Source organism: Rathayibacter sp. PhB152 (assembly GCF_003751395.1).
In the GTDB taxonomy this organism is placed as follows: domain Bacteria; phylum Actinomycetota; class Actinomycetes; order Actinomycetales; family Microbacteriaceae; genus Rathayibacter; species Rathayibacter festucae.
Window position 1 is genome coordinate 111,014 of sequence record NZ_RJUT01000005.1, and the last position, 112,218, is coordinate 223,231.

Sequence of the window (112,218 nt, forward strand, 5' to 3'; positions counted from 1 at the left end):
TCGCGGAGGCCGCGCGGGTGCAGCCGGGGAAGCGGCAGGTCTCATCGCGGTGCAGCAGGTGGCGCCGCAGATCGGCGGGCACCCGGTACGAGGTGCGTCCCACGGAGAGCACCGCGCCGGTCTCCGGATGGGTGAGGATCCGCGTGAAGGAGGGCGCATCGGCCGCGAGGCGGCGGGCGGTCTCGGGGTCGATCGGCCCGTAGCCGTCGAGGGTGCCGGGCTCGTCGGAGCGGCCGAGGAGCGTGAGAACGGGGACGGTGACCGCGACCCGCGGACGGATCCCGACGGGGACGGCGGTACCGGTCGAGCGCCGCTCCGCGCAATCGGTCTCGCCGTCGATCAGGAGCGCCGCTCCGACGTCCGCCCGCAGCTGCCCGATCGTCCGCTTCTCGCCGGGCAGCTCGCGCAGGGAGCGCGCCGCGCGGTCGATGCGGTCGAAGGCGCCCTGCGCCTGGGGAGCGGGAAGGTGCAGGAGCAGGGTGGCCATGCCGTCGCTCCCGCCGTCGAGCCAGACCGCGCGCCGCGCGGCGCAGCGGCGGTGGCGCTCGGTCGTCGACTCGGGATGCAGTTGCTCCCGCAGAGTCCGGAGGCGGCGCTGCAACTGCGGGGGAGTGCGGTCGGCCGCGACCACGGCGGCCTCCTCGTCGAGGCGACCGCGCACCTCGGGCGGCAGCTCGACGGCCGCACGGAGGATCACCCGCGCGTGCTCGGGCGAGATCCGCCCCTCACGGAGCGCGGCGAGGGTCTGCGGGAGCTCGTTGACGAGCAGCCTGCTCTCCTCGATCAGCCCGGAGACGTGCGCTTCCGACATCCGCAGCGCGGTGGCGAGTTCGGCGACGAGCGCCCGCAGCGCCGCCTCCCGCCGTTCCGCGCGGCTGCGCACCAGCGGATCGACCAGCACCTCGTACGAGGCCGCCGCCGCGAGCCGGGCGCGCTCGACCAGCTCGGCACGCTGCGCCTCCGCTCGCGCCCGAAGCGGATCGGCCGCGCACACCGCCTCGACCGCGGAGGCGAGCACAGCATCCGCGCCCCCGCGCCCCTCGCGGGGTCGCTCCCCGTCCTCGTTCTGAACCATACGGGAATGGTTCCAGAGACCACCGACGCGCGGTCGCCTCCTCCGACGGATCGTCAGAGAACTCGCCGAAGTCGTCCCTGTGGAGGAGCCATCACCTCAGCTCTGGCGGACTCTAGGCATACACGCGCACCGTCTCCCGGATCGTGTTCGCGTACTCGTATATCTCGTCCAGCGTCGAGATCGCGTGACGCGTCTCGTTCTTCTCCTGATCGAAGGTTCCGAGGTACTTCTGCTTCCGGTTGAAGTGCAGGCGCGCGACCGGCTTGCGGTTGTTGTCGTCGATGATGATGGCGAAGTACGACTTCGCGTCGCGCGAGGCGATTCTGCTCACCTTGACCTCGCTGCAGGCGATCGCCTTCACGATCTGATAGCCCTCGAGCTCCTCGAGCGTGGTCTCGATGTCGCTCTGATCCTCGAGCTCCTCCTCGACCACGGCCTGACTCGTGACCGCCTGCTCGGCGGCGATCATCTCCGTCCGCGGGAAGTTCGGAGCTCCGAGTGCTGTCTTCAGTCGTTCATTGACCTGCTCGTTGAGGAACTGCTTCGAGGCCTTCGTCACCAGGGCCGTGAACTGCTCCCGCACCTTCTGCGTGTAAGCACCGCCCTCGTAGACGCGAGTCGTGAAGAACTTGACCCACTCGTCCGTGGGAGAGGCGAACTGAGCCGCCAGCTCGCGCTTCAGCTGTCCGATGTACTTCAGCTCGCCGGCCGCGCTGATGATCGAGTCGAGGTCGAAGACCTCCTTGGTCAGCTTCACCAGCTCGGGGATCAGTGTCTCGTCGATGTCGGTGAGGTCGAGCACCAGGAAGGGCTTGGCGTCCATCCGGTTCGGAGCGTCGAGGTCGGTGTAGAAGTGGTACTGCTCACCATTGGTGAGGATCGCGATACGGGCGTTGGTCACCGCGAAGTATCGGAAGAGCTGCGAGGCGTGCTCGATCTTCAGCGGCTCACTCGACTTCTTGCACTCGACGAGCATCTGCACGTCCCCGTTGTGGACGATCGCATAGTCGATCTTCTCGCCCTTCTTCACGCCGACATCGGCGATGAACTCCGGGACGACCTCGAGGGGATTGAAGACGTCGTAGCCGAGGATCGTCGAGATGAAGGGCATGACGAAGGCGTTCTTCGTCGCCTCCTCGGTCTGGATGATGTCGCGCTGCTGGGTGACCTTCGTCGCAAGGGCGATCAGTCGTTCGGTGAATTCCACGGGTCTCCTCATCGAGGCGGAAAGGCTCTGTCCCGGTGAATGCTCACCGATGATCGTGCGAATCGCCACCCCCTTTTGGGGACCGTGAATGTCACACCCGCCGCGGCACCGTGAACACCGTCTCCACGCCCGGCGAGTACAGCACCGAGTCCGGTGCCCGCGTCGCCAGCCCCGGGAACCCCGCGACCTCGAGCAGCCCGTCGTCGAGCGCGAGCAGCTCCGCGCGCTGCAGCGGCCACGGCCGGTGCAGGTTGCGGCCGTACCAGGTCGAGCCCAGGTGGCGCTCGTGGTAGGCCCAGCGCGAGGTCAGGAAGCCGGCGAGCGGGTCCTCGGACGCGTCGGTGCCGGGGGTCGGCCGCACCACGATCCGCGAGCGCGCGGCGGGATCGCCGATCCGCTCGGTCGTGTAGATGACGGCACCGTGGCGGTGCTCGATCCCCATCCGCGCCCAGCGGTAGGGCAGGCCGAAGACGGCCTGCGCGGTGAGCACGGGGAGCAGGTGCGACGCCTCGAGCGAGACGAAGACGACTCCGCGGCGCCCGTGCCGGTCGATCGAGTAGAGCCGCACGTTCACCTCGGGGAAGGTCCCCAGCCAGGGCACGCGCGGTCCGCCGAGGAACGCCGTCCGCGACAGCCGGAACGGGATGAGGCCCACCCAGGAGGCGCCGTCGTGCTCGTCCGGGCGCACTCCGGGCGGCAGGTGCGGCGCGACCAGCGCCGGGTCGACGCGCCAGTGCAGGAAGGCGGCCTCGGTCCAGCGCTGGCGGAGGATGCGCGGCCCGCCGAGCGCGGGCGCGGAGCGGGTCACGGATTCGACGGAGGTCACGCCGCCATCGTGCTCCCCGCTGCTGCGAACCGGCCGGTGCAGCGCAGTATCGGCGCGCCCCGCGGCATCCGCGGCGCGATTCATCGCCCGGAGCCGGCTCCCGCGAGCTCCACCAGCGCCGAGACGGCGACCCGCACCGGCGCCGACGACGCCACCGACCCGCGCACCACCGCGTGGATCGACCGCAGCGGGCGCGGCCGCACCAGTGGCACCGCCACGAGCCCGGCCGGGAGGGGCTGGGCGGCCAGCGCCGGCAGCACCGTCAGTCCCATCCCCGCGGCGACGAACGCGACCGCCGTCACGTGATCGTTCGCCTGCACGTGGAAGCGCGGCGTGAACCCCGCCGCCGCGCAGGCGTCGACGAGGGTCCGGCGGCACCAGCCGGTCGGCAGGTCGTTGTCGATCCACCGGTCGCCCGCGATCTCGGCCAGCTCGATCTCAGCGCGCCCGGCGAGCGGGTGCGACCGGTCCAGCACGGCGAGGTACGGATCGTCGATCAGATGGTGCGCCGTGAACCCGGGGGAGTCCGCCGACCCGCCCGGCTCGGCGACCAGCAGCTGCACGTCGGGCCGGTCGGCCGGGTCCTCCGCCACCTCCTCGCCCAGGCGCAGATCGAGTGCCAGCTGCGGGAAGCCGGCGATCAGCCGCCGAGCGACCTCGGGCATCCACGCGCTGCCGACGGAGGCGAAGTAGGTCATCGAGAGCCGCCCGGCCCGGCCCGCGCGCAGGTCGGCGACGACCGCCTCCGCCTCGCCGAGCCGCTCCAGCACCCGGTCGGCCTGCTCGGCGAGGGTGCGGCCCGCGGCGGTCGGCCGGACGCCGCGCCCGACCCGCTCGAGCAGGGTCAGCCCGGTCTCGCGCTGCAGCGCGGCGAGGTGCTGGCTGATCGCCGAAGGCGTGTAGCCGAGCGACGACGCGGCGCCGACGATCGAGCCGGCCGCGACGACGGCGCGGAGGACGCGGAGGCGCTGGACGTCGAGCATGCGCCGACCCTAGCGATCATGAAGCCGCACTGCACGATCCGGTAGAACCGTGGACTGGTGCTGACGCCCGCCGCCCCGCCACGATGAGTCCATGACCAGCACCGCACCCGCCCCCACCACCGCCGCCCCGAGCCGCCGCGACGCGGTCCTGCTCTGGTCGGCGATCGCGGTGACGGTGCTGCTCTGGGCCTCGGCCTTCGTCGGGATCCGCTTCGCCGCGGACGACTTCGAGCCCGGCGCGCTCACCCTCGGCCGGATCGTCATCGGCTCGATCGCGCTGACGGTCGTGCGCCTCGTGATCACGGCGCGCCGCCGCGGTGATCGTCCGGAGCGCAGCCGGGTGCCGCGCGGCCGGATCCTCCTGCTCGTGCTCGTCTGGGGCGTCGCCTGGTTCGGCGTCTACAACCTCGCGCTCAACGCGGCCGAGCGGCACGTCGACGCCGGCACCGCGGCGCTCCTGGTCAACATCGCGCCGATGATCACCGCGGTCCTCGCGGGTCTCCTGCTCGGCGAGGGCTTCCCGCGGCGCCTGCTCGGCGGCATGGCGGTGGCGCTCGCCGGAGTCGCGGTCATCGCGTTCTCGACCTCCTCGGGGCAGTTCGACGTGATCGGCGTCGTCCTCGGCCTCGCCGCCGCGGTCCTCTACGGCGGCGCCGCGACGCTGCAGAAGCGCCTGCTCGGGCACGTCGACGCGATGACGATGACCTGGATCGGCTGCCTGGCCGCGACCGTCGCCTGCCTGCCGTTCGCCCCGGAGCTGCTCGCCTCGCTGCAGGCCGCGCCCGCCTCCTCGATCGCCGCCGTCGTCTACCTCGGCGTCTTCCCGACGGCCGTCGCCTTCACCACCTGGGGCTACGTCCTCTCCCGCTCCAGCGCCGGGCGCACGGCGGCCACCACCTACGCGGTCCCGGCCGTCGTGGTGCTGCTGTCCTGGCTCCTGCTCGCCGAGACCCCGCCGGCCGCCGCGCTGATCGGCGGCGCGATCGCGCTGGGCGGAGTCGCGGTCGCCACGCTCCGGCGGCGGCCCGCGGGAGTCTGAGGGAGCGCTCACTCCCCGGCGATATGCTGGGGCCACGTTCGTCCAGTCGGCGCCGAGCGCCGGTCACGGTGCGCGCCCGTTACGGTGAGGATCCCCCGATGACCGAGGCCCTGCAGCCGCCCCAGAACGCCCTCTCGCTCACGCCGCCCGAGCCCGTCGCCGCCGTCGCGACCACCTCGGCGCCGTCGATCGCGCCGAAGGTGCCCGAGCAGGCGCTGCCCGGCCTCGAGGCGAAGGTCGACGGCTACCTCGCGTCGCTGATGTCCGCGGAGGCGCGCAGCCCCGAGTTCGCGGCGAAGGCCAACGACATCCGCACGATGGGCGACGCCGACATCCGCTCGGCGGCCGACTCCTCGAACCGCCTGCTGAAGACGCCCGTCCGGGCGCTGCAGGAGGGCGGGCTCTCCGAGGGCTCGAACATCGGCAAGACACTGCTGGAGCTGCGCCGGACCGTCGAGGACCTCGATCCCTCCGAGGACAACATCCAGAAGAAGATCCTCGGCTTCATCCCGTTCGGCAACAAGATCACCGACTACTTCCGCCGCTACGAGAGCGCGCAGTCGCACCTCAACGCGATCATCCAGGCGCTCTACGACGGCCAGGACGAGCTGCGGAAGGACAACGCGGCGCTCAACCTGGAGAAGCAGAACCTCTGGGACACGATGACGCGCCTCAACGAGTACATCTACGTCGCCGAGCGCCTCGACGTGAAGCTGTCCGCGAAGATCGCCGAGCTCGACGCGACCGACCCGGACCGCGCCCGCGCGCTGCGCGAGGACGTCCTCTTCTACGCGCGGCAGAAGCACCAGGACCTGCTGACCCAGCTGGCCGTCTCGATCCAGGGCTACCTGGCGATCGACGTGGTGATCAAGAACAACGTCGAGCTGATCAAGGGCGTCGACCGCGCGACCACGACGACCGTGTCGGCGCTGCGCACGGCGGTCATCGTCGCGCAGGCGCTCGCCAACCAGCGGCTCGTGCTCGACCAGATCACCGCGCTCAACACCACGACCTCGAACATGATCGAGGCGACCTCGCGGATGCTCGCCGAGCAGTCCGCGAGCATCCAGTCGCAGGCGGCGTCGGCGACGGTCGGGCTCCCGCAGCTGCAGGCCGCGTTCGCGAACATCTACCAGACCATGGACTCGATCTCGGACTTCAAGATCAAGGCGCTCGACAGCATGGCGCAGACCGTCGGCGTGCTCCAGGTCGAGACCGCGAAGGCCGGCGAGTACGTCGAGCGGGCCCGGCGCAGCAACTCCGACATCGACGCGGCCTCCTCGCTCGATCTCGGCCGCTAGCCGATGGGCTGGCTCTCCCGCCTGTTCGGCGGCACCGACCCGGTGCCGGAGGAGACCGCGCCCGCACTCCCGCGCGTGCCGTCCAGCGACGACATCCTCGCGGCGCTCGACCGGGTCGCGGCGGAGACCGCGGGCAAGGTCCCGGCGATCGTCGCGGCCCGCATCCGCCGGGTCGACGAGATTGTGCGCGAGATGGTGCCGCGCCTGGACCGCCTCGGCGGGATGAGCCGCCAGGGCCACACCGTCGTCGCGACGGCCACCAGCTACCTGCCCGAGGCTGTTGAGGGCTACCTGCGCCTGCCGCGCGACTTCGCCGACCGCCGCGCCGTCTACAAGGGGAAGACCTCGCTGATGATCCTCTGCGACCAGCTCGACCTGCTCGGGGGCACCCTCGACCGGATCTCGGACGCCGTCTCGCGGCAGGACGCCTCGGCGCTGATCGCGCACGGGCAGTTCCTCGCCGAGAAGTTCACGGAGTCGTCGCTGTCGAGCGGGCTGGACGCGCCGCCCGCGTCCTCGAGCCCGACCGCCCCCGGCTCGCTGACCCCGCCGAGCGCCTCGTGAGCACGCTGGCGGCGTCGCTCGACGCGCTCGTCCTGGTCGGATCCGCGGCCGGGCTCGACGGCGCCGCCGTGCGCGCCGAGGGCGGTCGGCTCGCGGCCGCGGTCGCGGAGTCGATCACCGGGGCCGGCCAGGACTGGCTCGCCGAGACCGGGACCACCGGCGGACTCGAGGCGTTCTTCACCGCGGCGTCGAGCGCCCGGCGCTGGCGCAGCTCGCCGACCGATCTGCTCGCCGGGCTGGTCGCGGCGCGGTCGGAGCAGGCCGGCGCGTACGCGCGGGCGCTGACCGAGGTCGTGTCCGCGGCGAGTTCGCTCGGGGAGCCGGGGATCGGCGGGATCGCGGCGGCGTCGGCGACGGCGGCGGCGCAGCTGGGGGCGGTGGGGGCTCCGACGACGTCGGCTCCTTCGACCTCGGCGCCCACCGCTCCGCGCGATCTTCCCGCCGGAGTCCCCGGGGTCGACGAGATCCTCGCTCGGCTGCGGCGGACCGAGCACGACGGGCCGCAGGACGAGCCGGGACCGGCCGCCGCCGCGCCGCCCGCGTCTCCCGTCGCCGAGCCCGAGCCCGAACCGATCGAGCCGCCCGAGGCGATCGAGGACCTGCTCGCCGAGCTCGACGCGCTGATCGGCCTCGACCGGGTGAAGAGCGAGATCAAGCGGCAGACCCAGCTGCTCCGGATCGACACCCTGCGCCAGGCGGCGGGACTCACCACGCCGACGCTCACCCGGCACCTCGTCTTCACCGGCAATCCGGGCACCGGCAAGACCACCGTCGCGCGGCTCGTCTCGCGCATCTACCGCTCGCTCGGCATCCTCTCGAAGGGCGTGCTCATCGAGGTCGACCGCTCCGAGCTGGTCGCCGGCTACCTCGGCCAGACCTCGATGAAGGCGGCCGAGGTGATCGCCTCGGCCCGCGGCGGCGTGCTCTTCATCGACGAGGCCTACGCGCTCGCGCTCGACCAGTACGGCGCGGAGGCGGTGACCACCCTGGTCAAGGACATGGAGGACCACCGCGGCGACCTGGTCGTCATCGTGGCGGGCTACTCCGGGCCGATGCAGGGCTTCCTCGACACCAACCCCGGGCTCGCGAGCCGCTTCTCCACCACCATCGACTTCGCGGACTACAGCGACGAGGAGCTGTCCGCGATCTTCGCGCGCCTCGCCGCCGCCGCCGACTTCACCCCGACCCAGGAGGCGGTCGCCGCCTTCGCCGACGTCGCCGCCGCGCAGGAGCGCACCGAGGCGTTCGGCAACGGACGCTGGGTGCGCAACGTGCTCGACGCGGCCATCGCGCGCCACGCCTGGCGCCTGCGCGACACCGAGGAGCCGACGCTCGACGAGCTGCGGACCCTGGAGGCGGAGGACGTCGTGGAGGCGGAGCTGCCGGACGCGGAGCTGCCGGACGCGGAGCTGCCGGACGCGGAGTCCCCGGTAGCGGAGCCCGAGACCGACGCATCGACCGAGGAGATCGCATGAGCATCGCCACTGCCGCGCCGCCGGCTCCGCCCGCACCCGCTCAGGCTGCGCCGGCCGCTCGGCGGCCGACGCTCCTCGCCCGCGCGACCTCGACCACTCCGCGCACCCTCCGCCTGCTGCTGGTGCTCACGGCGCTCGCCGCCGTGCTGTTCGGCGTCTTCGCCCAGCAGGCCGCGTCGCTGCAGGCGCGCGCCGCGCAGGAGGCCCGCGAGCAGGCCGCCCAGCTGATCGGCGTGCAGGACGTGCGGAACCTGCTCGTCGACGCCAACGCGATCGCGGCGAACACCTTCCTGGTCGGCGGTCTCGAGCCCGCGGAGCAGCGCCAGACCTACGTGGACAACCTCGCCGGCGCGTCCTCGCGGATCGCCCAGCTCGCCGCGACGCAGCCCGACGACGCCGAGACCCTCGCGAAGGTCGCCACCAAGCTGACCACCTACAGCGGACTGATCGAGCAGGCCCGCGCCAACAACCGGCAGGGCTTCCCGGTCGGCTCCGCGTACCTCGATCAGGCCTCGTCGCAGCTGACCGACGCCGAGAAGGGGATCCTCACGGATCTCAACGGGCTGGTCACCCGCGGGGCGGACCGCGTCGCCGCCGCCTACGACACCGTGCGCTTCAGCGTGCTGCTGCTGATCGGCTCGCTCGCGATGCTGCTCCTGCTGATCGCTGCGCAGGTCTGGCTGGCGCGGCGGACGCACCGCTACCTCAACCGCCCGCTCGCCACCGCCACCGGGCTGCTGCTGCTGGTCGGGATCGGCGGCGCGCTCGTGCTCGGCTCGATCGCGGGGCGTGCGGCGGCGGTGCGCGCCGAGCCGTACCAGGCGACGCTCGTGGTCTCGCAGGCGCTCACCGCGGCGAGCGACGCGAAGTCGCTGGAGAGCTTCACACTGATCAAGCGCGGCTCGGGAGCGGCCCTCGAGGCGGAGTTCCAGGCGGCGGCGAAGGACGCGGGGGACCGGCTGCAGGCCGGGGTCGACGACGGCATCGTCGACGGGGCGCTGCTGACGGAGCTGAACGCGTGGCTGGACCTGCACGCGGCGATCCGCGAGCAGGACGACGGCGGGAACTGGGACGACGCGGTGAAGCTCGCCACCGCCACCGGGGACGGCACCGCCAACGGCGCGTTCACCACTTTCGCGAACGACGCGCGCCTGGCGATCGTCGACGACACGACCACGACCCGCACCGAGCTCGACGACGGGAGCGCGACCGCCTCGATCGCCTCCTGGATCCTGCTCGCCGCCGGCCTGGCGGGCGCCCTGCTCGCCTGGCGCGGCGTCGCGCAGCGACTGGAGGAGTACCGATGACCCGCCTCAGCACCCTGCGCCCGGGCGCCGTCGCGCTCCTGCTCACGACCGTGCTCGCCGTCTCCGGCTGCACCAGCGGCGCGAGCGACCTCGGCACCATCACCGAGGCGACCACGCCGACCCCCACGGCGTCCGCGCCGTCGACCGCCGCTCCGGCCACGGCCGAGTGCTCGCCCTCGGCGGTCACCTCCTACGCGCCCACCGGCGTCACCGACAGCACCCGGCTCGCCCAGATCCGGGACGACGGGAAGCTCCGCGTCGGCGTCTCGGCCGACACCCTGCTGATGTCCTCCCGCAACCCGCTGACCGGCGAGATCGAGGGCTTCGACATCGACATCGCCCGCGAGATCGCCCGCGCGATCTTCGGCGACCCGACCGCGATCGAGTTCGTCGTGATCACCTCGGCTCAGCGCCTGCCCGCCCTCAGCGGCGACGCCGCAACGCCGCAGGTCGACCTGGTCGCCCGGACGCTGACGATGACCTGCGACCGCTGGAGCAGCATCGCCTTCTCCTCCGAGTACTACGCCGCGGGGCTGAAGGTGCTGGTCTCCGAGAGCAACGAGGCCGACAGCATCGACGAGCTGGCCGGCGCGAAGGTCTGCGCGCCGCGCAGCACCACCACGCTCAGCCGGCTGGAGAGCGACTACCCCGACGTGGAAGCGGTCGCCGCCGACACGCACACCCAGTGCCTCGCGCAGTTCCAGGAGGGCTCCGTCGACGCGATCGCCGGCGACGACACGATCCTCGCCGGCTTCGTCGCGCAGGACCCGTACGCCAAGGTCATCGGCGACCAGCTCAGCTCCGAGCCCTACGGCCTGGGGATGCCGGCCGGCGACACCGACTACGTGCGCTTCGTGAACGCGGCGCTCGAGAGCATCCGCGCGGACGGCCGCTGGCAGAGCATCTACCAGCGCTGGCTCGGCGACCTCGGCACGGCGACCCCGCCCGCCGCGGTGTACGGGCGCTGATGGCGGCCGGGACGAGCGCGCAGGGGGTCTCGGGGGCGGGCGTCTCGGAGGGGACGCCCGTCGCTCCGGGGCGCCTGGGCGAGGCGATCCCGCAGCGTGCGCTCTTCGACTACCTCGCTCAGCTCGGCCGCTGGCTGGAGCGGACGACCCGTGAGCTCTCGCGGCTCGACGCCGCCGCGCTCGCCTCGCCGCAGGCCGACAGCTACACCGCCGACGTCGTGCTCGCGCAGTCGCTGCGCGAGTCCGTCACCCGGCGGCTGGCCGAGCTCGAGGTCGTCTGGGACTCCGGCCGCGTGGACACCGTGGCCCGCGAGCGGATGTCGCAGCTGATCTGGGGGCGCCTCGACTCCTCCGGCTCGGGCGGCAGCGCCGCCGTCTCGCTGGTCGAGGCCGTCCGGCTCTGCGACGCCGTCATCGGCCAGCTGAAGTCGCGCCTCGAGCTCGACCCGAGCGGCACCGACGTCGCCGGCCGGATCGTCGGGGTGCGCGCCGAGATCGAGCGCTGCCGCGACCTCACCCGCGATGCGCGCGGCACCGTCGATGAGGCCGCCGCCCAGCGCGTCGCGGTGCTCCGCTCGCGGCTGGACGCCCTCGCCGAGAAGGCCGGCCGCGGCGCCGACGTCTCCGGGCCGCTCGGCCAGCTCGAGAGCGACTCCGCCCGGCTGGAGCGCGACCTGATCATCGCCGCCTCCGAGCGCCGCGGACTCGAGCACGACCGGGTGCGCGCCCGCGAGCTGGCCGCCGCCGCGGAGCTGCGCGAGGCACCGCTGCGCGAGCTCGTCGCCCGCTGCCGCCGCGAGATCGCGGATCCGCCCCGCCTCGCGGTGCCCGACGTCTCGCGCCTCGGCGAGCCGCCGACCGGCCGGGAGGAGCTCGACGCGCACCTCGCCCGCCTCACCGCCGTCGGCCGGGCGTTCGACGCCGTCGAGGCCGCCTACACCTCGCCACTGCGCGAGCGGGCCGCCCTCGGCTTCCGGCTGCGGGCCCTGCGCGAGCGCGCGGCCGCCAACGGCCGGGCCGCGTCGCCCGTCGGCGTCGCGGCCGACGCCGAGGTCCGCGCCGCGCTCGAGGCGGTGCCGTGCTCGGTCGCTCTCGCCCGGCACCTGGTCGAGCAGTACGACGTGGTCACCCGCGACCTGCCCACCGCCCCGTCTCTCTCGCTCCCTCGGAAGGCCAGCTCATGAACGGCGACCCCTGCACCTCGACCCCGGGCTGCACCGGCGTGATCGAGGACGGCTACTGCAACGTGTGCGGGCTGCCGGCGGAGGCGCCGGCGGTCGCGGTGTCGGCTCCGACCGCGCGCCGTCCCGCTCCCGCGTCCGTCCCTGCGCCGGCCACCGCCTCCGCCGCCTTCGGCACCGGCTTCGCCGAGGGCGCGCCGAACGCGCAGGCCCCCGTCGGCTCCAGCACCGAGGAGGCGGCGACCGCCCGCAGCGGCCGCACCTCCTCCGCCCGCCTCGCGACCGCCGCGCTCGGCTCGGCCCGCACCGCGCAGACCGGCTCGAAGACCACCCGCCGCGTCGGCACCACCTCCACCCGCCTGCGCGGACCGCGGCTCGGCGCCGGGCTGACGACCGTCCCCTCCCGTCCCGCCGCCGACCCGATGGCCGCGCTGATGAAGGAGGCGGTGCTCCCCGAGCGCAAGCGCTTCTGCTCCAACTGCGGCACCGCGGTCGGCCGCGGCCGCGACGGCAAGCCCGGCCGCACCGAGGGCTTCTGCCCCAACTGCCGCACCCCGTTCAGCTTCACGCCGCAGCTCGCGAAGGGCGACGTCGTCGGCGGCCAGTACGAGGTGGTCGGCTGCCTCGCCTACGGCGGGCTCGGCTGGATCTACCTCGCCCGCGACCGCAACGTCTCCGGCCGCTGGGTCGTGCTCAAGGGCCTGCTGAACTCCGGCGACCCGGACGCCTACGCGGCGGCGGTCACCGAGCGGCAGTACCTCGCCGAGGTCGAGCACCCGCTGATCGTCGAGATCTACAACTTCGTCCTGCACGAGGGCGCCGGCTACATCGTGATGGAGTACGTCGGCGGTCCGAGCCTCAAGCAGATCCTGCAGGAGCGCCGCGACGCGAACGGCGGCTCCGCGGATCCGCTGCCCGTCGACCAGGCGCTCGCCTTCGTCCTCGAGGTGATGCCCGCCTTCGCCTACCTGCACGACCACGGCCTGCTCTACTGCGACTTCAAGCCGGACAACATGATCCAGGTCGGCGACCAGGTCAAGCTGATCGACCTGGGCGGCGTGCGCCGCGCCGACGACGAGGAGTCGGCGATCTACGGCACCGTCGGCTACCAGGCGCCCGAGGTGCCCGAGCTCGGGCCGTCGATCGCGTCCGACGTCTACACGATCGGGCGGACGATCGCCTCGCTCGTCCTCGACTTCCGCGGCAACCAGACCACCTACGTCGCCTCGCTGCCGCCGGTGTCCGAGACGCCGCTGTTCCAGAAGTACGACTCGTTCTACCGCCTGGTCGCGAAGGCCTGCGCGCCCGACCCGCAGGACCGCTTCGCCACCGTCGACGAGATGCGCGGGCAGCTGCTCGGCGTGCTGCGCGAGGTCGTCGCGACCGACCGCGGGCCGGGGCACCCCGCGCTGCACTCGACCGAGTCGGCGCTGTTCGAGGCGCCCGTCGCCGACGTGGTCGACCGTCCGCTGCCCTGGGACGCGCTGCCCGGGCTGAAGACCGACGAGTCCGACCCGGCGCGCGCCTGGCTGGCGGGCGTCAACGTCGCCGATCCGATCGTGCGGCTGCGCGCGCTCGCGCTTGCGCCGACCGTCACCGTCGAGGTGCGGCTCGCCCGCGCCCGCGCGGCGATCGAGGCCGAGCGCTGGGAGGACGTCGCCCGCGCGACCGGCGAGATCCTCACCGAGGACCCGTGGGAGTGGCGCGCGGTCTGGATGAGCGGGCTGGCCCAGCTCGCCCGCCACGACGACATCGGCGCCCGCGCCTCGTTCAACACCGTCTACGGCCAAGTGCCGGGCGAGCTCGCGCCGAAGCTCGCGCTCGCCGCGGCCTGCGAGTCGAGCGGCGAGCCCGAGGTGGCGGAGTCGCTCTACGTGATCTGCGCCCGCGCCGACGCCAACTACACGGCGCCCGCCGCCTTCGGCCTCGCCCGGGTCCGGCAGCACCGGGCCGACCTCGACGGCGCGCTCGACGCGCTCGACATCGTGACGCCGACCCGCTCCTCCTACGTCGACGCCCGCCGCCGCCGCGCCGAGCTGCTGGCCGGCTCCGGCCGCGGACTTCCGGCGCTCTCCGCCGCGCTCGCCAGTGTCGACACGGTGGCGATCGACTCGCGCACCCGGCTCGAGCTGACGACGGGGGTGCTGGAGTCGGCGCTCGAGCTGGTCCGCCGCGACGGCCCGGCCGAGGGCGCGACGATCGGCGGGGTCGACGCCACCGAGCCCGCCCTCCGCGACGGTCTCGAGACCTCCTACCGCTCGCTCGCGGCCGCCACGCGCGAGAAGGAGGAGCGCCTGCGCCTCGTCGACCGGGCGAACGCCGTGCGCCGCTGGACGCTGACGTGAGCGGGGAGAGCGCCGTGAGCGGGGAGAGCGGCGTGAGCGGCGAGAGCGCTGTGAGCACCGAGCTGTCCACGCCCTGCCCGAACTGCGGCGAGCCGGTCTCGACCGGGGACGCCTTCTGCGAGGCCTGCGGGACGACGCTGATCGTCCCGGCCGCCGCGGCCGCCCCGCCCGCCGCCGGCTCGGAGGGCCCGACGGCCTGCCTGCACTGCGGGGGAGTGATCGCCGACGACGGCTACTGCGAGCAGTGCGGTCAGCGCGCGCCGACCGAGCGCGAGCACTGGGCGGAGGCGCCGCACCCGCTGGTCGGCGGCGTCTGCGACCGCGGGATCCGGCACGCGGCCAACGAGGACGCGATGGCGCTCGGCGCGACGGCCGGCGAGGACGGCGGCCTGCGGACGGCGCTTCTGGTGGTCTGCGACGGCGTCTCCTCGACCCCCGACTCCGACACCGCCTCGCTCGCCGCCGCCCGCGCCGCGCTGAGCGCGCTGCGGTCCGAGGTCGGCGGGGAGGTGCACGGCGCCGAGCGCTGGGGCGCGCTGCTGCAGATGGCGGTCGCGCGCGCCTCCGGGGCGATCGACGCCGCGGTGCCCGAGAAGCGCGACAACCCGCCGTCGTGCACCTTCACCGCCGCGATCCTCGACGGCGCGCTGCTGGTCACCGGCAACGTCGGCGACAGCCGCAGCTACTGGATCCCCGACGCGGGCCCCGCGCGGCAGCTCACCGTCGACGACTCCTGGGCGCAGGAGCAGATCGCCTCGGGCGTGCCCCGCGCCGAGGCCGAGTCGGCGCCCGACGCGCATGCGATCACCAAGTGGCTGGGGGCCGACGCGCACGACGAGTCGCCCACCCTCGCCTCCACAGTGCTCGACGAGCCCGGCTGGGTGCTCGTCTGCTCCGACGGCCTCTGGAACTACGCCTCGCCCGCGGACGACCTCGCGGCCGTGCTACACGACGCCGTCGCCCGCGTCGCCGACGACCCGGTCGCGCTGGCGGAGGCGCTCGTCGCCTGGGCGAACGAGCGCGGCGGCCAGGACAACATCACGGCGGCCCTGGCGCGCTTCACGCCGGCGACGGAAGCCGCGCCGCCCCCTTCCCTGCTGATCGAGTAGGCCGCGCAGCGGCCGTATCGAGATCCCCCCGCCGTGCCGCTCCGTCCATCCGACCTCCCGGTGCCTGGACACATCCGCACCCCGCCCCCGCTCGCTCCCCGCCTACCCTCGACCCCATGAGCATCGCCGAGTCGCCCGCCACCTCGCTGTCCACCGTCGGCCACTGGATCGACGGGGCCGCGTCGCCCTCGTCGTCCGGTCGCACCGCGCCGGTCTACGACCCGGCGCTCGGCGTCGCGACCAAGGAGGTCGCGCTGGCCGACGCCGCCGAGATCGATGCAGCCGTCGCCTCCGCCAAGGCCGCGTTCCCCGCCTGGCGCGACACCTCGCTCGCGAAGCGCCAGCAGATCGTGTTCAAATTCCGCGAGCTGCTCGAGGCCAAGAAGGGCGAGCTCGCCGAGATCATCACCTCCGAGCACGGCAAGGTCCTCTCCGACGCGATGGGCGAGATCACCCGCGGCCAGGAGGTCGTCGAGTTCGCGACCGGCCTCGCGCACCACCTCAAGGGTGAGTACTCGGAGCAGGTCTCCACCGGCGTCGACGTCTACTCCGTGAAGCAGCCGCTCGGCGTCGTCGGCATCATCAGCCCCTTCAACTTCCCCGCGATGGTGCCGATGTGGTTCTTCCCCATCGCCATCGCCGCCGGCAACACGGTGGTCGTGAAGCCGTCCGAGAAGGACCCGTCGTCGGCGATCTGGCTCGGTGCGCTCTGGAAGGAGGCCGGTTTGCCCGACGGCGTCTTCACCGTCCTGAACGGCGACAAGGTCGCGGTCGACGGCCTCCTCGAGCACCCGGACGTGAAGTCGATCTCCTTCGTCGGCTCCACCCCGATCGCGCAGTACGTCTACGAGACCGGCACCCGCCACGGCAAGCGCGTCCAGGCGCTGGGCGGTGCGAAGAACCACATGCTGGTTCTGCCGGACGCGGACCTCGACCTGGTCGCCGACTCGGCGATCAACGCGGGCTTCGGCTCGGCCGGCGAGCGCTGCATGGCGATCTCGGTCGTCGTCGCGGTCGAGCCCGTCGCTGACGAGCTGATCGCGAAGATCCAGGAGCGCGCCGCGACCCTGCGGATCGGCGACGGTCGTCGTGGCTGCGACATGGGCCCCCTGGTCACCGAGGCGCACCGCGACAAGGTCGCCTCCTACATCGCGATCGCGGAGGAGGACGGGGCGAAGGTCGTCGTCGACGGCCGCGGCATCGAGGTCGACGGCGACGAGAACGGCTTCTGGCTCGGTCCGACGCTGCTGGACGACGTGCCGATCACCTCGAAGGCCTACACCGAGGAGATCTTCGGACCGGTCCTGTCCATAGTCCGCGTGCAGTCCTACGAGGAGGGCGTCGCGCTGATCAACAACGGCGCCTTCGGCAACGGCACCGCGATCTTCACCAACGACGGCGGAGCGGCCCGCCGCTTCCAGAACGAGGTCGAGGTCGGCATGATCGGCATCAACGTGCCGATCCCCGTGCCCGTGGCGACGTTCTCCTTCGGCGGCTGGAAGTCCTCGCTCTTCGGCGACACCAAGGCCCACGGCGCGGAGGGCGTCCGCTTCTTCACGCAGCAGAAGGCGATCACGAGCCGCTGGCTCGACCCCTCGCACGGCGGCATCAACCTGGGCTTCCCCCAGAACTGAGCCGGGCCGCGAGATGCCACTTATGAGCGACTTCTACGGCGTGTCCTGCTCATAAGTGGCATCTCGCGGGGCCACCGCACACCGACCATCGCAAGGTCGAGCGCAACCGGCGAATCGCGTGTCAGCGATTCGTCGTGGGCGGACGTGCGTCGCTCTGTGGGGCGTCCCCCTCTCGCTCGGCCGACCGCGGCCGATCGACGACGGAGGAGGAGACCGGCGCCGAGAAGCACAGCGCCAGCCACAGCTCCGTGCGCGCATCGACGTCGTCCAAGTTCACACCGAGCGCCCGCTCCACCGCTGTCACGCGGTTCCGCAGCGTGTGCCGGTGCACGCCGAGCTCGCGAGCGGCCGGCTCCCACGCGCCGTTGCAGCGGAGCCAGACGCGGGCGCTCTCGAGCAGCACGCCGCCCTCGGGGGTGAGCAGCGGCGCGAGCAGCCGCCGGGCGAGAGGCTCGGCGCCGGCCGCGGTGAGCAGGCCGCGCATCCCCTGCGCCGACACGTCCTCGAAGCGGAGCAGCGGATGCTCCGCCGTCGCCCGGTCGGCCGCGCGCCGCGCCTCCACCAGCCCCCGGTCCAGCTCGGCCCAGGCGATCGGCGCCGAGGACCCCGCCTGTGCACCGTGCCGCTCCAGCACCCCCGCGATCAGGGCCAGATCCTCCGCACCCGTGATCACCACGAGGGCTCCGTCGCGCTCGGCGAAGAACAGCCGCGCCCCGTTCTCCTCCGCGAACACCTCTAGCTCGTCGAGCAGCGAGTCGCCGCGCACCGGCTCGCTCAGCACGCTCACGCGGACCGGCTCGGCGGGCAGCGTGCCCCAGAGCTGCCGTGCGGTGCGGGCCGCGACGTCGAAGGCCCCGGCGACGAGCAGCTCGAGCAGACCCGAGCGCAGCTGCCGCCGCGAGGTGTCGAGGGCGCGCCGCTGCTCGAGCGCGATGCTCGCGAGCCCGATGACGCTCGCCACCAGGTCGTTGCCGGCCGGATCCAGGGGAGTGCCGGTGCCGACCGCGAGCACCCCGCGCAGGTGGTCGCGCTGCCCGAGCGTCTGCAGGGTGACACCGCCGCCGTCGTCGAGCCGGAGCCCCGCGCGGCTGCCCCGGGCGAGCGCCTGGCGCACGGCCGCCGCGACCGAGCCCTCCGCCGCCTCCGGCACGTCGAGCCGGGTCGGCAGGTGCACCCGCTGGCCGACCGCGTCGTAGAGCGCGACCCAGCAGTCCAGCTGGCGCTCCAGCTCCGAGAGGATCGCCGCGAGTCCGTCCGGTCGCAGCGCCGCCCGCGCGACCCGGCGCTGCGCCTCCAGCGACCACTCCAGTCGCTCGCGCTGCTCGCGCGAGATGACGTCCGCGACGAAGCGGATGATCCCCATGAACGGCGTCAGCTCGGCGACCTCGAGCAGCGGCAGCCCCTGCCGGGCGCAGGCCGCGACGAGCGGGGCGGGCACCTCGTCGTGCACGATGCCGGTCGCGAAGCCGAGGGCGCGGATGCCCCGGCCGCGGAGACGCGCCACGTACGCCTCCGAGAAGTCGGCGCCCTGCGTCTCGGGGCTCTGCTCGAAGTGCACGCCGTCGGTGAGCAGCAGCTGCCCCGATTCGAGCCACGGCGTCGGATCGACGAGGTCGGAGGAGTGCGCCCAGACCAGCGGAGCGTCGAGCGCCGCCTCGTCGTGCACGCCCGCGAGGACGTGGAGGCGGAAGGCCGGCTCGGCGAGCAGATCGCGGACGGTCGCGGGCACGGGCGGCTCCACTCGGGATCGGATTCGACGTTCTGTCCATCGTAGGGCTGCGGCTTCGACAAAGCGGGCCGCCTGCGACGGCCCCCCGCGCGGCACGATGGAGGCATGACGCTCTCGGACACGACCTCCTCGGACACGACTCCCACCGGCAGCACCAACGCCTCCGTCACCGCCGCCGACCGCTCGCGGGTCTTCCACTCCTGGTCCGCGCAGGGCGCGCTGAATCCGCTGCCGATCGCCGGCGGCCTCGGCGCCGAGGTCTGGGACGTCGACGGCACCCGCTACCTCGACTTCTCCAGCCAGCTCGTGAACGTCAACATCGGCTACCAGCACCCCAAGGTCGTCGCCGCGATCCAGGCGCAGGCCGCCGTGCTCACCACCGTCGGCCCGGCCTTCGCGAACGAGACCCGGGCCGAGGCGGCGCGCCTGATCACCGAGCGCGCGCCCGAGGGCTTCGAGAAGGTCTTCTTCACCAACGGCGGTGCGGACGCCAATGAGAACGCGATCCGGATGGCGCGGCTCTACACCGGTCGCGACAAGATCGTCTCCTTCTACCGCTCGTACCACGGCAACACCGGTGCCGCGATCGTCTCGACCGGAGACTGGCGCCGCATCCCCAACGAGTACGCCCGCGGGCACGTGCACGCCTTCGGCCCCTACCTCTACCGCTCCGAGTTCTGGGCCGAGACGCCCGAGCAGGAGTGCGAGCGGGCGCTGCACCACCTCGAGCGCGTCGTGCAGGCCGAGGGTCCGGAGTCGATCGCGGCGCTGCTGCTCGAGACGATCCCCGGCACCGCGGGCATCCTGACGCCGCCGCCCGGCTACCTCGCCGGCGTGCGGGCGCTCGCCGACCGCTACGGCATCCTGCTGATCCTCGACGAGGTGATGGCCGGCTTCGGCCGCACCGGCGAGTGGTTCGCCTTCGACGCCTTCGACGTCCGGCCCGACCTGATCACCTTCGCCAAGGGCGTCAACTCGGGCTACGTGCCGATCGGCGGCGTCGTCATCGACGACCCGATCGCGCACCACTTCGACGAGCGCGTCTTCCCCGGCGGGCTGACCTACTCCGGCCACCCGCTCGCCGCGGCGAGCGTCGTCGCGACCCTCGAGGCCATGGCGGAGGAGGGCATCGTCGACAACGCGAAGACCATCGGCTCCGAGCACCTCGCCCCCGGCCTGGCCGCCCTCGAGGCGAAGCACGACCTGATCGGCGAGGTCCGCGGCTCCGGCGTCTTCTGGGCGCTCGAGCTGGTGACCGACCGCGGCACCCGCGAGCCGCTGCCCGTCGCCGCCGTCGGCCGCCTCAAGGCCGACCTGCTCTCCCGGGGCCTCCTGCCCTTCACCGCCGACAACCGCATCCACGTCGTGCCGCCCGCCGTGGTCACCCCCGCCGAGGTCGCCCGCGGCCTCGCGATCCTCGACGACGCCCTGACGGCTTTCAGCGGCTGACGCGCCGGGTCTCGATACGCCGCTCCGCGGCTACTCGACCAGCATGCTGCGGTCGTGCTGATCAGCCGCGCGGCGGGACATGCTGATCGAGCCGCCCGCGGGCGGGCCTCGGCATGCTGATCGAGTAGCCCGCGGAGCGGGCGTATCGAGATCCACCGTCCTGCAGACGCCGGGTCCCGATACGCCGCTGCGCGGCTACTCGACCAGCATGCTGCGATCCGCCGCCGAACCACCCGGCCACGCACGAGCCGTATCCGGGAATCCGCGTCCCAGCGGATTCCCGTCGGCGCACGCAGGACGCTCTGCAGAACGTGCCACCGCCTCTGCCGACCGCGGGACGCCGCAGTGCGGCGTCCGAAGTTCACGACACGGAGTGCAGCGCGAACGCCGTCACGAACCCGAGGACGGCGTACAGCCCGGTCAGCACGTCGTCCCGGTCGAACGCCTCCGGGATCATCGTGTTCGAGATCATCGCAAGGATCGCGCCGGCCGCGACCGTCGTCACGAACGCCACGACCGCTCCCGGTGCGCTCGCGAAGACGAGGAAGCCGACGAGCGCGGCGATCGCGGAGAGCGCGGCGATGCCGCCCCAGACGGTGAAGACGTAGCGGGCGGAGCGTCCGTCGGCCTTCATGCCGACGGTCGAGGAGAGCCCCTCCGGCAGGTTCGAGATCGCCACGGCGGCCACGATCGGCACGCTGATGGCCGCTCCCGCGCCGCCCTGCGCCACCGAGAGGCCGAGCACGATCGACTCCGGGATCCCGTCGATCAGCGCGCCCGCGGCGATGGCGGTGCCGCCGCCCGCGGAGCCGGAGCCCTTCGCGCTCTTGCGGTTCCCTGCGCCGGCGCGGGTGAGCAGCGCGTCCGCCCCGACGAAGACCACGGCACCGGCGAGCGTGCCGAGGATCGTCGGCAGCAATCCGCCGTCGTCGGCCGCCTCCTGCACCAGCTCGTAGGCGAGCGCCGAGATGAGGACGCCCGCGCCGAACGCCGAGATCGCCGCGGTCAGCTTGGGCGGGACGCGGACGAACCAGGCGAGCGCCGCTCCGATCAGGAGGGTCGCCCCGCCGATGGCGCCGCTGAGCAGCGCGAGGGACCAGGGAGGCACGGCGCCCAGCCTGTCACTCGCAGGGCCGTGCGGCTCCGGGGTTGACCTGCGCGACTCGGCTGCCGGTCAGACCGCCGCATCGACGGCGTCGGGCAGCGAGCTCGCGAGCGCGGCCGTCTCGGCGGGGGAGAGGTCGTCGGCGTAGTAGCGGTAGATGTTCCGGCGCGAGACGTCGGCCGCCTCGCGCGCCGAGCGGCGGCGAAGGGCATCGACGAGCGTCTCGGCGTCGGCGGCGCTGCGGCGCATCCGCGCGAGGCGGTCGGTCTCGGTGGTGAGCCGGCCGTCGGCGAGATGCGCCATCACGCCGCCGACGACGTTTCCGCAGACCTCGATCAGCTGGTTGCCCGAGGCGCGGCGGATCGCGGCGTGGAAGCGGTTGACGCGCTCGCCGAAGCCGTCGGCCTCGCCGCGGGCGACCTCGTGCAGACCGGCGAGGTGCTCCTCGATCGCCGCGAGATCGTCGGCCGTGCGGTTCTCGGCGGCGAGCAGGCAGGACTGGCCCTCGAGCAGCAGGCGGAACTGCAGCAGCTCGACACGGCTGATGCTCTCGAGGTGCGCGAGCCGCGCCATCGACTTCTCGAGCATGCGCGGGGAGTACGCCGTGATCATCGGGCCGCGCGGGTCGCCGGGTCGCGACTCCAGCAGGCCCGTCGCCTGCAGCACGCGCAGCGCCTCGCGCACGACCGCGCGGCTGACGGAGAAGTCCGCCATCAGCTGGCGCTCGCCGGGCAGGCGGTCGCCGGGCTTGAGGTCGCCGGCTTCGACGGCGCGCTCGATCTGCTCGACGATCGACTCGTACGCGCTGACCTTCTGAACGGGACTGAACGCCACTGCTCTCCCTCCGCCGACCGGATCGAGGGGTGTTACATCTTTGTTTCCTCGCTTGACCCGTATCGCGACGCCATCCTAGCGTTCCTTCTACTGGTCAGACCAGTAGCTCGGATCGACGACCACCCCTCCCGACTCACGCACCGCCAGACCCCCGGAGCCGCACCCGTGATCACCAGAACCCGCCGCCTCGCGCTCGCCGCGACCGCTCTCGCCTCCGCCTTCGTGCTCTCCGCGTGCAGCGCCGGAGCCGGGGCCTCGTCCTCCGGATCCGACGGAGAGGCGCACGCTCCGACCGCGATCATCGGCCTCACCGGCGAGCCGGCCAACCTCGACTTCACGACCACCGCGGGGGCGGCCATCCCGCAGGCGCTGATGAACAACGTCTACGAGGGCCTCGTCGCCGTCGGCCAGGACGGGCAGCTCGAGCCGAAGCTCGCCTCCTCCTGGACGGTCAGCGAGGACGGCCTGGAGTACGACTTCGTGCTGAACGAGGGCGTCACGTTCTCGAACGGCGCCGAGTTCACCGCCGATGACGTCAAGTTCTCGCTCGAACGGGTGAAGACGGACTGGGCGATCAACCAGGCGAAGATGGCCGTGCTCGACCGCGTCGACGTCGTCTCGCCGACCGAGGCGAAGGTCGTCCTCAGCCGCCCGAGCAACTCCTGGCTCTTCGACATGGGAGGCAGCGTCGGTCTGATGTTCGACGAGAGCGGAGTCGCGGATCTCGCTAACACGCCGGTCGGCACCGGCCCCTACACGGTGACCGAGCGCATCACCGGCGACCGCATCGAGCTCGCCGCCCGCGACGGCTACTGGGGCGAGGCGCCCGCGGTCACCGACGTGACGCTGCGCTACTTCGCCGACGCCGTCGCTTCGACCAACGCCCTGCGCGCCGGCGACGTCGACATGCTCTACAACATGCAGGCCCCCGACCTGGTCGCGCAGTTCGAGACGAACGACGACTTCCAGGTGATCCAGGGCACCTCCAACGGCGAGATCATGCTCTCGATGAACAACGCGAAGGCGCCGTTCGATGATCTGAAGGTCCGCCAGGCCGTCGCCTACGCCCTCGACCGCCAGGCGATCATCGACACCGCGTGGGCAGGCTACGGCGAGCTCATCGGCGCGATGGTCCCGCCGACGGATCCGTACTACGAGGACCTGACCGGCGAGTACGCCTACGACCCGGAGAAGGCCCGCGAGCTGCTCGCGGAGGCCGGCGCCGAGGACCTCTCGATCACCTTCGACGTCCCGACCCGCCCCTACGCCACCGCTGTCTCCGAGGTCGTCGTCTCGCAGCTCGCCGACGTCGGGATCGACGCCACGATCGCCTCCGACGAGTTCCCCGCCGTCTGGCTCGACAAGGTCTTCACCCGCCACGACTACGAGATGTCCGTCATCCTGGCCGTCGAGCCGCGTGACTTCCTCGCCAACTTCGGCGACCCGGACTACTACCTGGGCTACGACAACGCCGAGGTCCGGACCGCGGCCGACGCCGCCGACGCCGCCTCGCAGGACGAGTGGGTCGCCGGGATGCAGGACGTGGTCGCCGATGTCGCGGCCGACGTGCCCGCGGTGCCGCTCTTCCTCTTCCCCAACATCGTGATCGCCGACTCCGGGCTCACCGGCATCGCGGGCAACTCGGTGACGGAGTCGCTCGATCTCACCGGGCTGGCCTGGTCCTGACCATGGCGCTGCGGATGCTCGCCCTCGTCGGCAACTTCCTCGCCACCGTCCTCGTCTCGACGATCGTCGTCTTCCTCCTGCTGCGGGTGATGCCCGGCGACCCCGCCACGGTCGCGCTCGGCATCGATGCCACTCCTGAGCAGCTCGCCGCCTGGCGGGACGCGAACGGGACCGACGCTCCGCTCGTCGTGCAGTACCTGGACTGGCTCGGCGGACTCGTCCGCGGCGACTTCGGCACCTCCTACGTGAGCGGGCAGGACATCTCGCCGATCGTCTCCGACCGGTTCCAGGTGACGCTGATCCTGGTGGTGGTCGCGATGCTGATCGCCCTGGTCGTCGCGATCCCGCTGGGCACCCTGGCCGCGATGCGGCAGCGGCACGCCTCGGGAGTCGTCATCTCGGGCGTCTCGCAGCTCGGCGTCGCGGTGCCGAACTTCCTGGTCGGCGTGCTGCTCGTCGCGGTGTTCGCGATCGACCTGCGCTGGTTCCCCTCCGGCGGGTGGGTGCCGCCCTCGGACCCGGAGTTCCTCTCGCACATCGCGCTGCCGGCGATCGCGCTCGGCTCGGTGCAGGCCTCGATCCTGACCCGGTACGTGCGCTCGGCCGTCCTGGAGATCATGCGCGAGGACTTCCTCCGCACCGCCCGTTCGAAGGGGCTCACCGCGGGCGCCGCTCTGGTCAAGCACGGGCTGCGCAACGCGGGAATCCCTGTCCTCACGATCGTCGGCGTCCAGCTCGCGGGACTCTTCATCGGCGCTGTCGTGATCGAGCGCGTCTTCAGCATCCCCGGTCTCGGCAGCTATCTCGTCGACTCGGTCGGCAACCGCGACCTGCTCGCGGTGCAGGCCGTGGTCGCCGTGCTGGTCGTCGCGATCGTGGCGATCAACTTCCTGGTCGACCTCGCCTTCACGTTCCTCGATCCCCGACTCAGGAGGGCCGCATGACCGCCACGCTCCCGCCCGGCACCGGCTCGCCGGCCGGCCGCTCGGTCCCGCCGCGGACCACGCTGATCCCGAAGGTCCCCGGCCGCTTCCGCCGATCGCGCCTCGGTGCGGACGCCCAGCTCTGGATCGGCGCCGCGCTGATCCTGCTCGTGCTGGTCGTCGCGCTCGTCTCGCTGGTCTGGACCCCGTACGACCCGGAGCGCTCCGTCCCGGGGGACCGGCTGCTGTTCCCCGGCCCGGCGCACCTCCTGGGCACCGATCGCTACGGTCGCGACGTCCTGTCCCAGATCATGGTCGGCGCGCAGATCACCCTGCTGGTCGGCACCGTCGCGGTCGCGATCGCGGCGATCCTCGGCGTCCCGCTCGGGATCCTCGCGGGGATGCGGCCCAAGCGCGTCGGCTCGCTGATCATGGGCGGCAGCGATGTCGTGATGGCGTTCCCCGGGCTGCTGCTCGCGATCGTCTTCGGCGCCGTCTTCGGGGCGGACACCACGACCGCGATGGTCGCCCTCGGCATCGGCGCGGCCCCGGCGTTCGCCCGGGTGGCCCGGGCCGGCACCCTCCAGGTGATGGGGACGGACTACGTCTTCGCCGCGCGCGCGGCGAACCGCTCCGGGTTCGCCATCGCGATCCGCCACGTGCTGCCGAACATCGCCGGCCTTCTCGTCGTGCAGTGCTCGGTCAACTTCGGCATCGCGGTGCTCGCCGAGGCGGGGCTGTCGTTCCTGGGGCTCGGCACGAAGCCGCCGACCCCCTCCTGGGGCCGGATGCTGCAGGACTCGCAGCAGTTCCTCGGCGCCTACGACTACCTGGCGATCGTGCCCGGCCTGGCGATCGCGATCGCGGTCCTCGGCTTCAACCTGCTCGGCGACGGTCTGCGCGACCGCTTCGACCCGAAGATGAGGAACCGCTGATGCCCGAGTCCCGCACGCCCGAAGCACAGCCGTCCGCCCTCGACGTCGCCGGTCTCTCGGTGCGCGCCGGCGAGCGCCTCCTCGTCGACGACCTCACGTTCCGCATCGGCGCCGGCGAGCGCGTCGGCCTGATCGGCGAGTCGGGCTCCGGCAAGTCCCTCACCTCGCTCGCCGTCATGGGCCTGCTGCCGGACACCGTCACCGCGACGGGCCGCGTGCGGGTCGGCGGCGCCGACACCGACATCGTCGGCCTGGGCGAGCGGGAGGCCGCCCGCCTCCGCGGCTCCGCCGTGGCGATGGTGTTCCAGGAGCCCATGACCGCGCTCAATCCGCTGATGCGGGTCGGCCGCCAGATCGCGGAGGCGATGGAGATCCACCGCACCCAGCCCGACCGCCGCGCCGCGCGCCGCCGCGCGGTCGAGATGCTCGCCGACGTCGGGCTGCCCTCGCCGGAGGAGGCGGCGCGCGCCTACCCGCACCAGCTCTCCGGCGGTCAGCGGCAGCGCGTCGTGCTCGCCATCGCGCTCGCCAACGATCCGGCGCTGCTCGTCGCCGACGAGCCGACGACCGCGCTCGACGTCACGGTGCAGAAGCAGGTGCTCGACCTCGTGCTGCGCACCGTCTCGCAGCGCGACACCGGGCTCCTCTTCATCACCCACGACCTCGCCGTGGTCGGCGAGACCTGCGACCGGGTGCTCGTGATGAACGCCGGAGTCGTGGTCGAGGAGGGGCCGATCGATCGCGTCTTCACCCGGCCCGAGCACCCGTACACCCGCGGCCTGCTCGCCGCTTCCGACCTCGACGCGACCGACGCGGCCGGGCGTCTCTTCACCGTCGCCACCGCCGAGGGCTACACCCCGGGTCGCTCGGTCGCGCGGATGGACGCGGGCCGCGCCGAGCGCGAAGCCGCCCCCGCGGCGCCGGCCGTCGTGCGCGCCTCCGGGCTGACCAAGACCTACACGCGCGGCCGCTCCTCCCTCTTCGCCGCACCGCAGAAGGTCGAGGCCCTCCGCGGACTCGACTTCGAGATCCGCGCGGGCGACCGCTTCGGCATCGTGGGGGAGTCCGGCTCCGGCAAGTCGACCCTGCTGCGGATCCTCTCGGGTCTCGACACCCCGACCGCCGGAGCGATCGAGGTCGTCGGCCGCGATCTGACCACGCACCGCCGCGCCGATCTCGCCGAGCTGCGCAGCAGCCTCCAGATCGTGTTCCAGGACCCGATGGCCTCGCTCGACCCGCGGATGCGCGTCGGCGACATCGTCGCGGAGCCGCTGCTCAACGCCGCGAACACCGGCGCCGCCGTGCCGAAGGCCGAGCGGGAGGCGCGCGTCGCCGAGATGATCCGCGCGGTCGGCCTGCCCGCCGACTCCGTCGACCGCTACCCGCACCAGTTCTCGGGCGGGCAGCGCCAGCGCATCTCGATCGCGCGGGCCCTGGTCTGCCGGCCGAGGATCCTCGTCGCCGACGAGCCGGTGAGCGCCCTCGACGTCTCGGTGCGCGCCCAGGTGCTCAACCTTCTCGCCGACCTGGTCGAGGAGTACCGGCTGACCCTGATCTTCGTCTCGCACGACCTCGGCGTCGTCCGCTACCTCTGCGACCGCGTCGCCGTGATGCGCAGCGGCGAGATCGTCGAGCAGGGCTCGACCCGCGAGATCTACGAGAACCCCGCCGACGACTACACCCGGGCGCTGATCGCTGCGACGCCCTCGATCCGCCACCGCCAGGAGATCCGATGACCGACACCTCCGTCTCGACCGCCCTCTCGCGCTACGACGGCGCGCGCCTCGCCGCCGCCTTCGCCTCGGGGGAGCTCTCGCCCGTCGATGTGGCGGACGAGATCCTCGCCGACATCGCCGTGCGCGAGAGCGCGATCAACGCCTTCAGCGACCTCGACCCGGCGGATGTGCGCGCTCAGGCCACCGCGAGCGAGCGGCGCCGGCGCGCGGGGGAGCCGCTCGGCCCCCTCGACGGTGTGCCAGTCACGGTCAAGGAGAACCTCTCCCGCGCCGGCCTGCCCGCCCGCGCCGGCACCGCGGCGGCCGCCGCCGTCGTGCCCCGCGAGGACTCGCCGATCGTGGCCCGTCTCAAGGAGGCGGGGGCCGTCATCGTCGGCTCCACCACGATGCCCGACTGGGGGATGCTCTCCTCCGGTGTCTCGAGTGCGCACGGCATCACCCGCAGCCCGCTCGACCCCGCCCTCACCGTCGGCGGCTCGTCCTCGGGTGCGGGCGCCGCAGCGGCGGCCGGCTTCGGCACCTTCCACGTCGGCACCGACATCGGCGGCTCCGTGCGGCTGCCTGCCGCCTGGCTCGGCCTCGCGACGCTCAAGCCGAGCGACGGCCGCATCCCGCTGGACAACCCCTACCAGGGCCGCGCCGCCGGCCCGCTCGCGCAGTCGGTCGCCGACGTCGCGCTCGCGATGTCGGTGCTGTCCCGCCCCGACGCGCGCGACTACACCTCGCTGCCGCCCGAGGCGATCGCGTGGGACGACCTCGGGCTCGACGTGCGCGGCACCCGGATCGGCGTGCACACGGACGCCGGCGCGGGCATGCCCCTCGACCCCGAGATCCGCGCGGCGGTGCTCGCCGCCGCCGACGCCTACTCCGACGCCGGCGCGGAGGTCGTCGCGCTGCCCCCGTTCATCGACGACGGCGTGCTCGAGCAGGTCGACCTGTTCTGGCGCGTGCGGTTCTGGCGCACCTACTACGACCTCCCGACCGAGGCGAAGGCGCGCGCCCTCCCCTTCATCACCACCTGGGTGCACGGCGGGGCGGACGTCTCCGGTCGGCGCGTGCTCGAGGCGACGGAGGCGATCAGCGAGCTGCGGCGCCGCACCGTCGAGGCGACCCTGCCGTTCGACGCGGTCCTGTCTCCCGTCGCCCCGGTCGCCGCGTTCCCGGCCGAGTGGCCGATGCCGTGGGGACACGAGGACCGCGGGATGGCGCACATCGCCTTCACGCTGCCCTACAACATGTCCGGCCAGCCGGCCGCGAGCATCAACGCCGGCCGCACAGCCGACGGTCGCGCGATCGGCCTGCAGATCTCCGGCCGCCGCTTCGCCGACCTCGACGTGCTCCGCCACGCGGCCTGGTGGGAGGCGGCCCGCCCGGCCTCGGCGGTCCCGTCCTTCCCGTCCGCCTGACCCGCCGAACGGCCCGAGGTCGGGCTGGATTCTCGCCGTGCAGACTCTCTCGTGCCTCAGCACCGCTCCGAGACGTACCCCTCGTCCTCCGGCGTGAGCAGGTCGCGGTCGCGCAGCAGCACGCCGATGCCGTCGCCGCGCGCGCACGCCCGCGCGAAGACCGCGTCCGCATCGTCGACGTCCGTGTACTCCACCTCGTACACCCGCTCGCCGTAGACGTCCGTGTAGGCGTCGCACTCGGTGAACACCTCGCACTCCTCCGTGATCGCGAAGTCGAAGCCGAGCTCGCGCATCTCCTCCGCCCGCTCGGCCGCGTTCTTCTGGCCGATCGCGAGCCCGGCCCGGTGCGCGGCGTCGACGAGATCACGCGCGAACGCCGCCGTGTCGTCGTCGGTCAGCAGCCCCTCCGAGCGGGTGGCGGAGTCGAGGTTGTCGGCCTCGACGGCGTCGAAGCCGCTCTCGGCGCAGCCCTCCAGCCACGGCCCGACCACCTCGAGCAGCGCCTCCCGCTTCGCCGCCGTCGACACGTCGAGGAGCGTCTCGTCCGGCCAGTCCGGGTCGGTGACCGGCTCGCCTGCTGCGTCCCGGAGCAGCAGCTCCGGGCGCGACTCCCACTCCGCCTCCTCGCCGGGCTGCGTCTGGAACGCGTTGACGTAGCAGACCGAGTACACGCCGGGCGCGGGCTCGGCCTCGCGGTCGCGGACGACGAGCTCGACGCCGTCGGCCGGCGGGTAGCTTCCGCCGAGCTGGTAGTCGAAGCCCGCGCCGGTCGGGGGAGGGGCCGGCTGCCCGACGGTTGCTGCGCATCCGGCGAGGAGGAGGGCCGTCGCGCCCAGGCAGCACAATAAACTGGCCGAATGGCGGAGTTCAGCGCGAGTGTCTTTCAGAACGAGTTCCTCTCGGACGGCGCGACGGATGTGCACGCGATCGTGACGGTGACCGCCTCGGGCACCGGCGCGGCCGGCAGCGACGGAGCGGCCGCCGAGATCATCATCGTCGACTGCTCGGGGTCGATGACCGGCGAGAACATGACCGCGGCCAAGCGCGCCGCCGCCGTGGCGGTCGACCAGATCCTCGACGGCACCTTCTTCGCCGTCGTCGCCGGCTCCGAGCGCGCCGACCGCGCCTTCCCGTACCCCAACGCCTCCGTCTCGATGGTGCGGATGGAGCCCGGCGCCCGCGCGGCCGCGAAGGAGGCCATCGGCTTCCTCCAGGCCGACGGCGGCACCGCGATGGGCACCTGGCTGACCCTCGCTCGCCAGCTCTTCTCCAGCGTCCCCGAGGCGAAGCAGCGGCACGCCATCCTGCTCACCGACGGCAAGAACGAGCACGAGTCGCGGATGCAGCTCGACGCGGCGATCCGCGCGGCCGGCGGCGTCTTCCAGTGCGACGTCCGCGGCGTCGGCTCCCGCTGGGTCGTCGAGGAGGCGCGCACCATCGCCAGCGCGCTGCTCGGCACCATGGGCCTGATCGCGAACCCGGCCGACATGGCCGCCGACTTCGAGCAGCTGATCCAGGCGTCGATGGGCCGCGGCGTCGCCGACGGCGAGCTGCGCGTCTGGACCCCGCAGGGGTCGCAGCTGCTCTTCGTCCGCCAGGTCGCGCCGAATCTCGAGGACCTCAGCTCGCGTCGCACCTCGGTCAACCCGCTGACCGGCTCCTACCCGACCGGCGCCTGGGGCGACGAGTCGCGGGAGTACCACGTGGCCGTCCGGGTCGCCTCGAAGCCGGTCGGCGCCGAGCAGCTCGCCGCCCGCGTGCAGCTCAGCGTGCGCGACGAGGTCGTCGCCTCCGCGCTGGTCAAGGCCCGCTGGACCGACGACTCGGCGCTCACCGCCCGGATCGATCCCGCCGTCGCGCACTACACCGGCCAGACCGAGCTCGCCTCCGCGATCCAGGACGGCCTCGCCGCGAAGGCCGTCGGCGACGACGCCACCGCGACCGTCAAGCTCGGCCGCGCGGTGCAGCTCGCCGCCGCGACCGGCAACGACGAGGCGACCGCGAAGCTGCGCAAGGTCGTCGAGATCGACGACCCGAACGAGGGGACGGTCCGTCTGAAGCGCGGTGTCGCCCGCCTGGACGAGATGGCGCTCGACACCGCCTCGACGAAGACCACCCGGGTGCGCAAGTGAGCTACCGCTGCCCGGAGGGGCACACCTCCCAGTCCGGCGACTACTGCGACGTCTGCGGTGCGCCGATCGCGCCCGCCGCGCCGTCCGCCCCCGCGCCGCGCGCCGCCGACCCGACCACGGCGATCCCGACCGGTCCCGCCGTCTGCCCGAACTGCTCGTACCCCAACGAGGCCGGCGCGCTGTTCTGCGAGAACTGCGGCTACGACTTCACCACCGGCTCGCTCCCCGAGGCCGACCCGTTCACCGAGTCGGGCGCGGTCCGCGCACCCGGCGAGGTCGGCGGCTCCGCCACGCCGGCCGGCGATCCGGCCGCCCACCTGGGCGAGGCGCCCGCTCCGGCCGCTCCCGGTGCGCCGCCCGCGCTCGTTCCGGAGGAGGAGGCGGGGTTCGACGTGCCCGTCGCGACCGCGCCGCCCGCCGCGCCCGCCACCGAGGTGATCAGCGAGGTCACCGGGAGCACGCCGACGGCCGCGCCCGCCGTGCCCGCGGCCTCGGAGGAGGGCGACCCCTGGATCGCCGAGATCTGGGTCGACCCCGACTGGTACGCGGAGCAGCGCGCCGAGGACCCGATGCCCTCGGCCGGCCCGCCGACGATCGTCGTGCTGCGCGAGCGCTCCGTGCTCGTCGGCCGGCCCTCCGTCTCGCGCGGCATCTCGCCGCAGATCGACTGCGGCACCGACTCCGGCGTCTCCCGCCGCCACTGCCAGCTCAACACCGACGGCTACCGCTGGTGGGTCGAGGACCTGCAGTCCGCCAACGGCACCTACCTCGCCGCGGCCGGCGCTCCGCTGCCGCAGACCCCGATCCCCACCGGCCAGCGCCGCGAGATCGAGGAGGGCGACCGCGTCTACGTCGGCGCCTGGACCCGCATCGTCCTCCGCCAGGCCCTCCCCGGCGAGGCCTGACCCGCTTGCATGCTGATCGAGTAGCCCGCGCAGCGGGCGTATCGAGATCCACCGTCCCCGAGAGCTCAGCCGTCGGACCTGGGTTCTGGAGGGGATGGGTCTCGATACGCCGCTGCGCGGCTACTCGACCAGCATGAGGCGCGAGTCCGCCGCCGGCACGGCCGCCCCCGCACACTGGTCGTGCAGCCCGCGGAGCGGGAACCCCCTGATGATCGTGTAGCCCGCGGAGCAGGCCCTCCATGCCGATCGAGTAGCCCGCGCAGCAGCCCCTGCATGCTGATCGAGTAGCCCGCGCAGCGGGCGTATCGAGATCCACTGTCACCGAGAGCGGAGCCACCGGGCTCGCGCTCCGGAGTGGGCGGGTCTCGAGACGCCGCTGTGCGGCCACTCGACCGGCAGGGGTCACCGGGCGCGCAGCGCGAGCGCCGGGTCCTGGCGGCTCGCCGTCCAGGCGGGGATCGTCGACGCGGCGAGTCCCGTCAGGAGTCCGACGCCGAGCCCCGCCGCAGGCAGCCAGGACTCGAGGACCGGGGTCCAGCCCTGCAGCCCGGCGATGACGAGGGTCGCGGCACTCCCGACGGCCACGCCCACCGCTCCGCCGAGGAGGCCGATGAGGAGGCCCTCGGCGAGGAAGAGACGTCCGACCGCGGTCCTGCTGGCGCCGACGGCCCGGCGCAGTGCGATCTCATGCGCTCTCGCCTGCACGGAGAGGTGGAGGGTCGTGGCGGCGCTGATCGTGGCGAGGAGGAGCAGGATGAGGGAGATCAGCGCGATCAGGGCGCCGAGGTCGCTGCCGATGCCCGTCCGGAGATCGCGGAGGTCGGCGACGGTCTCGACGCCGAACCGTCCGGGGTTCGCGGCGTCGAGCCGAAGGGGGACCGCCTCCGCGACGGCGGCGGGGTACCCGGGCTCGGTGCGGATCAGAAGTGCCGTCGCGACGTCCGCCGCGCCCTCGAGGACATCGGGGGAGACGATCACCGAGTCGGTGAGGTCGGCCTGGCGAGGCCCGGCGTCGAGGACGCCGACGACGTCGACCGTGCGGCCGTTCACCCAGAGCCGGCAGCCGGGTCCTGGAGGAGGGAGCTCGAGCGTCGCCGCCGCGTCATGGCCGACGATCGCGATCCCGCGCAGCGACCGGTCGTCGAGGAGTCCGAAGGTGTCCGGACCCACGGGCGATGCGCCGGTGAGCCGCAGGTAGTCGGAGGAGGCGGACATCAGCCTCAGCGGCGATCCCCTCTCCGGCTCGGTCGGCGAGAGGCGCTGGATCGAGGCGGTGCCTCCCGACGCCACGGACGCGGAGCCGACTCCGGTGACCCGCGGCAGAGACGACGCCGAAGCGATCCACTCGGAGAGGCGACGATCGTCGTCGCGCAGGAGACCCGTGCCGCCGGGGACCGTGACGCGCACCTCGTCGAGGGCGGCCGCGCTCAGCCGGTCCGCGACGCTCCCGGAGGCGCTCTCGCTGACCCCGATGGAGGCGACCAGACCGCCGATGCCCAGCGCGAATGCGAGCAGGAGGAACAGGGTCCGAGCCAGCCGGGTGGTGACGACGTCGACGGCGTCGCCGAGGTCGTCGGCGAGCGCCGTGACCCAGCGGTGAGGACTCCTGCGCGACGGTTCCGCCTCCTCGGCACCCTCCTCCTCGGCACCGCCCTCCTCCGCGGCTCTCTGCGCTCCTGCTCGCGGCGAGGCTGCCGTGGTCGGGTCGACGGTGCCGTCGACGATGCGGATCGTCCGATCCGCGGCCGCCGCGATCGTCTCGTCGTGGGTGATCAGGACGACGGTGACCCCGCCGGAGTGGAGGTCGCGCAGGTAGTCGAGCACCGCCGTCCCGTTTGCCCGGTCGAGATTGCCGGTCGGCTCGTCGGCGAGGACGATCCGCGGCCGGGTGGCGATGGCGCGCGCGAGGGCGAGACGCTGCTGCTCACCGCCGGAGAGGACCCGCCCGGCGGCGTGCGCCCTCGCCTCCACTCCGAGCCGGGCGAGGGCGTCCAGCGCCCGGGTGCCGCGCTCCGCGAGCGGGACGCGCTGCGTGCGCAGTCCGAGGGCCGCGTTGTGCAGTGCGGAGACGTCGCCGAGGACGAACGACTGCTGGAAGACGAATCCGAAGACCCGGGACCGGAGGCGGTCGCGCTCGCGCTCGCGCAGGGAGGCGACCTCCGTCCCGAAGACGCGGTAGCTGCCCGCCGTCGGAGTGTCGAGCAGGCCGAGGACGTTCAGCAGCGTGCTCTTGCCCGAGCCGGACGGACCGACGATCGCGACGAACTCCCCCTGCCGCACGGTGACGCCGATGTCCCGGATGCCGGTCGCGGGGTCGGCGCCGAAGGTCCGCGTGATCCCGGTCAGCTCGAGGGCGGCCGGCGCGGGAGGCGTGCCGACGGTCACTGCAGGATCACCTCGCTCCCGGGCGGGAGGACGTCGCCGGCGATCGCGGTCCAGCCGTTCCCCGAGTAGTCGACGGTGACGGGCACGCGCCGGGGCTCCGGCCGCTCCGGTCCGGCGTCCGCCTCGGCGTCGTCCGGCACGAGGACGAAAGTCCCCTCGGCGTCCTGCCGGAGGGCGACCGTCGGCACCGCGAGGGACTCCTCGTGCTCGGCCTCCGGAAGGACGGTGACGCTCAGTCCCGGCGAGAGCCCGGCGAAGGCGGGATCGGCCGAGACGACCGTGACGTCCCGGCCCGGTGCCTTGCCGTCCGAGGCCTCGCCGAACTCCCCGATCGCCGTGATCGTTCCGGCGAGCTGCCGGGTGTCGGCCTGGATGCTCACCTCCTGCCCGTCGGTCAGCGTCGCAGCGCTCACCGCGTCGGCCCGGAACGAGACGGTGTTCGGAGAGGTGCGGACCCGGACCAGCGGGGCCTCAGCCGTGACCGTCGCGCCGAGCGGGAGGGCGCTGGTCACGGTCGCCTCGGCCGCTGCCAGCGCGACGAAGCTCGCGGAGGGGATGAGCGGACCCGGGGGCCGGACGACGCGGGGCTGCTGCACCTCGGGCGTCGGGGAGGAGGCGGGCTCCGACGGGTCAGGATCGGTCGGCGACGCTTCCACCGTCTCGGGGGCGGCGGCGGTGGGCGCGGGGAAGCCGTTGTCGACGAAGAGCTCCGTCACGGCGGCAGTGGTCCGCCAGTCCACCCAGCCCGTCACCTCGACGTCCGCCCCGGTCTCGCGGAGCGCGCGCTGGAGGGAGGAGACGTCGTCGCCCTCGTCCTCGGTGCGCAGATCGCGGTAGAGCGCCAGCGGTGCGGGCAGGGCGAAGACGGGACGGCCCGAGACGGCGCCGACGAGAGTCCCGGGTCCGACCACGTCGCCGACGTCGACGGTCCGCCGCGTGACGACGGCCGGGACTCCCGAGGGGATCGTGCTGAGCGCCTGCTCGCTCCCGGCGACGACGCTGCCGGCGAACGCCGTGCGGGAATCGACGACCCGTCGCTCCACTGGCGCGGTGACCCGGATCGTCTGCTGCGCCTGCTCTCCGGGTCCGTGGTCCGGCGCCTGCACCAGGAGCCCGGTCAGGAAGGAGGCCGTGATCGAGCCGAGCAGGACCAGGGCCGCGACGACCGCCCGCAAAGGGTGCTCGATGCGCCGGAGCCGCGTGCTGCTCGGCACTGCACCCCCGCCGTCAACCATGCGCGGCGATGTACGCGCGTGCGGCCCCGAGGAGCTCCTGCTTGCGCTCCTTCTCCTCGTTCAACGCCGCCTGATTCGCCTCGATCAGGGGCTGCTGGTACGCGGCTTCGAGGTCGGCGAGCGTCTGTGTCAGCCGGCTCTCGGTGTTGCACCGGGCCTCGATCGAGGCGAGCCGGATCCCTTCCTCGCTGCCGCTCCCCCCGTACGACTCCGGCAGGGCGTTCGACTGCTTCGACCTGTAGTGCTCCCCGGATTCGGGAGTGAGCCCGGCCTCCTTCAGGCACTGCTCCCACGGTTCGCGGGCGCGCTGCCACCGTTCGTCCTTCTGCGCTCTCGTCAGCGCCTCGCTCTCCAGGCGGGAGGCGAGACTGTTCAAGTACTCGTCCTGCCGCGGGTTGACGGTATCCATCGCCGTCCTCACGGATTCGTCGTCTTCGTAGCAGGCGTCCCGCGCCGCGGACCATTGCATCCCGCCGACCGCGCGTGCCTGCTCCAGCGCGACGTCCAGTGGGGAGTCCGCGGAGCCGAATCCGTAGCGCTCCGCGCGCAGCTCGTGCCACATCCCGAAGGTCCGGTCGTCGAGGTCGGTCGTCGGGTCGGCCGGAGTGCGAGCGACGGAATAGGTGAAGCCCTTCTCTCTCATGCACTCTCCGACCACGGCTTCCGCCGCCGTATCGAAGACCTGCTCGTCGGCGTGCCGCCCGTAGAACGCGTACTCGTTCAACGGCATGACGATCTCCCCGCTGACCGAGTCCAGGTAGGCGTGCGCCGAGTCGTCGGGTTCGACTGCACCGGCAGTGCAGCCATTCAGAACCGCGACGGTGAGGAGAGCGCCGACGACACCGCCGAGGGTTCGAGCGCCAGTGCGCTGCCACGGGCTGGTCATCGCATCCCTTCCGCGGTCATCGGGCTCTCCTCGCCGCAGTACTCCGCTGCTCTCGACTGCTCGCACTGTCAGCACCCCTCCGTCAGCCGTGCGCGGCGATGTACTCGCGCGCGGCCTCGAGGAGCTGCTGCTTGCGCTCCTTCTCCCGGTTCAGGGCGGCCTGGTTTGCGTCCATCAGCGGCTGCTGGTACGCGGCTTCGAGGTCGGCGAGCGTCTGGGTCAGTCGGCTCTCGGTGTTGCATCGGGCCTCGATCGAGGCGAGCCGGATCCCCTCCTCGCTGCTCCCCGCTCCTTCGTTCCCCAGCAGTGCGTAGGACTGCTCCGTCAGGTAGTCCTCGCCTGTCTGGGGGGTGAGCCCGGCGTCCTTCAGGCACTGCTCCCACGGCTCGCGGGCGCGATGCCAGCGCTCGTCCTTGCGGGCCTTCGTCCGCGCTTCGCTCTCCAAGCGGGAGACGACACTGTTGAGGCGTTCGTCCTGCGGCGGAGTGACGGCACCCATCGCGTCGACCACCGATTCGTCATCCTGATTGCAGGCGTCGTACGCTGCGGACCACTGCACGCCACCGGCCGCTCGGGCGTTCTCCAGCGCGATGTCCATCGGCGACGTCGCGAAGTCGAAGCCGTAGCGCGCTGCGCGCTGCTCCTCCCAGAGTCCGAACGTCCGGTCATCGAGGTCGGTCGCCGGGTCGGGCTGTGTGCGGGCGGGAGAGGTGGTGAACCCTTTCGACTTCACGCACTCGACGATCACCGCCCGCGCAGCTGCCTTGAAGACCTGGTGGTCGGCATGCCTCCCGTAGAACGCGTACTCGTCCAGCGGCATGACGATCTCGCCGCTGACCGAGTCCAGGTAGGCATGCGCGGAGTCGTCGGGCTTCGTCGCGCCGACAGCGCAGCCGCAAAGAACCGCCAGAGAGGCGAAGGCGCCCAGGGCGCCCCGGAGGATTCGTCCGCCGGGGCGCCGTCGTCGACCGTCCACTAGTTGTAGCTCTGGATCCGGTCGTTCCAGGTCTCCAGCCAGTTCAAGCCATCGGTGCGGCTCGACAGAGCCGAGACGTCCCCTTGCAGACCGATCGAACGACCTGAATACCCGCGGTTCTCCCAGAAGATCTTTCCCTCTTGCGGGGCCTTGAGCGACGACGCCTTCCGATTGACCGAGCCGAGGCCGTCCTTCTGACCCCATGTCGCCTGGTAGGCGTACCCGCGGTAGTCCGCGTCCTCGTAGATCGGGAACGCCGACGCGGTCGTCGCGCCTCCGAAGGCGAGTGCCGCGGTGACGGCCCCTGAGACGAGAATCGCCCCGTACTTCTTCTTCATGTTCTATCTCCATTGATCGAATCGTGACCCTGCGGTCATCGAGCTCTCGAAGCCCGACGGGACGTCACGGTACGTGAGGCTTCGTCGACTCACAAGGTCGTGTCGTCTCCGGCGCGCTCGCTGGCGCTCAGCGAGGGCCCGCACACCAGGCGCCCCGAGATCCGTGCTCTCTCGTGCACGGTGGGCGGGACTGTGCGCTGGAGGCGCGTGTGTCTCGATACGCCGCTACGCGGCTACTCGACCAACATGAGACGCGGCCGCTGCGCGGCTGCTCGATCAGCTCGAGGTGTGGCCGCTGCGCGGTTGCTCGACCAGCAGGTGCGGTGGACGCTGCTCGGCCGGCGGGGGTGCGGCTCAGCGGCCGGCGAGCATCCCGAGCATCCAGGAGAGCGCGGCGACGGCGCCGACGCCGACGACGCTCGAGCCGATGATGACGGCGCGGCGGAGGCGGACGGCGCGGCCGTCGGGAGCGGACGCCGCATCCAGCCCGGAGGGGGATGACGCGGTCATGCCCGCGCGCAGCCGGTGCGCGACCTGGTCGGCGGTGGGCCGCTTCGCCGGGTCGCGCTCGGTCATCGAGGTGAGCAGCGCGCGCCAGGGCGCGGGCAGCGTCGCCGGGACGACGGGGGAGCGGTTGAGGCGCGCGATGGCCGCCTCGAGGACGGTCCCGGAGTACTCGCGGTGCCCGGTGATCGCCTCCAGCAGCACGAGGCCGAGCGAGAAGACGTCGCTGGCGCCGCTGATCGGCTCGCCCGCGACCTGCTCGGGGCTGACGAAGCTGGCGGTGCCGATCACGATGCCGTCGCTGGTGAGGCGCGAGCCGTCCATGAAGTGGGCGACGCCGAAGTCGGTGAGCTTGGCGGTGCGGGCGTAGCCGCTGGAGGCCACCTCGCTGACCAGGATGTTCGCGGGCTTCACGTCGCGGTGCACGACGCCGCGCTCGTGCAGGTACGCGAGCGCCTCGGCCAGCTGGGTGCCGATCGCGGCGACCTCGTCCGGTGCCATCGGGCCGGGCTCGAGCCGCGCCTCGAGGGTCGGGTCGGCGACGAGCTCCATCACGACGTAGCGGCGCACCTCGCCGCCGAAGTTGTGCAGGCCGGCGTCGAAGAGGTTGACGATCCCGGGGTGCGCGAAGGAGCTGAGCATCCGCACCTCGCGCTCCTGGCGGGCGACGTCCTCGGGGTTGGAGGCCTCGGCGCGGAAGACCTTCACGGCCACTTCGCGCTGCACGGTCTCGTCGCGGGCCCGGTACACCGAGCCCATCCCGCCGGAGCCGATGCGCTCGATCAGGAAGTAGCGCCCGGCCACCCGCTGCTGGGCGGCATTGGCGGCGATGGTGCTCACGACGACCCCGCCTTCTGCTGGAGCGACGTGCTCCGCGGCGCTCAGGACGAGCGCCTGGGTAGACGGTACCGCGGTGCCGCGACAACGGGGAGCGCAATAGCCGGGATTGACATACGGCCGTGATAGAAGCAGTCGATCCGGCACCGAGCGGGACCGCTCAGCGCAGCCCGCTGCGGGCGAAGCCCTGCACGAAGTAGCGCTGGAAGATCAGGAACAGCACGACCATCGGCAGCACGTTCACCAGCGCGAAGGCCATCGTTCCGCCGTAGTCGCTGCCGAACTGCCCCTGCAGGTAGAGCAGCCCGATCGGGAGGGTGAAGAGGGCGTTCTCCTTGAGGGCGATCAGCGGCCAGGCGAAGTCGTTCCAGGAGCCGAGGAGCGACATGAAGAACAACACCGCGATCAGCGGCTTCGAGAGCGGGAGCACGATCCGGGTGAAGACGCGGAAGTGACCGGCCCCGTCGATCCGGGCCGCCTCGATCAGGTCGCGCGGGATCGCGAGGATGAACTGCCGCGCCAGGAAGAGCCCGAAGGCCGAGGCCGCCGTCGGCAGGATCACCGCCCAGTAGCTGCCGTAGAGGCCGAGATCGGTGACGAGCCGGAAGAGCGACACCATGATCACCTGCACGGGGAGCGTCAGCGTCGACAGGGCCAGCAGGAAGAGCACGCCGGAGCCGCGGAAGCGCAGCTGCGCGAAGGCGTAGCCGCCGAGCAGGTTGATCGCCACGGTGATCAGCGCGGTGGTGAGGCTGATCGCGAGCGAGTTGCCGAACCAGGTCGCGACCGGGAACGAGTCGAAGACGCGCTCGAAGTTGGCCAGCGTGAACTCACGCGGCCACAGCCGCAGCGTGCCGCCGAGCAGCTCGGCGCGCGAGGAGAACGCGACGACGAGCATCCAGTAGAGCGGGAAGAGGATGACGAGGGAGACGAGGATCGCCAGGACGAGCCGGAGTGCGGTCGTCGAGCGGGAGACGCGGTTCATTCGACGAGGTCCCTCGAGCGGTTCGTGCGCCACTGCACGGCGGTGAAGATCATCGTCAGGATCAGCAGGACGATGCCGATCGCCGCCGCGTAGCCCTGATCGCGCGTGACGAAGCCGGTGTCGTAGGCGTAGGTCACCAGCACCGACGTGGAGTTCTGCGGCCCGCCGCCGGTGAGGACGAAGACGATGTCGAAGACCTGGAACGAGTAGATGACGTTGAGGATGAGCAGGAAGAACGTCGACGGCCCGACCAGCGGCACCGTCACGTGCCGGAACTGCTGCCAGCCGTTCGCGCCGTCCAGCCGCGCCGCCTCGTAGAGCGCCGGGTTCACGCCCTGCAGCCCGGCCAGGTAGATCAGCATGTTGAAGCCGGTCCGCCACCAGAGCGTGACGAGGATCACGGAGGCGAAGGCCGCCGCGCCGCCCGACTGCCAGGCGATGCGCGGCAGGCCGATGGTCTGCAGCAGCCCGTCGAGCACGCCGCTGTTCTCGTCGAAGATCAGCACGCCCATCAGCGCCGTCGCGACGCCCGAGACGGCCATCGGCAGGATCAGGATCGAGCGGAACACGGGCCGGGCCGGCAGCACCGAGTTCAGCAGCACCGCGGCGCCCAGGCCGAGCGCCATCGAGAGCGGCGTGACGATCAGCGTGAACAGCGCAGTGTTGAGGGTCGAGCGCCAGAAGAGCGGGTCGCTGAGCAGCCGGGCGTAGTTGTCCAGGCCGATGAAGACGCCGTCGCCGAAGCCGTTGGTGCGCTGGAAGCTGAGCAGGAACGCACCGACCAGCGGCACGAAGACGAACAGCGCCAGCATCAGCAGGTTCGGCGCGAGGAACCCGTAGGCAGCCACCGTCTCGCGGGCGGCGGGCGCCCGGGAGGGGCGGCGCGGTCGCGCCGTCACCTCCTCGGGGGCGGGGAGGGTGCGGGTCACGGTGTGGCGACGCTCACTGCACGGCGGTGGCGATGCCGGAGGTGAGCTTCGCGATCGTGTCCTCGGTGCTCTGACCGCCGACGAACGCCTGCTCCAGCTGGTCCTTCAGCACCGCGATGATCGCGGCCATGTCCGGCGAGGCGACCTGCGCCGCGTCCTCGGCCTGCACGGTGCCCGCCTGCCCGAGGAAGACCTCGGCGAGCTCGGGGCGCACCTCGAACTCGATGCCCGACTCGGTCAGGTCGCGGCGGGTGGGCAGCAGCGAGGCGCCGGCGCAGAAGTCGCGCATCGACTCCTCCTCGGTCACGAAGGCGAGGAACGCCGCCGCGAGCTCGGGGTTCGTGGTCGCCTTGGTCGCGACGAGGGCGTTGCCGCCGAAGTCGCCGCCGCCGCGGACGTTCCGCGGGGAGTAGGTGGCGCCCCACTCGAAGTCGAGGGTCGACTCCGCGTCGGGGATGAGGAACGCGCCGCCGAAGGTCATCGCGGTGGTCTGCGAGTACCAGAGGTCGCTCGCGTAGGTCGTCGCCTGGATCGAGCTGCTCGGCGGCACGAGGCCGTCGGTGAAGAAGCTGCGGCTGAAGTCGATCGCCGCGCGGCCGGCGTCCGAGTCGATGGCCGGCGCGGAGAGGTCCTCGGTGAGGAAGCGGCCGTCGGCCTGGAAGAGCAGGCTCAGCCAGCGGGTGACGCCGTTGCCCTGCCAGTTGTAGGCGAAGGGGTAGCGCTCGGCGGGGAGCGAGGCGCGCAGTTTCCGGCCGACCTCGGTGAACTCCTCCCACGTCCACGCCTCGTCCGGCGAGGCCGGGAAGTCGGAGATGCCCGCGGTGGCGAGCGCCTCGGTGTTGTAGAGGATCAGCGAGGTGTCCGTGTGGTGCGGCACGCCGAACGGGGTGCCGCCGCTCTGCACCGCGGCCCAGGCCGGGTCGGTGAAGCGCTCGGCCACGTCCGCCTCGAGGTGCGGGGTGAGGTCGAGCAGCTGGTCGCGACCGGCGTAGCTGCCGAAGGTGTAGTATGGCACGCGGAAGACGTCCGGCGGGTTGCCCGCCTGCAGCTGCGCGTCGATGTTGGTGAACATCTGCTCGTACGGCACCGAGTTCAGCGCCACGGTCGAGCCGGGGTTCGCCTCCTGGAAGCGGTCGATCGCCCGCTGGAAGCCGGCCAGCTCGGCGTCGGTGCCCCAGGTGGTGAAGGTGAGGGTGCCGCTGTCCGCGCTCGCCGCCGGCCGGGCCGGGGCGAAGCCGCAGCCCGCCAGCACGGGGACCGAGGCGGCGACGCCGAGGGCGCCGAGGAACCGGCGCCGATCCAGCGTCACCCGATCGAAGGCGCTCCTGCCGCGCGACATCCTGTCCAGAGCCATCATGGCCTCCCCACGGGGGCCACCGACGGGCCCTCCGAGGGGAGGCTAGCTGCGGGCTCCTGCGGGCGCCGCTACTGGACGGATCCGCGTTCCTGTGAGAGAGGTGCCGCTCAGGGCCGGCGGCCGAGCATCCCCTCGAACGAGCCGTCCAGCGCCCACGGGTCCGCGGGAGCGCGGGAGGTGCGCGCCGCCTCCGTCGCCAGCTCGCGCCCGGCCCGCTCGATCCGGGAGGGCAGCGCCCGCCCGTCCTCGGTGGCCCCGCCCCAGTCCTCGGTCGCGGCGAAGACCGTCGTCGACAGGGGAGCGGCGTGCAGGTAGCTGAAGAGTGGGCGCATCGCGTAGTCGACCGCGAGCGAGTGGCGGGGCGAGCCGCCGGTCGCGGCGAGCAGCACGGGCAGCCCGCGCAGCGCCTCGGTGTCGAGCACGTCGACGAACGACTTGAACAGTCCGCTGTAGCTGGTGGTGAAGATCGGCGTCACGGCGATCAGGCCGTCCGCGCCGGCCACCGCGTCGAGCGCGGTCTGCAGAGCGGGGCTCGCGAAGCCGGTCAGCAGGTTGTTCGTGACGTCGTGCGCGAGGTCGCGCAGCTCGACGACGCTGCGCTCGACGGCGAAGCCCTGCTCGGTGAGCGAGGCCTCCGCGGCGTCGGCGAGGCGGTCGGCGAGCAGGCGGGTGGAGGACGGCGTGCTGAGACCGGCCGAGAGGACGGTGATCCTGCGGGTGTCCATGGGCGGGGCCTCCTAGGCGCTGACGGGGACGGGCTGCTCGGCGCGGGCGGCGACGAGCGAGGAGTGGGTGGGCGCGTCCGGCACGTGCGCCGGGCGGCCCTCGGCGAAGCCGGCGCGCAGGGCGGGCAGGATCTCGCCGAGCATGTCCATCTGCTCGAGGACGGTCTTCAGCGGCAGGCCCGCGTGGTCCATCAGGAACAGCTGGCGCTGGTAGTCGCCGACGTACTCGCGGAAGCCGAGGGTGCGGTCGATGATCTCCTGCGGCGAGCCGACGGTGAGCGGGGTCTGCTCGGTGAAGTCCTCGAGCGAGGGGCCGTGGCCGTAGACCGGGGCGTTGTCGAAGTAGGGGCGGAACTGCGAGACCGCGTCCTGCGAGTTCTTCGCCAGGAAGATCTGGCCGCCGAGTCCGACGATCGCCTGGTCGGCGCTGCCGTGGCCGTAGTGCTCGAAGCGCTGGCGGTAGAGCTGCACCATCTTCGCGGTGTGCGAGGCGGGCCAGAAGATGTGGTTCGCGAAGAAGCCGTCGCCGTAGTACGCGGCCTGCTCGGCGATCTGCGGCGAGCGGATGGAGCCGTGCCAGACGAACGGGGCGACGCCGTCGAGCGGGCGCGGGGTCGACTGGAAGCCCTGGAGGGGCGTGCGGAACTGGCCCTCCCAGTCGACGAACTCCTCCGTCCAGAGGCGGTGCAGCAGGTCGTAGTTCTCGATGGTGAGCTCGATGCCGCGGCGGATGTCCTTGCCGAACCACGGGTAGACCGGGCCGGTGTTGCCGCGGCCGAGCATCAGGTCGACGCGGCCGCCGGCGAGGTGCTGGAGCATCGCGTAGTCCTCGGCGAGCTTCACCGGGTCGTTCGTGGTGATCAGCGCCATCGCGGTGCTGAGCTGGAGCCGCTCGGTCTTCGCGGCGATGTAGGCGAGGGTCGTCGTGGGGGAGGAGGACCAGAACGGCGGGTTGTGGTGCTCGCCGAGCGCGAAGACGTCGAGGCCGATCTCCTCCGCCTTCTGGGCGATCGCGACGGTGGCCGCGATCTTCTCGGACTCGGTCGGGGTGCGGCCGGTCGTGGGGTCGGTGGTGATGTCGCTGACCGTGAAGATGCCGAACTGCATCGGGCGCTCCTTCTCTCCGTGGCCCCGTGCTGGCGAGACCTAATCCATGCATTTGCATGTACATCCTCATCCAACCACGTGCGGCTGGGGATATTCCCGCGGATTCGGCCGGAGGAGCGGAGGAAGCGCACTGAACGCTGAACCTGCCATTCCGCGGTAGTCTGTCACTTACAGAGTTCAGGAGTCTTCGCATGGTCGCACGACGATCGCCTCGCCGCTCCCTCCAGCTGGCCGAGATCGGCGCCAACATCCGGCGCTGGCGAGCGGTGAACGGGATGACCGCGTCCTCGCTCGCCGAGCGGGCGGGCGTCACCCGCGAGACGCTGCGCCGCCTCGAAGCCGGAGACGGCTCGGCCCGCCTCGACTCGGTCGTCGCGGTCCTCGGGGCGCTCGGCATCGCGGACTCCCTCGTCCAGGCGACCGACCCCTACCGCAGCGAGACGGCACGGGCCCGCATCGACGCGATCCTCGGCGCCGGCGGCTCCCTGTGACCGCCGGGCCCGTCGAGGTCCACCTCGACGACGAATCGCGGGGACTCGTGCGGGTCGGCACCCTCCACCCGTCGTTCGCGGGGCGCGTCCTCGCCTCGTCGTCCTTCCAGTACGACTCCGACTACCTGTCCTCGCCCGGCGCCTTCGCGATCTCGCCCGATCTGCCCCTCGTCAGCGGCAGGATCTGGACGCCCGAGTCGCACTCGCTCCCCGGTGCGTTCGAGGACGCCTCGCCGGACGAATGGGGTCGCCGTCTGATCGAGGCGAACCGGGCCGCTCGCCGGAAACGGGATCCGAGTGCCCCCGCGCTGCAAGGCTCGTGGGACCACCTGCTGGGCGTCTCGGACGCCGCCCGGATGGGCGCGCTCCGCTTCCGGCCACCCGGTGCGGAGGAGTGGTCCTCCTCGGACGCCGGGGTGGCGAACGTCCACGAGATCGAGCGGATCCTCCGCGTGGCGGCGCGCTACGAGGCGGACGACGCCTCCGAGGAGGACGTCGCCTACCTCTCCGGGATCGCGACGTCGCCCGGAGGAGCTCGCCCCAAGGCCAACGTCCTCCGCGCCGACGGCCGCCTCGCTCTCGCGAAGCTCCCGCACTCGAGGGACGAGGGGCTCGACGTCGAGCGCTGGGAGGCGGTGGTGCTCGTCCTGGCCGAGCGGATCGGCCTCCGGACTCCCGCGTGGACGTTGCTGCGCGCCTCGGCGGAGAAGAGCGTGCTGCTGCTCGACCGGTTCGACCGCACCGCCGCGGGCGGTCGTCGCGCCTACCTCTCCGCCGCCTCCGCCCTGGAGATCGGCGCGAACGATCTCGGCCGCTACTCGTACGAGCAGTTCTCGGACGTGCTGGCGGACCTCAGCGCCGATCCGCGCACGGACCTGCGGGAGATGTTCACCCGGATCGCTCTGACGGTCCTCGTGAACAACGTCGACGACCACTGGCGCAACCACGGCTTCCTCCGGCAGGACGGAGGCTGGCGTCTCGCCCCGCTCTTCGACGTGAACGCGAGCACGAGCACCGGAGTCGTGCACTCGCGGGCGATCAGCGACCGCGACGACCCCCGCCACCGCGACCTCGGTGAGCTCCTGGTGACGGCCGACGCCTATCGGCTCACCCGCCCCGACGCCGCGCGGATCGTGCGGGAGACCGCGGAGCAGGTGCGGGAGTGGGAGGCCGTCGCGATCGAGCTCGGCCTCCCCGTCGGGGAGCGGCGGAGGATGGCCCGCGCCTTCGACGCCGACCGGATCTCCCGCGCGCTCACGATCGAGTGACGGGCGGCCTCCTCGCCCTCCGGCCGCCCGAAACATCCCCGCAATCTGCCCCGCACTAGAGTCGTGCCATGGGTGACCTCTTCGACGGATACGGGTCCCAGAAGGTCGAGCGGCCCCGCACGGGCGCCTCACCCTGGGACGAGATGTTCGCCGATGTCGCGGCGACGAGCGGCCCCGCCGGCGTCCGCGACTCCTACCGCGACATCTACTCCTCGCTCGCGCGGATGACGCAGGAGGAGCTGCGCGGTCGCACCGATGCGCTCGCCTCCTCCTACCTCGCGCAGGGCGTGACCTTCGACTTCGCGGGCGAGGAGCGGCCCTTCCCGCTCGACGCCGTCCCGCGCGTGATCGAGAGCGCCGAGTGGAACGAGGTGCAGAGCGGCATCAAGCAGCGCGTCCGCGCGCTCGAGGCCTTCCTCGCCGACGTCTACGGCCCGCAGAACGCGGTGAAGGACGGCGTGATCCCCGCCGCCCTGCTCTCCAGCTCCAGCCACTTCCATCGCCAGGCCGCCGGGATCGAGCCGGCCAACGGCGTGCGGATCCAGGTGTCCGGCATCGACCTGATCCGCGACGAGGTCGGCGACTGGCGGGTACTCGAGGACAACGTCCGCGTGCCCTCCGGTGTCTCCTACGTCATCTCGAACCGCCGGGTGATGGCGCAGACGCTGCCCGAGCTGTTCGTGTCGATGCGGGTGCGCCCGGTCGGCGACTACCCCAACCGCCTGCTCCAGGCCCTGCGCGCCTCCGCTCCCGAGGGCGTCGACGACCCCACCGTCGTCGTGCTCACGCCGGGCGTCTACAACTCGGCCTACTTCGAGCACACCCTGCTCGCTCGGCTGATGGGCGTCGAGCTGGTCGAGGGCCGCGACCTCTTCTGCACCGGCGGCAAGGTGTTCATGCGCACGACCTCCGGGCCCACCCGCGTCGACGTGATCTACCGCCGAGTCGACGACGAGTTCCTCGACCCGCTGCAGTTCCGCGCCGACTCGATGCTCGGCTCGCCCGGTCTGATGCTCGCCGCGCGTCTCGGCAACGTCACGATCGCGAACGCGGTCGGCAACGGCGTCGCCGACGACAAGCTCGTCTACACCTACCTCCCCGACCTGATCCGCTACTACCTCTCGGAGGAGCCGGTGATCAAGAACGTCGACACCTGGCGCCTGGAGGATCCGGGCGCGCTCGAGGAGGTGCTTGACCGCCTCGACGAGCTCGTCGTGAAGCCGGTCGACGGCTCCGGCGGCAAGGGCCTCGTGGTCGGGCCGGCCGCCTCGGCGAAGGAGTTGGCCGAGCTCCGCTCGCGGCTCCAGGCCGATCCGCGCGGCTGGATCGCGCAGCCGGTGGTGCAGCTCTCGACGATCCCGACGCTGGTGGACGACGGCATGCGGCCCCGGCACGCGGACCTGCGCCCCTTCGCGGTCAACGACGGCAAGGACATCTGGGTCCTGCCCGGCGGTCTCACCCGCGTGGCGCTGCCCGAGGGCCAGCTGGTCGTCAACTCGTCGCAGGGCGGCGGCTCGAAGGACACCTGGGTGGTCGGCCTCGAGGGCCAGCAGACCACCGAGCCGGACGCCCACGACATCTCCGGACTCGTCGAGGACCAGGCCGCGGTGACCAGCTCGATCCCGATCGTCTATCCGCTGAACCACACGCCCGACCAGTCGCCGCAGGACGCGGCCAACCACGACCAGGACCAGCAGCAGCAGCAGACGCTCGCCGCAGGGGAGGACGCCTGATGCTCTCCCGGATCGCCGAGTCGCTGTTCTGGATCGGCCGCTACATCGAGCGGTCCGACGGCACCGCACGCATCCTCGACGTCCACCTGCAGCTCCTGCTGGAGGACCCGTGGATCGACGAGGACACCGCCTGCCGCTCGCTGCTGTCGGTGATGGGATCGACCGCTCCGGACGACATGAAGGAGGTCACCCGCGCCGACGTGCTGACCATCCTCGCGATCGACCGCACGAACCCCGCCTCGATCGCCTACTCGCTCGGCGCCGCCCGCGAGAACGCCCGCCGTGCCCGCGAGATCGTCTCGACCGAGCTGTGGGAGTGCCTGAACACCACGCGCACCCGGATGCCCCGCCGCGTGACGGGGGAGCGGGTGTCGGAGTTCTTCGGCTGGGTGCGCGAGCGCTCGGCGCTCGCCGTGGGCATCATCGAGTCGGCCACCTCGCGCGACGAGGCCTGGCAGTTCTTCACCCTCGGCCGCTCGATCGAGCGTGCCGACATGACGGCCCGGCTGCTGGCGACCCGGTCGCTGACCGAGGCGAGCGGCCCGTCCTGGACCACGATCCTGCGCTCCTGCGGCGCCTACGAGGCGTACCTCCGCACCTACCGCGGCGTGCCGAGTGCGCGCAACGCGGCGGAGTTCCTCCTGCTCGACCGCCTCTTCCCGCGCTCGATCCTCTTCTCGGTCTCGCGTGCCGAGATGTGCATGCGCGACATCGAGCCGCGCACCGGCCGCGTCGGGCACACCGGCGACGCCCAGCGGGTGCTCGGCCAGATCCGCAGCGAGCTGGAGTACCGGCCGATCGCCGAGATCCTCGAGGACCTGCCGCGGCACATGGACAGCGTGCAGGAGGCGACCTCATCGGCCTCCGAGGCGATCCGCCAGCGCTACTTCCCCACCAACGTCATGCCGAGCTGGATCGGGGAGGCGCTGTGAGCAGGCTGCGCATCACGCACACGACAGGGTTCACCTACCGGGGCGACGTCGTCGCCTCCTACAACGAGGCGAGGATGCTCCCGGCGTCCTCGGACGGGCAGCTCGTGCTCTCCTCGAACCTGGTCATCCGCCCGGTCACCTCCGCGCACACCTACACCGACTACTGGGGCACCCGGGTCTCGTCGTTCGACGTGCTCGACCCGCACCAGGAGCTCTCGCTGACCGCGACCTCGCTCGTCGAGATCCGGCCCAAGGCGCACCCCGACCACCCCGTGGGCTGGGAGCAGCTGGACGATCAGGTCCAGACGCTGACCGAGTACGTCGAGCAGCTCAAGCAGACCAACCGCACGGCGCCGCCCGAGGACCTGGTCGAGCTCGCCCGCCGGCTGGCCGATGCGGCGGAGGGCCCGTGCGACGCGGCCCTGTCGATCGCCGAGACGATCGGCCGCGAGATGACCTACCGCCAGGGCGTCACCGGCGTGCACTCGACGGCGACCGAGTCGTGGACCGCCCGCGAGGGCGTCTGCCAGGACATCACCCACATCGTCCTGGGCGCGCTGCGCTCGACGGGCATCCCGGCGCGCTACGTCTCCGGCTATCTGCACCCCAAGCCGAACGCGGCGATCGGTGAGACCGTCGTCGGCGAGTCGCACGCCTGGGTCGAGTGGTTCTGCGGCGGCGCCTGGCGCGGCTACGACCCCACCAACCTCATCGACATCGGCGACCGCCACGTGATCGTCGGCCGCGGCCGCGACTACAACGACATCGCGCCTCTCCGCGGCGTCTACGCCGGTCCGCACTCCTCGAAGCTGTTCGTCCGGGTGGAGATCACGCGCGAGGCGTGAGGGCGGGGTGCTCGGAGGCTGTGTTCCGCGCCAGTACGGATGGGCTGCGAGGGCGGCGATGCGCCCCGATGGCGATGCGCGAAACGCGGGTGCTAGCGTGATCACCGGTAGCGGGGGATGAAAGAGTTCCTCAGAGCGCCAATTCGAGAAACCCACGCCTTGCGCGTGGGTTTCTGCGTTGGCGGATACTCGTCGGATGCTGCTGGCCTACATCGATGAGATCGGCGAGACCGGTGCGTTCGTCTCGAAGACGGACCCTCGGTTCAGGACCAGTCCTGCGTTCGGGTATGCCGGCTTCATCGTGCCGGACGGTGCCGCGCGCCGCTTCGGACAGCTCTTCGATCGCGAGAAGCGGACCGTCTTCGCTCCGGACATCGCGCGCGCGGAGCATCCGGGGCGGTGGGAGAAGAAGGGCTCGGAGATCTTCCACTCCTTCACCGCCCAGCACCATCCGGAGCAGATCCGAGTCTTCAACGGCCTGGTCCGTCACCTCTGCGAGAGGTTCGGTGGGGCCTTGTTCTTCTACGCCGACGAGAAGCCGATCGGGACGCCGAAGCAGACGCATCTCGACAAGGACGATCGCGAGACCAGGGCCATGCGGGAGGCCCTCAACCGGCTCTGCACCTACTCCGATCGCAGAGATCAGCAGCTCCTCGTCATGATCGACCAGATCAACGAGAAGGACCGCGCGAAGCGATTGCCGCTCATGTACGGACACATCCTCGGACGAGCGGGCGAGCACCCCGAGATGAGGCGGATCGTGGAGCCCCCCATGCACGTCGACAGCGCGCTCAGCGCGAACGTCCAGTTCGCCGACTGGGTCGCCGCGGCGGTGACTCGCGGGATCGAGCGCCAGCTCCTGGTGACCGAGGTCGAACGGAACGCCTGGGTCCCGCTGACCCTGTCGCCGACCCTCAGGCGCGCGTTCACCGGGGAATCGAAGCTCCATCTGCAGCACCGTGCTCACGAGGACCTGCACGGTGCTGCCGTCTTCGCTGCCGTGAGGCCGCTCGCGGGACGAGACGGTGTGCGCCGGATCCTGGAGTCGGTCCCGCCCGAGCAGTATCAGCGGATGCGAGACGCAGCGGAACGCGCCTCGGGACGAGGGAGGCCCTCGTCGCGAGCCGAGTAGCACGCCTCGAAGCTGTTCGTCCGGGTGGAGATCACGCGCGAGGCGTGAGGGCGGGGGTCGTCACGAGGGCGACCTCCTCCTGGGCGGCGGGCTCGCCGGCGCGGGCGCGGCGGCGGGTGCGCAGGTACCAGCCGAGGCCGACGCCGGCGGCGAGGGCTCCGGAGGCGGCGCCGACGAGCATCGCCCAGCGCGGGCCGTAGGCGTTGGCGACCCAGCCGATCAGCGGGGCGCCGATCGGGGTGCCGCCCATGAAGATCGCCATGTAGAGCGCCATCACCCGGCCGCGCATCTCCGGCGTGGTCGAGAGCTGGACGTAGCCGTTCGCGGAGGTCATCAGCGTCTGCGCGGCGATGCCGACGAAGGGCAGCAGGATCGCGAAGGCCCAGACGGTCGGCATCAGGCCGGCGAGGGCCAGCGCGACGCCGAAGGCCGCCGCGGCGCCGACGATCAGGCGCAGCCGGGGGCGGTCGCGCCGAGCCGACAGCAGGGCGCCGACAACCGAGCCGACGGCGATGGCGGAGGAGAGCAGGCCGAACTCGCTCGCGCCCATGTCGAACTCGACCGTCGCCATCGTCGACGCGAAGATCGGGAAGTTGAGGCCGAAGGTGCCGATCAGGAAGACGATCGAGAGCACGACCAGGATGTCCGGCCGCCGCGAGACGTAGCGGAAGCCCTCGAGCAGCGCGCCCGGGCCGCGGGTCGCGCGCGGGGCGGAGCGCAGCTGCTCCCGGTGCAGGAAGCGCAGCGAGACCAGCACCGCGATGAAGCTCGCCGCGTTGAGGAGGAAGACCCAGCCGGAGCCGACCGCCGCGATCAGCACGCCCGCGAGGGCCGGGCCGATCATCCGCGCGGAGTTGAAGGAGGCCGAGTTCAGCGACACCGCGTTGGAGAGGTCGCGCTCCTCGACCAGCGCGGAGACGAAGGTCTGGCGCACCGGAGCGTCGATCGCGGCGGCGAAGCCCAGGAGCAGCGCGAAGACGTAGACCATCCAGAGCTGGACGATCCCGGTCACGACGATCAGGCCGAGCGCGAGGCCGAGGACGGCCATCGCGGCCTGCGTCGCCATCAGGAGCTTCCGGCGGTCGAAGCGGTCGGCGATGAAGCCGGAGAAGGGGACCATCAGCAGCTGCGGGCCGAACTGCAGCGCCATCGTCACGCCGAGCGCGGTCGCGTCGTGGTCGGTCAGATCGTTGATGACGATCCAGTCCTGGGCGGTGCGCTGCATCCAGGTGCCGATATTGGAGACCATCGCACCGGCGAACCAGATGCGGTAGTTCGGCACCGCGAGCGAGCGGAACATCGCGCTCATCGGTCCGCCACCTCGCGCAGCAGCGCGGCGGCGTCGTGCAGCAGCCGCTGCTGGGCGGGATCGAGCTCGCGGAGGCGGGCGATGAGCCAGGCGTCGCGGCTGCGCCGGACGTCGAGGACCAGCTCGGAGCCGCGCGCGGTCGCGCGGATGCGAGTGACGCGGCCGTCGGCCGGATCGGAGAGGCGCTCGACGAGTCCGTCGTCGGCGAGGCAGCCCACGGTGCGTGTCATCGAGGGCGGACGGACGCGCTCCGCCTCGGCGAGCTCGCCGAGCGTGCGCGGTCCTTCGCGGTGCAGCAGGGCGAGGACGCCGAACTGCGCGTCGCTCAGCTCGTGCTCCGCCTTCTCCTGACGCAGGCGGCGGCCGAGCCGGCCCACGGCGATGCGCGTCTCGCCGGCGAGGGCGGGGAGATCGGTGTCGGCAGGAGTCACATAGTTAGCCTAACAAAAGAGTTGGCCCGCTGCACGCTGATCGAGTAGACCGCGCAGCGGGCGCCCCCATGCTGATCGAGTAGTCCGCGCAGCGGGCGTATCGAGATCCACCACTGTCAGAACGCGGGACTGCAGACCCGACCTGCTGGTGACGGTGGGTCTCGATACGCGCCTGCGGGGCTACTCGACCAGCATGAGTCTGGGCAGCCGAGATTGACCGGCATGAGTGCGGGCAGCCGATGAGGAGCATGCTGGTCGAGTAGCCGCGCAGCGGCGTATCGAGACCCCGGTCCGCCGATCCCCCCCCGTTGTGGCCACACCGTTCGCGACAGCTTGGCGGGACCGGCGGCGCTCAGTACGGTCGGAGGCAGACCAGGCCGGGGACACGACGCGTACGGTGACCTGGTCCGATCGGCCGCCCGACCCGAAAGGGCGGCTCCCGCGCCCCGGCCTGGCCTCCGCCTCCCGTCGTTCCGCGACGGCAGCGGGACGGGCGGGTCAGGTCCGACGGGCGGTGCGCACCGCGCCGACGCTCGCCGCGACGACGAGGGCGATGCCGACCGCCTCGATCGCGGTCAGCCGCTGGCCCAGCACCAGGAACCCCGAGAGCGCGGCGGCGCCGGGCGCCAGCGCCATCAGGATCGAGAAGGTCGACGAGCGCAGGCGCCGCAGCGCCAGCAGCTCCAGCGCGTAGGGCAGTGCGGACGACAGCACGGCGACCGCGAGTCCGAGCAGCAGCACCGGCGGCAGCACGAGCGCGGGCCCGGCGGTGGCGATGCCGAACGGCAGCGACACGATCGCGCCGGCGGTCAGCGCGAGCGCGAGGCCGTCGAGTCGCGGGAAGCGCCCGCCGGTGCGCCCGGCGAAGACGATGTAGGTGGCCCAGAGCGCCGCCGCGCCGAGCGCGAAGGCGACGCCGACGGGATCGAGCGAGGAGAAGCCGCCCTGCGAGAGCACGACCACGCCGCCGAGGGCGAGGGCCGCCCAGAGCAGGCTGACGAGGCTCCGCCCGGCGATCACCGACAGCACCAGCGGACCGAGCACCTCGAGCGTCACCGCCGCGCCCTGCGGGATCCGGGCGATCGCCTCGTAGTAGCAGGCGTTCATCCCGCCGAGCGCGAGGCCGTAGGCGCCGACGGTGGCCCAGTCCGAGCGCGAGTAGCCGCGGATCCGCGGCCGGCAGACGACGAGCAGCACCAGCGCGGAGAAGACCAGGCGCAGGGTCACCGTGCCGATCGGCCCGGCGGCGGGGAAGAGCAGGACGGCGAAGGACGCGCCCAGCTGCACGCTCGCGATCGAGCCGAGCACGAGTCCGATCGATCCCGCGCTCGCCCGGGCGGGCGGGACGGCGTTCAGCTCGAGCGCCGCTGCTTCTGCACGGGAGGGACGTTGTAGCCGAGCAGGCCGACGCCGGTCTCGTCCCAGAGCAGGGTCGTCAGCGAGACGTTGTCGACCGAGGGGAAGGTGTGCCGGTAGGTCTCGGGATTGATGCCGAGGTAGGCGCAGAGCAGCAGCCGGATGAGGGTGCCGTGCGCGACGACGAGCACGCGGCCGTCCGGGTGGTCGCGGTGGATGCGGGCGAGCGCCGTGTTGGCGCGGGCGACGGCGTCGAGGCCGGACTCGCCGCCGGGCATCGGCTGGATCGCGGGCGCGGCGACCCAGGCGCGGTACTCGTCGGGGAAGCGCTTCTCCATCTCGGCGTTCGTCAGCCCCTCGCCCTGGCCGAAGTCGACCTCGACGAGGGCCGGGTCGAGCTGGACCTCGAGGTGGGCGGCCCGGGCGGCGGGCACGGCCGTGCGCACGGCGCGGACGAGGGTGGAGGAGTACACCGCGTCGAGCTCGGCGTCGACGGCCCAGGAGGCGAGCGTCGCCGCCTGGTCCTGGCCGAGCGGGGTCAGCGCGATGTCGGAGGAGCCCGCGTAGCGGTTCTCGGCGTGCCAGACGGTCTCTCCGTGCCGGGCGAGGATCAGGGTCGTCACTCGACGAGCCTACCGAGGCGGCCCCTGGGAGCCTGACCGGTCATGCGGCGCGCACGTCGTAGTGCGCGTCCACCAGCACCGGGAGGTGGTCGGAGACGCCCTGCGGCAGGGTCGAGACCCGCTCGATCCGCACCGAGTCGCTGATCGCGAAGTCGAAGTGCCCGCTGAAGTAGCGGTAGCGCGCGTAGGTCGGGGAATCACTGCGCGACACGAGGTAGCCGTTCCGCGTCATCTTGCGGTCGAGTCCGCGGAAGAACCAGGGGTAGTTGTAGTCGCCGACCATCAGCGACGGGGTGTCCGGGGCGTAGTCGCGGAGGCGGTCGAGCGCCTCGCCGATCTGCTTCCGGCGCAGTGCGTTGCCGGCCGAGAGCGGGGCCGCGTGGAAGGACGAGACGGCGATCGATCCGCCCTCCCGGTCCTCGAGCCGGACGGCGAGCAGGCGCTCGTGAGCGGGGGACATCACCCGGTCGTGCATCGACTTGCTGAGCTCGAACGCGGCGCTGCCGAGGAGCTCGAAGCGGGCGTGCGAGTAGTAGACGGCGAGCCCGAGGCGGTTGCGCGCGGTCACCGAGGCGAGCCGCAGATCGCCGAGCTCCTGGGGGAGCTTCGTGGTGTCGCACTCCTGGAGGCAGAGGACGTCGACGTCGTGCCGGGCGGCGAGAGGGGCGATCTCGCCGTGCGCCCGGTGCTCCCGGAGGTTGTAGGAGATCACGCGGAGAGCGCGTTCGTTCGGCTGCATTGCGCCAGTGTAGGGCCGCCGGCGGGGGCCTCCGGCGACGTTCCGGCGAACACGGAGGGACGGCGCAGGGCCCCCGCGCTTCCCGGCCGGCGCGGTGCCGGAGGGGAGGTGCGAGGGCCCTGCGGAGGGACGGTCAGTGACCGGCGGTGCCCGACGCGTCGGTGCCGTCGGCGGTCTCCGCGTCGGTGCCGTGGACGCCGTCGGTGGGTCCCCAGTCGGGCAGGGGCGGGTTCTGCTCCTCGCCCGCGGCGCCGACGCCGTCGGGTCCATCGGGGGACGGGCTGCCCACCTCGTCGAGTCCGGCGGGGTTCCCGGTGCCGGCGCTGCCGGTGGTCTCCTCGGGGTCGACGGGGGTGGTCTCGATGTCGTTCTCGGAGCTGCTCATAGGGCAACGCTAGGACGCCTCCTCCGCGCCCGGAAGCCCCTTGCGTCTCGCCCGGAAGCGGCTGCCATCGAACGCCGTCCCACTGACGGGGGACAGGCTCCGGGCGCTGGCGCCGGCCTGCGCCTCTCGCGAGCATCTAGCCGGACCACCCGTCACCGTCGCCGGTGTGGCGCCGAAGCCCGCGCACCTCGACCGGAAGGCCACACCGTGACCCACGACTCCTCGCCCCGCCCCGATTCCGACCGCCTGGTCACCCGCCGCTCCGTCACCGCCGCCGCCGCGTGGACCGTGCCGGTCGTCGCCGTCGCCGTCGCCACCCCGTCCGCTGCGGCGTCGATCGTCGATCTCGGCGCCTACGCGCTCCGCGGCACCTGCGGCACCCTCGGCCTGATCGGTCCCGGCTTCCTGCTGCAGGCGGGCCCCACGGAGCCGCTGCCGACCGGCACGACCGTCATCATCACCGGCTCCGGGGTCGCCAACATCGGCGTCTTCTCGGTCTCGGGAGGCACGGCCACCGTGAACGTGCTGAGCAACACGTCCCGTCAGATCACGCTGACCGCCCCGCTGGCAGCGGGAGCGACCATCGCCCTCCGCACGACGCTCTCGATCAGCGTCGCCTTCCAGCTGAACGCCGTCTCGACGCTGCCCTCCGGCTACAGCGGGACCGGCTCGAAGACCGCGGCGAACGTGTCGAGCACGCTCATCCTCTGCTCCGCGAACTGACGAGCGGAACGGTGAAGGCCCTCCTCCTCCTTCTCGGAGGGGAGGGCCTTCGCCGTTCGTGCGGTGCGGAGCGGCGGCTCAGCGCCCGTAGGCGCCCGCGGCGGGGCAGTCGAACGGATCGCCGCCGGCCGAGAGGCCCACGCGGTTGAGGTAGCGGACGACGATGCCGTACGACTCGAGCAGCGAGGTCTCGGTGTAGGGGATCTGGTGCGTCGCGCAGTACTCCTTGGCGATGACCTGGGCCTCGCGCAGGGCGGGGCGGGGCATGTTCGGGAAGAGGTGGTGCTCGACCTGGTAGTTCAGGCCGCCCATGAAGTAGTCGTTGAACCAGTTGCCGCGGATGCTGCGCGAGGTGAGGACCTGGCGGCGCAGGAAGTCGACGCGCGCCTCCTTGGGCAGGATCGGCATGCCCTTGTGGTTCGGGGCGAACGAGGCGCCCATGTAGAGGCCGAAGACGGCCATCTGCACGCCGACGAAGGCGAAGGCCATGCCGAGCGGAAGCGCCCAGAAGACGACGGCGAGGTACAGGCCGACGCGGGCGACGAGCATCGAGATCTCGACCCAGCGCTTGTCGACCTTGCCCTTGCCGAACACGGTGCGGAAGCCGTGCAGGTGCAGGTTGATGCCCTCGAGCAGCAGCAGCGGGAAGAAGGCGTAGCCCTGACGGCGGGTGAGCCAGGCGTAGGCGCCGCGCGAGCGGGCCGCGTCCTCCGGAGTGAACGACACGACGTCGCGGACGATGTCCGGGTCCTTGCCGAGCACGTTCGGGTTGGCGTGGTGGCGGCTGTGCTTGTTCATCCACCAGGAGTAGCTGATGCCGACGACGAGGTTCGCGAGCGTGCGGCCGGCGACGTCGTTGGCCTTGCCGGACTCGAACACCTGGCGGTGCGAGGCCTCGTGCGCGAGGAAGGCGAACTGGGTGAGGACGATGCCCAGCGCGGCGGCGAGCAGCAGCTGGAACCAGGAGTCGCCCAGCAGGACGAAGCCGGTGACGATGCCGCCGAGGGCGAGCGTCAGCACGGAGAAGAGGATGTAGTAGAAGCCGCGGCGGCGGCGGAGGAGCCCGGCGTCGCGCACGGTGCTCAGCAGACCGGAGTACTCGGTCGTCGGGTTGGTGTTGCCCTCGCCGCGGGGGCGGGTGCGGATCACACGGGGGGAGGCCTGGACCCGGGGGGAGCTCTCGACCCGGGGGGCGGTGGGGACGTTTCCGTCGGTCAGTGCGGTGGGGGTGCTCATCGGCGCCTCGCTCGTTCGGGGTGGCCGTCCTCGTCGACGGCCGCTCGGTGAGCGATCCCCGGGAGGTCCGGGTCCGCTCATGGTGTTCACCGCGTCGGTAGGGGCCGGACGAGGCTGCGGCCAACCGGGTTCCGGGGCGACCGAGGTCAACACTATGGGGTGCCGCGCGGCCCCGCATCAGGGCGATTGCCAGTCTTCGAGAGGCATGCCGGAGGGGGCATGCGATGAGGAGAACTCCGGGCCGACCAGGCGTTCGTCGACCCGGAGAACTCCGCTCGTCAGGAGCCGATCGAGTCCTGCGGACGGCCCGACTTGAGGGCGGCCAGGCGCGCCTCGACCTCGGTCATCTCGCCGAGGTCCTCGAGCGACTCGAACTGCGCGTCGAGGCTCGAGGACGCGAGCTCCTCGGCGCCGCGCACGCGGGCCTCCTCGCGGCGGATCTTCTGCTCGAAGCGGCTCACCTCGCTGGTCGGGTCCATGATGTCGATGCTCTTGATCGCGTCCTGGACCTGCGACTGCGCCTCGACGGTCTTGGAGCGGGCGATCAGCTCGTCGCGCTTGGACGAGAGCTGGTTGAGCTTCTCGCGCATCTGGTTGAGGCCCGACTTGAGCTTGTCGACGACCTCGGTCTGCGAGGCGATGGTCGGCTCGGCGTCCTTCGCCTCCTTCTCGGACTGGATCTGGCGGGTGAGGGCGACCTTGGCGAGCGCGTCGAACTTGTCGGCGTCGCCGGCGTTGCCGGAGGTGCGGAGCTCGTCGGCCTTGCGGCTCGCGGCGAGCGCCTTGCCGCCCCACTCGTCGGCGTTCTGGACGTCCTCGCGGTAGTCGTCCTCGAGCAGGCGCAGATTGCCGATGGTCTGCGCGATGGCGGCCTCGGCGTCGCGGATGCTGTCGGTGTAGTCGCGGACCATCTGATCGAGCATCTTCTGCGGGTCCTCGGCCTGATCGAGGAGCGCGTTGATGTTGGCCTTCGCGAGCTGCGCGATGCGGCCGAAGATCGACTGTTTCTGGGCCATGCTGTCTCTCCTTGGGTGAGGTGCTTGCGGGCGGGGGCCGAGCGGATGCGGGCCCGGGGTGTGTGAGAGGGGTCGTCGGATCGAGCGGGTGGTCCGGAGCGGGTCAGAAGCGTCCGCCGCCGCCGCGACGGCCGCCGCCGCCGCCACCACCGCCGAAGCCGCCGCCGGAGGAGCGACGGGAGCCGCCGCCGAAGCCGCCACCGCCCCCGAAGCCGCCGAAGCCGCCGGAGCGGTAGCCGGAGCGCCGGCCGCCGCCGCCGAGGAGCGACTCGACGAGGATGCCGCCGAGGAAGGCGCCGGTGGTGTTGCCGCCGTAGCCGCCGCCGAGGCCGGGGGCGGAGTAGGCGCTCGCGTCGGAGCGGGCGGCCTGGAGCGCCTGCTGCGCGAGGGCGGAGGCGCGCTGCGCGGAGGCGAGCGCCTCGGCCGGGTCGGTGGCCGCGATCTGCGCCGCGTACTCCGCCGAGCGCGCGGCCTCGGCGACGCGGGTGCGCGCCTGCGAGCCGACCGCCCCGCGCCGGGCGGCGATGAAGTCCTCCGCGGCGGACACCCGGCTGCGGGCGGCGCCGATCTCGGCGGCGAGAGCGGCCCGCTGGCGCTCGCGCTGTGCCTGGGCGTCGCGGTAGCCGCCGACCGCGGCGTCGATGGTGGCGTCTGCCGCCGTCAGACGCTCCAGCAGCGCGAGCGGGTTGCGCGGGCTCGCGGCGGCGTCCCGCTCCACGGCGTCGAGGGCTGCCTCCGTCGTGGCGACCGCGGACTGCACGTTCGCGACGAGGGGTGCGCTCGCGGCGTCGGCGGAGTCGCCCGCGGCGACGATCGTGCGGCCCTGGGCGACGTCGGCGCGGATCTCGGCGACCCGCCCAGCGAGGGTGCGCTCGGCCTCCTGCAGATCGGTGGAGCGGGTGGCGACGGCGTCGAGGAGGCCCGAGGCCTGCTCGGCCGACTGCTGGCCGGCGCGCAGGAGCACGGCCGCGCGGCCCGAGTTGCCGGCGGCGAGGGCCGTCTGCGCCTCGGCGACCTGGTCGTCGGTGAAGCGGAGGCGGTCCTCGGCCTGGTCGGCGTCGTCCTCCACATCGTCGATCGCCGTGGGGGCGTAGCGGGTGGAGAGGTCGGCGAGCAGGGCCCGGGTGGGGGAGAGGCGGGCCCGGACCTCCGCGGTGCGCATGGTCAGGCGGGCGGCCACCTCCGGAGCGTTCTTCTCGAGGGCGCGGAGCTCCTCGAACGCCTCCGCCTTCTCGTCGAGCACCTGCTCGGCGTCGGCGCAGAGCTGCAGGATGCGCTGGTAGCCGTCGCGGCGCTCCTGGTCGGTGTCCGGCTCCGCGTCGTCGAGCCGCTGCTGGAGGGCGAAGGCCTCGCCGAGAAGCCGCTTCGCGGTCGTGAGTGCCTCGCGGAAGGGGCCGGTCGCGTCCGAGCCGAACTGCGCCTCCGCGAAGCCGACCTCCTGCTCGCTGGTGCGCACGGCGTCATCGGCGTGCACGAGGGCGGAGCCGGCGCGGGTGGCGAGCTCGTCGATCGACGCCTCCACGGCCTCGGCGGCCTTCCGGCGGCGCGCGCGGCGGACGAGGAGCCAGACGATCACTCCGACGACGACCAGTGCTGCCAGCACGGCGAGGACGACCAGGAGACCGGAGCCGAGCGCCTGGCCCGCGCTCGGGGCGTCGAGGCGGGTGCCGATGCCCTGGGCGGCGGCGACAGCGGCGCCGGCCCAGTCGCCGTCGACGAGCTGCGGCTCGATGTCGTCGGTCTCCAGCGCGGAGACCTGGCCGGCGTCGAGGGCGAAGCCGTTGTCGACGGACACCTGGTACTGCCGGGACTCGACCGCGACGGCGAGGAGGACGTCGTTCGTGCCGAGTCCGTTGAGCTCGGCGGTCGCGTCCGACCAGCGCTCGTCGCCGGTGGTGCCGGTGAAGGTGTCGACGTAGGCGACGAAGAGCTGGACGCTGTGCTCCTGGTAGAGCTGGGCGGAGGCGGCCTCGATGTCGCTGATCTCCGCGGAGCTGAGGACTCCGGCCGAGTCGAGGACGACGGAGGAGCCGAGCGTCGCGGGCGGCTCGGCCGCGGCGCCGGCGGCAGGGACGAGCGCGAGCGCGGCGGCGGCGAGCAGGGCGAGGAGCGCTGCGATCGGCGATCGGCGGGCGCCCCGGCGGGCCACGGCCCTCGTCGGGGATGAATCGTTCGGCATCGCGCACTCCCTCGTCGTTCGCCTCCCGAGTGTAGACAGCCCGGGTGTCACCCGAGCGAGGGCTGTCCGAGAGGGGAGAGCGGAGAGGTGGGCAGTGCGCACCGGGGTCCGGAGTCTTCAGAGCCAGGCCGGTCGACGATGCGTGATCGAGTGGTCAGTCGCGGGAGTCGTCGTTCTCAGTGTCTGCAACGGCGATCAGAATCGACCTCCGCCACCACGGCGGCCGATTCCTGAGTACGAGCAGTGCCGTTTGTAGTGTCCTTCCGGCACGAGACTGTCCACATCCTTTGAAGCGCTCGACCTCGCGGACGCCTCGGTGTTCCCCTCGCCGTAGCCCTCGATGTAGCCGATCGTCTCGTTGGGCATGATGCGGACGAGCTGGCACTTCGCATTCGCCGTGTAGATGTGAGCTTCCACCGAAGTCTGGAACTCGGAGCGCTCGAGAGCGTTCATCACAGTGGGAACGGCTGCTCCACCCACGACGACCAGCGCCGCGGCGAGACAGAGAGCGGTCGATCGTTTCATTGCACGACTCCTCGTTGATCTGGTGCAGAGAACGGCGCAACCGTAGGTCGACCGGCTCGCCGAGGAGCCGTCTGGCGTGGAGTGCTGTCGCGCGACGCCCGGCCGGCCCGCGCACCGCGGGTGGGAGAACGCCGGGAGGCGGAATGCGCGAGGGCTGGGCGCCGTTGCCTCCGGGGTGCGTCCCGGGAACGGTGACGCGCCCTCCCCCCGCTCTCCGATCGAAAGGCGATCCGTGGATCCCTTCTCCCCCCTCACTGCCGGCGACCTCGAGCTGCCGAACCGTCTCGTGATGGCGCCGATGACGCGCCTGCGCGCCGACGAGCACGGCGTCCCCGGCGCCCTCATCGCCGAGCACTACGCCCAGCGCGCCTCCCTCGGCCTGATCATCAGCGAGGGCGTCTTCCCGAGCGCCGAGTCGAAGGCGTACCCGGGCCAGCCCGGCATCGTCACCGCCGAGCAGGCCGAGGGCTGGAAGGGCGTCGCCGACGCCGTGCACGCCGCCGGCGGCCGCATCGTCATGCAGGTCATGAACGGCGGGCGCGTCACCCACACCGACGTCACCGGCACCGACCGCATCGTCGCGCCGAGCGCCGTCGCGATCGACGGCGAGGTCCGCGTCCCGAGCGGCGAGAAGAAGCCGTTCCCGGTCCCGCACGCGCTGACCACCGAGGAGCTCGCCACCGTCCGCGACGAGTTCGTCGCCGGGGCCCGCCGCGCCGTCGACGCCGGCTTCGACGGCGTCGAGGTGCACGGAGCCAACGGCTACCTGCTGCACGAGTTCCTCTCGCCGGTCTCGAACGTCCGCACCGACGCCTACGGCGGAAGCCCCGCCGCCCGCGCCGCGTTCGTGGTCGAGGTCACCCGCGCGGTCGCCGAGGAGATCGGCGCCGGCCGCGTCGGCATCCGCCTCTCGCCCGCGCACAACATCCAGGACGTCGTCGAGACCGACGAGGCCGACGTGCGCGCCACCTACGAGGCGGTCGTCGACGGCCTCGCGCCGCTGGGCCTCGCCTACCTCAGCGTCCTGCACGCCGAGCCCGCCGGCGAGCTGGTCCAGGACCTGCGCACCCGCTTCGGCGGCGTCTTCGTCGCGAACAGCGGCTTCGGCAGCCCGACCTCCCGCGAGGAGGCGACCGCGCTGATCAGCGACGGCCACGCCGACGCCGTCGCGGTGGGCCGTCCGGTCATGGCCAACCCTGACCTCGTCGAGCGCTGGCAGGGCGGCCACCCCGAGAACGAGCTCGTCCAGGAGACCGTCTACGGCGGCGGCGCCGAGGGCTACACCGACTACGAGCGCCTCTCGGCGTAGTCGCCCGCACACGCAGGAAGGCCCGCTCCCTCACCGGGGGAGCGGGCCTTCTGCGTTCTGCGTCCGATCAGTCGAGGTCGAGGCCGCCCTTGAGCTCCTGCTCGACCTGCTCGACGGTCTGCGGGTCGCCGTGCTCGACGTCCGACTCGTCGGCGGCGTCGCCGCGGCGGCCCTCGCCGACGGCGCGGATCGAGGCCAGCTCGTCGGCGAGCGCCGGGTCCACGGCTCGGCCGGTGTCGCCGTCGTCGGCGCTCACGCCTCGATCTCCCCCGCGGAGACGGCCTCGGCGTACTTGCGGAGGTCCGGGCCGGGCTCGAAGTCGATGAACTGATCTTTCAGTCGTGCGTTCAGCTCGGCGAAGACGTCCTCCCAGGGCTCGCCCTTCTTGGTCTTCGCGAGGTCGAGCACCGCCTCGCGGAGGACCCTGTCCGAGTCCTCGAGGATCTTGTCGCGGGCTTCGTCGTTCCAGCGGATGTCCTGTGCGTCCATGCCTCGACCGTAGGCGGGCGGCCCGCCCCGACGCAGGGACTTGCGGACCGCGCGAGCGAGGCGTAGGCGCTGCCGATCCGTCGGGAACGGTCGTCTCGCCCGTGTGGCGAGAGCCGTTCGCGACGGATCGACGGCGCGGGTCAGGACAGGTGCGGGACGACGTCGCGCTCGAAGAGCTCGAGGCCGGAGCGGTCGTAGGCGGCGTCGGGGAAGTACGTGATCGCGTAGTCCATGCCGCGCTCGCGCATGTCGCCGAGGCGGTCGACGATCTGCGCGGGGGTGCCGACCGCGAGCGCGTCGGGGCTGCGGTACTCCGCGACGAAGGCAGCAGCCGCCTCGGCGCCGAGCGCGGGGGTGACGCGGTCCTCCAGGCGCTGCAGGCCCTTCTCGACCTCCGCCTCGGTCTCGGCGATCATCACGTTGTAGTTGGAGCTGCGGGTGATCGCCGCGTAGTCGGTGCCGAGTCGCTCGCAGTGGCCGCGGAGGACGGCGCTCTTGTGGTCGAACGCCTCCGGGGCGCCGGCGAAGTTGGTGTACTGCGCGTACTGCGCCGCGATGCGCAGCGTCACCTTCTCGCCGCCGCCGGCCACCCAGAGCGGGATCCCGCCGTCCTGCAGGGGGAGCGGGCGGTTCACCGCGCCGTCGACCTGGTAGTACCGGCCGTCGAGCGTGGAGACGCCCTCGATCCAGGCCTGGCGCATGATCTGCACGCCCTCGTCGAGGCGGCCGAGGCGCTCGGCGATCGGCGGGAAGCCGTAGCCGTAGGCGCGCCACTCGTGCTCGTACCAGCCGCCGCCGATGCCCATCTCCACCCGGCCGCCGGAGACGATGTCGACGGTGGTGGCGATCTTGGCGAGGTGCGCGGGGTTGCGGTAGCTCATGCAGGTGCACATCTGGCCGAGCCGCACCCGCGAGGTGGCGGCGGCGAACGCGGCCATCAGCGTCCAGGCCTCGTGGGTCGCCTCCTCCGTCACCACCGGGACGGTGTGGAAGTGGTCGTAGACCCACACCGACTCCCACGGGCCGGCGTCGGCGTGCTGGGCGAGGTCGCGCATGGTGCGCCACTGGTCGGCGGGATCGATGCCGACGAGGTCGTGGCGCCAGCCCTGGGGGATGAAGAGTCCGAATCGCATGCCGCCGACCCTAGGGTGGCGCGACGCCCGGGTCGAGGGGGTGGCGGCGGCCGGATACGCTTCCGACCGATGCTGACGTTCACCGAGGACCTCGCCCTCCCCGTCATCCTGCTGATGATCCTGGCCGCGTTCGCCGCGGGCTGGATCGACGCGGTGGTGGGCGGCGGCGGCCTGCTCCAACTCCCCGCCCTGCTGCTCGTGCCGGGCATCTCGCCCGTGCAGGCGCTCGCGACCAACAAGCTCGCCTCGATCTTCGGGACCACGACGAGCGCGATCACCTTCTACCGGCGGGCGAGGCCGGACCTGCGGACGGCGCTGCCGATGGCGGCGGTGGCGCTGGCCGGCAGCTACGGAGGAGCGAATCTCGCGGGGCTGCTGCCCGCCTCGGTGTTCAAGCCGATCATCGTCGTCGCGCTGATCGTCGTGGCCGTGGTGACGATCGCACGGCCCGCGATGGGCGCTGTCACCGCGCTCAAGCACGCCGGGCGCCGGCACCTGGTGACCGCGGGGGTGCTCGGGCTCGTCATCGGCTTCTACGACGGGCTGATCGGGCCGGGGACCGGGACGTTCCTGATCATCGCGCTGATCACGGCGCTGGGCTACGACTTCCTGCTCGCGAGCGCGAAGGCGAAGATCGTCAACGTCGCGACGAACCTCGGTGCGCTGCTGTACTTCGTGCCGGGCGGCCACGTGATCTGGGTGCTCGGGCTGTTCATGGGGCTCGCGAACGTGGCGGGCGCCTACCTCGGCTCGCGGATGGCGGTCGCGAAGGGCAGCCGGTTCATCCGGATCGCGTTCCTCGTGGTCGTCGGGGCGCTGATCGTGAAGCTCGGCTTCGACGTCTGGACGGAGAACCTGGCGCCGCTGCTGGGCTGATCAGGCAGGGCGCACGCAGAACATCAGCCAGGAGGGGCCGCCATCGCTGATCGCGAAGGACGGCCCCTCCTGGCTGATGTTCTGCGGTCGGATCAGCCGAACGGGATCGCTCCGACCAGGACGCCGACCGCCAGCATCACCAGCGAGACGATCACCGCGCGCCAGAGGACCTTGCGGTGGTGGTCGCCCAGGTTGACCGCGGCGAGCGAGACCAGCAGCAGGATCGCCGGCACGAGCGGGCTCTGCAGGTGGACGGGCTGGCCGGTGATCGAGGCGCGGGCCATCTCGACCGGGTCGATGCCGTACTGCGCGGCGCTCTCGGAGAGCACCGGGAGGATGCCGTAGTAGAAGGCGTCGTTCGACATGAAGAAGGTCATCGGGATGCTCAGCACGCCCGTGATCACGGCGAGGAACGGGCCGAGCGCGGGCGGGATGACGTCGACGACCCACTCGGCCATCGCGTCGACCATGCCGGTGCCGTTGAGGACGCCGATCAGCACGCCGGCCGCCAGGACCATCGAGACGACGCCGACGATGCTCGGCGCGTGCTTGACGATCTCGGACGCCTGGTCCTTCATCTTCGGGAAGTTGATCAGCAGCGCGACCGCGGAGCCGACCATGAAGACGTAGGGGAGCGGGAGGACGTCGGCGACCAGGAGGGTCATCACGGCGAGGGTCAGCACGAGGTTGACCCAGATCAGCTTCGGGCGGAGGGTCTCGCGCTCGGGGTCGAGCATGGTGTCGGCCATCGCGGTGTCCGCGTCGTCGGCCTGGACGCGGGCGGCGACGGCGACCTGGGCGCCGCGCAGCGACTCCGGGCCGCGGAGGAAGGAGAAGCGCTCGCGGGCGACGGTGCGGATGCCGCCGGTGAGGGCGGCGAGGCCGCCGGTGCGCGCTCCGGAGCGGGCCGCGCCGCCGCGCGACGAGCCGGCGCCGACGAGCTCCTGCTCGAGCATCGGCTCGGCGAGGGCGAGCGAGCCGAGGCGGCGGCGCTCGCCGAGTCCGAGGAACCAGGCGAAGACCAGCGTGACGGCGAGGCCGACGGCGAGCGAGGGCAGCATCGGCACGAAGATCTCGCTCGGCGAGACCTGCAGCGCCGCGGCGGCGCGCACCGTGGGGCCGCCCCAGGGGACGATGTTGAGCGTGCCGTTGGCGAGGCCGGCGACGCAGGTGAGGACCACGGGGTTCATCCCGAGGCGGAGGTAGATCGGCAGCATCGCGGCGGTGGTCACGATGAAGGTGGTCGAGCCGTCGCCGTCGAGCGAGACCGCGCCGGCCAGCAGGGCCGTGCCGAGGACGACCTTGGCCGGGTCGTCGCCGAGCGCGCGGACGATGAAGCGGATCAGCGGGTCGAAGAGGCCGACGTCGATCATGATGCCGAAGTACATGATCGCGAACATCAGCAGGGCGGCCGTGGGGGCGAGGCTGCCGATCGCCTCGAGCACCATGTCGCCGATGCCGAGACCGGCGCCGGCGAAGAGCCCGAAGATCGTCGGGACGACGATCAGGGCGACCATGGGCGTGAGCCGCTTGGTCATGATCAGGGCCATGAAGGCCAGGATCATCGTGAATCCGAGTACTACCAACACTGCTGACTCCTTCGTCGTCGTGCGTCCGGGATCCCGCGGCGGGCTCTCCAGGTCGTGGACACACTAGGCAGCCCACGGTGCCCGGCCCGGGTATCGCTCATTAGCGCGCGATCTGCGCATAGTGTGGGTTCTGCGCATTCTGCGCAGCCGGCCCGAGGGTTGTCCCGATCAGCCCGGCCGTCTCGACGACGAGGAGTTCGATGCGCTTCGCGACCCACGTGCTCGTGCTGCAGCTCGCGACGGTCACGGCGGCCGTCCTGGTCTGCGCGGGCCTCGTCACCGCGCTGAGCGTGCAGCAGCTGCAGGGCGAGGCGGAGGAGACGGCGCTCGCCATCGCCCGCACCGTCGCCGAGGACGCCGACGTGCGCGACGCGGTCGCCTCCTCCTCCGCCGACCCGGCCGTGCCCTCCCGGGCCGAGCTGGAGGGCGGGACGCTCGAGACCGCCGCCGAGGCGATCGAGGAGCGCACGGGCGCCCTCTTCGTGGTGATCACCGACGACCGCGGCATCCGGCTGGCCCACCCCGACCCCGAGCGGCTCGGCGAGGTGGTCTCGACGAGTGCGGAGGAGGCGCTCGCCGGCCGGGAGTCGGTGTCCTGGGGCACCGGCACGCTCGGGGAGTCCGCGCGGGCGAAGGTGCCGGTCTACGGGCCGGACGGCGCGCGCGTGGTCGGCGAGGTGAGCATCGGCTTCGCCCGCTCCAGCGTCTTCGACGACCTGCCGACCGCGCTGCTGGGCGTGCTCGCGGCGGCGCTCGCCGGCCTGGTGCTCGCGGCCGTCGCCTCCGTCTTCATCCGGCGCCGGCTGCTGCGGCTGACGCTCGGCCTCGCGCCGGAGGAGCTCACCGCGCTGGTGCAGGACCAGGCCGCGGTGCTCGACGGAGTCGACGAGGGGGTGCTCGCCCTCGACCGCGACGGACGGGTCGGCGTCTGCAACGCCCGCGCCGCGGCGATCCTCGGCTCGGAGGATCCGACCGGTCGCGCCCTGCACGGCCGCGCGCTCGCCGACCTCGGGCTGCCGCAGCCGCTCGCCGACGCGATCGCCGCGGCCCTCGCCTCGACGGAGCCCTCCCGCGGCACCGGCGAGGAGGGCTTCGTCGTGCGCTCCCGCATCGTCTACGTCGACATCCGGCGGGTCACCCGCGGCGACCGCGATCTCGGCGTCGTGGTGGTGCTGCGCGATCGGACGGCGCTCGCCGCGCTCAGTCGGCGCCTCGACGCCGTCGGCGCGATGACCAACGCGCTGCGGGTGCAGCGGCACGAGTTCGCCAACCGGCTGCACGTGGTCGCCGGGCTGCTCGACGCCGGCCGGATCGGCTCGGCGCGCGAGTACCTCGACGAGGTGCTGACCCGCGGGCCGCTGAAGTATCCGGTGCAGCACGCCGACCGGCTGCAGGAGCCGTACCTCCAGGCGCTGGTCGGCGCGAAGGGGATCGAGGCGGCCGAGCGCGGCGTGCTGCTGACGCTGGGTGAGGAGACGCTGGTGCGCGGGACGGTGATCGAGCCGGAGGACGTCGCGACGGTGGTCGGCAACCTCGTCGACAACGCCGTGCGCGCGGCGGTCGAGGGGAGCCGGGACGTCCGGTTCGTCGAGATCGAGCTGCTCGACGACGGGGACGCGCTGTTCGTGACGGTCGCGGACTCGGGAGACGGCGTCGCCGATCCGGAGTCGCTCTTCGCGCGCGGGCCGGGCGCGGTGGACGAGGACGACGACCGCGTGCACGGCCGCGGCTTCGGGCTGCCGCTCTGCCGCGAGGTCGCGGCGCGGCGCGGCGGCGAGGTCTGGCTGGCGGACGCCGGTGGCGAGTCCTCCGGGGCGGTGCTCTGCGCGCGGCTGCCGGGCGCGGTCCTGCCGCCGGAGGAGCTGCCCGACGAGTCGCCGCTCGAGGAGGAGGACCGATGACCCCGGATCAGCAGGAGCGCACCGTGCTCGTCGTCGACGACGACTTCCGGGTGGCGCAGCTGCACGCCGACCTGGTCGACACCCGGCAGGGCCTGCGGGCGCTGCCGCCGGTGCACACCGCCCGGGCGGCGCGGGCGGCGGTGCTCGAGCACGCGCCGGACCTGCTGCTGCTCGACGTGCACCTGCCGGACCAGAGCGGGATCGCGCTGCTGCGCGAGCTGGAGACGGACGCGTTCGTGGTGAGCGCCGCCTCCGACGGGGCGACGGTGCGGAAGGCCCTGCACGCGGGGGCCCTCGGCTACCTGATCAAGCCGTTCGACGCGCGGCTGCTCGGCGAGCGCCTCGACGCCTACGTGCGCTTCCGCAACGTGCTGCGCGAGGACCGGGTCGCCGACCAGGAGGCGGTGGAGCGGGCGCTGCGCATCCTGCACTCGGGCGATGCGGCGGCGACCCAGCCGTCCCGCTCGGCGACGGAGCAGCTGGTGCTGGCGCGCCTGTCCGAGTCGGCCGCGGAGCTCTCGGCGCTCGACGTCGCGGAGCGCGCCGGCATCTCCCGCGCGACCGCTCAGCGCTATCTCTCGGGCCTCGCGGGCCGCGGCCTGGTGGAGATGACCCTCAGCTACGGGACGACGGGCCGCCCGGAGCACCGGTACCGAGCGAAGTAGTCACACAACGAAGGCTGGGACGCACGACCCGGAGGATTCGTCCCCGGATCGGCGTCCCAGCCTTGTCTCTGCAGGTCAGTGTGTCGCGTCGACGTCCGCGCCCGCTGCTGCGGCTACGCGCTTGCGCTCCGCGGCCTCGGCGGCCATGCGGCGGCCCTTCGGGCTGACCAGCGAGGCGATGACCGTGACGGCCAGCACTCCGATGATCACGGTGAGTGAGAGGCCGGTGCCGATCTCGAAGACCTCGACGTGCTCGCCGCCGTTGATGAACGGCAGGTTGTTCTCGTGCAGCGCGTGCAGGATCAGCTTCACGCCGATGAAGGCGAGAATCGCGGCGAGGCCGTAGCTGAGGTAGACGAGGCGGTCGAGCAGTCCGTCGATCAGGAAGTAGAGCTGGCGCAGGCCCAGCAGCGAGAACGCCGTGGCGGTGAAGACCAGGAAGACGTCGCTGGTGAGGCCGAAGATCGCGGGGACGCTGTCGAGGGCGAACAGGATGTCCGTGCCGCCGATCGCCGCCATCACCAGGATCATCGGCGTGAGGACCTTCTTGCCGTCGATGTGGGTGTAGAACTTGTCGCCGTCGTACTGGTCGCTCGTCTTGAAGACGCGCTTGGCGAGGCGGACCATCACGTTGTCGCCGGCGTGCTCGTCGCCGGGCTTCACCAGGTTGAAGGCGGTCAGCAGCAGGATCAGGCCGAAGAGGTAGAAGATCCAGGCGAAGGAGTTGATCAGCGCGGCGCCGAGGAAGATGAAGCCGGTGCGGGCGATCAGCGCGAAGACGATGCCGAAGAGCAGCACCTTCTGCTGGTCGGCGCGCGGCACCTTGAAGCTCGCCATGATGATGAGGAAGACGAAGAGGTTGTCGACCGACAGCGCCTTCTCCGTGATGTAGCCGGCGAAGTACTCGGAGCCCGGGGTCGGTCCGCCGAAGACGAGGACGCCGACGCCGAAGAGCACGGCGATGCCGACGTAGAGGGCCGACCAGAGCGCCGACTCCTTCAGGGTCGGCTCGTGCGCCTTGCGCACGTGGAAGAAGAAGTCGAAGAGCAGGAGCAGGACGATGAAGACGATCGTCAGGGTCCAGATCAGGGGCGACACGGTCATGTGGGGGCTGGCCTCGCTCGAGATGGGGGATGGGGACGGTCGTGGGGGCTCCGCACGGCGGTAGAACGCTAGCGATCAGGCGGGCGGACGGGACCGTTGTCCGACGGATCGTGAGTATCTTCTCAGTTCTCCCGCTCGTCTTCGCGCTCAGCGGCCGGAGGGCCACACTGGTCCCATGCCCGGCACCGCGGTCGACAGGACCTTCCAGGACGCCTACGGCGTGACGATCCACTGGCGCTGGTGGTCGCACCCGCGCCCGAGGGCGATCGTGCAGATCGCGCACGGCGTCGGCGAGCACTCCGGCCGCTACGTCGAGCTCGCCGAGGCGCTGGTCGCCGCGGGCTACGCCGTCGCCGCCGACGACCACCGCGGGCACGGGCGCACCGGCCTCGAGCAGCACGGCGGCGACGTCGCCGAGCTCGGCCGGCTCGGGCCGGGCGGTCTGCGCGCGGCGGAGGAGGCGATCAACCGGCTCACCCGCGAGCTCGCCGGGGAGAACTGCGGCGTTCCGATCGTCCTGCTCGGCCACTCCTGGGGCTCGCTGATGGCGCAGCGGATCGTCGACCACCGCTCCGCCGACTACGCGGCCCTGATCCTCAGCGGCACGGCCTACCGGCTGCCCGGCTACATGAACGCGGGCGATCTGGCGCGTCGGCACCGGGTGCCCGGCGGGCTCGGGCTCGAGTGGCTCTCGCGCGACCCGGCGGTCTGGCAGCTCTTCCACGACGACCCGCTGACCTTCACCACTCCGCTCGCGAAGCGGATCGGGCTGCGCGAGACGCTCCGCCTGATCGGCCGGCCCGCCCGGCGGCCCGAGCACCCGCTGCCGCTGCTGCTGGTGGTCGGCGCCGACGACACCCTCGGCGGCGAGCGCTCGGTACGGGCACTGGCGCAGGCCTACCGGCGTCGCGCGGGCTACAGAGACGTCAGCGTGCGGGTGTACCCGGAGGCGCGGCACGAGCTGTTCCAGGAGCTCAACCGCGTCGAGGTCACGGCCGACCTGGTCGGCTGGCTCGACGACCGGTTCCCGGCCGCAGGGGAGGACGTCGCTCCTCCGGCCTAGGCTGACGTCATGCATGGCGAGTACAAGGTCCCCGGTGGAAAGCTCGTGGTCGTCGACCTCGACGTGGTCGACGGGAGGTTCGCCGGCTTCCGGCTCGCGGGCGACTTCTTCCTCGAGCCCGACACGGCGCTCGACGACATCGACCGCGCGGTGGTCGGGCTGCCGGCCGAGAGCGACGCGAAGACGATCGCCGCGGCCATTCGGCAGGCGCTGCCGGCCGACGCGGTGCTGCTCGGCTTCACGCCCGAGGCCGTCGCGGTGGCGATCCGGCGCTCGCTGCAGCAGGCGACCAGCTGGCGCGACTACGACTGGCGGATCGTGCACGCGAAGGCGGTCTCGCCGTCGATGCACCTCGCGCTCGACGAGGTGCTCACCGCCGCCGTCGGCGAGGGGCGCCGCGAGCCGACGCTGCGGATCTGGGAGTGGGACCAGCCCGCCGTGGTGATCGGCAGCTTCCAGTCGCTGCGCAACGAGGTCGACCTCGAGAACGCGGCGAAGTACGGCGTCGAGGTCGTCCGGCGCATCTCCGGCGGCGGCGCGATGTTCATGGAGGCGGGCAGCGTCGTCACCTACTCGCTCTACGTGCCCGGCGACCTGGTGCAGGGCCTCACCTTCGCCGACTCCTACGCCTTCCTCGACGAGTGGGCCGTCAGCGCGCTGCAGTCGCTCGGCATCGACGCGGTCTACCAGCCGCTCAACGACATCACCTCGCCCTCCGGCAAGATCGGCGGCGCGGCGCAGAAGCGGCTCGGCTCCGGCGCCGTCCTGCACCACGTCACCATGAGCTACGACATCGACGCCGAGAAGATGGTGCAGGTGCTGCGGATCGGGCGCGAGAAGCTCTCCGACAAGGGCATCGCCTCCGCCGTGAAGCGCGTCGACCCGCTGCGCAGCCAGACCGGGCTCAGCCGCGCCGAGATCATCGAGCGGATGAAGGCGACGTTCGTCCAGCTGCACGGCGGGACCGCGGGCGACCTGACGGCAGAGGAGTACGCGGAGGCCGAGGAGCTCGTGGCGTCGAAGTACTCGACGCAGGAGTGGCTGCGCCGGGTGCCGTGACGCGGGGCGCCCTCCGGGACGCCGGATCCGCTCCGCTCAGCTCGCGAGGAGCTCCTGGTAGTCCGGGTGCTCGGCGATGAAGTCGGCGACGAACGGGCAGAGCGGGACGACGTGCGCTTTCCGCTCGTGGGCGTCGTCCAGGGCCGCCTCGACCAGGCGGTCGCCGAGGCCCTCGTGCCGGTGCTCGGGCGCGATCTCGGTGTGCAGGAAGACCACGTCGGCCCCGCGGACCGCATAGTCGGCCAGGCCCACGTTCTCGCCGTCGACCCACAGCGTGTACTGGGACCGGTCCTCGTCGTGGCGCACCTCGGAGATCATCGCGTCACTCTACGCCGGGGCCCGCGGCGGCCCGGGCACCCGCCGCCGAGGCGTGTCGGAGGGGCCGGCGCCGTGTCGGAGGGGCCGCCGCCCCCGTGACACCATTGCGGAGTGCCCAGGACGATCCAGATCGCGGACGGCGTCCCGGCGACCCGGAGCGCGGTGATCCACGCCGAGAACCTCGAGGTCCTGCCGCTGCTCGCGGACGGGTCCTTCACCGTCGTGTACCTCGATCCGCCGTTCAACACCGGCCGGGCGCAGGTGCGGACGTCGACCACCTCCGTCCGCTCGGCGACCGGGACCATCTCGGGCTTCAAGGGCCGCAGCTATGAGCGGATCCGCGGCGACCTCCTCCGCTACGACGACCGCTTCGACGACTACTGGTCCTTCCTCGAGCCGCGCCTCGCCGAGGCCTGGCGCCTGCTCGCCGACGACGGGACCCTCTACCTGCACCTCGACTACCGCGAGGCGCACTACGCGAAGGTGCTGCTGGACGCTCTGTTCGGCCGCGAGTGCTTCCTCAACGAGATCATCTGGGCCTACGACTACGGCGCCAAGGCCACCAAGCGCTGGCCGACCAAGCACGACACGATCCTCGTCTACGTGAAGGACCCGCGCGGCTACCACTTCGACTCCGCCGCCGTCGACCGCGAGCCGTACATGGCGCCCGGCCTCGTCACCCCCGAGAAGGCCGAGCGCGGCAAGCGCCCCACCGACGTCTGGTGGCACACCATCGTCTCGCCCACCGGCCGCGAGAAGACCGGCTACCCCACCCAGAAGCCCGAGGGCGTGCTCCGTCGCATCGTCCTGGCCTCCAGTCGCGAGGGCGACGCCGTCCTCGACTTCTTCGCCGGCTCCGGCACTACCGGCGCCGTCGCCCACGCCCTCGGCCGCCGCTTCGTCCTCGTCGACGAGCACGCCGACGCCATCGCCGTGATGCGCCGCCGCTTCGCCGCCCACGACCCGGAGCCGCTCTACCTCTGAGGCCGCCCCCGCCCTCTCTCCAAAAGTTGTCGTACTCGCGCACCCGCTACGACAACTCCTGCGGACGTGATGGCCGCCTCGTCGGCGTGAGGATCCGCTCTCCAGAAGTTGTCGTAGAGGAGCGCCCAGTACGACAACTTTTGAGGAGACGTCGGGGGCGGTAGTCCTCCACAGGGACGGTCGGAGGGAGTTGTCCCTCGGTTGGAGGGAACGGAGCCACGGCGTCGGCTCGGGTGCAGCACGATCGGCGGATGACGGACATCGATCTCGGAGCGTTCACCCGCCGTGCGGCCCTGCGCGAAGGCGCGACGGACGGCGAACTGCGGTCGCCGCGACTGGCGAGCCCGTTCCACGGAGTGAGGACACGCGTCATGCCGGTGACGCACGTCGAGCGTGCTCTGGCCTATCGGCCACGGCTGCGTCCGGGGCAGTTCTTCTCGCATCTGACGGCAGCCGAGCTCTGGTCGGTGCCGCTTCCCTTCCGGCGGCCGGAGGACGATCCGATCCACGTCGCAACGTTCTCCCCGCGGCGACCGCCGCGGACTCGGGGCGTTGTCGGGCACGTCCTTCTGCCGCACAACGTCGTCGTGTCCAAGAGGTTCGAACTGCCGGTCGCCGATGCGGCGTCGACGTGGGTCTCGCTCGCGATGCTCCTTCCCGACCGCGACCTCCTGGCGGCCGCCGATCACCTCCTCCTCGTGCCTCGCTACCCGGACGAGGTCGATCCGAGTCCGTACGCGGGACTCTCCGACCTGCAGGACCGAGTGAACGGGTACCACGGGCCCGGACGACGACGGCTCGAGAGCGTGCTGCGGCTCGTCTCGACCGCGGCCGCCTCCTGCAGGGAGACGGCACTGCGATCGCTGGTTCGCGAGGCAGGACTCCCGGCCCCGGAGGTCAACGCCGAGATCACGGTCGGCGGCCGGCTCATCGCGATCGGCGACCTCGTCTTCCGCCGGTGGAAGGTGCTCGCGGAGTACGACGGCCGCCAGCACCAGACCAGCGATGCGCAGTACGCGCGCGATCGCGAGCGCTCCCTGGCGCTCCAGCTGGCGGGCTGGATCCAGGTCGTGGTGCGCGCCGACGGCCTCGAGCGGGACCGCGCGCGCACCGTCGCCGAGATCCGGGCCGCCCTGATGGCGCACGGCTGGCGGCCATGAGCTCGCCGAGGTCGCTCCGTGCTCGACCACGCCAACCGGTCCTCAGAAGTTGTCGTACTCGAGGGTCGAGCACGACAATTCTCGGAGTGTGGGCGCGGTCAGGAGCTCGCGCGGACGATCAGCTCGGTGGGCATCAGGGTGCGGTGCTCGACGTCGGCGCCTTCGATGCGGGCGGTCAGCAGCTCGGCCATGCGGGCGCCGAGCTCGACCGGGACCTGGCGGACGGTGCTGAGGGCGGGCACCGCGGAGCGGGCGAAGATGTCGTCGTCGAAGCCCACGACGGCGACGTCCTCGGGGACGCGGCGTCCGGCCTCGCGCAGCGCGGCGTAGGCGCCGACGGCCATCTGGTCGTTGGCGGCGAAGAGCCCGTCGATGGCGGGGTCGCGCTCGAGGAGGCGGCGCATCGCCTCCGTGCCGCTCTCGGGCGAGAAGTCGCCCCACTCGACGAGCGAGTCGTCGAGCCCCGCGTCCGTGAGGGCGCTGCGCCAGCCGATCAGGCGGTCGACGCCCGGCGGCATGTCGGCAGGGCCGGCGATGGTCGCGATGCGGCGGCGGCCGCCCGCGATCAGGTGCGCGGTCGCGACGGCGGCCCCGTCGGCGTTGTCGACGTCGACGAAGTAGGAGTCGCGCTCGTCCGGCGAGAGCGGCCGGCCGCCGAAGACGATCGGCAGCGAGTTCGAGAGCGCGGCGTAAGAGTGATCGCCGGAGTGGTGCGAGACGACCAGGGCGCCGTCGACGTTGCCGCCGAGGAGGTAGCGCCGGGTCTTCTCGCCGCTGGTCTCCGAGGCGATCAGCATCGAGAGCGTGTAGTCGGTGTCGGCGAGGCGCATCGCGGCGCCCTGCACGATCGCGGCGAAGAACGGGTCGGCGAAGACGCGCGCGGTCGACTCCGGCACGATCAGCGCGATCGACTGGGTGCGGCGGGAGGCGAGCATCCGCGCGGCCCGGTTGGGCACGTAGTCGAGCTCGGCGATGGCCTTCTGCACGGCGGCGACGATCTCGGCGGCGACCTGCGGCGCGTTGTTGACGACCCGGGAGACCGTGGCGCGCGAGACCCCGGCCCGCGCGGCGACGGCCTCGAGCGTCGGCGAGCGCCCGCCTCCCCTGATCCCCTCGGACACGGTCTAGTCCAGCGCCTCGGCCGCGGTGCCGCCGAGGAGCCGCGAGTAGACGAGTCCCGAGTCCTTGATCAGCCGCTCCTGGCTGGAGTAGTCGACGCGGACGATGCCGAAGCGCTTCTCGTAGCCCCAGGCCCACTCGTAGTTGTCGAGCAGCGACCAGACGAAGTAGCCGCGGACGTCGGCGCCCTGATCGATCGCGTCGGCGACCTTCTCGACGTGGTCGAGCACGTACTGCGTGCGGTCGACGTCGTGCACGCGGCCGTCCTCGACGACGTCGTCGTACGCGGCGCCGTTCTCGGTGACGTAGAGCGGCGGGAGGTTCTCGTACTCCAGGCCCAGCCGGGTGAGCAGGTAGCGCAGCCCGTCGGGGTGCACCTCCCAGTCCATCGCGGTCCGGGGGAGGCCGCGCGAGGGGAAGGTGATCGACTCCGAGCCGACCCACGGCGAGCCGACCTCGCGCTCGGTGGCCTGGGCGAAGTCCTCCGCGCCGGCCGGCAGCGGGTGCCCGGAGACGTTGTCGTCGTGGTAGTGGTTCACGCCGAGGAAGTCGAGCGGCTGCGCGATCGTCGCGAGGTCGCCGTCCTGGATCAGCTCGTCCAGGCCCAGGCCCGCGACGTCCTCGAGCAGGTCCTCGGGGTATTCGCCGAGCAGCAGCGGGTCGAGGAAGATGCGGTTCTGCAGCGCGTCGAAGCGGCGGGCGGCGTCGAGGTCGACCTCGTCCTCCGGGTCGTCGGGGACGGCGTTGGAGAGGTTGAGCGTGATGCCGAGGTTCTGCGCGCCGAGCTCGCGCAGGGCCGAGACGGCGAGTCCGTGCGCGAGGTGGGTGTGGTGCACGGCGGCGAGAGCGGCCTGCTGCGAGATCACACCCGGCGCGTGGATCCCGGCGCCGTAGGAGAGCAGGGTCGAGCAGAACGGCTCGTTGAAGGTGGTCCAGTGCGCCACCCGGTCGCCGAGGCGTGCGTGCACGGCCTCCGCGTAGTCCCGGAAGCGCTCGGCGGTGTCGCGGTTCGTCCAGCCGCCCGTCTCCTCGAGGGCCTGCGGGAGGTCCCAGTGGTAGAGGGTCAGCCAGGGCAGGACGCCGGCGCCGAGCAGCTCGTCGACGAGGCGGGAGTAGAAGTCGAGCCCCTCGTCGTTGACGGCGCGGTCGCCGGGCTTCACCCGCGACCAGCTGACCGAGAAGCGGTAGGAGGCCAGGCCGAGGCGCTTCATCAGCTGCACGTCGGCCGGCATCCGGTGGTAGTGGTCGACGGCGACCTCGGGGGTGTCGCCGTTCGCGACGGCACCGGGGACGCGGGAGAAGGCGTCCCAGATGCTGTCCTCCTTGCCGCCCTCGTGGCCGGCGCCCTCGATCTGCGCGGCGGCGGTGGCGGAGCCCCAGAGGAATCCGGCGGGCCAGTCGCGTGCGGCGAGGCGCTCGGCCAGGGCGATCTGGGCCGGCAGGGTCGGCGAGGCGGGGGAGGGGGGAACGGTCACTGCGGACTCCTTCGGCGGCTGTCCCGTCATCCTACGACCATCCCGGTGGAGCGCTCTCTCGCCGCGCTGGCGGGGCGGGCGGTGGGCCGGGCGGCACGGCGGGTGGGGGCACGGCTCCGGGAACGCCGACGGCCCGGCACGCCGAGGCGTCCGGGCCGTCGAGGGTCGCGGGGAGTCGACCGGGCGCAGCGCTCAGCCGCGCCGGTCGCCGTCCTCCGAGCGCCGGGGCGCCGTGGCGACGGAGTCCGTCCGCACGTCGGGCTCGATGCTCCCGGCGGCGAGATCGGCACCGGCGCGGGCGGCCATCTGCGGGTCGGTGCGGCGCAGCTCGGCCGCGGCGTCCTCGTTCGCGAGGTCGTGCGCCTCCTGCATGGCCGACTTCGCCCGCAGCGGCGGGGTCTTCAGGAACCAGGAGAGCACGAAGGCGAGCAGCACCACGCCGAGAGCGACCTGGAAGACCGTGACCGTCGCGTCGTTGAAGCCGGTGAGGAACGGCGCCGAGAGCGCGTCGTTCGCCGTGTTCAGGAACGAGGTGTCGCCGTCGAGCGCCGAGCCGATCGCGGCGGTGTCCTGCGACTGCAGCAGCTTCAGGATGCCGGCGTTGGCCGGGTCGGCCGCGATGGTCGGGTCCGAGGCGGCGGCCTGCAGGTTCGCAGCGATCGTCGGGTTCTTGAACGCGGCGGCGATCGTCTCCGGGATGCGGCTGAACAGCACCGAGAAGATGACCGCGGTGCCCAGCGTGCCGCCGATCTGGCGGAAGAACGTCGAGGCGCTGGTCGCGACGCCCATGTTCGCGGTGTCGACCGAGTTCTGCGAGGCGAGGGTCAGCGTCTGCATCATCTGGCCCAGGCCGAGGCCGAGCAGCAGCATGCCGCCCATCACGAAGATCACCGGCTTGTCGATCGAGACGAACGACAGGTAGAAGAACGCCGCCGACATCAGGAAGGTGCCGAGGATGGGGAAGGCGCGGTAGCGGCCGGTGCGCGAGATGATCTGGCCCGAGACGATCGAGGCGATCATCAGGCCGAGGATCATCGGCAGCATCAGGAAGCCGGACTCGGTCGGCGTCGCGCCGTTGACGAGCTGCAGGTAGAGCGGGAGCGCCATCATGCCGCCGAACATGCCGAAGCCGACGAGGACGCCCAGGACGGTCGCCATCGAGAAGGTCGGCGAGCGGAAGAGCTTGAGCGGGATGAGCGCGTCGTCGCCCATCATCCGCTCCGCGGCGATGAAGCCGACGATGCCGAGCACGCCGACGACGTAGCAGACCCAGGCGATCGGCGATCCCCAGCCCCACTCGCGGCCCTGCTCGGCGACCAGCAGGAGCGGGACGGCGGCGACGATGACGAGCGCGGCGCCCCACCAGTCGATCCGGACGGAGCGGCGGGCGGCGGGCTTGGGCAGGTGCAGGAATCGCACCACGATGAAGAGCGCGACGGCGCCGATCGGCAGGTTGATCAGGAAGACCCAGCGCCAGCCGGTGATGAAGAGGATCTCGGGGGTGCCGGCGAGGAGCCCGCCGATCAGCGGACCGACGACGCTCGAGATGCCGAAGACGGCGAGGAAGTAGCCCTGGTACTTGGCGCGCTCGCGCGGCGGGAGGATGTCGCCCATCACCGTGAGGGCCAGCGACATCAGTCCGCCGGCGCCGAGGCCCTGCACCGCGCGGAAGCCGGCGAGGCCGAGCATCGAGGTCGCGAAGCCGGCCAGGAGCGAGCCGATCAGGAACAGGACGATCGCGATCAGGTAGAGCGGGCGGCGGCCGAAGATGTCGGAGAGCTTGCCGTAGATCGGCGTCGCGATCGTCGAGACGATCAGGTACGCGGTGGTGACCCAGGCCTGCTGCGAGAGGCCGTCGAGGTCGTCGGCGATGGTGCGCATCGAGGTGCCGACGATGGTCTGGTCGAGCGAGGACAGGAACATCCCCGCCATCAGGCCGAAGATCACGAAGAGGATCTGGCGGTGCGTCATGATCGCGCCCGACGGGGTGGCGGCGGTCGCGGGCGGGCGGGCGGAATCGGTCACGGGGGTCCCCTTGTCTGGCGGACGCCGCCAGGGCACGGCGGACCGCCGCAAACGTTGCGTGCTGCGCAAAGTTACACCGCGTGCGAGCTCACCGGCACTGCTTCCGGCGAGCCTGTGGAGGATCTCAGAGGGCGCCGCCCGATCCGGGGACCGAGTCCGTCGCTCAGGGTCCGGGAGCGCCCCCGATGAAGGGCTCGAAGCGCCGGCGATCGAGGGCGCCGATCGCCGCCGATCAGCTGTGCGCCGGGATCCCCGCCTCGGCCCAGCCGGCCTCGCGGAGCGCCGCCCGCGCCTCGGCCCGCGCCGAGTACGGCGTCCGCACGCCCTCGATGTCGCGGTAGTTCTGGTGCCCGGGTCCCGCCCAGAGGATCGAGTCGCCCTCGTGCGCCAGCGACACTGCGACGCGGATCGCGCGCTTGGGGTCGTCGACCTCGTGGATCTCGCCGTCGGGACGCGCCGCGCGAGCCGCCGCCAGCAGCGTGGCGCGGATCGACGCCGGGTCCTCGAAGCGCGGGTGGTGGTCGGTGATCACCAGCACGTCGCTGCCCGACACGGCCGCCTCGGCCATCGCCGGCCGCTTGAGGGCGTCGCGGTCGCCGTCGGCGCCGAAGACCATGATCACGCGGCCGGGGGTGACCTCGCGGACCGCCTCGAGCGTGCGGGCGAAGGCGTCGGCGCTGTGACCGAAGTCGACGTAGACGGTCGGGCCGCGCTCGCCCGAGACGCGCTCGGTGCGGCCGGGGAGCGAGACGTCGAGGCCGCCGTCGCGGTGCAGGGCGGCGCGGATCTCGCCGATCGGCCGGCCCGCCTCGATCAGCATCACGATCGCCAGGGCGGCGTTGGCCGCCATGTGCGAGCCGATGATCGGGACGGAGGTGGTGATCGCCCGGTTCTCCCGGTTCTCGACGCGGAAGTGGGTGCGGCCGAACTCCTGCTCGAGGATGCTCACCCGCCAGTCGGCGTCGACGTCGGGGAGCGAGGTGATCGTGGTGACGGGCACGCCCGCCTCCGCCACGATCCGATGCCCGGCGGGCGAGTCGAGCGAGACGACTGCGCGGCGGGAGCGGTCGGGCTGGAACAGCTGCACCTTCTGGGCGAAGTAGGTGTCCATGTCGCCGTAGTCGTCGAGGTGGTCGTGGCTGAGGTTCGTGAACGCCGCGACGTCGAAGACGACGCCGTCGACGCGGTGCCGGGTGAGGGCCTGCGCGCTGACCTCGATCGCCGCGGCGCCGACGCCCTCCTCCTGCATGCGCGCGACGAGGGCGTGCAGCTCGGTGGCCTCGGGAGTGGTCAGCCCGCTCGTCACCGAGGTGTCGCCGATGTGGCGCTCGGCCGTGGAGCTCAGGCCCGGCACGACACCGAGCTGGCGGAGCATCCCCTCGAGCATGTGCACCGTCGAGGTCTTGCCGTTGGTGCCGGTCACGCCGAGGAGCAGGGGCGCGCGCTCGGTGGTCGCGTAGACGACGGCCGCGACGGCGCCGAGGCGGGCGCGCGGGTCGTCGACGACCAGCACGGGCAGACCGGTGGCGCGCGAGGCGGACTCGCCGGCGGGATCGGTGAGGACGCCGACGGCGCCGCGCTCGGCGGCCTCCGCGACGAAGTCGGAGCCGTGGCGGTGGACGCCGGCGAGAGCGACGAAGAGGTCACCCGGCTCGACGTCGGAGGCGGTGAGCGTGATCCCGGTCACCTCGACAAGCGGGACGTCGCCGTCGGGCAGCTCGATCGCGCGGGCGAGGGCGGGGAGGGGGACTGCTCGGACGTGCAGGGGGCGCAGCATGGGGTCCTCTCGTCATCGGGACCGGTGGGCGGCTCATCCGAGGGGGCGGATGCGCGCGGTCGCCGAGGCTGTCACTCAAGCTAGGGGGTCTGCTTATGTGAATCCTTTGAGGATATTCGACACCCTCGTGGAGGAGCAGTGCTGAACGGATACACCCCTCAGTGCTTGACAGCGCTCTCCGCGGGCGCGAACGGGGCCCCGCGTAGGCTCGGAGCATGACCTCGGACGAGAACCCGGCCCCCGACGGGCGCCCCGTACGGCGCCGAGCCCTGGTGATCGGGGGAGTCGCCGTGGCCGCCGGGATCGCCGCCGTCGGCGTGAACGCGGCCCTCGGCGCCGGGCAGGCGAACGCTCCGACGGCGTCCGCGAGTCCGAGTGCCACCCCGGGCGCGTCGGCCGGCGCCTCCGCCACGGCGAGCGCCGCTCCGGTCGAGACCCCGACCGAGACGCCGACGCCGACCGCGACGCCCGGGATCGACCTCTCCGCCCACTCGAACGACGACCCGGCCAGCATCTGGGTGGTCGTCAACAAGCTGCGCACCCTGAATCCGGTCGACTACGTACCGGCCGACCTCGTCTACCCGGACGTCCGCTACGTCAACCGCCAGCCGATGCGCCAGGCGACCGCGGACGCGCTGGTGCCGATGTTCGCGGCGGCCTCGAGCGAGGCCGGCCTGACGCTCGCGGTGCAGAGCGCCTACCGCTCCTACGACACGCAGGTCAGCGTCTACGCCGGCTGGGTCTCCTCCCGCGGCCAGGCCGGAGCGGACGCGACCAGCGCGCGCCCGGGGCACAGCGAGCACCAGACCGGCTGGGCCGTCGACGTCGTCGGCTCCTCGGGGACGTGCGCCCTCGAGATCTGCTGGGGCGACACCCCCGAGGGCCAGTGGGTCGGCGCGAACGCGCACCGCTTCGGCTTCCTCGTCCGCTACAAGCCCGACACCACGCCGATCACCGGCTACGAGTCCGAGCCGTACCACCTCCGCTACATCGGCGTGGAGCTCGCGCAGCACCTGCACGACGCCGGCATCCCGACGCTCGAGCGCCTGTTCGGGCTTCCGGACGCCCCCGACTACGCGCCGGGCACGGTCTCGTAGCGGGGTCCCGGGTCGGCTGAGCGGCGGGCTCGTGAGCACCCCTTCGCGCATCCTGGCGCGCCCTTTCGGGCATCCCACGCCACGCCTTCCGTTCGAAAGAGCACGTCCCTAACCTCTCCTTCACAGCGAGGCAGGCTCGCTTCCGATCGAAGGAGATCTCATGACCTTCTCGCTGCTCGCCTCCTCGAGGCGCTCGTCCGCGATCATGGTCTGCCTCAGGGGAAAGTAGGGCTGGAGCGTGTTCCGCCGACGTTCACCTGAGCGCTTATTGCGTGAGCTCCGCTCGATCGATGACGCCATTGCAGCGCATCCCTTTAGGTCCGAGCCGATCACGCGTGCCTTCGCCGTCATCGAGGACGGCGACGGGGACAAGGAGCTGATCAGCGCGCGACTCCGTGAGCAGGGCCTGCCGGAACTTCAGACGATCGGAGCTTCCACGCTGCGGTACTCGCTCAGCTGGTGGTGGCTGCACAACCGGCGGCGCGCGGCCGTCCGGAGGATCGAGCGGCATCGGGGTTGAACCCGCTCGTCGTCCGTGGGTGAGCCTGCCCTGTGCTCGAACGGGCTGGGGAGCTGTCGGCGCATCCGTCGGAGTGTGACAAGCCTGTTGAGACGCGGGCGGGAGGGGTTCCCGCCCGCGTGGCCGAGAGGCGGAAGGGAAGCACGGTGCTCCGGAGACCGACGCGGGAGAAGCTGCAGCGCGAGCTGGAGGTGATCGACGCCGCGATCGCCGGACATCCGTTCTCCTCCGACGTGCTCGTTCGCCTCCAATCGGTCTTCGCCGAGAGCGACGGCAGTGGGAAGGACGGGCGGCGGATCAACGCGCGCCTGGCGGAGGAGGGGCTGCCGACCATCCCGGGAATCTGGATCTTCTATGCCCGGAACTTCTCCAGCTGGGGGTGGCTGCACAATCGGCGGCGTGCGGCCGTTCGGAGGATCGAGCGGCGCGAGGGCTGACGGCGTGTCCGTTCGGACATCCGGATGTGCCCGGAAATCGGTCCGCAAGGGCTTGCGGAGACGGCGGCGATCACAAGCGGACGTGACAGAAGGGCGTTGTTACCGTACCGTTACTCGGAGTGCTTTCGGAGGCAACCCTTATGGGACTCCGACTCCCGCGTGGTGACATGGCCGCTTCCCCCTGAAATTCCGCACGCCCCCGCCCCCGTGCGCACCGACCCGTGAGTTCCCCTGTGCCCCACAGTTCCACCCGTTCCACCGTGCCCGCCGACGCTCAGCTCGCACCGCCGCTGACCCGCCGTGAGGCGCGCGAGCGCGAGGGCCGAGCCCGCGCGACTCCGGCCGCCGCTCCTGCCGTCGAGGCCCCGGCACCGGCCGTCCTCGCCCCCGCCGTGCTCGCGCCGGCCGCCGAGGGCATCCGCCCCTCCGCCGGAGCGCCGCTGCACCCCGTGAGCGGGGACGTCTTCCCCTCCCGCCGCGACCGCCGCGCCGCCGAGGGGCACCGCCAGCGCGTCGAGCCCGCTCGTCGCGGCTCCTCCTTCTTCCGCCCCTCGCGCCGGCACCTCGTGCTGGCGATGTCGGGCGGGCTCGTCCTCGTGGCCGCCGCCTCCGGCGTGAGCCTCACCGTCGGCGCCTCCGCCGACGCCGAGTCGGCGACCGCCTCGACCGCCGCCCCGACGGCGACGGCAGCGCCCGTCACCGTGCTGCCGGCCATCACCGCCGACGCCCGCGTGGTGCTCAGCAGCGTCTCGACCACCACCGGCACCGTCGCCGGCGGCACGAGCGTCACCATCGCCGGCTCGAACCTCGACTCCGTCGCCACGGTCCGCTTCGGTGACGCCGAGGGCAGCGTCACCGTCGACAACCCCGACCAGATCACCGTCACGGCGCCGCCCGCGGACGGCGAGACCGAGGGTGTCGTCCCCGTCGCCTTCTTCGACGCCGGGGGAGCGCCGATCACCTTCGACGCCGTCACGGACTCCGTCGCAGCCGCGACCGTGGACGGCACGCCGGTCGAGACGGTGCAGCCCGCCGTGGACACCACGACTTCGACCGAGGAGCCGCTGACCGCGACCACGGCCACACCGGCGGCCACTCCGACCACCGCCGACGCGACCGCCACTCCGACCGCGACGCCGGCCGCCGCCGCGACCGAGGCGCAGCCCGCCGAGCTCGTCGCCCCCACCGCGACCGCCTCGCCCAGCCCGACCGCGACCGGCGTCCTCGCGACCACCAAGGTCGTCGCCTCCGCGATCACCTTCGCCTACACGCCCGACCCGGCGATCGAGGCCGCGAAGGCCGCCGCCGCGCTCGAGGCCAGCCGCCTCGCCTCGCAGCTCGACTACCTGCAGACCTACTGGTCCGACTACAACTCCGCGCAGTACGGCGTCATCGGCGGCAACGACTGCGTCAACTTCACCTCGCAGTCGCTGATCGCCCGCGGCTGGGAGATGGACGGCGAGTGGAGTTACTCGCGGACCGGCGGCTACAGCTCGGCCTGGGCCTCCTCGACCGCGTTCAACTCCTACCTGGCCGCGCACCCGGAGCGGGCGACGCCGCTCACGAACGCGCAGCGCTCGGAGGTCAAGCCCGGCGACGTCGTGCAGTTCGACTGGGACGGCTCGGGCGACTGGGATCACACCGGCGTCGTCACGAGCGTGAAGGGGAGCACGATCCTCTACTCCTCGCACACCGCCGACAACCTCGACCAGAGCATCGACTCGGCCTCGGCCGGACGCATCATGTTCTGGAGCGTCTGAGCAGGAACCCCGGGGCCGCGAGCCCAGGACTCCGCAGGGAGCCCGGACACAGCGAAAGAGGCCGCCGTCGCATCAGCGACAGGCGGCCTCTTCGTCGTTCGACGAGGGCGTCAGTTCTTGAAGACGTCCTTGACGTCCTCGCCGACCTTCTTGGTGTGCGCCTTGGTCTGGTCGGCCTTGCCCTCGGCCTCGAGCTTCTCGTTGTCGGTCAGCTTGCCGGCCGCTTCCTTGGCCTTGCCGAGCAGGTTCTCGGCCGCGTTGCGGATCTTGTCGTCAGCACCCATGAGGGGGCTCCTTCCGTTCGATTCGGTTCGTCCTCCGGCGACGTCCGCCGGAGGAAGTGGTGGCGAGCGCGGGCGCTCGCGGATCAGGCGACCCGGTCCTCCTTGGAGAACCCGGCCCGGGCGCTCGAGGCGACCTCGAGCACGACGGGCAGTCGCGCGCCGAGCAGGCGATCGAGCTCCAGGACCTCCTGGTGCACCGCGTCCACGACCGTGCGGGGCGAGACCCCGCCGCGGGGCAGGACCCGGACCTTGAGCGCCGTCGACGAGCCGTGGCGGTAGGCCGAGACGGTCACGTCCAGCAGGTCGGTGCGGCCGGCCAGCGCGTTCTCGAGGACGTCCTCGGCGAAGCCGGTGGCGATCTCGACCTCTCCGGCGACGCCGCTGGACGAGCCCGCGTCGGTGAGGACGGTGCTCGTGCGGCCGTGGCCGTGGGCGGAGATCAGGACGATCGCGAGCACGATGCCCAGCAGGCAGATCCCGACGATCGCGTAGAGCGGCCACAGCACGGCGGCGTCGCTCCAGGCGGTGCCGTCCTCCGGCGAGATGCGGGAGACGAGGGCCGCGCCCTGGCCGTCCGCGAAGTCGGCGACCGCGTCGCGGACCGGCTGCGAGACGGCGATCAGGACCAGGCCCGCCGTGACGGCGGCGAGGACGAGGCCGACCAGGAAGAGGATCAGGCGGTTCACGAACCGGTTGCTCGTGGTCATCAGATCCTCCCGGACTCGGAGATGCGGACGGTGGCGCGGGTGGCGGGCGTCGCCGCGATGCGGCTCAGCTCGTCGTCGACGGCGGACTGCACGGAGTCGCGGTCGACGGTGATCCCCGAGGAGGGGGTCACCTCGATCACGGCGGTGCGGCGGCCGATCGAGGCGCGGGTGTCCTCGCGGCGCGAGCGGGCCGCCGAGCGGGCCGAGCGGGCGAGCGAGGAGGCGATCACGCCGTCGTCGATCACCACGGCGAGCCGGTCGTCCGCCACGGTGTGGCGGGCGCGGGCGCCCGGGGCGAGGGCGAGGACCAGCAGGATCAGCGCCAGCACCGCGGTGCCGACGGCGATGCCGATGATCGCGCCGGAGGCGAGATCGGTCACGCCGACGATCGCGCCGAGGAGCGCGGACGGGGCGAGCAGCAGCGGAGCGGCCCCGACGATCGCGAGCACCGCCTCCGTTCCGACGTACGCGGCGATCAGGATGATCAGCACGAGCACGACGATCTGGGCGGCCGAGCGCGAGCTGTGGGTCTCGCGGCGCAGGTAGCGGCGGTAGCGCGCGTCCGGTGCCGCGTCGCGCGGTGTGGCTGCGGGGCTCATGCGACTCTCCTCGTGGCTCGGGTCGGGATGCGGGTGCCGGTCACGCGGATGTCCACGCGGCTGACGGTGCGGCCGGTGAGCGCGCCCATCCGGGAGGCGATGGCCGCCCGGTCGCGGTGGAGGCGATCGAGCAGGCTCCCCTCGGCGGTGGAGGCGCCCTCGGTCAGGACCGGGGCGGAGACGGCGAGCGCGAGGCCGCCGCTGTCGTCCGACAGCCGGACGCGGATCGCGGAGACCTCGACGCCCAGCTCCTCGTGGACGACCGCCACGGCCATCCGCTCGAGGGAGCGGACGGAGATGGTGACGGTGCCCGGCTCCGACGGAGCGGTCCGCTCGCCGGGACGCTGGTCGAGTGCGGTCACGGCGACTCCTAGCGGGAGGTGGTGCGGCCGCGGAACACGTCCACGAGGCTGCGCACGTCGAGCGAGCCGTCCAGCATCCGCGCGATCAGGACGCCGAGCGCCATGAAGACGGCGGTGAGGACGAAGCCCCAGAAGCCGAAGAGCAGGGCGGCGAAGGCGAGGATCGCGCCGACGACGAGGCCGAGCGTGGTGCTGCGGCCGGTCGGGGCCGGTGCGGGGGTGCGGGGGTCGCTCATCGGACGCGGCTCTCGGTCTCGGTGTCGCCCTTGTCCTCGCCGGGGATGTGCACGTCGACGATGGCGACGTTGATCTCGGCGACGGACATGCCGACGAGCTCGGTGATGGCCTCGGAGACCGCGGCGCGGACCTGGTCGGCGACCGACTGCATCGGCACCGGGTACTCGACGACGAGGGTGACGTCGGCGGCGACCTGGGTCTCGCCGACCTCGACGCTGACGCCCTGGGCGTGGTCGTTCCCGCCGACGGCCGAGCGGATCGCGCCGAAGGCACGGGCGGCGTTGTTGCCGAGGGCGAAGACGCCGGGCACCTGGCGCGCGGCGATGCCGGCGACCTTGGCGATCACGGCGTCGTCGATGACGGTGCGGCCCTGAGCCGTGCCCGAGGCGGCGCTGTTGCCGAGGCTGGTGACGGTGTCGACCGACGCCTTGTCGACGCGGGGGGCGGTGGGAGTGGCGGGGGTAGCGGGGGTGCGCGTGTTGTCGCTCATGGTGACTCCTGTGCGTGTCGTCGGCCGCTGGTGGTGCGCGGCCGGGGTCGGGGAGTCCGGCGGATTTCCCGTCGGGCTGTGCTTTCATGAGTGAGACGGAGCCCGACGGGGATTCGTCACGGTGCGATCCGGAGTTTTTCCTGATAGTCACCTGATGGTCGATGCCGGCTCGAGCCGGTGCCCGCTGGAGGAGCCCCATGCCCGGTCTGGAGACGGCGAGCGACGCGCTCCTCGCCGAGCGCTCCGCCGAGGGCGACGTCCGCGCGTTCGAGGTGCTGGTCAAGCGGCACCAGTCGATCCTCCGCGCCTACGCCTGGCGGCTGACCGGCTCGCAGGCGGACGCCTCCGACGCGGTGCAGAACGCGCTGATCACCGTCTGGGCCCAGCTCCCGCAGCTCCAGGAGCCGGCGAGCGTGCGGAGCTGGATGATGCGGATCGTCAGCCGCTCCAGCGTCGACCTGCTCCGCCAGCGCAAGCCGGTCGACGACGTCGACGCCGTCGAGCACCCGCCGGCCCGCGAGCCCGGGCCGTTCGAGTCGGTCGAGCAGAGCGACGCGATGCGCGCTCTCGCCCAGGCGCTGGCCGAGCTGCCCGAGACCCAGCGGCAGTGCTGGCTGCTCCGCGAGGTCGGCGGCGAGTCGTACAGTGAGATCGCCGAGCACCTCGGCATCACCGCCACCGCCGTCCGCGGCAAGCTCGCCCGAGCACGGGAGTCGCTGGTCGTGGCGATGGAGGACTGGCGATGAGGGCCTGCGATGAAGGAGTCGGCGCGATGAAGGAGTCGGCGCGATGACCCCGGACGAGACGCCCGGCCTGCCCGGCACCGGCGAGGACGCCGTGCTGCCGCTGCCCGTGCCGCTGGTCGCGGACGACGCCGACGCCGATCCGGACGCCGGCTCCGCCGACGCGATCGGCATCGACGAGCTCGGCGACTACCTGGACCGGGGCCGCCTGCCCTACGACCCCGCCATCGAGGAGTCGCCGGAGCACCGGCGCACGCTGCGCGCCCTCGAGCGCGTCCGCGCGCTCTCCGGTGCGCTGATCGACGACGACGCGGCGCACCTGCCGGCCCCCGCCGAGAGCTGGTTCGGCTCGATCCTCACCCAGGTTCGGCGCGAGGCGCGGGCCGGACGGGACATCCCGCTCGCGAGCACCGATCCGGATGTCGAGCTGACGATCACCGAGGGCGCCGTCCGCGGCATCGTCCGCGAGGCGGGCGACAGCGTCTCCGGAGTCCTCGTCGGCCGCTGCCGGCTGCAGGGCGACGTCGCCGATCCGGGTGCCGACATCGCGGTCGAGGTGACGATCTCGGTGTTCTGGGGCGTGCCGATCGCCGACGCGGCGCAACAGGTGCGCGAGCGCATCCACTCCCGCCTGCTCACCCAGACCGAGCTGCGCGTCTCGACGATCGACGTGCGCGTCGAGGACGTCTACGTGCCGGGGGAGGAGGAGTCGTGAGCGGGTCCGAGCAGCTTCCCGTCGCCCCGGCCGTGCTGGTCCCCGCGGTGGCCCCCGGTGGATCCGCGCCGAGTGCGGCCGCCGTGCTCACCGCCGAGATCCGCGCCCTCGCAGGAGTGGCGATGCTCGTCCCGGCGCGCGGCCAGGTGCGCGACGTCCTCGCGCACGCGGCCGGCGCGCTGACGCCCGCCACCGTCGATCCGGCGGACGGCCCACTCGGCGCGGTCTCCGGCGGCACCTTCGCCGAGCCGGTGCTCGTCCGCGTCCTCGGCGACGAGGTGTCGGTGTCCGCGGACGTCTGCGTCGCCGCCGAGTCGTCGGCGCCGGACATCGCCCGCGCGGTCGGCTCCGCGGTGCGCGAGTGGTGCCGGCGCGAGCACCCCGGGCGCCGCGCGCGCGTCGCGGTCCGGATCGCCTCCGTCGACTGACGCCGGAGTGCGCCGTCGCTGAGGGTGCCGCCGCTAGGCGCCGTGCTCGGCGAGGAACGCCTCCGTCTCGCCGGCCGTCGGCGTCGAGACCGCCGCTCCCGCCCGGGTGACCGAGATCGCCGCGGCGGCGGTCGCCCAGCGGACGAGCTCGACCAGCGCGGCCGGGTCGTCGAGCCTCTCGCCGCCGGCCGCGAGCCGGGCCGCGAAGACGCCGCAGAAGGTGTCGCCCGCGCCGGTCGTGTCGACGACGGAGACGCGGAAGGCCGGTGCGCGCACCGGCTCGCGGTCGCGGACGGCGACCACGACGCCGTCCGCTCCGAGGGTGACCAGCACCACCGGGACGAGCGCGGTGAGGGCGACGGCGAGGGCGGTGTCGTCCGCCGCCGCGATGCCGCGCTCGGCGCCGAGCTCGCGCGCCTCGTGCTCGTTGACGATCAGCACGTCCAGCTCGGCGAGCAGCTCCTCGGGCAGCGGGCCGATCGGCGCCGCGTTGAGGATCGTGGTGGTCCCCGCCGCGCGGCCGGCCCGCGCCGCCGCCAGCACGGTCGGGACCGGGATCTCGAGCTGCAGCAGGAGCGCCGAGGCGCCGGCGATCAGCGCCTCCTCCGCCGCGGTCAGGTCGGTGAAGGCGGCATTGGCGCCGGAGTCGACGACGATCGCGTTCTCGCCGGAGTCGTCCACCGTGATCTGCGCGGTGCCCGTGCGCTCGTCGCCCCGGCGCGCGTGCAGCTGGAGCGGCTCCTCCGCCAGCAGCCCCGCGAGCTCGTCGCCGGCGGCGTCGCGGCCGAGGCTCGTGACGAAGCTGCTGCCCGCGACCGTGCGGGCGGCGGCGACCGCCTGATTGAGCCCCTTGCCGCCGGGGAAGGTGCGGGAGTCGAGGGCGAGGACGGTCTCGCCGGGCGCGGGGATGCGGGCGACCCGGTGGACGTGATCGAGATTGGCGCTTCCGAGGACGACGAGGCTCATGCTCCGACGGTAGGGCACGCGCAAGGGGCTGCTCGCATCCTCCGGCCGCACCTACGGTGGAGGAATGGAAACTCGAATCTTCGGCCGCACCGGTGCGCCCGTCTCCGTCGTCGGCCTCGGAACCTGGCAGCTCGGTGCCGACTGGGGGGACGTCGCGGAGAGCGACGCCCTCGCGATCCTCGACGCCGCGGCGGAATCGGGCGTCACCCTCTTCGACACCGCCGACGTCTACGGCGACGGCCGCAGCGAGCGGACCATCGGCGCCTGGCGCGCCGCGCACCCCGACGCGGGCGTCTTCGTCGCGACGAAGATGGGCCGCCGCGTGGAGCAGATCCCCGCGAACTACGTGCTGGACAACTTCCGCGCCTGGACCGACCGCTCGCGCTCGAACCTCGGCGTCGACACGCTCGACCTCGTGCAGCTGCACTGCCCGCCGACCTCCGTCTACTCCGACGACGCCGTCTTCGACGCGCTGGACACCCTGGTCGACGAGGGCGCCATCGCGCACTACGGCGTGTCGGTCGAGCGCACGGAGGAGGCGCTCACCGCCATCGCGCGGCCGAACGTCGCGAGCGTCCAGATCATCCTGAACGCGTTCCGCCTCAAGCCGCTCGACGCGGTGCTGCCGGCGGCCCGTGAGGCCGGCGTCGGGATCCTGGCGCGCGTCCCGCTCGCGTCCGGTCTCCTCAGCGGTCGCTACACGACGGAGACGACCTTCGCGCCCGACGACCACCGCACCTACAACCGCGACGGCTCCGCCTTCGACGTCGGCGAGACCTTCTCGGGCGTCGACTTCGCGACCGGCGTCGAGGCCGCCCAGGAGTTCTCCCGCCTAGCCGCCGACCACGGCCTCGCTCCCGCCGCGGCCGCGCTGGCCTGGATCATCCAGCAGGACGGCGTCACCGCCGTCATCCCCGGCGCCCGCTCCGTCGAGCAGGCGAAGGCGAACGCCACCGCCGCGGACGCCGCCCCCCTCGGCCCCGCCTTCATGGAGGCCGTCAACGCCCTCTACGACACCCACTTCCGCCCCACGGTCCACCCCCGCTGGTAGCCGACACCCGCTGAGTCGCCCGAGAAGGCTCGTTCTCCACCCCGAGAACGAGCCTTTTCGGGCGAGTCAGTCGCGCCTGTGGACAACTCGACGCACGGGTCGCTCAGGGGCGCCAGCATGGCGCGGTGAGTGGCGACGGGCCGGAGGGCCTCTTCAGGGTGGCGGAGGGGAGCGCCGCGGGGCTGTCGCGGGCGCGGATGCGGTCGGCGGAGTTCCCGTCGCCGGCCTACGGAGTCAGATCGTCGGCTCCGGCCGTCACGCTCGCGGATCGCTGTGCGGCGGTGCTGCACCGGCTCGGCGACCACGTCTTCGTCTGCGGGCCGACCGCGGCGCTGCTGTGGGGCGCTCCGCTCGACCGGCACTGGGAGCAGCGCGCCGTCCTGGACGTCGCCGTCGTCGCACCGGCCCGGGCCCCGCACGCGCGAGGGCTGGCGGGCCGCAGCCTCACGCTCGATCGCGACATCGATGTCGTGACCGGGAGGAGGGGCGCTCTCACCACTCCAGCGCGCACCTGGTGCGACCTCGGCGCAGTGCTCTCTCTCGCGGACCTCGTCGCGGTCGGCGACGACCTCCTCCACCGGCGCCTCGTCGGCGACGAGTCCCTGCGTGCCGCGCTCGCCCGGTACCCGGGTCGACGCGGGATCGCGCGCCTGCGTCGAGCCCTCGGGCTGCTCGACGGCCGCGCGGAGTCGCGGCCCGAGTCGCAGGTCCGCGTCGCGCTCGTGCTCGCAGGCATCCGGGGTCTCGAGGCGAACGTCGAGATCCGTGACGAGTCGGGCGCCTTCCTCGGTCGGGTCGACCTGTGCCTCACCCGGGCACGCCTGATCATCGAGTACCACGGCGACTACCACCGCTCGGAGCCCGGCCAGTGGCGCAGGGACGTCGTGCGCGCCCGCCGCCTCCGCGCGGCCGGCTGGACCGTGATCGAGCTCACCGGCGACGACCTCGCCGACCTCGACTCCGTCGTCGCCCAGGTGCGCGCGGCGCTGCGGCAGTGACTCGCCCGAGAAGGCTCGTTCTCGGGGTGGAGAACGAGCCTTCTCGGGCGACTCAGCGGCCGCGAGCCGCGGGCGGCGCGCGGGCTAGGAGCCCAGGGCGGCGTCGACGATGGTGCGGGCCTCGGCCTGCACCTCGTGCAGGTGGTCGAGGCCGCGGAAGGACTCGGCGTAGATCTTGTAGACGTCCTCGGTGCCGGAGGGGCGCGCGGCGAACCACGCGTTCTCGGTGACGACCTTGACGCCGCCCACCGCCGCGTCGTTGCCGGGGGCCTTCGAGAGCTTGGCGACGATCTCCTCGCCGGCGAGGGTGGTCGCCGAGATCGCGTCGCCGTCGAGCTTGCCGAGCGCCGCCTTCTGCGCCTTCGTGGCGACGGCGTCGACGCGCTCGTAGACCGGGTCGCCGAAGCGCTCGGTCAGCTCCCGGTACAGCGCCGACGGGCTCTTGCCCGTGACGGCCACGATCTCCGAGGCGAGCAGCGCCAGCAGGATGCCGTCCTTGTCGGTGGTCCAGACGGTGCCGTCGAAGCGGAGGAACGACGCGCCCGCCGACTCCTCGCCGCCGAAGCCGACCGAGCCGTCGACCAGCCCGGGCACGAACCATTTGAAGCCGACCGGCACCTCCCAGAGGCGGCGGCCGAGCGACTCCGCGACCCGGTCGATGATCGAGGAGGAGACCAGCGTCTTGCCGATCGCCGCGTCCTCGCGCCAACCGGAGCGGTGGCGGTAGAGGTAGTCGATCGCGACCGCGAGGTAGTGGTTGGGGTTCATCAGGCCGCCGTCGGGGGTGACGATGCCGTGGCGGTCGGCGTCGGCGTCGTTGCCGGTGAGGATGTCGTAGTCGCCGGCCCGGGCGACGACCGAGGCCATCGCGCTGGGGGAGGACGGGTCCATCCGGATCTTCTCGTCCCAGTCGAGGGTCATGAAGCCCCAGGCCGGGTCGACCGCGCCGTTGACGACCGTGAGCTCGAGCTCGTACATCTCGGCGATCAGCTGCCAGTAGTGCACCGACGCGCCGCCCAGCGGGTCGGCGCCGATCTTCACCCCGGCCTTCTTGATCGCGTCGATGTCGATGATGTTCTTCAGATCCGCGACGTAGTGGGTGCGGTAGTCGTAGGTCTCGACGGCGCTCGGCTCGGCCGACTTCACGTCGCGGTTGCCGTCGGCGATCAGCTCGTTGGCGCGGTTCGCGATCCAGGAGGTGGCGTCGGAGTCGGCGGGGCCGCCGTGCGGCGGGTTGTACTTGAAGCCGCCGTCGCGGGGCGGGTTGTGCGAGGGGGTGACCACGATGCCGTCGGCCCGGTCGGTGTGCGACGGGTCGTTGTTGTAGCGGAGGATCGCGTGGCTGAGCGCCGGGGTGGGCACGTAATCGTCGAACTCGTCGACGAGCACGCGCACCTCGTTGGCCACCAGCACCTCGAGCGCGGTCGTCAGCGCGGGGCGCGAGAGGCCGTGGGTGTCGGCGCCGATGAACAGCGGGCCGGTGACGCCCTCGTTCGTGCGGTACTCGACGATCGCCTGCGTCACCGCCGCGATGTGGTCCTCGTTGAAGGCGGTGTCGAACGACGAGCCGCGATGCCCGGAGGTGCCGAAGACCACCTTCTGCAAGGGGTCGGACACGTCCGGCTTCTTCTCGTAGTACGCCCTCACGAGGGCCTCGACGTCGATGAGATCGGAGGCCTCTGCCGGCTTCCCTGCGCGATCGGTCATGGGGTCCATAGTGGCAGTCGCGCCGGGGCCGCGATACCGGCTGGACAGGCGCTGGCTAGGCTGTCCGCCATGCCCGACCGCGCCTCCGACGGTGTCCCCGACACCGCCTCCGCCCCCCGCACCTACAGCTATCTCGGGCCCTCCGGCACGTTCACGGAGGCGGCGCTCGCGCAGGTGCCCGAAGCGCGCGGGCACGTCTGGCGGAGCGTCGGCAACGTCGGCGAGGCTCTCGACGACCTGGTCTCGGGGCGCAGCGACGGCGCGGTGATCGCGATCGAGAACTCGGTCGAGGGCGGGGTGACGGCCGCGCAGGACGCGCTGGCGCGGATCCCGGGCGTGCGGATCGTCGGCGAGTACCTCGTGCCGGTGTCCTTCATCCTGGTCGGCCGCCCGGGCGCGCGGCTCGAGGACGTGCGGATCGTCGCCGCCCACCCGGTCGCTTACGGCCAGTGCCGCGGGTGGCTCGACCGCACGATCCCGAGCCACGAGCACCTGCCGGCGTCGAGCAACGTGCAGGCCACGATCGACCTGCTCGCGGGCTCGCCCGCGCAGGCCGCGATCGCGCCGCCGGGCATCGTCGCCCACCACGACGTCGAGGTGCTCGCGGAGCGGATCGGCGACAACCCGAACGCGGTGACCCGCTTCGTGCACGTCTCGCGCTCGCGGGTGCTGCCCGAGCCGACCGGCGCCGACAAGACCAGCCTGATCGTCGAGCTGCCCTCCGACGCCCCGGGAGCGCTGCTCGACATGCTGGAGCAGTTCGCGACCCGCGGAGTGAACCTGAGCATGATCCAGTCGCGGCCCATCGGCGACGCCCTCGGCCGCTACCGCTTCGTCATCGACCTCGACGGCCACGTGCACGACGAGCGGGTCGCCGACGCCCTTCTGGGGCTCCGCCGCTTCAGTCCGCGGGTGATCTTCCTCGGCTCGTATCCCCGTGCGGATCGCCGTCCGGTCTCGTACGTGCGACGCTACGACGACGAGGTGTTCATCGAGGCCCGCGACTGGCTGCGCGGGATCCTCGGCAGCGAACCGGAGGTCGACGATGACTGAACGAGGCGGAGCCGAGCGCGAGCGCGTCGATCCGCGGTACGACGCCGCCTTCCAGCGGGGTTTCGCCGGGGGAGTGGACCGGGTGCGCGGCGACGAGCGCGCCTTCACCCGGCCGGGGACGGCACCGGAGGGGATCGCGCGCCGGCGGCCGCCCGCCCTCGCCGACATCGCGACCACGGCCGACAGCCGGCGCTCGCGGCGGGCGGCCGAGGGCGGCGCTCCGATCAGCGCACCCGCCCGGCTGCCCTCGGACGCGGCCCCCGCCCGGGAGCCGTTCGCCGATCCCGCGCCCGAGGAGGCGGACGTCCGCCGTTTCGAGGTCGCCGTGGAGCCGTCGGCGCCGCTCTGGCGGAACCCCTGGCTGCTCGCGCTGCTGCTCGCGGGGCTGGCCGGCAGCGTGCTCGGCGTCGCGCTGCTCTACAGTGGCTACTCCTCGCCGCCCGCGTCGTACTACGGCGACTCCGACACCCCGTCACCGGAGTGGATCCAGCGCCAGATCACCTACTACGCGTCGATCCCGCTGCTGGGCAGCCTGCCGTTCGCGCTGCTGCTCGCGATGGGCGTCGCGGCCCTGCGCTGGCGGGCCCGGCCCACGAAGCAGGCGCCCTCCGACGACGTCGAGACCGAGGCCGAGGCGACGACCGTCTGACGCCCGCACCTCCGGCGGAGGGCGGATCTCCTTGGAAGAGACGCCCGCAGCCGTGCTGGTCGAGTAGCCCCGCAGGGGCGTATCGAGACCCACCGTCGCCAGCACTTCCGGTGGAAGTGGATCTCGATACGCGCGCTGCGCGCGCTACTCGATCAGCATGATCGGCGCTCGTCGAGGAAGGTCGCGAGGTCGCTGAATCATGCTGGTCGAGTAGCCCCGGAGGGGCGTATCGAGACCAACCGTCGCCGGCGCCTCCAGTGCAAACCTCTCTACACTCCCGACGCGCCGAACAGGAGCCCCAGCAGGTAGGTGACGAGCGCCGCTCCGTAGCCGATGCCGAGCTGGCGCAGGGCGCGCGCCAGGGGCGGCGCGCCGGAGAGCAGGCCGACGATCGCGCCGGTCGCGAGCAGCGCCAGGCCGACGAGGACCGACGCGAGGACCACTGCGGCCAGCCCGGACATCCCGAGCAGGTACGGCAGCACCGGGATGATCGCGCCCGAGGCGAAGAAGCAGAAGCTCGACAGAGCCGCGCCCATGCCGGTGCCGATCGACTCGTACTCGTCGACCGACGGGTCGGCCTTCACTCCGCCGATGGTGATCGGCGAGGTCGGCGCCGCGCCGCCGCGCAGTCCCGCGAAGACCCGGGCGGCGCGGGCGTCCGCGTCCTCCTGCGAGAGCCCGCGGGCGCGGTAGACGAGCGAGAGCTCGTTGGCGTCGACGTCGAGGTCGGGGACGACGTGATTGGTGTCGAGGTCGGGGGAGGAGGCGGAGAGCAGCTCGCGCTGCGAGCGCACCGAGACGAACTCGCCGGCGCCCATCGAGAGCGCGCCCGCGAGCAGCCCGGCGATGCCGGTGAACAGCACGACCCCGGTGCCGACTCCGCTCGCGCCGACGCCGAGGACGAGCGCCAGGTTCGAGACCAGGCCGTCGTTGGCGCCGAACACCGCGGCGCGGAAGGTGCCCGAGAGCCGGTTGCGGCCGCGCTCGGCGAGCCCGCGGACGACCTCGCCGTGGATCCGCTCGTCGGCGGCCATTGCCTCCGTCGCATCGTCGTCGTCGGCGTAGGGCGAGCGGGCCTCGGCGCGCTGGATCAGCGCGAGGACGAAGACCGAGCCGAACTGCCGGGTCAGGAAGCCGAGCAGCCGCGTCCGCAGGTCCGGCCGCGGCTGCGGCTCGGCGGCCGGCCCGAGCAGCTCGCGCCAGTGCTCCTCGTGCCGGCCCTCGGCGGCGGCCAGGGCGAGCAGGATCTCGCGCTCCTCGCCGGAGCGGCGCTCGGCGAGATCGCGGTAGCTCGCGGCCTCGGCGAGCTCGTCGGCGAGGTAGCGCCGCCAGCGGCGGATCTGCACGGGAGTGGGGGAGGAAGGGGTGTCTCGGGCGGTGGTCGCCATGGGATCTCCTGGGCTTCGGCACCCCGGCCGACCCGCGCGAGAGGACCGGCCAGGACACGTGTCGACTGGCCGAAGGTCTCGTTCGCCCGGTTCCGCGAGGATCCGGGTGGCGCGCCGGGTCCGGGACTCTCCGGACCAGCATGTCGACGCGCCTCGTCGTCCGCTCGGCGGACGGTGGGAACTACTCCCCTTCGCAGGGACCACCGTAGCCGAGAAGGCAGCGCGGCGCCCCTCCGATCGCAGGGCTGCGCCCGCGGGTACAGTCGAGCCGCGGCGGAGCCTCCCGGCCCGCCCCTGCGCCGCACCGGCGCCCTCGAAGGGGAGGCCGCCCATGACCGCCGACAGCGCACCGACCCGCCGATTCGTCGCGGAGCTGGAGGAGCGCGCCCGCGAGGCGCTGCCCTGGTTCGTCGCCGACTACTACGGCGCCGTCGCGGGCGGCCGCTCGGAGCGCGACGCCGATCTCGCGGCCTGGGACGCGATCCGCTTCCGGCCGGCGGCGCTGCGCGGCGAGCTCGACGGCGACACCACGACCACGGTCCTCGGCACCGAGGTGCGGGGCCCGGTGCTGATCGCGCCGATGGCGCAGCAGAACGCGGCGGATCCGCGGGGCGAGATCGCGATGGCGGAGGCGGCGGCCCGCGCCGGCACCCTGCTCGGCGTCTCGACGAACACGGCGCTGCCGTTCGAGCGGATCGCCGCGGCGGGTGCGCCGTGGTGGTTCCAGGTCTACCTGCTCGCGGACCGCGACGTGACGCACGCGCTGATCGAGCGGGCCGCGTCGAACGGCGCCCGCGCGCTGATGCTCACGGTCGAGATGCCGGTGCTGCGCGGCGAGCGTCCCGGCATCGAGCCGCTGACCTGGCCGGAGATCCCCGGGAAGGCGCGGCTCGGCAACCTGACCGAGCAGGAGCGCGCCCTGGTCCTCGGCCGTCCCGTGCCGAACCCGGGGCTCGACGACATCGGCCGGCTCCGCTCGGTCAGCGGTCTGCCGGTCCTGGTGAAGGGCGTGCTGCGCGGCGAGGACGCCCGGCGCGCGGTCGACGCGGGCGCTTCCGGGGTCGTCGTCTCGACGCACGGCGGCCGGCGGATGGACGGCTCGATCACCGCGGTCGGGGCGCTCGCCGAGGTGGTCGACGCGGTCGGCGCCGACGCCGAGGTCTACATCGACAGCGGGGTGCGCACGGGCCGGCACGTGCTCGCGGCGCTCGCGCTCGGGGCCCGCGCGGTCTTCGTCGGGCGGCCGCTGATGTGGGCGCTCGCCGTGGGCGGTGCCGACGAGGTCGCCGGGCTGCTCGGGCTCCTCGACCGCGAGTTCCGGGTCATGCTGCAGCAGTCGGGGGCGGCGTCGATCCGCGATCTCGGCGGGCTCGTCGCCCGGTCCTGAGGAAGGTGCGCGGTCAGGCCGCGATGCTGCTGCGGGTCCGGCGGCGCTGCTGCCGCTCGTGCTCGGCCTCGAGCAGCGCGCGGGTGCGCTCGGTGGCGAGCAGCTCGACGAGGGTGTCGGTCTCCTCCTCGATCCGCTCGCGCAGGTCGAGCGGCTCGGCGTTCAGCAGTCGCTTGGCGGCGGCGGCCACCAGCGGCGGGCGGGCGGCGAGCGCCCGGACGCGCTCGTCGACGCGGGCCGCGAGCTCGGCGCGGGGGACGACCTCGGTGACGAGCTGCCACTCGAGCGCCTCGGCGGCCCGGACCGAGCGGCCGGAGAGCACGAAGTCGAGGGCGCGGCGGCGGCCGATCGTCGCGGGCAGGGTCGCCGTGACGCCGCAGTCCGGCACCAGCCCGACGTCGCCGTAGGCGCTGACGAAGGTGGCGGCGGGCGTCGCGACGACGATGTCGGCGGCGAGCGCGAAGGCGATCCCGGCTCCCGCGGTGATGCCGTCGATCGCGCAGACGACGACGGCGCTGCTCTCGCCGAGCAGGCGGAAGGCCTCGCCCGCGGTCGTCGCGAGATCGCGGAGGTACTGGTCGGGCCGGTCGGCGCCCATGATCGCCGAGACGTCGCCGCCGGTGCAGAACGCGCGACCCGCGGACTCGACGACGAGGACGGTGCAGCCCGCGTCGGCGTTCAGCGTGATCAGGGCGCGCACCAGCTGCAGGGCCGTGTCGAGGTCGAGAGCGTTCAGGGCGTCGGGCCGGTCGAGGATCAGGCGGGCGACGGGTCCGGAGCGCTCGACGCGCACGGTCGGAGGTCGGGGAGTCATGGCGGGGCCTCTCGGGCTGAGGTCGGGGAGCTGCGGTGGAGAGCTGCTGTGGAGAGCTGCGGCCCTCTCGCGGGGGAACGGAGGGGGCCGGCGCCGTCCGTCGGGGGAGGTGGCGCAGAAGTGGTTCGCAGCCCCGGCCCCGCCGGTTCGGTCCGCCCGGCCGATCCTCAGGCGCGCCTCCCGGCCCCTCTAAACTGCTCTGGTGATTGATCCCGTACTTCTCCGCGAGAACCCGGACGTCCTGAAGCGCTCGCAGGAGGCCCGCGGCGACTCCGTCGAGCTCGTCGACGACGCCCTCGAGGCCGACCGCGCACGCCGGGCCGCGATCACCGAGGCCGAGCGCCTCCGCGCCGAGCAGAACGCCTTCGGCAAGACCGTCGCGAAGGCGCCGAAGGACGAGAAGGCGGCCCTGGTCGCCGAGGCGCAGCGCCTCGCCGCCGCGGCCAAGCAGGCGCAGCAGGAGGCCGCCGAGGCCGACGAGCGCTTCGGCTCGCTCGTGAAGCGGCTGGCCAACCCGATCATCGACGGCGTTCCCGCCGGTGGCGAGGACAAGTTCGAGCTCGTGCGCACCGTCGGCGAGCGCCCGGTCTTCGACTTCGCGCCCCGCGACCACCTCGAGATCGGCGAGCTGCTCGACGGCATCGACATGCAGCGCGGCGCGAAGGTCAGCGGCGCGCGCTTCTACTTCCTCAAGGGCCTCGTCGCCCGCCTCGAGATCGCGCTGATGAACCTCGGCCTGGAGCGCGCCCTCGAGGCAGGCTTCACGCCGCTGATCACGCCGACGCTGGTGCGCCCCGAGATCATGGACGGCACCGGCTTCCTCGGTGAGCACGACGACGAGGTGTACCGCCTCCGCGACGACGACCTCTACCTCACCGGCACCAGCGAGGTGGCGCTCGCCGGCTACCACGCCGACGAGATCCTCGACCTCGCGGGCGGCCCGAAGCGCTACGCCGGCTGGAGCACCTGCTACCGCCGTGAGGCCGGCTCGGGTGGGCGCGACACCCGCGGCATCATCCGCGTGCACCAGTTCAACAAGCTCGAGATGTTCGTCTACACGCTGCCCGAGGACGCGGAGGCGGAGCACGCGCGCCTGCTCGCCCACCAGGAGGGCGTGCTGCAGAGCCTCGGCCTGCACTACCGCGTCATCGACGTCGCCGCGGGCGACCTCGGCCAGAGCGCCGCGCGCAAGTTCGACGTCGAGGCCTGGGTGCCCACCCAGGACGCCTACCGCGAGCTGACCTCGACCTCGAACTGCACCACCTTCCAGGCCCGCCGCCTGGACACCCGCTACCGCACCGAGTCCGGCAAGACGGCGCCCGTCGCCACCCTGAACGGCACGCTGGCGACCACCCGCTGGATCGTCGCCCTGCTCGAGACGCACCAGCAGGCCGACGGCTCGGTGCTCGTCCCCGAGGCGCTGCGTCCGCACCTGGGCGGCCTCGAGGTCCTCGAGCCGGTCCGCACCGCATGAGCGCCGGTCGCCGCCTCATCGCCCTCGATATCGACGGCACCGTCATGCATGAGGACGGCACCATCACCGACGCGGTCGTCGAGGCGATCGCGGGCGCGGTCGCCCAGGGCGACGAGGTCATGCTCGCCACCGGCCGCTCGCCGTCGACCACGCTGCCCGTGGTCGCGCGCCTGGGAATCGCTCCGGAGTTCGTGATCTGCTGCAACGGCGCCGTCACCCTGCGCCGCGACCCCGAGGCCGAGGGCGGCTACCGCGCAGACGTCGTCGAGACCTTCGACCCCACCGAGGTCCTCGAGACCATCCGCCGGCACCTGCCCGACGCGCACTACGCCGTCGAGGACGCCGACGGCGCCTTCTCCTACACCGAGGCCTTCCCCGGCGGAGCGGTGATGGGCGCCGAGACGGTGCACGTGCCGTTCGAGGAGCTGCTGGGCGTGCAGTCCACCCGCGTGGTCGTCATCTCGCCCGGCACCGGCATCGAGGAGTTCACCGAGCTCGTCGAGCGGATGGGCCTGCACCAGGTCAGCTACGCCATCGGCTGGACCGCCTGGCTCGACATCGCCCCGCACGGCGTCAACAAGTCGACCGCGCTCGAGCTGGTCCGCAACCGTCTCGGCATCGAGCGGAGCGACGTGGTCGCGCTCGGCGACGGCCGCAACGACATCGAGATGCTCACCTGGGCCGCCGAGCACGGCGCCGGCCTGGCGATGGGCCAGGCGCCCGCCGAGGTCCTCGCCGTCGCGTCCGCGATCCTCCCCGGCGTGCACGAGGACGGCGTCGCCGTCGCCCTCGCCGACCTGCGCTGACCCGACGCAGCGCCCGCCGCTCCCGCGCCGCGCGGACCGTCGGTTACCATCGACTGTCTCTCCCCGCGGGGAGCGGCAGGGAGGGCTGTCCGAGCGGCCGATGGAGCCAGTCTTGAAAACTGGTGGGCAGAGATGTCTCTAGGGTTCGAATCCCTAGCCCTCCGCCACCGCGATCGAGCGGCGACGCCTTCCGCCGGCGGGTGACGAGGACGAGCACGCGATCCCGCCGTTATGCAGGCTGAGCAGCCCGCAGGGATGTGCACGCCGGCCGAGTAGCCCGCAGGGATGCGCATGCCGGCTGACCAGCCTGCAGGGATGTGCATGCCGATCGAGTAGGCCGCAGGGATGCGCATGCCGGCTGACCAGCCTGCAGGGATGTGCATGCCGGCCGAGTAGCCCGCGGGGAAGTGCATGCTGGTCGAGTAGCCCCGGAGGGGCGTATCGAGACCCACCGTCATCAGCAGGGTGGGTCGGCAGGCTCGCCCTCCTGACGTAGGTGGATCTCGATACGCCCGCTGCGCGGGCTACTCGATCAGCAGGGAGGGCCCGCAGCGTGTCCCTGGCGCGCAGCGACCTCGTCGTCGGACCCGACTCTAAAGTGACGTTCTGTCGATGATCGAGACGGGTCGTCTCCGCCGAGACGCATCTCCGAGCTTCCGGCCACCCGCCTCTCGATGGAGAAGGAGCCGTCATGAGCGAGAACGTCCCCGGGCCCCGTGCCGAGCGCCTCCGCGCGGGCGTGTACGCGACGCGAGACGACAGCGGCACGACCGTGATGGCGTGGCCGCGGGCGCTGGCGCTCGGCGGCGGCGCGGACGTCGACGAGCGACTCCGGCAGCTCGTCGAGGGCGGGCCGGGCGATGCCGACGATCCCGTGACTGTGCGGCTGCGCGAGGACGGCTGGCTCGTCCAGGAGTTCGGGGACGACGACGGTCCGGGCTTCGTCGTCCGCCCGCTGCGAGCCGCGGTCGAGCCCGCTGCTGCACTGTCCGCCGACCTCGACCTCTCGAGGTTCGCCGTGGTCCGCCGCGACGGCGCCGACCTGCTCGTCGAGTCCCCGCTGGCCAGCGCCGAGATCGTGCTGCACCGGCGGTCCTTGCTCGCCGACGCGCTCTCGGGCTCCGGCGGTCTCGCCGCCGCTCTGCGCCGCGAGCTGCGCCGGCACGGCTTCCTCGCCCTGCCGGGCGGACCGGAGGACACCGAGTTCCGCTACCGGCAGTGGGCACCCCACGAGCTGCTCTTCCACGACCGGAGCCGGCAGGGCTACCGCGGCCCGGTCGCCGACTTCGGCGGCACCTGGTGGGGCCAGAAGGCGGGCTTCCCTCCGGAGGGTGCCGCTCCGGTCCCGTTCGGCGGGCGCCGGGTCGCCTTCCCCGCAGTCGATCTCGCCGCCCTGCGCGCGAGTGACCCGCCCTACGCCGAGGTCGTCGAGCGCCGGGTGTCCCTGCGCGACCACGACGACGCCGCGCCGATCGACGTCGCCGAGCTCGGGGAGCTCCTCTACCGGACGGATCGGGTCCGCGGGGTGCGCGTCGACCACGGGACGGAGGTGGTCAGCTCGCCGCGGCCGTCCGGCGGCTCGCTCGCGGAGCTCGAGCTGTACCTCGCCGTCTCGCGCTGCGCCGGGCTCGGGCCGGCGTTCTACCACTACGACGCGCACCGCCACGAGCTCGAGGAGGTGTGCGGCATCGGCGCTCCCGCCGTGCGCCGGATGGTCCAGGTCGCGAGCAGGGTCGCGGCGACGGGGGTCCCTCCGCAGGTCCTCATCGTCGTCTCGGCCCGCGTCGGCCGCGTGATGTGGAAGTACCAGAGGATGGCGTTCGAGCTCGTGCTGAAGGACACCGGGGTCCTCTACCAGGCGCTCGCCGGGGCGTGCAGCGCGATGGGGCTGGCGGGCTGCCCGCTCGGCACCGACGACCCGGTCGCCTTCGCCGAGGCGACCGGTCGCGACCCCCTGCTCGAGTGCAGCGTGGGCCAGTTCATCGTCGGCTCGATTCCGAGACCGATGCCGGCGGTGACGCGATGACCCTCATCGCGGACACCAGCGCCTGCGTCATCGACCACGAGGGCCGCACCTACGGCATGACCGCCGCCGGCGACATCGAGCTGACCGGCGAGGTCGCGGGCTGGATGCGCGTGATCGCCGCGTGGATCCTGGCCGGCGACGACGTCGAGGAGCGGGCGCGGTCGCTCGATCCCACCCGGGCGGATCAGGTCCGGCGCGTGCGGAGAGCGATGCTCAGCCTCGGCCTCCTCCGGGAGGCTCCCGTCGCCGGTCACGTCCGCCTCCTCGGGGAGACGGAACTCCTGCAGAGCGCAGTGGCGCGGAGCGGACGCGCACTCCCCGAGTCCTGGCTCGCCGTCGGTCCGGTCGAGGGGCGGTGGCTGATCGACGGCGTCCGCGAGCATCCGGAGAGGACCTACGGGGCGGTGCTGCTGCGCGAGGGTGCGGCGCTCGTCGTCGGCCCGACCACCGGGGCGGAGCTGCTCCCGGTGCTGGTGGCCGTTGCGGAGCGCGGGGTCGAGGCGGGCAGGCCCGAGGAGCAGGTGCTCCGGCTGGCCGTCGCCCAGCTGGTCCGCCGGACAGCGTCCGGCCGCACGGATCCGTGGCGGGCCACGACGGTCACTGCGGACGGAACCGTGCTCACCCGGGTCAGCCCGCACCCGTGGCAGGCCGGGCAGCCGGAGGCCACCGGCCCGTTCGAGGAGCGCGCGATGACGCTCGTCGATCCCGACTTCGGGGTCGTCCGGCTGATCGAGGAGGCGGACCTGCCGCAGGTGCCGCGGCACCACTCCCGAGCCCTGGTCGCCTGCGACGCCGTCGTCGCGCGGCGGGACGTCGAGGTCGTCGGCGAGGGCGCCGACTTCGCGGAGGCACGGGCGGACGCCGTGCGCCGGGCACTCGCGATCCGCGCGGAGTCGGTCCTCGATCCGCGCCGGGTGCTCGACGCCGCAGGATGTGCCGTCGCCGCGCCGACCGCGACGTTCGAGGAGCTGCGTGCGGCGGTCCGCGACATCGTCGCCGGTCCCGCGGAGTACACCGTGCCGGGCCGGCGCCTGGCCGACAGCGCGACCGTCCGGATACCGGTCTCCCTCGCCTTCCGCTGCTCGGACGCCCCTCCGGCGACTGGCGGCCTCGGGGTCGCCGCCACCGAGGAGGAGGCGCTGAGGCTCGCCGTCGAAGCGGCTCCCACCTCCGATCCGCGGGCGGTCGTGGTCGACCTGGACCACGATCCCGTCGTCGCGCGACTCGGGCTCGTCGTCCGGAAGGTGGTGATCCTGCCGTGAGCACGGGTGAGATCGACGCTGCGGACGCCGCGGACGGACTGCTCCAGTGCACGCTGGCCGGCATCGGCGCGCTGAGCGGGGTCGCCGTCCGGGCGTCCGACACCTGGCGGATCCCGAGCCGCCCCGCGGCGGACGTCCCGTGGCTGCCCGTGCACGTCGAGGTGAGCCGCATCGTGATCGGGCCCCTCGTCCGTCCCGGACTCCCGGGCTGCCCCCAGTGCCTGGCGCTCCGCCGGGAACGCCTCGGCGGCGCGGAGCCGTGGCGGGTGCGGCTGCGGGCGGAGTACGCGGAGCAGCTCGAGGGCCGCCGCCCCGAGGCGCTCGACGAGCTGGCGGCCGACGTCGCGGCGATCGCGCTCGAGCGCCTCCTGGCCCGGGAGTGCGAGGCGGCGGGCGCCCAGCGCCGGGTCGCGGTGGTCCGCCTCGACACCCTGGAGGTGGAGTCGCACGCCTTCCTCCCCGAGCCCCTCTGCGAGCTCTGCGGCGACCTCCCGGAGGACACCGCCGAGGCTGCCCAGCACGTCCTCGCGCCGCAACCCAAGTCGACCCCGTTCGGCGCCCGGATCCGAGACGTCGTGAGCGAGTCCGACGCGCTCCGCTCGCTCTACATCGACCCCTTCTGCGGCACGATCGCCGCCACGCGCCGCGGCGACGAGGGCGGGCTGGTCATGGCGGCCGCGCCGATGCCGATGCGCCTGGACGGCCTGGTCGAGCCGGGCTACGGGCGCGGTCGCGACTACCGGTCCGCCGAGGTCACCGCGGTGCTGGAGGCGCTCGAGCGCTACGGGGGAGTCGCGCCGGGCGGGCGCCGGTCGACGGTGCGGGGGAGCTACCGGGAGCTCGCCGCCGACGCCGTGCATCCCGACGTCTTCGGCCGCCATCCGGACGAGTCCTACGACGATCCGGCCTTCCGCTACCGGAGGTTCGACGAGGACGTGCCGATCCAGTGGGTCTGGGCGCACTCGTTCGCCGAGGGGCGTGCGCGCCTGGTCCCCGAGGCCCTCGCCTACTACTTCTCGCAGCGACTGCGCGGGGACGACCCCGTCTCGTACTACGAGGTCTCGAACGGCTGCGCGCTCGGCTCCTCCTGGGAGGAGGCCGCCCTGCACGGCCTGCTGGAGACGGTCGAGCGCGACGCGTTCCTCTGCACCTGGTACACCCGCAGCACGCCCGCCGGCATCGACCTGAGCAGCTGCCGCGATCCCCTCGTCGCCGATCAGGCGGCGGCGATCACCGCGGCGACGGGCTACGAGGTCGCCGCCTTCGACGTCACGACGGACTGGGGCATCCCGGCGGTGTGGCTGCTGGCGACGCGGCAGGGCGGCTCCGGACCGGCCGCGCTCTGCACCGCCGGGGCGGGCCTGGACCCCGAGCGCGCCCTGCTCGGCGCGATGAACGAGCTCGGCCCGATCCTGGCGGACCTCCTCCGGCGCTACCCGGGCGAGGAGGCGCACGCCGCGCAGATGGTGCGCGACCCCTCCGCCGTGCGGACCATGATCGACCACTCCGCCCTCTCCGCGCACCCGGACGCCCTCCACCGCCTCGACTTCCTCCGCGCCGGTCCGACGATCCGCGCCGACGACATCGGCGGAGCGGACCGCGTGCGCCCGGACGCCGCGGACCTGGCGGTCGATCTCCGCGCCGCGGTGGACCGGATCGGCGAGGTGCTCGTCGTCGACCAGACCACGCCGGAGCACCGCGCGGGCGGATTCGCCTGCGTGAAGGTGCTCGTGCCGGGCGCCGTGCCGATGACCTTCGGCCACCGCAACCGCAGGATCGACGGGCTTCCCCGGCTCCTCGAGCTGCCGCGGCGGCTCGGCAGGCTCGACCGCGACCTGCTCCCGGACGAGCTGAACCCCGACCCGCACCCGTTCCCGTGACGCCCGCATCGGGGAGCGGAGCAGACGCGTCGACCGACCCGGGTCTCCGCCGGGGCTCGGAGGTCGCCCATCCGCGACGACCGGAGACCGCCGACCCGCGGCGGCGGGAGCGCATCCTCGACGCCATGCGCGATCTCGTCCTCCGCTGGGGCTACCGCAAGGTCTGCATGCAGGACGTGGCCGACGCCGCGCACGTCGGCAAGGGCACGCTCTACCTGCACTGGAGCAGCAAGGACGAGCTCCTCGACGCGGTCCTCGTCCGCGAGGCGGGCCGGATCGACGCCGAGCTCGGGGCGGCCCTCCTGCGCCGGCCGGAGCTGGTCGCGTTCGGCCTCACCGCGGCGATGCTCTACCACGGGACCATGGCGGTGCCGCTGCTCGGCGCCTACAACCGCGGAGACACCGCGGTCCTCGGCTCGCGCGGCGCCCGGCCCGGAGCGCCCGACCGGCTCGGGCTCTCCCTCGTCTCCCGCCTCTCCGACCCGGGCTACCTCGCAGCACTCAGCCGGCACCACCTCGTCCTCGGCGACGCGCGCTCGGAGTCCGGTCGGCTGGCGGTCGGCGCGGTCGTCGGCGGCTTCGTCCTCCGGCCGGAGGGGGCCGGCGATGCGGATAGGGACGGCGACTGCGCCCGGCTCCTCGGCACGGTCCTGCAGCGGTCCTTCGGGCAGCCGGCCCACGACCGGCACGCCGAGTACGCGGCGGCGGTCGCCGAGACGGTCTCGCCGGAGGGCCGGTGGGCTGCCCCTCCGGCGTCGCCGCGGACAGCAGAGGGCTCCCGTCCTGCGTGAAGCGGGACGGGAGCCCGGTGCGGCACGCGGAGGGACGCGTGCTCGCGAGCCGTGCCGAGGGGGCGACCGGCGCGCACTCGGCGCTCAGGCGGCGGGGCCGCCGCAGCAGATGTAGCAGACGCAGTTGGAGTCGGCGAGCTCCTTCATGCCGTGACCGGCGGTGAGGGACTCGACGACCCCGCCCTGGTCCGCCACCTCGAACACGGTCATCGGCAGGTCCCGGACGTCCGTCAGGTGCTTCTCGTTCATGGTCTCTTCTCCTTCACTCGGTGCGCGTCGCGCCCGGGACGATCCCCGAGGCGTCTCCTCGACTCTGCGCCGGTCAGCGTCGGGCCCACCCCTCCGATGAACGGATGACCGGGATCCGCGCTCGGTCATCCGGCCGCCGGGGCCGTCCGTGGTGGCGCTGCCATCCGCCAGATGGCGGGCAGATGCGCGTCGCCGTCCGGATGACTCCGGGCCGCTGCGTCGGCAGAGTGGCCGGTGGCGTCGATCCCCTCGCGGGGAGTCGCCCCACCCGCACTGCCTGTCGAAGGAGACACGATGCACGTCCACGGACCCACCACGAGATCCCGCCGCCTGACGTCGGCACTGGCCGCGGCCGCGGTGGTGCTGCTGCCGCTGACCGGCTGTCAGAGCGCGACCTCGTCACCCCCGGCCGGCGAGCGCCTGGCCGAGTGCGACGGCGTCGGGCTCACCCGCGTCGGCTACTCGCCGTACTCCAATTCGGGCGGCTACTTCCCGCTGGTCGAGAAGGGACTGCAGAGCGTCCTCGGCGACTGCGGCATCGACGTCGTCACCTCCGACCCCGACGGCGAGTCCGGCGAGCAGGTCTCCGGCATCGAGAACCTCGTCGCCGCCGGCGCCAAGGCGGTGATCGTGTGCCCGACGGACCCGAAGGCGATCTCGCCGGTGGCACGCCGCCTGGCGGGGCAGGACGTCCTCGTCATCGGCCTCGCGACCGACATCCCCGAGGCGGACGTCGTCTTCAACCTCGACGACCGCGCCTTCGGCGAGCTCGAGGGCGAGAGCGCCGGCGGCTGGCTCGCGGCGAATCGCACGGACGAGAAGCCCACCGTCGCGATCCTGCACCAGGACTCGGGCGGTGCACCGCTGATCGCCCGGCACGAGGGCGTGATCGCGGGGCTCGACGCGGCGCTCGGGGAGGGGGAGTGGACGCTCGTCAGCGAGGTCGAGGCGTATCAGGAGGACACCGGCAACGCGCAGACCTCGACCGTCCTGCAGGCGCACCCCGATCTCGACCTGATCGTCGGCCTGAACGACTCCAGCGCGCTCGGGGCGCTCTCCGCGGTCAAGGCCTCGGGACGCACCCCCGGCGAGGACGTGGCGATCGTCACGGGCGGCGAGGACGCGCGGATCCTCCAGGGCGTCCTGTCCGGGGAGGTCGTCTCGACGGTGGGACTCTTCCCGGTCCAGCAGGGCGAGATCATCGCCCGAGCGGTCCTCGAGCTCTCCTCGGGCGGCGACGTGGAGCGCGAGCAGATCGTGCCCGTCGAACTCGTGACGGCGGAGAACGCCCAGGGGATCCTGGACTCCCTCGGATGACGGCACCGCAGGGCAGCGCCCCCGTCCTCACCGTCCGCGGAGTGAGCAAGTCCTTCGGCGGGGTCGCGGCCCTCACCGGCGTCGATCTCACGGTGCGCGCGGGCCGGATCCTCGGACTGGCCGGCGCCAACGGGGCGGGCAAGTCCACCCTGATCAACATCCTCACCGGCCAGCTGCCACCCGATTCGGGCGAGCTGCGGGTGAACGGGGAGCCCGTCTCGTTCTCCAGCCCTCGGGAGGCGCAGCAGAAGGGCATCGGCGTGGTGCGCCAGGAGCTGGATCTCGTTCCCGATCTCACGATCGCCGAGAACCTCTTCCTCGGCGACGAGCGGGTGTTCCAGCGGCTGCTGCGGCTCGATCGGCGGCGGATGCGCGAGGCCGCTCGCGCGCTGCTGCGCAGGATGGGGCTCGAGAACGACGTCGACACCCTGGTGCGCGACGTGTCGATCGGCGACCGCCAGCTGGTCGCGGCCGCCCGCGCGCTGCGCAGCGCCGGATCCGTCCTGCTGCTGGACGAGCCGACGTCCTCGCTCACGCCGTTCGAGGCGGCTCGCCTCTTTCGCGTGATGCGCTCGCTCAGCGACGAGGGCGTCGGCGTCGTCTTCATCTCGCACCGGCTCGACGAGGTCGTCCAGCTCTGCGACAGCATCGTCGTGCTGCGGGACGGGCGCGTCGCCGGCGAGTTCGGCGCCACCGCCGCCGTGCTGCCGCAGGTGGTCGACGCCATGGTGCCCGGCTCCGCCGCGGTCACCCGGGTCGAGCGGGCGGCCGTCTTCGGCGAGCCCGCCTTCGTCGGCAGTGCTCTGGTGGTCAAGGGACGCCCGCCCGTCGACCTCGCGATCCGGCGGGGCGAGGTGCTGGGCGTCTTCGGGCTCGTCGGAGCGGGCAAGTCGTCGATCGGCCGCTCGATCGCCGGGCTGGAGGCCCTGCACTCCGGCTCGATGCAGCTGGCCGGCCGGCCCTATCGTCCCCGCTCCGCCGCCGCCGGCTTCGCCCGCGGTGTCGCGTACCTCTCCGAGGACCGCCGCAGCGAGGGAATCCTGCCGCACCTCAGCGTGCGGCGGAACATGATCGTCCGGGCGCCGCGGAACGTCGCTCGAGGCGGGGTCTTCGACCGGCGCGCGGTGACCGCCCTCGTCGCCGAGATGACGTCCCGGCTGCGGATCAAGGCCGCGAGCGACGCCCTCGACATCCGCTCGCTCTCCGGCGGCAATCAGCAGAAGGTCCTCGTCGGGCGCCTGCTCGCCGAGGACCTGTCCCTGCTCGTCCTCGACGAGCCCACCCACGGCATCGACGTCCGGGCCAAGGCCGATCTCATCGACACGGTCTGGGACCTCACCGCGCAGGGCGTCGCCGTCCTGCTCATCAGCTCGGAGATCGCCGAGCTGCGCGCCGCCTGCGACCGGATCGTCGTCGTCCGCAACGGCGCCGTCGTCCGGGAGCTCCCGGCGACCACCGCCACCGAAGGAGAACTCATGTCCGCAGCGACCGGAGGCGTGTCATGACCCGCCTCGACACGCCCGTTCCCGGAGTGGCGCGCGCTCCGCGCCGCGGGTTCGACCAGGAGCGCCTCGCCACGATCGTCCTCCCGGTGGCGCTGGCCGTGATGATCGTCGTCTTCGCCGTCAGCTCGACGACGTTCTTCACCGTGGACAACCTCTTCGTCGTGCTGCGGCAGTCGGCGGTGCTCGGCGTCGCGGCGATCGGCGCGACGATCATCCTGATCGCCGGCCGGCTCGACATCAGCCAGGGCGCGCTGATCGCGGCGTCCGGGATCACCTGCGTCTCGCTCCTGCAGGCCGGGCTGCCGCCGCTCGTCGCCGTCCTCGGGGCGATCGCGCTCGGGGCCCTGCTCGGCCTCGTCAACGGCGTCCTGACCGAGAGCCTCCGGATCCCGGGGTTCATCTCGACGCTCGCGGTGGCGCTGGTGGTGCGCGGTGCCGCTCAGGTCTGGACCAGCGGGCAGTCGATCGCGGCGCCGGTCGTGGAGGGCTTCGACCTCCTGCTCTGGGTCGGCACCGGGTCGATCGGTCCGCTCCCGGTCGCGGTGGTGCTCGTGACCGTCCTCTACGTCGTCGCGTGGCTCGTGATGCGCACGACGACCTGGGGGCTGCGCTCCTACGCGATCGGCTCGTCCGGGCGGGCCTCGAGGGTCGCGGGGCTGCGGGTGAACCTGCACGCGATGCAGGTCTTCGTGGTCGCCGGGGCGCTCTCGGCGGTGGCCGGCGTGCTCCTCGCGGGGCGGCTCGGCTCCGGATCCGCGAACAACGGCCAGGGCGCCGAGTTCGACATCTTCGCCGCGGTCGTGCTCGGCGGGACCTCGCTCTTCGGCGGCCGCGGCAGCATTCCGCGCACGGCGCTCGGCATCGTCTTCCTCTCGACGCTGAGCAACGGCCTCGTGATCCTGAATGTATCGTCCTACTGGCAGGGCATCGCGACGGGGACCGTGCTGGTGCTCGCCCTGGCGATCGACCGGTTGCGAGCACGCGATGACGAGTGAGGCTGTGACGCATGGAGGGTCTTCTCCGGCGGCTGTCCGAGGGCGGCGAGAGCGGTGCGGACGCGCTGCGCGTCGTCAGCTTCTTCGACAAGCTCCAGCAGTTCCGGGCCGGGATCGACGAGCTGGTGCGCTCGACGGCGATGCTGATCGGGACCGAGGCGGGGTTCGCCGGTCCGGGCGGCGGCTGCGGCTTCGACAGCCTCGGACGCGCGAGGCCGCACGATCCGCCGACCGGGGCTATCAGCACGGCGATCGGCGGGGGCACGGCGGACGCCGGCCTGGTCTGGGTGGCGCCCGCGAGCAGCGACCCGGACATGGCGCAGCTGATCCTCGAGCGCATGTCCCTGACGGCGGCCACGATCCTGATCCGGCAAGCCGACGCGGCCCGGCTGGGCGACGGCGAGCCGCTGCGGATGCTCATCGAGGCGCTGCCC

Annotated in this window: 105 protein-coding genes and 1 tRNA gene (2 of these 106 only partly in view); 56 read left to right on the top strand and 50 right to left on the bottom strand. The window is 72.7% G+C overall.

From position 1 onward, the window contains the following. From EDF36_RS13450 to EDF36_RS13465, 4 genes are all read right to left on the bottom strand, one after another. Nucleotides 1–1,075: the 5' portion of an HNH endonuclease signature motif containing protein gene (locus EDF36_RS13450; RefSeq protein ID WP_123733425.1), read on the bottom strand. It extends 260 nt beyond the left edge of the window; 1,075 of the gene's 1,335 nt are visible here — the first part of the coding sequence; its start codon is at nt 1,073–1,075; its stop codon lies beyond the left edge, outside the window. 112 nt (nt 1,076–1,187) lie between these two features. After that, nucleotides 1,188–2,282, bottom strand: coding sequence for a type I restriction endonuclease (locus EDF36_RS13455; protein ID WP_123733426.1), 1,095 nt, complete (start codon nt 2,280–2,282; stop codon nt 1,188–1,190). A 91-nt stretch (nt 2,283–2,373) separates the two neighbouring features. Beyond that, nucleotides 2,374–3,108 (bottom strand): YqjF family protein, encoded by a 735-nt coding sequence (locus EDF36_RS13460; RefSeq protein ID WP_207901590.1) that lies wholly within the window; start codon nt 3,106–3,108, stop codon nt 2,374–2,376. A gap of 80 nt (nt 3,109–3,188) precedes the next feature. Then, on the bottom strand, nt 3,189–4,091 hold the full coding sequence (locus tag EDF36_RS13465; RefSeq protein WP_123733428.1) for a LysR family transcriptional regulator: 903 nt from the start codon (nt 4,089–4,091) through the stop codon (nt 3,189–3,191). A gap of 91 nt (nt 4,092–4,182) precedes the next feature. Between EDF36_RS13465 and EDF36_RS13470 the strand changes: the two genes are divergently transcribed. From EDF36_RS13470 to EDF36_RS13515, 10 genes are all read left to right on the top strand, one after another. Next, nucleotides 4,183–5,130 carry a DMT family transporter gene (locus tag EDF36_RS13470; protein WP_123733429.1) on the top strand — a complete coding sequence of 316 codons (948 nt, stop codon included), beginning with the start codon at nt 4,183–4,185 and terminating at the stop codon, nt 5,128–5,130. A gap of 98 nt (nt 5,131–5,228) precedes the next feature. Continuing rightward, complete coding sequence (locus tag EDF36_RS13475; protein WP_123701898.1) at nt 5,229–6,431, top strand: toxic anion resistance protein; 1,203 nt, start codon at nt 5,229–5,231, stop codon at nt 6,429–6,431. Between the two features lie 3 nt (nt 6,432–6,434). Further along, nucleotides 6,435–6,995 (top strand): hypothetical protein, encoded by a 561-nt coding sequence (locus EDF36_RS13480; protein ID WP_260300719.1) that lies wholly within the window; start codon nt 6,435–6,437, stop codon nt 6,993–6,995. Further along, nucleotides 6,992–8,470: an AAA family ATPase gene (locus EDF36_RS13485; RefSeq protein WP_123733430.1), complete on the top strand. Its 1,479-nt coding sequence runs from the start codon at nt 6,992–6,994 to the stop codon at nt 8,468–8,470. The genes EDF36_RS13480 and EDF36_RS13485 overlap by 4 nt, the downstream gene beginning before the upstream one ends. Beyond that, nucleotides 8,467–9,777, top strand: coding sequence for a hypothetical protein (locus EDF36_RS13490; protein ID WP_123733431.1), 1,311 nt, complete (start codon nt 8,467–8,469; stop codon nt 9,775–9,777). The genes EDF36_RS13485 and EDF36_RS13490 overlap by 4 nt, the downstream gene beginning before the upstream one ends. Beyond that, nucleotides 9,774–10,745 carry a glutamate ABC transporter substrate-binding protein gene (locus EDF36_RS13495; protein ID WP_123733432.1) on the top strand — a complete coding sequence of 324 codons (972 nt, stop codon included), beginning with the start codon at nt 9,774–9,776 and terminating at the stop codon, nt 10,743–10,745. The genes EDF36_RS13490 and EDF36_RS13495 overlap by 4 nt, the downstream gene beginning before the upstream one ends. Further along, nucleotides 10,745–11,929, top strand: coding sequence for a hypothetical protein (locus EDF36_RS13500; RefSeq protein ID WP_123733433.1), 1,185 nt, complete (start codon nt 10,745–10,747; stop codon nt 11,927–11,929). Before EDF36_RS13495 ends, EDF36_RS13500 begins: the two co-directional genes overlap by 1 nt. After that, nucleotides 11,926–14,271: a serine/threonine-protein kinase gene (locus EDF36_RS13505; RefSeq protein ID WP_123701908.1), complete on the top strand. Its 2,346-nt coding sequence runs from the start codon at nt 11,926–11,928 to the stop codon at nt 14,269–14,271. The genes EDF36_RS13500 and EDF36_RS13505 overlap by 4 nt, the downstream gene beginning before the upstream one ends. Nucleotides 14,272–14,285: 14 nt before the next feature. Next, on the top strand, nt 14,286–15,380 hold the full coding sequence (locus tag EDF36_RS13510; RefSeq protein WP_221181663.1) for a PP2C family serine/threonine-protein phosphatase: 1,095 nt from the start codon (nt 14,286–14,288) through the stop codon (nt 15,378–15,380). 116 nt (nt 15,381–15,496) lie between these two features. After that, entirely contained in the window at nt 15,497–17,014 is a 1,518-nt protein-coding gene (locus EDF36_RS13515; RefSeq protein ID WP_123444932.1) for a CoA-acylating methylmalonate-semialdehyde dehydrogenase, read from the top strand. A 121-nt stretch (nt 17,015–17,135) separates the two neighbouring features. Here EDF36_RS13515 and EDF36_RS20945 read toward each other — a convergent pair whose 3' ends face one another. Further along, entirely contained in the window at nt 17,136–18,743 is a 1,608-nt protein-coding gene (locus tag EDF36_RS20945; RefSeq protein WP_185020482.1) for a PucR family transcriptional regulator, read from the bottom strand. A gap of 105 nt (nt 18,744–18,848) precedes the next feature. On the opposite strand from EDF36_RS20945, the gene EDF36_RS13530 reads away from it, so the two are divergent. Beyond that, nucleotides 18,849–20,192: an aspartate aminotransferase family protein gene (locus tag EDF36_RS13530; RefSeq protein ID WP_123733434.1), complete on the top strand. Its 1,344-nt coding sequence runs from the start codon at nt 18,849–18,851 to the stop codon at nt 20,190–20,192. A 361-nt stretch (nt 20,193–20,553) separates the two neighbouring features. On the opposite strand, the gene EDF36_RS13535 is transcribed toward EDF36_RS13530, so the two are convergent. Both EDF36_RS13535 and EDF36_RS13540 read right to left on the bottom strand, forming a co-directional pair. Then, nucleotides 20,554–21,300: a ZIP family metal transporter gene (locus EDF36_RS13535; protein ID WP_123733435.1), complete on the bottom strand. Its 747-nt coding sequence runs from the start codon at nt 21,298–21,300 to the stop codon at nt 20,554–20,556. Between the two features lie 66 nt (nt 21,301–21,366). Then, complete coding sequence (locus EDF36_RS13540; protein ID WP_123701916.1) at nt 21,367–22,131, bottom strand: FadR/GntR family transcriptional regulator; 765 nt, start codon at nt 22,129–22,131, stop codon at nt 21,367–21,369. A 165-nt stretch (nt 22,132–22,296) separates the two neighbouring features. Between EDF36_RS13540 and EDF36_RS13545 the strand changes: the two genes are divergently transcribed. From EDF36_RS13545 to EDF36_RS13565, 5 genes are read left to right on the top strand one after another with little or no spacing between them, the layout of a single operon-like run. Then, nucleotides 22,297–23,817 carry an ABC transporter substrate-binding protein gene (locus tag EDF36_RS13545; protein WP_123733436.1) on the top strand — a complete coding sequence of 507 codons (1,521 nt, stop codon included), beginning with the start codon at nt 22,297–22,299 and terminating at the stop codon, nt 23,815–23,817. Between the two features lie 2 nt (nt 23,818–23,819). After that, nucleotides 23,820–24,761, top strand: a complete 942-nt coding sequence (locus tag EDF36_RS13550) for an ABC transporter permease (protein ID WP_123733437.1) — start codon at nt 23,820–23,822, stop codon at nt 24,759–24,761. Then, nucleotides 24,758–25,675 (top strand): ABC transporter permease, encoded by a 918-nt coding sequence (locus tag EDF36_RS13555; protein WP_123701922.1) that lies wholly within the window; start codon nt 24,758–24,760, stop codon nt 25,673–25,675. The genes EDF36_RS13550 and EDF36_RS13555 overlap by 4 nt, the downstream gene beginning before the upstream one ends. Then, nucleotides 25,675–27,411 (top strand): ABC transporter ATP-binding protein, encoded by a 1,737-nt coding sequence (locus EDF36_RS13560; RefSeq protein WP_123733438.1) that lies wholly within the window; start codon nt 25,675–25,677, stop codon nt 27,409–27,411. The genes EDF36_RS13555 and EDF36_RS13560 overlap by 1 nt, the downstream gene beginning before the upstream one ends. Then, the gene (locus EDF36_RS13565) at nt 27,408–28,817 is read left to right on the top strand and encodes an amidase (protein ID WP_123733439.1); all 1,410 of its coding nucleotides are present in this window, start codon (nt 27,408–27,410) and stop codon (nt 28,815–28,817) included. The genes EDF36_RS13560 and EDF36_RS13565 overlap by 4 nt, the downstream gene beginning before the upstream one ends. Nucleotides 28,818–28,873: 56 nt before the next feature. Here the strand turns inward: EDF36_RS13565 and EDF36_RS13570 are convergent, their stop codons facing one another. After that, complete coding sequence (locus EDF36_RS13570) at nt 28,874–29,662, bottom strand: endo alpha-1,4 polygalactosaminidase (protein WP_123733440.1); 789 nt, start codon at nt 29,660–29,662, stop codon at nt 28,874–28,876. Between the two features lie 12 nt (nt 29,663–29,674). Between EDF36_RS13570 and EDF36_RS13575 the strand changes: the two genes are divergently transcribed. Both EDF36_RS13575 and EDF36_RS13580 read left to right on the top strand, forming a co-directional pair. After that, a complete protein-coding gene (locus tag EDF36_RS13575; protein WP_123733441.1) occupies nt 29,675–30,949 on the top strand; it encodes a VWA domain-containing protein in 1,275 nt (424 codons plus the stop codon). Further along, a complete protein-coding gene (locus EDF36_RS13580) occupies nt 30,946–31,854 on the top strand; it encodes an FHA domain-containing protein (protein ID WP_123733442.1) in 909 nt (302 codons plus the stop codon). Before EDF36_RS13575 ends, EDF36_RS13580 begins: the two co-directional genes overlap by 4 nt. Nucleotides 31,855–32,256: 402 nt before the next feature. Here EDF36_RS13580 and EDF36_RS13585 read toward each other — a convergent pair whose 3' ends face one another. The 11 genes from EDF36_RS13585 to EDF36_RS13635 all read right to left on the bottom strand — a co-directional run bounded on the left by EDF36_RS13585 (nt 32,257) and on the right by EDF36_RS13635 (nt 44,118). Then, entirely contained in the window at nt 32,257–34,239 is a 1,983-nt protein-coding gene (locus tag EDF36_RS13585; RefSeq protein ID WP_123733443.1) for an ATP-binding cassette domain-containing protein, read from the bottom strand. After that, nucleotides 34,236–35,474 (bottom strand): hypothetical protein, encoded by a 1,239-nt coding sequence (locus EDF36_RS13590; RefSeq protein ID WP_221181664.1) that lies wholly within the window; start codon nt 35,472–35,474, stop codon nt 34,236–34,238. The genes EDF36_RS13585 and EDF36_RS13590 overlap by 4 nt, the downstream gene beginning before the upstream one ends. Continuing rightward, entirely contained in the window at nt 35,467–36,360 is an 894-nt protein-coding gene (locus tag EDF36_RS13595; protein WP_123733445.1) for a hypothetical protein, read from the bottom strand. The genes EDF36_RS13590 and EDF36_RS13595 overlap by 8 nt, the downstream gene beginning before the upstream one ends. Nucleotides 36,361–36,442: 82 nt before the next feature. After that, a complete protein-coding gene (locus tag EDF36_RS13600; protein WP_123733446.1) occupies nt 36,443–37,336 on the bottom strand; it encodes a hypothetical protein in 894 nt (297 codons plus the stop codon). Next, nucleotides 37,336–37,674: a hypothetical protein gene (locus EDF36_RS13605; RefSeq protein WP_123733447.1), complete on the bottom strand. Its 339-nt coding sequence runs from the start codon at nt 37,672–37,674 to the stop codon at nt 37,336–37,338. Before EDF36_RS13605 ends, EDF36_RS13600 begins: the two co-directional genes overlap by 1 nt. Before the next feature lie 354 nt (nt 37,675–38,028). Beyond that, nucleotides 38,029–39,018 carry a serine/threonine-protein kinase gene (locus EDF36_RS13610; protein ID WP_123733448.1) on the bottom strand — a complete coding sequence of 330 codons (990 nt, stop codon included), beginning with the start codon at nt 39,016–39,018 and terminating at the stop codon, nt 38,029–38,031. A gap of 157 nt (nt 39,019–39,175) precedes the next feature. Beyond that, a complete protein-coding gene (locus EDF36_RS13615; RefSeq protein WP_123733449.1) occupies nt 39,176–40,000 on the bottom strand; it encodes a carbohydrate ABC transporter permease in 825 nt (274 codons plus the stop codon). Beyond that, nucleotides 39,997–40,929, bottom strand: a complete 933-nt coding sequence (locus EDF36_RS13620) for a carbohydrate ABC transporter permease (RefSeq protein WP_260300720.1) — start codon at nt 40,927–40,929, stop codon at nt 39,997–39,999. Before EDF36_RS13620 ends, EDF36_RS13615 begins: the two co-directional genes overlap by 4 nt. Nucleotides 40,930–40,942: 13 nt before the next feature. Beyond that, nucleotides 40,943–42,283, bottom strand: coding sequence for an ABC transporter substrate-binding protein (locus tag EDF36_RS13625; protein WP_260300721.1), 1,341 nt, complete (start codon nt 42,281–42,283; stop codon nt 40,943–40,945). Between the two features lie 110 nt (nt 42,284–42,393). Further along, nucleotides 42,394–43,011 carry an FMN reductase gene (locus EDF36_RS13630; RefSeq protein ID WP_123733451.1) on the bottom strand — a complete coding sequence of 206 codons (618 nt, stop codon included), beginning with the start codon at nt 43,009–43,011 and terminating at the stop codon, nt 42,394–42,396. Between the two features lie 12 nt (nt 43,012–43,023). Next, on the bottom strand, nt 43,024–44,118 hold the full coding sequence (locus EDF36_RS13635; RefSeq protein ID WP_123733452.1) for an LLM class flavin-dependent oxidoreductase: 1,095 nt from the start codon (nt 44,116–44,118) through the stop codon (nt 43,024–43,026). 191 nt (nt 44,119–44,309) lie between these two features. On the opposite strand from EDF36_RS13635, the gene EDF36_RS13640 reads away from it, so the two are divergent. The 6 genes from EDF36_RS13640 (at nt 44,310) to EDF36_RS13665 (ending at nt 50,519) form a co-directional block, all read left to right on the top strand. After that, nucleotides 44,310–44,609: a helix-turn-helix domain-containing protein gene (locus tag EDF36_RS13640; RefSeq protein ID WP_123444948.1), complete on the top strand. Its 300-nt coding sequence runs from the start codon at nt 44,310–44,312 to the stop codon at nt 44,607–44,609. Next, the gene (locus EDF36_RS13645) at nt 44,606–45,877 is read left to right on the top strand and encodes a type II toxin-antitoxin system HipA family toxin (RefSeq protein WP_123733453.1); all 1,272 of its coding nucleotides are present in this window, start codon (nt 44,606–44,608) and stop codon (nt 45,875–45,877) included. The genes EDF36_RS13640 and EDF36_RS13645 overlap by 4 nt, the downstream gene beginning before the upstream one ends. Before the next feature lie 68 nt (nt 45,878–45,945). Continuing rightward, a complete protein-coding gene (locus tag EDF36_RS13650; RefSeq protein ID WP_123701954.1) occupies nt 45,946–47,610 on the top strand; it encodes a circularly permuted type 2 ATP-grasp protein in 1,665 nt (554 codons plus the stop codon). Then, nucleotides 47,610–48,542 (top strand): alpha-E domain-containing protein, encoded by a 933-nt coding sequence (locus tag EDF36_RS13655; RefSeq protein ID WP_123444951.1) that lies wholly within the window; start codon nt 47,610–47,612, stop codon nt 48,540–48,542. The genes EDF36_RS13650 and EDF36_RS13655 overlap by 1 nt, the downstream gene beginning before the upstream one ends. Further along, nucleotides 48,539–49,387: a transglutaminase family protein gene (locus EDF36_RS13660; RefSeq protein ID WP_123444952.1), complete on the top strand. Its 849-nt coding sequence runs from the start codon at nt 48,539–48,541 to the stop codon at nt 49,385–49,387. Before EDF36_RS13655 ends, EDF36_RS13660 begins: the two co-directional genes overlap by 4 nt. A 196-nt stretch (nt 49,388–49,583) precedes the next feature. Then, nucleotides 49,584–50,519 carry a DUF3800 domain-containing protein gene (locus EDF36_RS13665; protein ID WP_123733454.1) on the top strand — a complete coding sequence of 312 codons (936 nt, stop codon included), beginning with the start codon at nt 49,584–49,586 and terminating at the stop codon, nt 50,517–50,519. Between the two features lie 31 nt (nt 50,520–50,550). Here EDF36_RS13665 and EDF36_RS13670 read toward each other — a convergent pair whose 3' ends face one another. The 6 genes from EDF36_RS13670 to EDF36_RS13695 form a co-directional block, all read right to left on the bottom strand. After that, nucleotides 50,551–51,828, bottom strand: a complete 1,278-nt coding sequence (locus tag EDF36_RS13670) for an MFS transporter (protein WP_123701957.1) — start codon at nt 51,826–51,828, stop codon at nt 50,551–50,553. Then, nucleotides 51,825–52,259, bottom strand: coding sequence for a MarR family winged helix-turn-helix transcriptional regulator (locus EDF36_RS13675; protein WP_123733455.1), 435 nt, complete (start codon nt 52,257–52,259; stop codon nt 51,825–51,827). The genes EDF36_RS13670 and EDF36_RS13675 overlap by 4 nt, the downstream gene beginning before the upstream one ends. 498 nt (nt 52,260–52,757) lie before the next feature. Then, a complete protein-coding gene (locus EDF36_RS13680) occupies nt 52,758–53,567 on the bottom strand; it encodes a DMT family transporter (protein ID WP_243580972.1) in 810 nt (269 codons plus the stop codon). 44 nt (nt 53,568–53,611) lie between these two features. Next, nucleotides 53,612–54,238 carry a histidine phosphatase family protein gene (locus EDF36_RS13685; RefSeq protein ID WP_123444957.1) on the bottom strand — a complete coding sequence of 209 codons (627 nt, stop codon included), beginning with the start codon at nt 54,236–54,238 and terminating at the stop codon, nt 53,612–53,614. Nucleotides 54,239–54,278: 40 nt separating this feature from the next. Continuing rightward, entirely contained in the window at nt 54,279–54,977 is a 699-nt protein-coding gene (locus tag EDF36_RS13690) for an endonuclease/exonuclease/phosphatase family protein (protein WP_123444958.1), read from the bottom strand. A 133-nt stretch (nt 54,978–55,110) separates the two neighbouring features. After that, on the bottom strand, nt 55,111–55,362 hold the full coding sequence (locus tag EDF36_RS13695; protein ID WP_123733456.1) for a hypothetical protein: 252 nt from the start codon (nt 55,360–55,362) through the stop codon (nt 55,111–55,113). 207 nt (nt 55,363–55,569) lie between these two features. On the opposite strand from EDF36_RS13695, the gene EDF36_RS13700 reads away from it, so the two are divergent. Next, nucleotides 55,570–56,085: a hypothetical protein gene (locus tag EDF36_RS13700; protein WP_148059079.1), complete on the top strand. Its 516-nt coding sequence runs from the start codon at nt 55,570–55,572 to the stop codon at nt 56,083–56,085. Nucleotides 56,086–56,163: 78 nt separating this feature from the next. On the opposite strand, the gene EDF36_RS13705 is transcribed toward EDF36_RS13700, so the two are convergent. The 4 genes from EDF36_RS13705 to EDF36_RS13720 all read right to left on the bottom strand — a co-directional run bounded on the left by EDF36_RS13705 (nt 56,164) and on the right by EDF36_RS13720 (nt 61,041). After that, nucleotides 56,164–57,321 carry an acyl-CoA desaturase gene (locus tag EDF36_RS13705; RefSeq protein ID WP_123733457.1) on the bottom strand — a complete coding sequence of 386 codons (1,158 nt, stop codon included), beginning with the start codon at nt 57,319–57,321 and terminating at the stop codon, nt 56,164–56,166. A gap of 278 nt (nt 57,322–57,599) precedes the next feature. Continuing rightward, complete coding sequence (locus tag EDF36_RS13710; RefSeq protein ID WP_123444961.1) at nt 57,600–58,337, bottom strand: PspA/IM30 family protein; 738 nt, start codon at nt 58,335–58,337, stop codon at nt 57,600–57,602. Between the two features lie 103 nt (nt 58,338–58,440). After that, the gene (locus EDF36_RS13715) at nt 58,441–60,516 is read right to left on the bottom strand and encodes a TPM domain-containing protein (RefSeq protein WP_123733458.1); all 2,076 of its coding nucleotides are present in this window, start codon (nt 60,514–60,516) and stop codon (nt 58,441–58,443) included. 195 nt (nt 60,517–60,711) lie between these two features. Further along, the gene (locus EDF36_RS13720) at nt 60,712–61,041 is read right to left on the bottom strand and encodes a hypothetical protein (RefSeq protein ID WP_132434709.1); all 330 of its coding nucleotides are present in this window, start codon (nt 61,039–61,041) and stop codon (nt 60,712–60,714) included. Nucleotides 61,042–61,273: 232 nt separating this feature from the next. On the opposite strand from EDF36_RS13720, the gene EDF36_RS13725 reads away from it, so the two are divergent. Further along, complete coding sequence (locus EDF36_RS13725; RefSeq protein WP_123733460.1) at nt 61,274–62,350, top strand: alkene reductase; 1,077 nt, start codon at nt 61,274–61,276, stop codon at nt 62,348–62,350. Between the two features lie 67 nt (nt 62,351–62,417). On the opposite strand, the gene EDF36_RS13730 is transcribed toward EDF36_RS13725, so the two are convergent. The 3 genes from EDF36_RS13730 to EDF36_RS13740 all read right to left on the bottom strand — a co-directional run bounded on the left by EDF36_RS13730 (nt 62,418) and on the right by EDF36_RS13740 (nt 63,972). Beyond that, entirely contained in the window at nt 62,418–62,606 is a 189-nt protein-coding gene (locus EDF36_RS13730) for a hypothetical protein (protein ID WP_123444966.1), read from the bottom strand. Continuing rightward, nucleotides 62,603–62,839 (bottom strand): hypothetical protein, encoded by a 237-nt coding sequence (locus EDF36_RS13735; protein ID WP_123733461.1) that lies wholly within the window; start codon nt 62,837–62,839, stop codon nt 62,603–62,605. The genes EDF36_RS13730 and EDF36_RS13735 overlap by 4 nt, the downstream gene beginning before the upstream one ends. A gap of 140 nt (nt 62,840–62,979) precedes the next feature. Then, nucleotides 62,980–63,972, bottom strand: a complete 993-nt coding sequence (locus tag EDF36_RS13740; RefSeq protein ID WP_123733462.1) for an LLM class F420-dependent oxidoreductase — start codon at nt 63,970–63,972, stop codon at nt 62,980–62,982. 69 nt (nt 63,973–64,041) lie between these two features. On the opposite strand from EDF36_RS13740, the gene EDF36_RS13745 reads away from it, so the two are divergent. Continuing rightward, nucleotides 64,042–64,848: a TSUP family transporter gene (locus EDF36_RS13745; protein ID WP_123444970.1), complete on the top strand. Its 807-nt coding sequence runs from the start codon at nt 64,042–64,044 to the stop codon at nt 64,846–64,848. 92 nt (nt 64,849–64,940) lie between these two features. On the opposite strand, the gene EDF36_RS13750 is transcribed toward EDF36_RS13745, so the two are convergent. Continuing rightward, nucleotides 64,941–66,413, bottom strand: coding sequence for a CitMHS family transporter (locus EDF36_RS13750; protein ID WP_123701975.1), 1,473 nt, complete (start codon nt 66,411–66,413; stop codon nt 64,941–64,943). A gap of 224 nt (nt 66,414–66,637) precedes the next feature. Between EDF36_RS13750 and EDF36_RS13755 the strand changes: the two genes are divergently transcribed. Together EDF36_RS13755 and EDF36_RS13760 are read left to right on the top strand one after the other, a co-directional pair. Then, nucleotides 66,638–68,338, top strand: coding sequence for a sensor histidine kinase (locus EDF36_RS13755; RefSeq protein ID WP_123701977.1), 1,701 nt, complete (start codon nt 66,638–66,640; stop codon nt 68,336–68,338). Beyond that, on the top strand, nt 68,335–69,003 hold the full coding sequence (locus EDF36_RS13760) for a response regulator (protein ID WP_123701979.1): 669 nt from the start codon (nt 68,335–68,337) through the stop codon (nt 69,001–69,003). Before EDF36_RS13755 ends, EDF36_RS13760 begins: the two co-directional genes overlap by 4 nt. 75 nt (nt 69,004–69,078) lie before the next feature. Here the strand turns inward: EDF36_RS13760 and EDF36_RS13765 are convergent, their stop codons facing one another. Further along, nucleotides 69,079–70,107, bottom strand: a complete 1,029-nt coding sequence (locus EDF36_RS13765; RefSeq protein WP_123701981.1) for a TerC family protein — start codon at nt 70,105–70,107, stop codon at nt 69,079–69,081. A 175-nt stretch (nt 70,108–70,282) separates the two neighbouring features. Here EDF36_RS13765 and EDF36_RS13770 point away from each other — a divergent pair, with 175 nt between their 5' ends. After that, entirely contained in the window at nt 70,283–71,170 is an 888-nt protein-coding gene (locus tag EDF36_RS13770; RefSeq protein ID WP_123444975.1) for an alpha/beta fold hydrolase, read from the top strand. Nucleotides 71,171–71,179: 9 nt separating this feature from the next. After that, nucleotides 71,180–72,229: a biotin/lipoate A/B protein ligase family protein gene (locus EDF36_RS13775; protein ID WP_123733463.1), complete on the top strand. Its 1,050-nt coding sequence runs from the start codon at nt 71,180–71,182 to the stop codon at nt 72,227–72,229. 36 nt (nt 72,230–72,265) lie between these two features. Here EDF36_RS13775 and EDF36_RS13780 read toward each other — a convergent pair whose 3' ends face one another. Beyond that, nucleotides 72,266–72,547: a GNAT family N-acetyltransferase gene (locus tag EDF36_RS13780; protein ID WP_123733464.1), complete on the bottom strand. Its 282-nt coding sequence runs from the start codon at nt 72,545–72,547 to the stop codon at nt 72,266–72,268. 111 nt (nt 72,548–72,658) lie between these two features. On the opposite strand from EDF36_RS13780, the gene EDF36_RS13785 reads away from it, so the two are divergent. Together EDF36_RS13785 and EDF36_RS21305 are read left to right on the top strand one after the other, a co-directional pair. Further along, nucleotides 72,659–73,531 (top strand): site-specific DNA-methyltransferase, encoded by an 873-nt coding sequence (locus tag EDF36_RS13785; protein ID WP_123733465.1) that lies wholly within the window; start codon nt 72,659–72,661, stop codon nt 73,529–73,531. A gap of 587 nt (nt 73,532–74,118) precedes the next feature. Beyond that, nucleotides 74,119–74,691: an endonuclease domain-containing protein gene (locus tag EDF36_RS21305; protein WP_185020483.1), complete on the top strand. Its 573-nt coding sequence runs from the start codon at nt 74,119–74,121 to the stop codon at nt 74,689–74,691. 98 nt (nt 74,692–74,789) lie between these two features. On the opposite strand, the gene EDF36_RS13795 is transcribed toward EDF36_RS21305, so the two are convergent. The 4 genes from EDF36_RS13795 to EDF36_RS13810 all read right to left on the bottom strand — a co-directional run bounded on the left by EDF36_RS13795 (nt 74,790) and on the right by EDF36_RS13810 (nt 81,087). Further along, nucleotides 74,790–75,812, bottom strand: coding sequence for a LacI family DNA-binding transcriptional regulator (locus EDF36_RS13795; protein WP_123701991.1), 1,023 nt, complete (start codon nt 75,810–75,812; stop codon nt 74,790–74,792). 3 nt (nt 75,813–75,815) lie between these two features. Beyond that, nucleotides 75,816–77,315, bottom strand: coding sequence for a GH1 family beta-glucosidase (locus EDF36_RS13800; RefSeq protein WP_123733467.1), 1,500 nt, complete (start codon nt 77,313–77,315; stop codon nt 75,816–75,818). Nucleotides 77,316–77,477: 162 nt separating this feature from the next. Continuing rightward, nucleotides 77,478–79,256, bottom strand: coding sequence for an MDR family MFS transporter (locus EDF36_RS13805; protein ID WP_123733549.1), 1,779 nt, complete (start codon nt 79,254–79,256; stop codon nt 77,478–77,480). Between the two features lie 286 nt (nt 79,257–79,542). Then, nucleotides 79,543–81,087 (bottom strand): Mur ligase family protein, encoded by a 1,545-nt coding sequence (locus EDF36_RS13810; RefSeq protein WP_123733468.1) that lies wholly within the window; start codon nt 81,085–81,087, stop codon nt 79,543–79,545. A gap of 215 nt (nt 81,088–81,302) precedes the next feature. Here EDF36_RS13810 and EDF36_RS13815 point away from each other — a divergent pair, with 215 nt between their 5' ends. From EDF36_RS13815 to EDF36_RS13830, 4 genes are all read left to right on the top strand, one after another. Beyond that, on the top strand, nt 81,303–82,184 hold the full coding sequence (locus EDF36_RS13815; RefSeq protein ID WP_123733469.1) for a M15 family metallopeptidase: 882 nt from the start codon (nt 81,303–81,305) through the stop codon (nt 82,182–82,184). Nucleotides 82,185–82,422: 238 nt separating this feature from the next. Continuing rightward, nucleotides 82,423–82,704, top strand: a complete 282-nt coding sequence (locus EDF36_RS13820) for a hypothetical protein (RefSeq protein WP_260300722.1) — start codon at nt 82,423–82,425, stop codon at nt 82,702–82,704. Between the two features lie 32 nt (nt 82,705–82,736). Then, nucleotides 82,737–83,141 carry a hypothetical protein gene (locus tag EDF36_RS21605; protein WP_221181665.1) on the top strand — a complete coding sequence of 135 codons (405 nt, stop codon included), beginning with the start codon at nt 82,737–82,739 and terminating at the stop codon, nt 83,139–83,141. A 233-nt stretch (nt 83,142–83,374) separates the two neighbouring features. Then, the gene (locus EDF36_RS13830; RefSeq protein ID WP_185020484.1) at nt 83,375–84,901 is read left to right on the top strand and encodes an amidase domain-containing protein; all 1,527 of its coding nucleotides are present in this window, start codon (nt 83,375–83,377) and stop codon (nt 84,899–84,901) included. Between the two features lie 110 nt (nt 84,902–85,011). Here EDF36_RS13830 and EDF36_RS13835 read toward each other — a convergent pair whose 3' ends face one another. From EDF36_RS13835 to EDF36_RS13860, 6 genes are all read right to left on the bottom strand, one after another. Continuing rightward, nucleotides 85,012–85,185 carry a CsbD family protein gene (locus EDF36_RS13835; RefSeq protein WP_123702005.1) on the bottom strand — a complete coding sequence of 58 codons (174 nt, stop codon included), beginning with the start codon at nt 85,183–85,185 and terminating at the stop codon, nt 85,012–85,014. Between the two features lie 83 nt (nt 85,186–85,268). Continuing rightward, nucleotides 85,269–85,892, bottom strand: a complete 624-nt coding sequence (locus EDF36_RS13840; RefSeq protein ID WP_123702007.1) for a hypothetical protein — start codon at nt 85,890–85,892, stop codon at nt 85,269–85,271. Continuing rightward, entirely contained in the window at nt 85,892–86,491 is a 600-nt protein-coding gene (locus EDF36_RS13845; protein ID WP_123444988.1) for a hypothetical protein, read from the bottom strand. Before EDF36_RS13845 ends, EDF36_RS13840 begins: the two co-directional genes overlap by 1 nt. Beyond that, a complete protein-coding gene (locus tag EDF36_RS13850) occupies nt 86,488–86,853 on the bottom strand; it encodes a hypothetical protein (RefSeq protein WP_123702011.1) in 366 nt (121 codons plus the stop codon). Before EDF36_RS13850 ends, EDF36_RS13845 begins: the two co-directional genes overlap by 4 nt. 8 nt (nt 86,854–86,861) lie before the next feature. Continuing rightward, a complete protein-coding gene (locus EDF36_RS13855) occupies nt 86,862–87,089 on the bottom strand; it encodes a DUF2273 domain-containing protein (protein ID WP_123733472.1) in 228 nt (75 codons plus the stop codon). Beyond that, complete coding sequence (locus EDF36_RS13860; RefSeq protein WP_123733473.1) at nt 87,086–87,580, bottom strand: Asp23/Gls24 family envelope stress response protein; 495 nt, start codon at nt 87,578–87,580, stop codon at nt 87,086–87,088. The genes EDF36_RS13855 and EDF36_RS13860 overlap by 4 nt, the downstream gene beginning before the upstream one ends. Before the next feature lie 197 nt (nt 87,581–87,777). Here EDF36_RS13860 and EDF36_RS13865 point away from each other — a divergent pair, with 197 nt between their 5' ends. Genes EDF36_RS13865 through EDF36_RS13875 form a run of 3 tightly spaced genes read left to right on the top strand, consistent with a single transcriptional unit; the run spans nt 87,778 to nt 89,466 of the window. Continuing rightward, nucleotides 87,778–88,326 carry an RNA polymerase sigma factor gene (locus EDF36_RS13865; protein WP_123444992.1) on the top strand — a complete coding sequence of 183 codons (549 nt, stop codon included), beginning with the start codon at nt 87,778–87,780 and terminating at the stop codon, nt 88,324–88,326. A 43-nt stretch (nt 88,327–88,369) separates the two neighbouring features. Then, nucleotides 88,370–89,038 carry an Asp23/Gls24 family envelope stress response protein gene (locus EDF36_RS13870; protein WP_123702015.1) on the top strand — a complete coding sequence of 223 codons (669 nt, stop codon included), beginning with the start codon at nt 88,370–88,372 and terminating at the stop codon, nt 89,036–89,038. Next, nucleotides 89,035–89,466, top strand: coding sequence for a hypothetical protein (locus EDF36_RS13875; protein ID WP_123733474.1), 432 nt, complete (start codon nt 89,035–89,037; stop codon nt 89,464–89,466). The genes EDF36_RS13870 and EDF36_RS13875 overlap by 4 nt, the downstream gene beginning before the upstream one ends. A 33-nt stretch (nt 89,467–89,499) precedes the next feature. Here the strand turns inward: EDF36_RS13875 and EDF36_RS13880 are convergent, their stop codons facing one another. Beyond that, the gene (locus EDF36_RS13880) at nt 89,500–90,432 is read right to left on the bottom strand and encodes a ribokinase (protein ID WP_123733475.1); all 933 of its coding nucleotides are present in this window, start codon (nt 90,430–90,432) and stop codon (nt 89,500–89,502) included. 64 nt (nt 90,433–90,496) lie between these two features. Between EDF36_RS13880 and EDF36_RS13885 the strand changes: the two genes are divergently transcribed. Both EDF36_RS13885 and EDF36_RS13890 read left to right on the top strand, forming a co-directional pair. Beyond that, nucleotides 90,497–91,483, top strand: a complete 987-nt coding sequence (locus EDF36_RS13885) for an aldo/keto reductase (RefSeq protein ID WP_123733476.1) — start codon at nt 90,497–90,499, stop codon at nt 91,481–91,483. 125 nt (nt 91,484–91,608) lie between these two features. Continuing rightward, nucleotides 91,609–92,481: an endonuclease domain-containing protein gene (locus tag EDF36_RS13890; protein ID WP_148060050.1), complete on the top strand. Its 873-nt coding sequence runs from the start codon at nt 91,609–91,611 to the stop codon at nt 92,479–92,481. An 84-nt stretch (nt 92,482–92,565) separates the two neighbouring features. On the opposite strand, the gene pgm is transcribed toward EDF36_RS13890, so the two are convergent. Next, nucleotides 92,566–94,188 carry a phosphoglucomutase (alpha-D-glucose-1,6-bisphosphate-dependent) gene (pgm, locus tag EDF36_RS13895; RefSeq protein ID WP_123733478.1) on the bottom strand — a complete coding sequence of 541 codons (1,623 nt, stop codon included), beginning with the start codon at nt 94,186–94,188 and terminating at the stop codon, nt 92,566–92,568. 69 nt (nt 94,189–94,257) lie between these two features. On the opposite strand from pgm, the gene pheA reads away from it, so the two are divergent. Together pheA and EDF36_RS13905 are read left to right on the top strand one after the other, a co-directional pair. Beyond that, on the top strand, nt 94,258–95,241 hold the full coding sequence (pheA, locus tag EDF36_RS13900) for a prephenate dehydratase (RefSeq protein WP_123733479.1): 984 nt from the start codon (nt 94,258–94,260) through the stop codon (nt 95,239–95,241). Continuing rightward, nucleotides 95,234–95,890 carry a hypothetical protein gene (locus EDF36_RS13905; protein WP_123733480.1) on the top strand — a complete coding sequence of 219 codons (657 nt, stop codon included), beginning with the start codon at nt 95,234–95,236 and terminating at the stop codon, nt 95,888–95,890. The genes pheA and EDF36_RS13905 overlap by 8 nt, the downstream gene beginning before the upstream one ends. A 269-nt stretch (nt 95,891–96,159) precedes the next feature. On the opposite strand, the gene EDF36_RS13910 is transcribed toward EDF36_RS13905, so the two are convergent. Continuing rightward, nucleotides 96,160–97,278 carry a VIT1/CCC1 transporter family protein gene (locus tag EDF36_RS13910; protein WP_123445000.1) on the bottom strand — a complete coding sequence of 373 codons (1,119 nt, stop codon included), beginning with the start codon at nt 97,276–97,278 and terminating at the stop codon, nt 96,160–96,162. A gap of 331 nt (nt 97,279–97,609) precedes the next feature. Between EDF36_RS13910 and EDF36_RS13915 the strand changes: the two genes are divergently transcribed. Continuing rightward, a complete protein-coding gene (locus EDF36_RS13915) occupies nt 97,610–98,665 on the top strand; it encodes an alpha-hydroxy-acid oxidizing protein (RefSeq protein WP_185020485.1) in 1,056 nt (351 codons plus the stop codon). Between the two features lie 13 nt (nt 98,666–98,678). Here the strand turns inward: EDF36_RS13915 and EDF36_RS13920 are convergent, their stop codons facing one another. Further along, nucleotides 98,679–99,479 (bottom strand): enoyl-CoA hydratase/isomerase family protein, encoded by an 801-nt coding sequence (locus EDF36_RS13920; protein WP_123733482.1) that lies wholly within the window; start codon nt 99,477–99,479, stop codon nt 98,679–98,681. A gap of 202 nt (nt 99,480–99,681) precedes the next feature. Here EDF36_RS13920 and serS point away from each other — a divergent pair, with 202 nt between their 5' ends. The 7 genes from serS (at nt 99,682) to EDF36_RS13950 (ending at nt 107,718) form a co-directional block, all read left to right on the top strand. After that, nucleotides 99,682–100,953: a serine--tRNA ligase gene (gene serS / locus EDF36_RS13925; protein WP_123702032.1), complete on the top strand. Its 1,272-nt coding sequence runs from the start codon at nt 99,682–99,684 to the stop codon at nt 100,951–100,953. After that, nucleotides 100,950–101,759, top strand: coding sequence for an HAD family hydrolase (locus EDF36_RS13930; RefSeq protein ID WP_123733483.1), 810 nt, complete (start codon nt 100,950–100,952; stop codon nt 101,757–101,759). Before serS ends, EDF36_RS13930 begins: the two co-directional genes overlap by 4 nt. 79 nt (nt 101,760–101,838) lie before the next feature. Continuing rightward, nucleotides 101,839–101,926, top strand: a tRNA-Ser gene (locus EDF36_RS13935). Between the two features lie 524 nt (nt 101,927–102,450). Then, nucleotides 102,451–103,785 carry a SagB family peptide dehydrogenase gene (locus tag EDF36_RS13940; RefSeq protein ID WP_123733484.1) on the top strand — a complete coding sequence of 445 codons (1,335 nt, stop codon included), beginning with the start codon at nt 102,451–102,453 and terminating at the stop codon, nt 103,783–103,785. Further along, complete coding sequence (locus tag EDF36_RS21310) at nt 103,782–105,047, top strand: hypothetical protein (RefSeq protein WP_185020486.1); 1,266 nt, start codon at nt 103,782–103,784, stop codon at nt 105,045–105,047. Before EDF36_RS13940 ends, EDF36_RS21310 begins: the two co-directional genes overlap by 4 nt. Further along, complete coding sequence (locus tag EDF36_RS13945) at nt 105,044–106,927, top strand: TOMM precursor leader peptide-binding protein (protein WP_166673982.1); 1,884 nt, start codon at nt 105,044–105,046, stop codon at nt 106,925–106,927. The genes EDF36_RS21310 and EDF36_RS13945 overlap by 4 nt, the downstream gene beginning before the upstream one ends. Nucleotides 106,928–107,052: 125 nt before the next feature. Beyond that, nucleotides 107,053–107,718, top strand: a complete 666-nt coding sequence (locus EDF36_RS13950) for a TetR/AcrR family transcriptional regulator (protein ID WP_123733551.1) — start codon at nt 107,053–107,055, stop codon at nt 107,716–107,718. An 84-nt stretch (nt 107,719–107,802) separates the two neighbouring features. On the opposite strand, the gene EDF36_RS13955 is transcribed toward EDF36_RS13950, so the two are convergent. Continuing rightward, on the bottom strand, nt 107,803–107,967 hold the full coding sequence (locus tag EDF36_RS13955) for a thiomuracin/GE37468 family thiazolyl RiPP peptide (RefSeq protein WP_123445007.1): 165 nt from the start codon (nt 107,965–107,967) through the stop codon (nt 107,803–107,805). A 294-nt stretch (nt 107,968–108,261) separates the two neighbouring features. On the opposite strand from EDF36_RS13955, the gene EDF36_RS13960 reads away from it, so the two are divergent. The 4 genes in view from EDF36_RS13960 to EDF36_RS13975 are tightly spaced (at most 11 nt apart) and all read left to right on the top strand, a layout consistent with a single transcriptional unit that may run on beyond the window. Further along, nucleotides 108,262–109,284, top strand: a complete 1,023-nt coding sequence (locus EDF36_RS13960; RefSeq protein WP_123733486.1) for a sugar ABC transporter substrate-binding protein — start codon at nt 108,262–108,264, stop codon at nt 109,282–109,284. Continuing rightward, nucleotides 109,281–110,789 (top strand): sugar ABC transporter ATP-binding protein, encoded by a 1,509-nt coding sequence (locus tag EDF36_RS13965; RefSeq protein ID WP_123733487.1) that lies wholly within the window; start codon nt 109,281–109,283, stop codon nt 110,787–110,789. Before EDF36_RS13960 ends, EDF36_RS13965 begins: the two co-directional genes overlap by 4 nt. After that, nucleotides 110,786–111,784 (top strand): ABC transporter permease, encoded by a 999-nt coding sequence (locus tag EDF36_RS13970; protein ID WP_123733488.1) that lies wholly within the window; start codon nt 110,786–110,788, stop codon nt 111,782–111,784. The genes EDF36_RS13965 and EDF36_RS13970 overlap by 4 nt, the downstream gene beginning before the upstream one ends. 11 nt (nt 111,785–111,795) lie before the next feature. After that, nucleotides 111,796–112,218, top strand: the beginning of a protein-coding gene (locus EDF36_RS13975) for a helix-turn-helix domain-containing protein (RefSeq protein WP_123702047.1). Its footprint extends 669 nt past the window's final position; only the first 423 of its 1,092 coding nucleotides appear in the window; it begins with the start codon at nt 111,796–111,798; its stop codon lies beyond the right edge, outside the window.

What these genes read in the sequence shown, in the direction of transcription:
- EDF36_RS13690 (WP_123444958.1), bottom strand. Translation starts at nt 54,977, where the DNA reads ATGCAGCCGAACGAACGCGCTCTCCGCGTGATCTCCTACAACCTCCGG.
- EDF36_RS13865 (WP_123444992.1), top strand. Translation starts at nt 87,778, where the DNA reads ATGCCCGGTCTGGAGACGGCGAGCGACGCGCTCCTCGCCGAGCGCTCC.
- EDF36_RS13555 (WP_123701922.1), top strand. Translation starts at nt 24,758, where the DNA reads ATGACCGCCACGCTCCCGCCCGGCACCGGCTCGCCGGCCGGCCGCTCG.
- EDF36_RS13550 (WP_123733437.1), top strand. Translation starts at nt 23,820, where the DNA reads ATGGCGCTGCGGATGCTCGCCCTCGTCGGCAACTTCCTCGCCACCGTC.
- EDF36_RS13885 (WP_123733476.1), top strand. Translation starts at nt 90,497, where the DNA reads ATGGAAACTCGAATCTTCGGCCGCACCGGTGCGCCCGTCTCCGTCGTC.
- EDF36_RS13880 (WP_123733475.1), bottom strand. Translation starts at nt 90,432, where the DNA reads ATGAGCCTCGTCGTCCTCGGAAGCGCCAATCTCGATCACGTCCACCGG.
- EDF36_RS13805 (WP_123733549.1), bottom strand. Translation starts at nt 79,256, where the DNA reads ATGACGCACCGCCAGATCCTCTTCGTGATCTTCGGCCTGATGGCGGGG.
- EDF36_RS13930 (WP_123733483.1), top strand. Translation starts at nt 100,950, where the DNA reads ATGAGCGCCGGTCGCCGCCTCATCGCCCTCGATATCGACGGCACCGTC.
- EDF36_RS13970 (WP_123733488.1), top strand. Translation starts at nt 110,786, where the DNA reads ATGACCCGCCTCGACACGCCCGTTCCCGGAGTGGCGCGCGCTCCGCGC.
- EDF36_RS13605 (WP_123733447.1), bottom strand. Translation starts at nt 37,674, where the DNA reads ATGAAGAAGAAGTACGGGGCGATTCTCGTCTCAGGGGCCGTCACCGCG.
- EDF36_RS13590 (WP_221181664.1), bottom strand. Translation starts at nt 35,474, where the DNA reads ATGGTTGACGGCGGGGGTGCAGTGCCGAGCAGCACGCGGCTCCGGCGC.
- EDF36_RS13480 (WP_260300719.1), top strand. Translation starts at nt 6,435, where the DNA reads ATGGGCTGGCTCTCCCGCCTGTTCGGCGGCACCGACCCGGTGCCGGAG.
- EDF36_RS13940 (WP_123733484.1), top strand. Translation starts at nt 102,451, where the DNA reads ATGAGCGAGAACGTCCCCGGGCCCCGTGCCGAGCGCCTCCGCGCGGGC.
- EDF36_RS13575 (WP_123733441.1), top strand. Translation starts at nt 29,675, where the DNA reads ATGGCGGAGTTCAGCGCGAGTGTCTTTCAGAACGAGTTCCTCTCGGAC.
- EDF36_RS13905 (WP_123733480.1), top strand. Translation starts at nt 95,234, where the DNA reads ATGACTGAACGAGGCGGAGCCGAGCGCGAGCGCGTCGATCCGCGGTAC.
- EDF36_RS13500 (WP_123733433.1), top strand. Translation starts at nt 10,745, where the DNA reads ATGGCGGCCGGGACGAGCGCGCAGGGGGTCTCGGGGGCGGGCGTCTCG.
- EDF36_RS13960 (WP_123733486.1), top strand. Translation starts at nt 108,262, where the DNA reads ATGCACGTCCACGGACCCACCACGAGATCCCGCCGCCTGACGTCGGCA.
- EDF36_RS13755 (WP_123701977.1), top strand. Translation starts at nt 66,638, where the DNA reads ATGCGCTTCGCGACCCACGTGCTCGTGCTGCAGCTCGCGACGGTCACG.
- EDF36_RS13840 (WP_123702007.1), bottom strand. Translation starts at nt 85,892, where the DNA reads ATGACCACGAGCAACCGGTTCGTGAACCGCCTGATCCTCTTCCTGGTC.
- EDF36_RS13910 (WP_123445000.1), bottom strand. Translation starts at nt 97,278, where the DNA reads ATGGCGACCACCGCCCGAGACACCCCTTCCTCCCCCACTCCCGTGCAG.
- EDF36_RS13800 (WP_123733467.1), bottom strand. Translation starts at nt 77,315, where the DNA reads ATGACGGGACAGCCGCCGAAGGAGTCCGCAGTGACCGTTCCCCCCTCC.
- EDF36_RS13835 (WP_123702005.1), bottom strand. Translation starts at nt 85,185, where the DNA reads ATGGGTGCTGACGACAAGATCCGCAACGCGGCCGAGAACCTGCTCGGC.
- EDF36_RS13860 (WP_123733473.1), bottom strand. Translation starts at nt 87,580, where the DNA reads ATGAGCGACAACACGCGCACCCCCGCTACCCCCGCCACTCCCACCGCC.
- EDF36_RS13655 (WP_123444951.1), top strand. Translation starts at nt 47,610, where the DNA reads ATGCTCTCCCGGATCGCCGAGTCGCTGTTCTGGATCGGCCGCTACATC.
- EDF36_RS13735 (WP_123733461.1), bottom strand. Translation starts at nt 62,839, where the DNA reads ATGGACGCACAGGACATCCGCTGGAACGACGAAGCCCGCGACAAGATC.
- EDF36_RS13595 (WP_123733445.1), bottom strand. Translation starts at nt 36,360, where the DNA reads ATGACCAGCCCGTGGCAGCGCACTGGCGCTCGAACCCTCGGCGGTGTC.
- EDF36_RS13870 (WP_123702015.1), top strand. Translation starts at nt 88,370, where the DNA reads ATGACCCCGGACGAGACGCCCGGCCTGCCCGGCACCGGCGAGGACGCC.
- EDF36_RS13475 (WP_123701898.1), top strand. Translation starts at nt 5,229, where the DNA reads ATGACCGAGGCCCTGCAGCCGCCCCAGAACGCCCTCTCGCTCACGCCG.
- EDF36_RS13625 (WP_260300721.1), bottom strand. Translation starts at nt 42,283, where the DNA reads ATGGCTCTGGACAGGATGTCGCGCGGCAGGAGCGCCTTCGATCGGGTG.
- pgm (WP_123733478.1), bottom strand. Translation starts at nt 94,188, where the DNA reads ATGACCGATCGCGCAGGGAAGCCGGCAGAGGCCTCCGATCTCATCGAC.
- EDF36_RS21310 (WP_185020486.1), top strand. Translation starts at nt 103,782, where the DNA reads ATGACCCTCATCGCGGACACCAGCGCCTGCGTCATCGACCACGAGGGC.
- EDF36_RS13465 (WP_123733428.1), bottom strand. Translation starts at nt 4,091, where the DNA reads ATGCTCGACGTCCAGCGCCTCCGCGTCCTCCGCGCCGTCGTCGCGGCC.
- EDF36_RS13770 (WP_123444975.1), top strand. Translation starts at nt 70,283, where the DNA reads ATGCCCGGCACCGCGGTCGACAGGACCTTCCAGGACGCCTACGGCGTG.
- EDF36_RS13505 (WP_123701908.1), top strand. Translation starts at nt 11,926, where the DNA reads ATGAACGGCGACCCCTGCACCTCGACCCCGGGCTGCACCGGCGTGATC.
- EDF36_RS13490 (WP_123733431.1), top strand. Translation starts at nt 8,467, where the DNA reads ATGAGCATCGCCACTGCCGCGCCGCCGGCTCCGCCCGCACCCGCTCAG.
- EDF36_RS13470 (WP_123733429.1), top strand. Translation starts at nt 4,183, where the DNA reads ATGACCAGCACCGCACCCGCCCCCACCACCGCCGCCCCGAGCCGCCGC.
- EDF36_RS13915 (WP_185020485.1), top strand. Translation starts at nt 97,610, where the DNA reads ATGACCGCCGACAGCGCACCGACCCGCCGATTCGTCGCGGAGCTGGAG.
- EDF36_RS13495 (WP_123733432.1), top strand. Translation starts at nt 9,774, where the DNA reads ATGACCCGCCTCAGCACCCTGCGCCCGGGCGCCGTCGCGCTCCTGCTC.
- EDF36_RS13715 (WP_123733458.1), bottom strand. Translation starts at nt 60,516, where the DNA reads ATGCCGAACGATTCATCCCCGACGAGGGCCGTGGCCCGCCGGGGCGCC.
- EDF36_RS13750 (WP_123701975.1), bottom strand. Translation starts at nt 66,413, where the DNA reads ATGATCCTGGCCTTCATGGCCCTGATCATGACCAAGCGGCTCACGCCC.
- EDF36_RS13640 (WP_123444948.1), top strand. Translation starts at nt 44,310, where the DNA reads ATGGTCGCACGACGATCGCCTCGCCGCTCCCTCCAGCTGGCCGAGATC.
- EDF36_RS13710 (WP_123444961.1), bottom strand. Translation starts at nt 58,337, where the DNA reads ATGGCCCAGAAACAGTCGATCTTCGGCCGCATCGCGCAGCTCGCGAAG.
- EDF36_RS13530 (WP_123733434.1), top strand. Translation starts at nt 18,849, where the DNA reads ATGACGCTCTCGGACACGACCTCCTCGGACACGACTCCCACCGGCAGC.
- EDF36_RS13950 (WP_123733551.1), top strand. Translation starts at nt 107,053, where the DNA reads ATGCGCGATCTCGTCCTCCGCTGGGGCTACCGCAAGGTCTGCATGCAG.
- EDF36_RS13765 (WP_123701981.1), bottom strand. Translation starts at nt 70,107, where the DNA reads ATGACCGTGTCGCCCCTGATCTGGACCCTGACGATCGTCTTCATCGTC.
- EDF36_RS13695 (WP_123733456.1), bottom strand. Translation starts at nt 55,362, where the DNA reads ATGAGCAGCTCCGAGAACGACATCGAGACCACCCCCGTCGACCCCGAG.
- EDF36_RS13845 (WP_123444988.1), bottom strand. Translation starts at nt 86,491, where the DNA reads ATGAGCCCCGCAGCCACACCGCGCGACGCGGCACCGGACGCGCGCTAC.
- EDF36_RS13810 (WP_123733468.1), bottom strand. Translation starts at nt 81,087, where the DNA reads ATGCTGCGCCCCCTGCACGTCCGAGCAGTCCCCCTCCCCGCCCTCGCC.
- EDF36_RS13615 (WP_123733449.1), bottom strand. Translation starts at nt 40,000, where the DNA reads ATGAACCGCGTCTCCCGCTCGACGACCGCACTCCGGCTCGTCCTGGCG.
- EDF36_RS13665 (WP_123733454.1), top strand. Translation starts at nt 49,584, where the DNA reads ATGCTGCTGGCCTACATCGATGAGATCGGCGAGACCGGTGCGTTCGTC.
- EDF36_RS13560 (WP_123733438.1), top strand. Translation starts at nt 25,675, where the DNA reads ATGCCCGAGTCCCGCACGCCCGAAGCACAGCCGTCCGCCCTCGACGTC.
- EDF36_RS13745 (WP_123444970.1), top strand. Translation starts at nt 64,042, where the DNA reads ATGCTGACGTTCACCGAGGACCTCGCCCTCCCCGTCATCCTGCTGATG.
- EDF36_RS13670 (WP_123701957.1), bottom strand. Translation starts at nt 51,828, where the DNA reads ATGAGCGCGATGTTCCGCTCGCTCGCGGTGCCGAACTACCGCATCTGG.
- EDF36_RS13780 (WP_123733464.1), bottom strand. Translation starts at nt 72,547, where the DNA reads ATGATCTCCGAGGTGCGCCACGACGAGGACCGGTCCCAGTACACGCTG.
- EDF36_RS13760 (WP_123701979.1), top strand. Translation starts at nt 68,335, where the DNA reads ATGACCCCGGATCAGCAGGAGCGCACCGTGCTCGTCGTCGACGACGAC.
- EDF36_RS13515 (WP_123444932.1), top strand. Translation starts at nt 15,497, where the DNA reads ATGAGCATCGCCGAGTCGCCCGCCACCTCGCTGTCCACCGTCGGCCAC.
- EDF36_RS13815 (WP_123733469.1), top strand. Translation starts at nt 81,303, where the DNA reads ATGACCTCGGACGAGAACCCGGCCCCCGACGGGCGCCCCGTACGGCGC.
- EDF36_RS13965 (WP_123733487.1), top strand. Translation starts at nt 109,281, where the DNA reads ATGACGGCACCGCAGGGCAGCGCCCCCGTCCTCACCGTCCGCGGAGTG.
- EDF36_RS13955 (WP_123445007.1), bottom strand. Translation starts at nt 107,967, where the DNA reads ATGAACGAGAAGCACCTGACGGACGTCCGGGACCTGCCGATGACCGTG.
- pheA (WP_123733479.1), top strand. Translation starts at nt 94,258, where the DNA reads ATGCCCGACCGCGCCTCCGACGGTGTCCCCGACACCGCCTCCGCCCCC.
- EDF36_RS13920 (WP_123733482.1), bottom strand. Translation starts at nt 99,479, where the DNA reads ATGACTCCCCGACCTCCGACCGTGCGCGTCGAGCGCTCCGGACCCGTC.
- EDF36_RS13565 (WP_123733439.1), top strand. Translation starts at nt 27,408, where the DNA reads ATGACCGACACCTCCGTCTCGACCGCCCTCTCGCGCTACGACGGCGCG.
- EDF36_RS13855 (WP_123733472.1), bottom strand. Translation starts at nt 87,089, where the DNA reads ATGAGCGACCCCCGCACCCCCGCACCGGCCCCGACCGGCCGCAGCACC.
- EDF36_RS13635 (WP_123733452.1), bottom strand. Translation starts at nt 44,118, where the DNA reads ATGCAGTTCGGCATCTTCACGGTCAGCGACATCACCACCGACCCCACG.
- EDF36_RS13705 (WP_123733457.1), bottom strand. Translation starts at nt 57,321, where the DNA reads ATGAGCACCCCCACCGCACTGACCGACGGAAACGTCCCCACCGCCCCC.
- EDF36_RS13720 (WP_132434709.1), bottom strand. Translation starts at nt 61,041, where the DNA reads ATGAAACGATCGACCGCTCTCTGTCTCGCCGCGGCGCTGGTCGTCGTG.
- EDF36_RS13650 (WP_123701954.1), top strand. Translation starts at nt 45,946, where the DNA reads ATGGGTGACCTCTTCGACGGATACGGGTCCCAGAAGGTCGAGCGGCCC.
- EDF36_RS13740 (WP_123733462.1), bottom strand. Translation starts at nt 63,972, where the DNA reads ATGCGATTCGGACTCTTCATCCCCCAGGGCTGGCGCCACGACCTCGTC.
- EDF36_RS13630 (WP_123733451.1), bottom strand. Translation starts at nt 43,011, where the DNA reads ATGGACACCCGCAGGATCACCGTCCTCTCGGCCGGTCTCAGCACGCCG.
- EDF36_RS13775 (WP_123733463.1), top strand. Translation starts at nt 71,180, where the DNA reads ATGCATGGCGAGTACAAGGTCCCCGGTGGAAAGCTCGTGGTCGTCGAC.